Raw genomic sequence first — 113,169 nt, forward strand, 5'->3', positions numbered from 1 at the left:
ATGAACAACGTCATCGCCGTACGGCCCGAGGATCTCGACTGCACCGTCGAGGCGGGTGTCACGCGACGCCAGCTCAACGACTATCTGCGTGATCAAGGGCTTTTCTTCCCGATCGATCCTGGCGCCGATGCGAGCCTCGGCGGCATGGCGGCGACGCGCGCATCCGGCACCAACGCCGTGCGCTACGGGACGATGCGCGACAGCGTCGTCAACCTGACAGCCGTGATGGCCGACGGCACGATCATCCATACAGCGCGGCGGGCGCGGAAATCCTCCGCCGGCTACGACCTGACGCGTCTGCTCGTCGGCTCGGAGGGAACCCTTGGCATCATCACCGAGGTAACGCTCCGGCTCTCCGGCATTCCCGAGGCGATCGCGGCGGGCGTCTGCGCGTTTCGAAGTGTCGAGGATGCCTGCAACGCCACGATCCTCACCATCCAGAGCGGCATTCCCATCGCGCGCATCGAGCTGCTCGACGCGCTCATGGTCCGCGCCACCAACGATTTCGCCGGCCTCGGCCTCCCTGCGACGCCACATCTCTTTGTCGAATTCCATGGGTCGGCGGCCTCGGTCGAGGAGCAGGCGCGGCAATTCGGCGAGATCGCGGCCGCGTTTGGTGGCGGCAGCTTCCAGTCGGCGACAAGGCCCGAGGATCGCACCAAGCTCTGGCAGGCTCGCCACGACGCCTATTTCGCCGCGAAGGGCCTGCGTCCCGGTGCGTCGGTGATCGCGACCGACGCCTGCGTACCGATCTCCCGCCTTGCCGAATGCGTCGCGGAGACCCAGGCGGACATCGCGGAAACGGGTCTGATCGCCCCGATCGTCGGCCATGTCGGAGACGGCAATTTCCACGTCCAGATGATGGTTGATACCGCCAATCCGCATGAGGTCGAGCTCGCCGAGCATTTTCTCGGGCGTCTTGCCAAGCGGGCCATCTCAATGGACGGCACCTGCACGGGCGAGCATGGCGTCGGCCAGGGCAAGCGCAAATATCTGGCGCTCGAGCATGGGCCGGCGCTCGGTGTGATGCGCAGCATCAAGGCGGCGCTCGATCCGCTCGGCATTCTCAACCCCGGCAAGGTGCTGCCCGAGTAAATCGGGCGCCGGTCGACGCAAGGAGGCGGACCTGAGCAGGCTCTACCTGTTCTTCGGTGGCTTGATCATCGCCGTGCTGTTCGCGGCGCTGGTCGTGCCGCTGTTCGTCGACTGGAACAGCTATCGATCGAGCTTCGAGCGGCAGGCCGCGACGATTTTCGGCCAGCCGGTTCATGTCGGCGGAACGGTCAGCGCCACCGTGCTGCCGATGCCTTCGCTCGTCTTTACCGATGTGCGCGTTGGTGGCACCGCCGAGCAGCCAATGCTGCGCGCCGATCGCTTTGCCATGCGCATCGAACTCATTCCGCTGATCACCGGCGACGTGAAGGTCGCGGAGATGCAGATCGACCGGCCCGAGCTTGCAGTGACGGTCGATGATGACGGCAAGGTCGACTGGCTGCAGCGGAGCGCGGCATCGGCATCGCTGAACCCGGACGCAGTGTCGTTGCAGCATGTGACGCTGAGGAACGGCTCGATCAGCTATCTCGATAGCCGTTCGGGCCGCGTTGTCGCGTTCGATCATATCGATGCGACGGTCGATGCACGCTCACTGCTCGGCCCCTGGAAGATCGACGGGCGCCTGGAGAATGAAGGCCGTGCGTCGGCCGTGCATATCGCCAGTGGACGACGCGAGGCGGATGGCTCGCTGCGGGTGAAACTCGACGTCGTCCCGGCTGACCTGCCCGTGACGCTTTCGGCCGAAGGTCTTGTCAACGAAGATGCGAAGGGCCTCGGTTGGTCTGGCACGTTCAATCTCGCCGAAGTTGTCGCGCCCGTGCAGGGCGAAGCAAAGCCGCAGCCGGGCTGGCGCGCCGCGGGTGGCTTCGAGCTGCGCCCGGACCTATTGCGCCTGCCTGAACTGACACTTGCGGATGGTCCCGACGATCGGCCGTTCAGCCTGACCGGGGCCGCAACCATCGCGCTTGGCGAAGACATGCGTTTCGATGCGGTGCTGAAGTCGCGCCAGGTCGATCTCGATCGCTCGATCGGCAAGGGACCAAACGAACCCGTCGACGTGAATGCGGCCGGCGGCGCATTGGTGGCCGCCTTGGCCACCCTGCCACGGCCACCCATTCCGGGACGCATCGGCTTCGATGTTCCCGGCATCGTCGTTGGTGGCTCTGTCGTCCAGAATCTGCAGTTCGATGCAGCGACCGACGGCAAGGGCTGGCGGATCGAGGAACTGGCGGCTGACCTTCCGGGCCGGACTCGACTTTCGGCCGATGGCACAGTCGAGACCGCGCCGAAGGTCCGGTTCGTCGGCGGCGTCCGCGTCGCTTCCGAGCAGCCGTCGATTTTCGCCGCCTGGTGGCGTGGCGGTCCTGCGGGAACGCGGCTGCCGCTGCAGCCCTTCGACATGTCCGGTCAGGTCGACATCGCGCCCGAACAGATCCGCATCACCGGAATGTCGGCCCGGATGCAAGGCTCGAATATCCGGGGCGCGCTCGATTGGCAGCGCGATTCCGCCGGACAACGCGCGCTGACGATCGATGTGAAGGCCGACCGGTTCGACTATGATCAGGCCGCCTCGCTGACCGAGCTCTTTGCCGGGCGGAGTGTGACAGCGCAAGGCGGGCTTGCCGACAGCTTCCGCGTCAAGCTGGCGGCCGGGACCTTCATTGCCGGCGACACGACACTGTCCGACGTGTCGGCCGATGGCGGCTATGCCGGCGGGGTGCTCACGGCGACCCGTTTCTCGGTCGGTGATCTCGCGGGTGCTGCACTGCAGGCGAGCGGCCGCCTTGCCGATCTCGACACGACGCCGAGCGGCCAGGTCTCGGCCTCCATCGATGCCAGCGACCTGCGCGGCGTGGCCGATGTCGTCGAACGGATCCTGCCCGGATCGGGCTTTGCCGCCTGGCTCGGCGCTGCGGCGCCGGCTCTGCACGATGCCAAACTATCGGCGGTCGCCAATGCAGAGGCCGTCGACGGCATAACCAATGCCAATCTCACGCTGAACGGCAGCGCCGGCGGCAGCGCGATCGACGTCGCGCTCGGCCTTTCCGGCTCGCCGGCGGACTGGCATGACGGGTCGTTCAAATTGTCGGCCGCGATTGAAAACCCTGATGCGGGCGCCGCGCTCAGGCAATTCGGCTTCGCCGCTGAGCCGGTTGAGACGCCGGGCATGCTCCGCCTGACGATCGAAGGCGGCGGCGCCCTTTCCAACGGCGTGCCGCTCAACCTGAAGGGCGAGGTGGCGGGCCTCGGCTATGCGGTCTTGGGCAATCTCTCGGTCGACGAGAGCCGTACGCCGCATTTTGCCGGCAAGGCGACACTGGCCGGCGCGGATGCTGGCCCGTTTGTCGGCCTGTTGACAGGGCCGGTTCCAGGGCTCGCGTCGCCGTCGCCGATCGACGTAGCGGCGACGCTCGACATCGCACCCGGCCGTCTGGCGCTCGCCTTCGACAAGGCGACACTCGGGCAGGCCGCGGCCAGTGGATCGCTGACATTCGCGAGGACCGGCGCGCGATGGGGGCTCGATGGCGACCTTTCTCTCGATCAACTCGATCTCGCTTTGGCAGCTGGGCTGGGCTTTGGCATAGCGCCCGAGGGAGGCGATGGAGGCTGGTCCGATGTGCCTTTCGGCAGGCCGGTGTTGCCTGGCATCGACGGGGCCGTTGACATCAAGGCCGCGCGGCTGGATCTCGCCGATGGTCTCTCCGTCGCCAATGCCATTGTGAGTGCTCGCCTTGCCGGCGGGCGGACCGACTATGCGCTTTCGGCCGGCGACTTTGCCGGCGGTACGGCAACAGGTGCGCTGTCGATCGACAATCAGGACGGCTCTGCAACGGTTTCCGGCCAGTTCGAGATCAAGGACGCCGCGCTCGGGTCGCTCACCTGGCAACAGGACGGCAAGCCGGTGCTCACCGCGCCGCTTGACATTTCCGGTCAGTTCGAAGGCAGCGGCCGTTCATTGGCCGGAGTCGTTGCTACGCTTTCGGGCGGCGGATCCCTGCATGCGGGCGCGGGCACAGTTGCGGGTCTCGATCCGCGCGCTTTCGGGGCCACCATCGCTGCGGCGGAGAATGGCCGCGACCTCGATGAGGCCGGTCTCCGCAAGGTGTTCGCCAGCTTCCTCGATGCCGGGCCTCTGACATTCAGCAGCGTCGATGGCGCCTTTTCCATCGTCGCCGGGACGGTCCGCGCGCAGAACCTCGACATTGCCTCCGACGAGGCGCGTGTCGCCGGCGGCGCGACGATCGAGCTCAACCAAAGCGCACTGGCGAGCCAGTGGACGCTGACAGCGACCTCCGGCGCGGAGACAACGACCGGCGCCTTCCCGCAAGTCGGCATCAGTTTTTCCGGCCCGCTCGCGGCGCCCGAGCGCAGCCTCGACGTGACGCCACTGCTCAGCTTCCTGCAACTGCGCGCCTTCGAGCGCGAGGTTCAGCGTATCGAGAAGCTGCAGGCCGAGATTCTTGAGAAGGAGAAGCTCGGACGGCTGGTGCGCGTTGGCCGCGATGAGGATCGCCGCAAGGCGGAGGCCGCCGAGCGCGCGGCCGAAGCGGAGGCTGCCAAAGCCGAGGCCGAGCGGAAGGCGGCCGAGCAGGCGGCAGCGGCGGCGGAAGCCGACCGCCTCGCCAAGGCGGAGGCTGAGCGTCAGGCGGCCGCCGAGGCGCAGCGCCAAGCCGATGCCAAGGCTGCTGCTGAAGCTGAGACGGCTGCGGCAGCGCAGCAGCGGGCCGCTCAGGCGGCTGCCGAGGCGGAGGCGGCCAACAAGGTCGCTGCCGAGGCGAAGGCCAGGGCGGACGACGCAGCCAAGCGGAAGGCTGAAGCCGATGCAGCTGTCGGAGCGACTTCGCAGGCCGCTAAGGATGCAGGCGCCGATGCCGATGCGGCCAAGAAGCGGGCTGAAGCGGAGCGGAAAGCCGACGCCGATGCCATCGAGCGGGCGCGGAAGCTCTTGGAGACCGTGCCGCAACACCTGCAATTGCCGCAGGATTCAGGCGCAAACTGACCCAGCTCACCGGCTTGTCGCGGCGCTCCGATACCAGTTGAGCATGGCGATCCGGATGGCCGAGGAGAGATTGACCGCCGGGTCGCGCCCGCCGTCGATCTCGGCGACCAGCGCCGGCAAACTGATCCCGCGATGAGCGGCGACATCTTGCAGCGCCTGCCAGAACGCGTCCTCCAGCGAGATCGATGTGCGGTGGCCGGCGATCGCGATCGAGCGCTTGCGGATCATGACGCCTCGGTTCTCCCGCGCAAGGTTTCGTCCACCGATCGACACACTGATCGAAGCCGAGAATTGCAATCCCGGGCCGGTGCATGGGTTCGAACGATGCCTTCGAACCGTCACGCGGGCAAGGTCGAACCAGCCTGATCGGCGGGTCCACCCAGTTGGTGCGTCAATACGGACGGATCGGCCGCTAAGGCAGTTTGGCCGCGCCGTTGCCTGCACACTGTCAACCGACATCCGCGATGCCTGTGACCGACATCACTGCGGCGCCAAAACGGCGCGCGCTAATCTTCTGCTTGTTGAGGGGTGTCTCGTTCCTGCGGGACTAAAGCTTATCAGGCGGTTGTCTCAGGCGGCAGACCAAGTTCCTGCGGCGTGACGCTGCTGCGATTTATTTCGTGGTACCATCCTTGCAGAGCGGTTCTGGATCGCGACACGCTGAAACTTCGAGAGTCTTCGGCCTCGACCTTCTGCGTGCGATTTCTATCCTGATGATCGTCTATATCCACGCTATGGGCGTGGTGTCCGGGATCGTGGATGAGTACATCTACCTGTTTCCCGCGATGGACAGTGTCTCGATGTTCTTTGTCCTCAGCGGCTATCTCATCGGTCGCATTCTGATCAAGACGTTCGTCGAGCGAACTGGCGACACGCGTTCGCTGGGTCAATTCTGGATCTACCGATGGTTCAGGACCCTGCCGAACTATTATCTGATCCTGACAGTTCTGGTGGTCGTTTCCAGCCTGAACGGCTCCGGGTCAGATGCTCCTGTCGGACCCTTTTTCATCTTCTCGCAGAACATCGCCTGGAAGCACCCATCCTTCTTCGGCGAGGCTTGGTCGCTCGCGGTCGAAGAATGGTTCTATTTGCTGATGCCGCTCCTCATGATCGGCGCGATGTGGCGTTCGCCCAGCGTCGCCGCGAGCAGGCGGCGTCTCATCGTTCTTCTCGCCGTCGTGGCTCTGGCTTCGATTGCCGCGCGGCTTCCGGCCGGCCTCGGCGGTCATGTGGTGACCTATGAAGATTGGGACTCCATGATGCGCAAAGTGGTCGTCGGGCGATTCGATGCTCTGGCGATCGGCGTCTTCGGCGCCTATCTCAGCATTTACCGGACCGATCTCTGGACGAGGAATACGCGTCTTTTGGCCGTGGCCGGCGTTGTTCTGATCGTCCTGGATCGCCACGTTCTGTGTAGATACGTGCCTTATGCGATCTATGGGTCTCTGACGGTCGTGCCGCTTTCGACCCTGCTCATGATGCCCTATCTGTCGCAACTGAGCTGTCGCCGGAACATCATTACGGATGCTATCGAGTGGATAAGCCGTCGATCCTATTCGATGTATCTCGTCAATCTGTCCCTGACCTATCTGATCCTGTCTTATCTTCCATTCGAATGGGCCGGATCGCAGGCGATCGCAGTGAAGTATTTGACGTATTGGATCATCGTCGTTGGAATTTCTGCGGGTCTCTATCGCCTCTGGGAAATGCCGATGATGAACCTGCGCACCCGGTTCCGGTGGTCGACACCAGCCCATGCTTTTGGCGTCAATGCGGTGCCCGCCGCGCCAAAGACCGTCGATGCGGGTGAGGGTCTGCCGGCCGGACTACAGCGAGCCAACTAGCCGCACAGATAATCCCGGCTCGCCCATGGAGAGCGGCTTCAGTCGCGCGGTTCGGATGGCTCTTCGCGCCGATGGGCCTCGAGACGACGCGTTTCGCCTTCCGTCTCGGACTTCTGCCGTTCCTTCTCGGCCTTGGTGCGGCCGAAGCGAGCGCGGTTTTCGGCGGCAATCGCACCCTTTTCAGCGCGCGCCTTGCCCTTGCGGAAGCGGTTCAGGTTGACGATGTCGGCTGTCATGAGCGTTCCTCGCGATCCGGACGATGCGCCCGGATCGATGCCTCGGCAAGCCCTGCCTGACCGCTGGAACCGGCGACCTTATTTTGGGCCGATCATGTCCTCTGGCCGCACGATGGCGTCAAATTCCTCGTCGGTGACGTAGCCGCCGCCAACCGCTTCCTCGCGCAGAGTCGTGCCGTTCTTGTGCGCGGTCTTGGCGATTTTCGCCGCGTTGTCGTAGCCGATCTTCGGCGCCAGCGCGGTGACCAGCATCAGAGAGCGCTGAACGCCATGGCGGATATTGTCGAGGCGCGGCTCGATGCCGACGACGCAATTGTCGGTGAAGGAAATCGAAGCGTCGGCGATGAGGCGCACCGACTGCAGGAAGTTATAGGCCATTAGCGGATTGTAGACGTTGAGTTCGAAATGGCCCTGGCTGTCGGCGAAGGTGAGGGCGGCGTGATTGCCGAAGACCTGCACGCAGACCTGCGTCAGCGCTTCGCACTGGGTCGGATTGACCTTGCCAGGCATGATCGACGAGCCCGGCTCGTTCTCGGGCAGCGAAAGCTCGCCGAGGCCGGCGCGCGGGCCCGAGCCGAGCAGGCGGATGTCGTTGGCGATCTTGAACAGCGAGGCGGCGACCGTGTTGATCGCGCCATGGCTGAACACCATCGCGTCATGAGCTGCGAGTGCCTCGAACTTGTTCGGGGCCGAGGTGAAGGGAAGGCCGGTGATGGCTGCGATCCGCTCGGCGACGCCTTCGGCAAAGCCGATCGGCGCATTGAGGCCGGTGCCGACGGCCGTGCCGCCCTGCGCCAGTTCCATCAGGCCGGGCAGCGTCATCTCGATCCGCGCGATGCCGTTCTCGATCTGCTTGGCATAGCCGGAAAATTCCTGGCCAAGGGTCAGCGGTGTCGCGTCCTGGGTATGCGTGCGGCCGATCTTGACGATGTCCGCCCAAGCCTTCGCCTTGGCATCAAGCGCGGCATGAAGATGCTTCAGCGCTGGGACGAGCTTCGCGACGATTTCCTCGGCCGCGGCGACATGCATTGCGGTCGGATAGGTGTCGTTCGATGATTGGCTCATATTGACGTGGTCGTTCGGATGCACCGGCTTCTTGGAGCCGAGCACGCCGCCGAGCATCTCGATGGCGCGGTTCGAGATCACCTCATTGGCATTCATGTTCGACTGCGTGCCGGACCCCGTCTGCCAGACGGCGAGGGGGAAATGGTCGTCGAGCTTGCCGTCGATGACTTCCTGCGCGGCATCGACGATTACGGCGCCGATCTTCGGATCAAGTCGGCCGAGTTCCATGTTGACCTCGGCGGCGGCGCGCTTGACGACGCCAAGCGCGCGCACGACCGGCTTCGGCTGCTTTTCCGTGCCGATCTTGAAATTGCCGAGCGAGCGCTGCGCCTGCGCCCCCCAATAGCGATCGGTCGCCACTTCGATGGGGCCGAACGTATCTGTCTCGATGCGGGTCGAGGGAAGGGACGTCGTCATGGCGCGCTCATGGCCTTTCTGATGGATCGGAAGGGCGCCGGCCCTGTGGATCGGCCGGCAGCCCGACAGGATGGGCGGTGTCTAGCATGGGGCTTCGGAGCCTGCCAAGGCGACGGGGCCTCTGCGCGGAGGCAGGATTGCCGCATTGCCCGCAAGCAGCTAGGAAGACGCGCCCTCATGACCGAAGGCAGGGGCGGACAGGACAGGTTGGTTCGAATGCGCGTCAGCGGCTTCACCTTCATTCGCAACGGCTCGCGGCTCAATTATCCCTTCGTCGAGAGCATCCGTTCGGCCTTGCCGATCTGCGATGAATTCGTCGTGGCCGTCGGCGCAGGCGATGATGATACGCGCGAGCGCATCGTCGCGATCGGTGATCCGAAGATCCGCATCGTCGACACGGTCTGGAATCCGATCCTCGTCAAGCGCGGTTTCGTGCTGGCGCAGCAGAAGATGATCGCGCTCTACAACTGTACCGGCGATTGGGCCTTCTATATCGAGGGCGATGAGGTACTGCATGAGGAAGACCAGGCGGCGGTACGCGCGGCCATGGAGCGGCATCTCGACAATCCCCGGGTCGAGGCGCTGTGGTTCGACTATCGCCATTTCTATGGCGACGTGAACTGGATCACGCAGACGCACAGCTATTACCGCCGCGAGGCGAGGATCGTCCGCAATACCATCCGCGTCACGACGACGGATTCGCTCTATTTCCTTGTCATGGACAAAAAGAAGCGTGGCCGTTATCCGCGCGCCGCTTCGGCCGACGCACGGCTGTTCCACTATGGCAACGCGCGCTCGCCACTGCCGATGTGGCACAAGCGGCGCGAGATGAGCCAGCTCTATACCGCGAACCCCGAAACGTATCCGCCGCCGTTCCATGGCATCACGCGGCAGGATGCCTATACGATGGACAAGCGGCTGATCCGCCGCTTCGAGGAGACGCATCCCGCCGTTATGGCAGACTGGATTGCCGCCCAGGAAGGTGATCCCTACGAGCCGCAGTTCGGTGCGCATAACCTGCGGGAATGGCGCAACCTGATGGGCGTGCGCCTCAACCGCTTCCTGCCGATCGATTTCAGCAAGAAGCATTTCAAGCCGGTGTAGCGGCAGAGACCGTTGAGCCGCGATCGCGGACGGCTCCGGCGGACCAAGCGGGGCGTCCCCTTAGGCGAGCGCAGGATCGGTCCGGCCGCCGGGTGGCAGCGGCTTCATCGCGATGGCGATCCGCCGCACCAGCCAGACGGCGCGTTCGAACAGGCTCGTCGCCAGCACCAGATGCTGCGCATCGGCCTCGGCGCCGAGCGCGGAGACGGCAAGCTCGCGGCGGATGCGATTGAGATGCTCGCTGCGGTCGCCCGTCAACTCGATCAGGAAATCGAAATCCTCGGCCGGCCCCGCGGTCGTATCGGCGAGCTGCATCACGAGCGTGCGCAGCGCCTCCGAAAGGTTGAAGGCGAGCGGCGGTGCCGTTTCGAACCCGGTGATGATCGCGGAGAAATCGACGAGCGATTGCTGCAGGGCTTGCAACATCTCGAGCTGTGACTGTTGCCCGAGAGCGAGATCGAGATGGCGGTCCGAGAGACCTCTTGCGATGAGATCGACCACGAAGCGATCCGTTTCCTCAGCAATCGCGCTGCTGCCACGCGCCAAAAGCCCAATTGAAGCGGGATCAGGCCGCTGCGCGTTGTCGAGATCCGGCAGAAGGGTGGGCAGGCGATTGATGAGGCCGGCAATTTCTTGGCCCGAAAGCTCCAGTGCGCCGGCCGGATCGGCGATGGCTGCGGGATCAATGTAGCGCGGACGCGAAATGCTGTCTTCAAGCGAGGGCGGGCTGAACCGGCTGGCGATTCGTTCGACGAGCGTTCGCAATGTGGCGACGGGCAAAGCTCCCGCAAGCTGCAACGCCAGGAACAGCATCGATACCGATGCTGACGGATCACCGCCGCCGACGTCGGCAAAACGGCGCGACGGGTCGCCGCCCAACGCGTCGAGGCCGAGCCAGACCAGCAGCAACAGCGCTGTGCCGAGGCCTTTGACGAGAATGTGGACATAACAGAGTTGTCGCCCGACGCCGCCGAGCGCGCCGGCGGCCAGAAGCGTCGCGATGCCGGAACCGAGATTGGCACCGAGGACGACGAAGAAGCAGATGTCGAGATCGATGAAGCCGGCCTTGATGCCGGCAAGCGCCAAGATCGTTGCGGTTGACGAGGACTGCGTGACCGCTGCGACGACGAGGCCGATCGTGAGCGCCAGTAGTGGCGAGATGCCGTCAAAGAGCTCAGCCAGCGCTGTGATGTCGAGATGGCGCGGCGCACCTTTGATGAAGTCGATGCCGAGGAACAGCAGGGCGAGGCCGAGCAGAACGCCCATCCAGTCGCGCAATCCAGCACGCTTATCGAGGCCGGCATGAAAGCTGATGCCGACCAGGCCGATGAGGAACAACACGGCGATGTGCAGATTGATTGCCGCCAGCAGCACCAGCAGTGAGGTTCCGACATTACCGCCGGCAACGACTGGCACCGCCTCGCGGGTGGTCAGCACGCGGGAGCGGACCAGATTGCCTGAGATGACCGCGACGGCATTGCTGGACTGGGTAACGCCGCCGGCGACACATCCCGCGGCGAAGCCAATCAGGGCCGATTGAGTGGCTGTCTTCATCAACTGGCGGATGCGCCCGCCCACCGCCTGCTGCAGATTGGCCGATAGCAGTCGCAGACCGACAAAGAGCAGGCCGAGGCCAGCCAGGATTTCACCGATGCTCGACAACAGGAACCTGCGCCAGGAAAGCGAGAGGACAATCAGGCGGCCACGCCGGTCGTGATATCGCGACACCCGCCCAACGCCCACGTCCTGCCATCGGCGATCGACATGACAATCGTGTGACGGCCCGATAGCGACCATCTCGCCGGCATCATCGGAGCCATCGATGTCGCATGTTCAGGAAGGATGAGGCGCGTCCTTGGCGGCGACCCTCTAGGACACACCGTCTCCGGCCAAAAAGCGCCTGCGGGTGCCTGCGCGGGCGAGGAGCGTCCGCGATTGAATCTGCCGAGACCTACAACTTATAATAGATGATATTATTCGACAATGCTACCTTGGGTGTGTGTCGGCGGGGGCCGACGCTACTGGGGAGCAATAGCATGAAGATCATCGACATTCAGATTGCCCTTGCCAAGCTCGGCTTCACGCCGGGGCCGCTCGATGGAATCTGGGGCCGGCAGACAGCTGCGGCCGTGCGGGCATTCCAGGCTAAGAACAATCTCGAGGTTGACGGCATCATCGGTCCGATGACGTTGGCCGCGCTTCTGCCGGGGGTTGCACAGCCCACCGACCTAACCGATCCGTCGCTGGTCTGGTTCAAGGAAGCCTGCCGGGTGATCGGCACCCGGGAGAAGCCGGGTGCGGGCTCCAATCCGATCATCATCGATTGGGCCACAGATCTCGGTATCAATTATGGCCGTGACGATATTCCCTGGTGCGGCCTGTTCGTCGGCCATTGCATCAGTGCGACGCTGGATCGCGAGCCGACGCCGAACGGGCTGCTGGGTGCGCGCTCATGGGAGCGGTTCGGCATCAGGACCGATCCCACGCCGGGTGCAGTGATGGTGTTCTGGCGCCAATCAAAGCAAAGCGGACGCGGCCATGTCGGCTTCTATGCCGGCGAGGATGCAACCGCTTACCGTATCCTGGGCGGAAACCAGTCCGACCAAGTATCGCTCGCCTGGGTCCTGAAGGACCGCCTCGTTGCCGCGCGTTGGCCCTCGACCGTACCCGCGCCTGTGCCGCATGCGGTCACGATCAGGACGCGGACAGAGGTCTTGTCCTGGAACGAAGCCTAAAAACGGCGGCGTGACCTGAATGGCGGGACGGGCAAGCCGTCCCAGCTCAGTTCTTCTTGCGAAATGCGTCGAGGCGGACGATCTGGGCCTCGCCCGGCTTTTCTGGCTCGGCGGCTGTGTCCGCGGCGGCGAGCGGCTGATCGAGAACGAGTGCAGAGGTTTCGACCTCTTCCATCTCGCTCGACGCTTCGTCTGCGCCGTCCTCGGCGGGGGCCGATTCGAACTGCAGACCGAACTGCACCGAGGGATCGACGAAGCTCTTCACTGCGGTGAACGGCACCAGCAGTCGCTCAGGCACGCCATTGAAGGAAAGTCCGACCTCAAAAGCATGTTCGGAGACCGAAAGGTCCCAGAACTGGTGCTGCAGAACGATCGTCATGTCCTCTGGATACTGGGCGAGCATCCGGCTGGAGATGCGCACGCCGGGGGCGCGCGTCTCGAACGTGACGAAGAAATGATGCTCGCCGGGCAGGCCCGTCTTGGCGACTTCGGCGAGGACCTTCCTCACGACACCCCGGAGCGCGTCCTGGGCCAGAATATCGTAGCGGATCAGATCCTCAGGCATCTACCAAGCGTCCCTGCCGTTCCCGGCGGATGGCCGGGGAAAAGAAGTGGAGGCTTCTTGTTGCCAGGTGCCTCCGAACCCCGCCTTACGGTGCTACCCGCAAGGACTTTGATTTCGGTACCAGCACCGCATTACGCGGCGATAGCAACCGGAGCATAGTTGTCATTCGCAACTATAGGTTTGGTCCGATATCGGCGGTACCATGCCGAGCGAAAGAACACCCTTTAAGCCCTCGTCGATCCTATTTCGCCCCCGCCGAAAGCCATCTTGCTGGTGCTTCGATGGCCTTGGGTGGAGGCGCCGGGTACCGCCCCCGGGTCCGATAGGTTTATTACGATGACCGTTTATCGCCATAGCCGGCTTGCGCCGGCACCGGAGATATAGGGGATCGTGACGCGCGTGAAAAGGTGCGCGTGCACTGTGTGGGGCTCAGAAGACTGCCGGGCGGGGTTTTCCAGCGCTTGTTGCGCGAACGCCCCGATGCGGTTCGCCGGCCAGGACGCGTGGCGACTACGCAATCCAGGGTCGGCCTAGTCGCGATAGCGCCTGTCGTCAGCCTCTTCCGGTGCCGAAGGCTCGCAGGAAGGTGGCGACCCCGTGGGCGGCCGCGCTGGCGATCTCGGCATCCCCAGGCATCTCGCCCAGCGACGCCGCACCTCGGATATCGGCGTGGATCAGGGCGATGAACTGCCGGGCGGCGCGTTCTGGAGCGTCGAGATCGAGACGCCCCTCGCCCGCCAGGCCCTTCAAGCGATCGCCAATGAGTGCCGCGAAGCGATCCGGACCTTCGTTCCGCCAGGCGGCAAAGAGCGCAGGATGGCGTTCGCCCTCGCGCTCGACGAGGCGCCGCAGCACGTCGCAGTCTCGGTTGCAAAGGCAGTTCCGGATGAGGCGCTCTGCAAAGGCAGAGAGGGCTGCGGCGAGATTGTCTGGCTGATCCGGGAAGCTCGCCAGCGTGCGATAGAAACCTGCGTTCGCGCGTTCCGCCATTTCGGCAACCACCGCGGCGAACAACGTCTCCTTGTCACGATAGTGATTGTAGACTGTCTGGCGCGCCACACCGGCCGCAAGCGCGATGGCATCGATGCTGGCCCCGGCGAAACCGTCGGCGGCAAATGCCTCCTCCGCCGCCCCGACGATCGATTGCCGCTTTGCACAGTGGCCATAGAGCGGCTGGGCGGTCGTGGCGCATTCGATGTCGGCCGCAGCGTCCTCGGATAAGTGGGCGCGGCGTGCCTTCATCGTCACAGTGTCCGATGCCTTCATGCACTGCAGCATAAGAGGGGTTGACCGGTTGGACAATACTGTCCAAAAACATTGTGCTCCGGTCCAGAAGTGGCGCGTGTTCGCAGTGCCCCGACCGGCTTTTGCGTATTTCCATCCATCTTCCGCTGGCATCCGCCGCGCGGGCCGTTTCCAAGGGGCTCCGGCCATGAAGTCGTCTCTGCTCCGCTTCGCGGTCGTGCTCGGCCTGCTCAGCGCGATCGGCCCGTTCGCCATCGACATGTATCTGCCGGCGCTGCCGTCCATCGGTGCCGATCTCGGTGTCGGCACCAGCGCAGTGCAGGCGAGCTTGATGGCCTTCTTCGTGGCGCTTGGCGTCGGGCAGCTTGTCTATGGTCCCGTCTCCGACATGCTCGGCCGCAAGGCGCCGCTCTATTTCGGCCTGTGCCTCTTCATCGTGGGCAGCATCGGCTGCGCATTGGCGCCTTCGATCGGCGTGCTGATTGCGTTCCGCTTCGTCCAAGGACTCGGCGCCTGTGCCGGAACTGTCGTGCCGCGCGCCGTGGTGCGCGACCTGCATACCGGCCCCGAGGCGGCGAAGCTCATGTCGATGCTGATGCTTGTCTTCAGCATCTCGCCGATCCTGGCGCCGCTCGCCGGCAGCGGCGTGATCGCGCTCGGAACCTGGCGAGCGGTGTTCTGGTTCGTGACGATCGCGGCCGTGCTTGGGCTCGTCCTGCTCTGGTTGGCCTTGCCCGAGACCCGGCCAGAGGCCGAACGGCGCGAAAGCAGCTTCGGCAGCGCCATGTCGGCCTATTGGCTGCTGCTGCGCGACCGCCGCTTCCTGGGGCTCGTGTTTCTTGGCGCCTTCGGCATTTCCAGCTTCTTCGCCTATCTCGCCAATTCGTCCTTCGTGCTGATCGACCATTATGGTCTGACGCCGATGCAATACAGCCTCGCCTTCTCCGTGAACGCCGTCTCGTTCTTCGGCGTCGCGCAGTTGAATGGCGTTCTGGCGCGCAAGTTCGGCCTGCAGCGGCTGATGCGCTATGCTGTGATCGGCTATGCCGTGCCGATGGTGGCGGTGTTCCTGCTGTTCCTTTCGGGCGTCGACAGCCTGCCCGTGATGATGGTGATGCTGTTCATCGCATTCGGGTTCCTCGGCCTCGTCGTGCCGTCCTCGGCGGTGCTGGCGCTCGATGATCACGGCGCGATCGCCGGTACGGCCTCGGCCCTGATGGGGACGCTGCAGTTCGGCGCCGGCATCGTGGTGATGGCAGTTGTCGGTCTCTTTCTTGACGGGACCGCGGTTCCGATGCTGGCCGGCATCGCCGGCGCCTCGGTCGTCGCGCTGGTGCTGACCTACCTCACTCCCGCGCGCTCGAACCTCGCCGTTCACGCCGCTGCCGAATAGCGGCCATTAGCCGTCGGCAAGCACGCTTTTAGTAGCGCGCTTGCCTCATCCGCCCCATGATCAGATATACCCGCGCGGAAGACGATTCATCGAGGCCGATCCATGCGCCAATATCACGACTTGATGCGACTGGTCCTCAAGGACGGCGCCGAGAAGACCGACCGGACCGGCACCGGAACGCTGTCGATCTTCGGCCACCAGATGCGGTTTGACCTCTCCGAGGGCTTTCCGTTGGTGACGACGAAGAAGCTCCATCTGCGGTCGATCATTCACGAGCTGCTCTGGTTCATCGCCGGTGACACCAACATCAAATATCTGAACGACAACGGCGTCACGATCTGGGACGAGTGGGCCGACGAAAACGGCGACCTCGGGCCCGTCTATGGCAAGCAGTGGCGGTCCTGGCCGGCCGCCGATGGCCGCGTGATCGACCAGCTCGGTGCGGTCGTCCAGATGATCAACAAGACCCCCGATTCCCGTCGCCTCATCGTCACGGCCTGGAACCCCGCCGAGATCGAGGAGATGGCGCTGCCGCCCTGTCATCTCCTGTTCCAGTTCTATGTCGCCAATGGCCGGCTCTCCTGCCAGCTCTACCAGCGCTCGGCCGACATCTTCCTCGGTGTGCCGTTCAACATCGCATCCTACGCCCTGTTGACGATGATGGTGGCGCAGGTAACCGGGCTCGAGCCGGGCGATTTCGTCCATACACTCGGCGACGCTCATCTTTATTCCAACCATCTTGAGCAGGCGCGCCAGCAACTGGAGCGCACGCCGAAGACGCTGCCGACAATGAAGCTCAATCCCACCATCGCGCGGCTTGAAGACTTCCGCTATTCGGACTTCGAGCTTGTCGGCTATGCTCCCGATGCGGCCATCAAGGCACCCATCGCGGTCTGATGGGCCGAGGCGGAGGGGGCGTATGCGACGGATTCTACTGCCGGCGGCGATGCTTGCATTGGCGATGGCGGACGCGCGGGCCAATGATTCGACCGCCGAACTTGGCGCAGGCGGCCTCGTCTATGTGACGACGGAAGCCGTTCAGATGACCTCCGAGGATCTCTTCATCTCGCTGGATGCGGTGCGGGTCCGCTACACATTCCAGAACGTGTCGGACAAGGACGTGACGACTCTCGTCGCCTTCCCGATGCCGGATATCAAGGGCAGTCTCGACTTCCTGGGCGCGATTCCGGTCGATGATCCGGTCAATTTCCTCGGTTTCAAGACACTGGTGGACGGCAAGCCGGTCGAGGCGAAAGTCCAGCAACGGGCAAGCGCGCTCGGTGTCGACCAGACCGCTTATCTGCAGTCGCTTGGCATTCCGCTCGCCCCGCAGTTGACGGCAACCCGCGATGCGCTCGATGGGCTGCCGAAGGAGAAGTGGGACGATCTTATCGATCGCGGCCTTGCGATCCCCGATCAATTCGATGCCGGCAAGGGCTGGGAGAACCATCTGGCCGCCAACTGGCAGCTCTCGACGGCATATTACTGGGAGCAGACATTCCCGGCCAAGAAGACGGTCGTCGTCGAGCACAGCTACAAGCCGAGCGTCGGGATGACCGCCGGCGTCACGTTCGGGCGTCCAGACGACAAGACGTCGCCCTGGTTCAAGCACTATGTCCAGAAATACTGCATGGACGCGACCTTCCTCGCCGCCGCAGCGAAGGCAGCGAAGGGGCGCGCGGAAGACGACTATCTCATGGAGAGCCGGATCGACTACATCCTCACCACCGCGGCCAACTGGGCGGGGGCGATCGATAAATTTCACCTGACCGTCGACAAGGGCGCGCCCGCCAATCTCGTCAGCTTCTGCGGCGAGGGGGTCAAGAAGACCGGCCCCACGACCTTCGAGATGTCGGCGACCAACTTCTATCCCGAGCGCGATCTGTCGATTCTGATCCTGCGCGGCGTCAAGAGTTCGCAATCAGAGAACAAAAGCGTCCCATGAACGAGCGCCTCATCATCCGTCCCGCTCGCCCCGGCGATGGCCCGCTCGTGATGGAGTTCGTTCGGGCGCTCGCCGCCTATGAGCGGCTTTCGCATGAGGTCGAATCCGATGCCGCCGCCATGGATGCGGCGCTGTTCTCGCCCCATCCGCGCGTCTTTTGCGAAATCGCCGAACATGACGGCGAGCCGGTCGGATTCGCGCTCTGGTTCTACACGTTCTCGACCTTCCGCGGCCGGCACGGCATCTATCTCGAGGATCTGTTCGTCAACTCCGAGCGGCGCGGTCTCGGCGTCGGCAAGGCATTGCTCGCCCATGTCGCGCGCCGCTGCCTCGCTGAGGGGCTTGGGCGGTTCGAGTGGTCAGTGCTGGACTGGAACGCGCCGTCGATCGCCTTCTATGAGGCGCAGGGCGCGAAGCTCGTCGACGGTTGGCTGCGCTGCCGCGTTGAGAACGAGGCCCTCCGCCTGCTTGCTGGTTGAGCGCTTGGGCGGGGCGCGCCCCGGCGCGACCCGATCCAGTCAATTTCCACCATTGCGGACCGAACTAGCGTACCGAAAGGTGCGGCGGCACCAGCGGAGGGCAGGGGATGGCGAAGCTCAAACGGAACCTCGGCGCGATCGAGGCTATCGGGCTGTCGCTCTCCGTGATGGCGCCGACCATGGGGATGGCGCTCAACGTCACGCTGGCGGCCGGGGCCGCCGGAACGGCAGCGCCGCTCGGCTTTGCGGTGGGGACGGTCGTCGTCGCGGTGGTCGGCCTCTCCTTCGTCTTCTTCTCCAGCCGAATTACCAGCGCCGGCTCCAGCTATGCCTATATCGGCGAGACCTTCGGTCCGCGTGCCGGCTTCATTGCCGGCTGGTGCATGCTGTTGCTCTACATCGCAGGCGGCTCGGGAAGCGCTGCACTGGTCGGTAACTTCCTGAGCGCTGCGCTGGCGGATCACGGCGTCCAGATCGGCGGCTGGTGGCTGGCGCTCGGCATCGGCGCGCTCGGCCTCGCGACGATCTTCGCCTGGCGCGACATGAGCGTCGCCTCCCGGCTGATGCTGATCATGGAGCTCTGTTCGATCGCGGTCATCATCTATCTCGGCATCCGCATTCTGGTGGCCGTCAGCGGGACCGTAGGGTTGAGTGCGGCCCCGTTCCGGCCGGACCCAAATATCGGCTGGTGGGGCATCGGCTATGCTGTCGTGTTCGCCGTTCTGTCCTTCGCCGGATTCGAGGCCGCCACCACCCTTGCCGAGGAGACCCGCAGCCCGGGCCGGGCGATTCCGCTTGCTCTGGTGGGCTCGGTGGTGCTGGCGGGCGTGTTCTTCGTCTTCGCCTCCTACATCCAGATCGTTGGCTTCGGGCTCGACAATGTGAAGGCACTGGTGGCGAGCGAGGCGCCGTTGAACACGCTGGCGCTGAAATTCGGCACGCTGCGGATGGCAACGGCGCTCGACATCGCGACGTCGGTCTCCGCGCTTTCCTGTGTCATCGGCACGCTGTCGGCGAGTGCGCGCATGATGTTCGTGCTCGGCCGGGCGGGACTGTCCGCCCGCGCCGCGACCGTGCATCCCGTTTATGGCACGCCGGCTGTGTCCGTCGGAATTGTCAGCACGCTAATGCTGGCCGGACTGCTGGCCTGGGCGCCCTTTGTCGGGCCGGCGGATTATTACGATAGCGTCGGGACCATCGGCGTCCTCGCGCTGATCGTCGCCTATCTCGGCGTGACGGCAGCTGCCGCGATCCACGCCCTTCGCAGTGGCAGCCGGCTGTGGCTCGTGCTCGGCGGGCTTGGCACGGTCGCGATGGCCTGGCCGCTCTACAACTCAGTTTACCCGGTTCCAGGTTTTCCGGGCAATCTCTGGCCCTATGTGGTGATCGGCTGGATCGCGATCGGGGCTGCGCTTCTTGTCGCGCGCCCCGCCATTGGCCGCAGCGTCGCTTAACCCGCCAACCCGCGCTCGCACACGGCGCCCCGCGGCGGCGGAGGCCCTTCGCAGATCGGCATCGGCGGCGTGTAGATCCGTCCTAGCCGCGGCCGTGTGGCTTTCCTATATTGCGCCGCGACAGCCAACGGAACGGAGCTCTCCTTGCGATCCATCGAAACCCTGATCGAACGCATCATTCTTGGAAGCCGGTGGATTCTCGTCGTCTTCAATTTGGGCCTCGCGGCCGCGCTGGCCATTTACGCCTTCTCGTTCATTCTGAAGTTCATCAAGGTCGCATCTGGCGTCTTCATGCTCGATGAGAGCGAGATGATCCTCGCCATGCTGGGGCTCATCGACGCCACGCTGGTCGCAAGCCTGCTGCTCATGGTGATGGTCTCGAGCTACGAGAACTATGTGAGCCGCCTGGACAATGCCGACGTCCAACTCTCCTGGCTTGGCAAGCTCGATGCTGGCAGCCTCAAGATCAAAGTCGCCTCGTCGATCGTCGCGATCTCCTCGATCCATCTCCTGCAGATTTTCCTGAATGCCAGCAGCTACGACAACATCAAGATCATGTGGTTCGTGATCCTGCATCTCACATTCGTTGTCTCGGCGCTGCTGCTCGGCGTGTTGGACCGCATCTCCGCGAAGGGCGATTCCCATGGCAAGCCTTGATGCGGCCAGCATCGACACGCCGGATGTCGAGGCTCATGGCCACGATGTCGAGCCGCTGAAGCTGTCGATCATCGCCGCCGTCGCCGAAAACGGTATCATCGGTGCCGATGGTGAAATGCCTTGGAAGCTCTCCACGGATCTCCGACGCTTCCGCTCGATCACGACCGGCAAGCCGGTGATCATGGGCCGCAAGACCTTTGCCTCGATCGGGCGGCCGCTGCCGAATCGCGTCAACATCGTCGTGTCGCGGGACCCGGCTTTCAGCCCGGAGGGCGCGGTCGTCGTCCCGACGCTCGAAGCGGCGATTTCGGCCGCGATCGCCGCCGGCGCCGCGTCAGATGTCGTCGAAGCGGTGGTGATCGGGGGCGGCGAGATCTATCGCGCTTTTCTCCCGCAGGCAGATCGGCTGTACATCACGCATGTCGAAGCGGCGCCTGCTGGCGATGTTTCGTTCCCGCCCATCGAGCCGTCCGTTTGGCGTGCCGTTTCGACCGAAGCGGTGCCGGCCGGTCCCGCGGACAGCGTGGCGACACGGTTCACGGTCTATGAACGGATCGGCAGCGCGGCGGCTTTTCGTTGACACGGCTTCCGCTGCACCCCACTTCTGGCGGCAGCGTAGCCATATGAACTGCGGCGACGGGGAATTGTCCTGTCGACGTTCCATTGGTCTGCTCGGCGAGGCCATCTGGTCGCGACCGCTGAATTCATCGACGAAGGAGCACAGATGCCCTGGAGCAACCAGACGGGCGGCGGATGGAAGGGAAGCAACAATGGCGGCCCGTGGGGACAAGGTCCCCGCTCGAGCGGCCCCAATCCGCCGGATCTCGAGGAACTCCTTCGCCGCAGCCAGGACAAGCTGAGGCGCGTGCTGCCCGGCCGTGGCGGCAGCGGCTCGGGAGGTGGTTTCAACCCGGTTCTCGTATTGATCGCGGCGGCGCTGGTCGTCGCCTTCATCGGCTATAACTTCTTTACGTTCCGCGTCGAGGCGGATGAGCAGGGCGTCGTGCTGCGCTTCGGCCAGTACGAACGCGATGCCAAGCCCGGCCTCAATCTGCGTTGGCCTTATCCGATCGAGACCGTCTACACGCCGCAGGTGACGCGCGTGAACCGCGTCACGATCGGCTCGAGCCAGGATGGCACGACGGCGGGGCGGAATATTCCGCAGGAAAGCCTGATGCTGACCGGCGACGAGAACATCGTCGACATCGACTTCACGGTGTTCTGGGTCATCAACAACGCCCGCGACTACCTCTTCAACATCCAGAATCCTGAAGGCACGGTCCGCGCCATCGCCGAGAGCGCGATGCGCGAGGTGATCGGCCGCTCCGATATCCAGCGCGTACTCACCGAGCAGCGGCTCAGCGTCCAGGATTCAGTTCAGGAACTGATGCAGAAGAAGCTCGATCAGTACAAGGCTGGCATCACCGTCACGCAGGTACAGCTCCTCAACGTCGCTCCGCCGCCGGAGGTCATCGACGCTTTCCGCGACGTGCAGGCAGCGGCGCAGGACCAGGAGCGTCTGCGCAACGAGGCGCAGACCTATGCCAACCGCGTCATTCCCGGCGCCCGCGGCCAGGCCTCGCAGACGGTCGAAGCGGCGAACGCCTATCGCGACCAGACCATTGCCGTGGCACAGGGACAGGCAGCCCGTTTCGTGAAAGTCTATGAATCCTACAAGCTGGCGCCTGAAGTGACGCGCGAGCGCATGTATCTCGATACGATGGCCGAGATCCTCGGCAAGACCGACAAGGTCATCATCGACCAGAAGACGGGCGGCGTCGTGCCGTATCTGCCGCTGCCGGCCCTTTCGGGAGCCCCGACGCAGCCGAGCACGGCCAACCAGGGAGCGCAGCCATGAAGGGCGGCTTCTTCGGGGGGCTTGGCCTCGTCATCCTGGTCATCTTGGCGATCGTCGGCTATTCGAGCCTCTTCGTGGTCGACCAGACCCAGCAGGCGCTCGTGCTGCGGTTCGGCGATCCCGTCCGCGTCGTCAGCGAGCCTGGCCTCTATGCCAAGGTTCCGCTGGTCGACAATGTCGTGATGATCGACAAGCGGTTGCTCGACATCGATGCACCGCCGATCGAGGTCATCGCGCGCGATCAGAAGCGGCTTGTTGTCGACGCCTTCGGACGCTACCGGATCACCAATCCGTTGCTGTTCTATCAGGCGGCGGGATCTGTCGAAGTTGCGGAGTCTCGTCTCTCGGTCATTCTCAATTCGGCGATCCGCGGCGCCGTCGGCCAGATGGACTTCGCCAATGTCGTTCGTGAAGGTCGCGCCAATCTGATGGAAACGATCACGCGGCAGGTGAACGCGGAAGGTCGGCAACTCGGCGTCGACGTCATCGACGTTCGCATCCGCCGCGCCGACTTGCCCGCGGAAAACAGTGCCGCCGTGTTCCAGCGCATGCAGACGGAACGGCAGCGCGAGGCGACCGACATCCGCTCACGCGGTGAGCAGGAAGCCCGCACGATCCGCGCCCAGGCCGATCGCCAGGCGACGGTCATCGTCGCCGATGCCAACCGGCAGGCGGACGAATTGCGCGGCGACGGCGATGCTCAGGCGAACCGCGTGTTCGCGGATGCGTTCAACCGGGACAAGGACTTCTTCGGCTTCTTCCGTTCGATGCAGGCCTATATCGATGGGCTGAAGGGCGAAAACACCCGCATCGTCATCTCGCCGGATATGCCCTTCTTCCGCTATCTGAACGATCCGTCGATCCTCCCGGCTCCCGCACCCGCTGCTCCGGCACCTGCTGTGCCCGCGCCGGCGGCGGCCCCGACGCCCGCTCAGCCTTGACGGGCCAGGCGGGTAGTCGATGAACGACATCGTCGCGGCATTCGGCCTCGTGCTGGTTATCGAGGGGCTCCTTTATGCCGCGGCGCCGATGGTCGCGAAGGCGATGATGAAACAAGGGCTGGCCGTTCCTGACGGCCAGCTCCGTGCCATGGGCCTCTTCGTGCTCGCGGCCGGTGTCGGCGTCGTCTGGCTCGCACGGTTTTGACCCCTCGGCCTTGCGTCTGCGCGCCCTAGATTGCCTTATGATCGCCAGGGGCGCGTATGGAGACCGAGACGATGCGAGTTGCCACTCAGCCGGCCATGCCTTTTCGGCGGCGCATAGCGGGCGGGTTAGCGCGTCTCTGCCTCGCCGCCACGATCGTCGGGATGACCGTAGCAGCGGGCCCGGCGCGGGCCAACGGCCCAGCTTCGGTCGCCGATCTCGCCGAAGGTCTGCTTGATTCCGTCGTGAACATCTCGACCTCGCAGACCGTCGAGGGCACCCGCGGCATGCCCGCGCCGCAGACGCCCGACGGCTTGCCATTCCAGGAATTCTTCAACGACTTCTTCAAGAAGCCCAAGGGCGGGGCCGATGCGGAGCCGCCGAAGCGGCGCGTGCAGTCGCTCGGCTCCGGCTTCGTCGTCGATGCCTCCGGCATCATCATCACCAACAATCACGTCATCGAGGATGCCGACGAGATCGTCGCCAATTTCTCGGATGGCTCCAAGCTGACCGCGACGCTGCTCGGTAAGGACGAGAAGACGGACATCGCCGTTCTCCAGGTGAAGCCGAACGCGCAGAAGCCACTCAAGGCGCTGCGGTTCGGCGACAGCGACAAGATGCGTGTCGGCGACTGGGTGATGGCGATCGGCAATCCGTTCGGCCTCGGCGGTACCGTGACAATCGGCATCGTCTCGGCGCGCAACCGCGACATCAATTCCGGTCCCTACGACAATTTCATCCAGACCGACGCCGCCATCAACCGCGGCAATTCCGGCGGACCGCTGTTCAACATGGACGGCGAGGTCATCGGCATCAACACGGCCATCATCTCGCCCTCGGGCGGTTCGATCGGCATCGGCTTCGCCATCCCGTCCGACGCGGCGCTGCATGTCGTGGACCAGCTGCGCCAATTTGGCGAGACACGGCGCGGCTGGATCGGTGTGCGCATCCAGCAGGTGACGGACGAGATCGCCTCCAGTCTGTCGATGGGCCCGGCGCGCGGCGCGCTTGTCGCGGGCGTCACCGAAAAGGGACCGGCGGCCGAGGCCAAGATCGAGCCCGGCGACGTCATCATTTCTTTCAATGGCAAGCCCATCACCGAGATGCGCGACCTGCCGCGGCTGGTGGCTGACACGTCGATCGACGCCGTGGTCGATGTTGTCGTCGTTCGCAAGGGCGCGGAGGTGACGCTGAAGGTCAAGGTCGGACGCATGACCGAGGCGGCAGAAGCCGCGGCGGCCGCCGATGCTGAGGCGAAGGACGCGCCGGGCGCGCCCGGCGTGCCGGCGCCGGAACCCGACAAGCCGCTCGACGCGCCCGCGCCGACGCTCGGCCTTACGCTCTCGGAACTGACCGATGCGTTACGCAGCCAATACACCATCAGCAAGGATGTTACCGGGGTCGTGGTGACCGGTATCACTGCGGGCAGCAGCGCGGCCGAGAAGGGGATCCTTCCCGGCGAGGTGGTGGTCGAGATCGCGCAGGAGCCCGTTTCGAAGCCGGCGGATGTGGTGGACCGCATCGCGGCGTTGAAAAAGGACGGCCGCAAGGTGGCGCAATTGCTCATTGCCAATGCGGCGGGCGAATTGCGTTTCGTTACCATCACCATCGACGAATAGGCGCGCCGGAATGGCCGTCTATGACGTGATCGTGGTCGGGCTCGGCGGCATGGGCTCGTCGGCCTGCTGGCAGCTTGCGCGGCGCGGCCAGCGTGTGCTCGGGATCGAGCGCTTCGACATCGGCCACCAGATGGGCTCGTCGCACGGGCTCAACCGCATCATCCGCCTCGCATATTTCGAGCATCCCGCCTATGTCCCGCTGCTTCGGCGCGCCTATGCGCTCTGGCGGGAGACGCAGGAACTGGCCGGTGAGCAGCTGCTCTTCATTACCGGCTCGCTCGATGCCGGGCCGGCCGGCTCGCGGGTCGTCGAGGGATCGCTGGCCTCCTGCGCCGAACATGGGCTCGATCATGCGCTGCTCGATGCGGCCAGCGTCAATGCGCGCTTTCCGGGCTACCGCCTGCCGGCGGGTCATGAGGCCGTCTATCAGGGCGATGGCGGCTTCGTCGCTTCGGAGCGGGCGATTCTCGCGCATCTGTCGCTTGCGATCAGCGCCGGCGCCGAGATCCATGCGCGTGAAAAGGTCATCGCCGTCGAGCCGGGCAATGGCCGCGTCACCGTCGTCACCGATCGCGGCCGCTACGAGGCCGGGCGGGTGGTCGTCTCGGCCGGCGGCTGGATTTCAGACCTCGTGCCCGAGCTCGCCGGCAAGGCCGTGCCGGAACGGCAGGTGCTTGGCTGGTTCCAGCCGAAGCAGCCGGCGCTCTATACGCCCGCGCGCTTTCCGGTTTCGAACCTCCTCACCGAGGAGGGACACTTCTATCAGTTTCCTAGCTGGGGCATTCCGGGCTTCAAGATCGGGCTCTATCACCATCTGCACGAGCACGGCCATGCCGACGCCCTGTCGCGAGAGCCGACCGAGGCCGACGAGGCGCTGCTCCGCGCTGCCGTCGCCCGCTATTTCCCGGAAGCGGACGGCCCGACGCTGCGGCTCGCCGCCTGCCTCTTCACCAATACCGAGGACGAGCATTTCGTCATCGACCGGGCAAGCGGGGCACCCGAGGTGATCGTCGCCTCGCCCTGTTCGGGGCACGGCTTCAAATTCGCGTCGGTCGTCGGCGAAATCCTCGCCGATCTCGCGACCGACCGGACGCCGCCCTTCGATCTTTCTCTGTTCAGCCTCGCGCGGCTCGCTGCCTGAAGGCGTCAGATTTCAGCCGGTACAGCACATGCGCACGCAGCTTGTGTCCGGCCGCGATGCCGGGATGCTCGAAATCGTCGGCGGGATCGCGCGTCATGCCGAGCCGCTCCATGACGCGGCGAGAGGGCTGGTTGCCGACAAAGGTGAAGGCGAGGATCTCGGGCAGCGCCATCGTCTCGAAGCCATAGACGAGCCAGCCATTGGCTGCCTCGGAAGCATACCCCTTGCCCCAATGATGTTTTGCCAGCCGCCAGCCGATCTCGACGGCCGGCGCTGATGGCATCTCGGGCTTGACGGGCGCCATGCCGACGACGCCAACGAGATCGCCGCTCGCCTTTTCCTCGACGGCCTGGAAACCGAAGCCGGTCTCGGCAAAGCTGGCCACGCGGGCCATATAGGCGGCGGTTTCGTCGCGCGTGAACGGCGCCGGGAAGAAGCGCATGACGTCGGGGTCGGAATTCAGCGCAAAGAACGGATCGAGGTCACGATCCTCCCAGGGGCGCAGGATCAGGCGTTTCGTCTCGGCTCTCACGATGCGAACTCCCAGGCTTAGTCAAAGTCCTGCCGACGATAGCCCTGCGCGAACAGGAACGCGGTCAGATCCGTATGGTTGATACGGGCATTGGCCTCGGCCGCGACTTTCGGCTTGGCGTGGAAGGCGACGCCGAGCCCACGGGTGCGAAGCTCAGGTGCCTGCGGTCGAAGCCTCAGCGTGCGAACGCCGCGGCCTTGATCCGGTAGAGCACATGCGGGCGGAGCGTATGGCCCTCGACGATGTTCGGATGCTCGAAATCGTCGACTGTGTCGCGCGTCATGCCGAGCCGCTGCATCACGCAACGCGAGGGCTCGTTGCCGACATAGGTGAAGGCGACGATCTCGGGCAGCGCCATTGTGCCGAAACCATAGGCGAGCCAGGCTTTGGCGGCTTCCGAGGCATAGCCCTTGCCCCAATGATGCTTGGCCAGCCGCCAGCCGATCTCGACCGTGGGCGCGCAGGGCATTGGCGGCTTCACCGGCGCAAGGCCGACCATGCCGACTAAATCGCCTGACGCTTTCTCCTCTACGGCGAGAAAACTCATGCCACTCTCGCTCAGCATGGCGCGCGTATAATCCATCAAAGCGGCCGTCTCTTCGCGGGTCCGCATCGCCGGAAAGAAGCGCATCACTTCGGGATCGGAATTGAGCGCGGCGAAGGGATCGAGGTCGCGATCCTCCCAGGGACGCAGGATCAGGCGTTCCGTCTCGGCTCTCACGGTACGAACTCCTAAGCTTTGGCAAAGTCCTGCCGGCGATAGCCCTGCGCGAAGAGGAGGGCAGTCAGGTCGGTGTGGTTGATGCGGGCGTCCGCCTCGGCGGCGACCTTCGGCTTGGCGCGGAAAGCGACGCCGAGGCCAGCGGCGCGGATCATCGAGAGGTCATTGGCGCCATCGCCGATCGCCAGCGTCTCGTGGCGCTCGAGCTTCAGCCGCCGGGAAAGGTCCATCAGCGCCGAGAGCTTTGCTTCCTGGCCGAGAATCGGCTCGGTGACCGTGCCGGAGAGCACGCCGCTCTCATGTTCGAGCTGGTTGGCGCGGTTCTCGTCGAAGCCGATCATGGCGGCGACCGGGCCGGTGAACAATGTGAAGCCCCCCGAGACCAGCGCCGCATAACCGCCATGGGCGCGCATGGTGCGCACCAGCTCCGGCCCGCCCGGTGTCAGGCGGATGCGGCTTGCCAGCACCTCGTCGATGACGGAAAGCGGCAGCCCCTTCAAAAGCGCGACGCGCTCGCGCAAAGCCGGCTCGAAGGCGATCTCGCCGCGCATCGCGCGTTCGGTGATCGCCGCGACGAAGGGCTTCAGCCCGGCCATGTCGGCGAGTTCGTCGATGCATTCCTGGCCGATCATGGTCGAATCCATGTCGGCGACGAGAAGGCGTTTGCGCCGTTCGCTCGCCTTCTGCACCACGACATCGACGGGCCGATCACCGATCATGGCCTCGATCGACGCTGTGTCGCTGCTGGGCGCGAAGGGAAGGTCGACCGCCTCGCCGGGCGAAAGCCAATCCGGCGCGCCCGCGCCCGGAAGCGCGGCGGCGTCGGCGAGCACGGCGGCAAGGGCTGACCCGGCATCGGGCCGTGCTATGAACGTGGCGACCAGCGGGGCGGAAGCGGCAGAAGCGTTCATGCAAGACCTTGGTGTCGTTGAGGCGGCCGGGACCATCCGGCTCCTGGAAAACGGGCGAAAGCCGCGCGCCGTCCTGATAGCGGGGCCGACGGCGAGCGGCAAGTCGGCGCTCGCGCTGCGCCTTGCCGAACAGCATGACGGGACCGTCATCAACGCCGATTCGATGCAGGTCTATGCCGAGCTCAGCGTGCTCTCGGCCCGTCCACGTCCGGAGGAGACCGCCCGCGCGCCGCACCTGCTTTACGGCCATGTGCCGGCGGCCGAGCGCTATACGGTCGCGCGCTGGCGCACGGATGTTGCCGCGGCGATCGCGGCCACCGAGCGGGAAGGGCGGCTGCCGATCATCGTCGGCGGCACCGGGCTCTATTTCAAGGCGCTGACCGAAGGGCTGTCGGCGGTGCCGCCGATCCCCGAGGCGCTGCGGCAGGCGCTCGACGAGGCCGCGAACGAGGCGGGCGTCCCAGCGCTGCATGCGCGGCTCGCGGCGCTTGATCCTGAGGGCGCGGCGCGCCTCTCGCCGAACGATCGCACGCGCGTGCTCCGCGCGCTTGAGGTCGTGGAGGCGACCGGCCGTCCGCTCGCCGCCTTCCAGTTAGAGGAAGGCCTGCCACCGCTGATCGCGCCTGATGAGGCGCTTCGCATCGTCATCGAGCCCGACCGCGCCACGCTTTATGAGCGGATCAACCGCCGCTTCGACCTGATGGTGAGCGAAGGCGCTATCGAGGAAGCCCGAGGGCTCATCGCCCTCGGCCTCGACCCGAACCTCCCTGCCATGAAGGCAATCGGCGTCAAGGAGTTCGGCGGCTATCTCGCCGGCCATGCGACGCTGGACGCCGCGATCGACGAGGCCAAGATGCAGACCCGCCGCTACGCCAAGCGGCAGGGGACGTGGTTCAGGAACCAGATGGGGGACTGGCAGAGGGTCTCGTCATAGTCCTCGGCTGTATCAGAACGAAGATTTATGGCGACCGCTAGAGGATGCTGAGTCCGCCATCGATGATCAGTTCGCTGCCGACGACGAAGCGAGCTTCGTCGGAGGCGAGGAATAGCACTGCGTTCGCGACCTCCAGCGGAGTTCCGAAGCGTCCCGATGGCACCATGGCGACGACAGCCTTCGCGCGCTCCTTGCTCGCAGCCTCGTCGAGACCGAGCTTGTTGTTGAGCGGCGTATCGATCGGGCCGGGGCTGACGACATTGACCCTGACGCCGCGGCCAATCAATTCGCCGGAGAGGGTGCGGGCCAGCGAAACCATGCCCGCCTTGGCGGCAGCGTAGATGCTCGTCGTCGGCATGCCGAGATGTGCATTGATCGATCCGGACAGAACAATCGAAGCCGGATTAGCCAGGATCGGCAGCAACGCCTGGACAAGGAAATAGGGGCCCTTCAAGTCTACGGCCAAGCTGCGGTCAAAGCCTGCTTCGTCCCAAGCTTCGATGGGCCGGAGATCGGCGACACCCGCGTTCAGGAACGCAATATCGAGCGTGCCAAAGGCGTCCCCGAGCTGGCGTGCGAGTTCACCTTGGTCGGCGACGTTGCCCGCGTCGGATTGGATGATGATGACGTCTTCGCCAAGCGTAGCGCGGGCGGCATCGATCCCCTTATGACTACTGCCTGTGACAGCGACGCGCGCGCCTTCTTCAATGAATCGCTGCGCCGTGACCAGTCCGATGCCGCTGGTACCGCCTGTGATCAACGCTGTCTTGCCAGAGAGCCTATTCATGGGAACTCCTTGGATGGAAGAAATGCGAATGCTGCAACCAGGCAGAGTTGTTCAACCGGAAGCGATACTGTTATTCAATCCGCCAGAGATGTACATGGATGGCACGTGTCAGCCGAAGAATTGCACTGCGCGCAGTGCTGGCGGCGCGCCCAACAATTTCCGTAAACTTTACAGGGTCTTCTGCGCAACATTCTTCCGCGTCACCCCTTGACGCCTCTCGCCATCAAGCGTAAACAGCTCCTCCAATCGAAATGGAGACGGCCGGACATGATCCGCGTCAGCACGATCGTAGTACTTAGGGTGCGCACTGCCTGATGGCCTCATAGCCGTCACGTTTGGTAGTGCGCGTATGCAGGCCCCCTTCAGGGGCCTTTTTTATTGCCCTGATGACTTGAGACGAACACACGGATGCGGCGGAGCCGGTCCGGTTACGGAGCGAAGCGATGACACGGCAGATGACGGGCGCGGAGATGGTCGTCCAGGCTTTGATCGACCAGGGCGTCGAACATCTTTTCGGCTATCCGGGCGGCGCCGTTCTCCCGATCTATGACGAACTGTTCCAGCAGGACAAGATCCAGCACATCCTGGTCCGCCATGAGGCTGGCGCCGGCCATGCGGCCGAGGGCTATGCACGCTCGACCGGCAAGGTCGGCGTCGCCTTGGTCACGTCCGGTCCCGGCGCGACCAATATGGTGACGCCGCTCACCGATGCGCTGATGGATTCGATCCCGATGGTCTGCATCACAGGCCAGGTCGCGACGCATCTGATCGGCTCGGACGCCTTCCAGGAGGCCGATACGGTCGGCATCACCCGGCCCTGCACCAAGCACAACTGGCTGGTCAAGGACGTCAACGATCTCGGCCGTATCTTGCACGAGGCGTTCTATGTCGCGCGCTCGGGCCGTCCCGGTCCCGTCGTCGTCGACATCCCGAAGGATGTCCAGTTCGCGACCGGCACCTATGAGGGGCCGGCCCGCGTCGAGCACAAGACCTATCACCCGCAGGTCCGCGGCGATCAAAGTGCGATCCGCGCGGCGGTCGAGATGATCGCCAAGGCGAAGAAGCCGATCTTCTATACCGGCGGCGGCGTCGTGAATTCCGGCCCCGAGGCATCGCGCCTGCTGCGCGAATTCGTCCGCCTCTCGGGCATCCCGATCACCTCGACGCTGATGGGCCTCGGCGCCTATCCCGCCTCCGACAAGCAGTGGCTCGGCATGCTCGGCATGCACGGCACGTTCGAAGCCAACAATGCGATGCATGACTGCGATGTCATGATCGCCGTCGGCGCGCGCTTCGACGATCGCATCACCGGCCGGCTCGACGCCTTCTCGCCAGGCTCGAAGAAGATCCAGATCGATATCGATCCGTCGTCGGTCAACAAGAATGTCCGCGTCGATATCGGCATCATCGGCGATGTCGGCAATGTGCTGGAGGAGATGGTCCGCCTCTGGCGCGAGGGCAAGCATTCAATCGACGCGCCGGCGCTGAAGACCTGGTGGGGCGAGATCGACCGCTGGCGGGCGCGCAAGAGCCTCGGCTATCGCCAGAGCGGCCAGACGATCATGCCGCAATATGCGATCGAGACGCTCTACAAGAAGACGCGCGGCCGCGACACCTACATCACGACCGAGGTCGGTCAGCACCAGATGTGGGCGGCGCAGTATTTCGGCTTCGAGGAGCCGAACCGCTGGATGACCTCGGGCGGTCTCGGCACGATGGGCTATGGCCTGCCGGCGGCGATCGGCGTTCAGGCGGCGCATCGCGATGCGCTGGTCATCGACATCGCCGGCGATGCCTCGATCCTGATGAACATCCAGGAGCTGTCGACGGCGATCCAGCATGAGCTGCCGGTCAAGGTCTTCATCCTGAACAATCAGTATATGGGCATGGTGCGCCAGTGGCAGCAGCTGCTGCATGGCAACCGTCTCTCGCATTCCTATACCGATGCGCTGCCGGACTTCGTGAAGCTCGCCGAAGCCTATGGCGGCGTCGGCATCCGCGCCGAGAAGGTTTCCGATCTCGATGGCGCGATCGATGAGATGCTGGCCACCGACAAGCCGGTGCTGTTCGATTGCCGCGTCGCCAATCTCGCCAATTGCTTCCCGATGATCCCGTCGGGCAAGGCGCATAACGAGATGCTGCTTTCGGAAGACGCCACGGACGAGGCCATCGCCACCGCTATCGACGAGGAGGGGAAGGCGCTCGTCTGAGCGTCTTCACCGCCACCCCTCGGGAACGAATGGAGAAGAATATGCAGCCCGGATCGGTCTATGCGATCAAGGAAGGCAAGGACGTCGTCGAGCAGCATACGCTGTCGATCCTGGTCGACAACGAGCCCGGCGTGCTGGCGCGCGTCATCGGGCTGTTCTCGGGGCGGGGCTATAATATCGAGAGCCTGACGGTCTCCGAAACAGAGCATCTGAAGCATCGCTCGCGGATCACCATCGTCACGCGTGGCTCGCCCGCCGTCATCGAACAGATCAAGGCGCAGCTAGGACGGCTCGTGCCGGTGCACCGGGTCATCGACCTGTCGGTCGAGGCGACCGCGATCGAGCGCGAGCTGATGCTGATCAAGGTGCGCGGCTCGGGCGAGCATCGCAGCGAGGCGCTGCGCCTCGCCGATGCGTTCCGCGCCCGCGTCATCGACGCGACCACCGAGAGCTTCGTGTTCGAGCTAACCGGCAAGACCGACAAGCTCGATCAGTTCATCGTGCTGATGCAGCCGCTCGGTCTTGTCGAGGTCTCGCGTACCGGCGTCGCCGCTATCGCGCGCGGGCCTGAGGCGACCTAAGGGCCAACTGCTGATCATTGCCTTAGGATTGGGCTACCAGCCCGCGTTCGGCGATCGCCGGAATCGGCGCGCGCGGTCTAGTGCCCCGATCAGCTCAGCCTTGGGTTGCCCCAAGCCCGCAGCAGCAGCGATTTGAGCGTCGCGAAGTCCGCGGCGCCCAGTTCGGCGCGCCAATCCCGCTCGATCTCGCGCTGGATCTCGACGATGCGCCGGAACGCCGCGTGGCCGCGTTTCGTAAAGCGGATCACGCGCGCGCTGCCATCACCCTCGACATCCGACCGTGTGATGTAGCCTGTCGTTTCGAGGCTTCGCAGCAATTGGTTGATGGCCTGCTTGCTCATGCCGGTGCGCTCGGCGAGCACGGCTGGCCGAACGCCGTCCGGTCCTGGAAATTGCAGTACCGGAACATGCGGCAGACGCAGTTCCTTGAATCCTGCAGCATTGAGTTCGCCGATGACACGTCGGTGGATCGCGTGCGCGGGCGCTCGCAGGAGGGCACCGATCAAGGGATCATGCGCATTCATGGCGTCGTCATTGTGGGGCGGCAAGGCTATTGACTCTCGGTAAATGGCGTTTACCAGTTAGGTAAATGGAGTTTACAAGGGAGATGTCTCAAATGCCAGCACTCGACGCTCATCGTCGGATCAATCCCGCCGATGAGATCATCGCCACGAAGGGGCTGACCATTCGCTTCCTCCTTACGGGCGAGGACTCCAACGGCAGCATCGCCTCCTTCGAACTCATGGTGCCGCATGCAGGGGGGCTGCCGGTGCCGGCTCATAGCCACGGTCACTATGAAGAGTCGATCTATGGCCTTGAGGGCGTCCTCAGCTTGACCATCGACGGAGAGGTCGTCACCGTCGGCCCGGGTGAGCTTGTTTGCATTCCCCGCGGCGCCATTCACAGGTTCGACAATAAAGGCACGGAGGACGCCAGAGTCCTTTGCGTCATCACGCCGGCGGCAATTGGTCCGGCCTATTTCCGAGAGGCCTTCGCCGTCATCAGCGACGCTGCCGGCGGGCCACCCGACCGCGCCAGGATGATGGAGATCATGCGGAGGCATGGACTGACGCCGGCCGCCCCGCCAACGCTTTGAGGCGGAGCGTCTTTGATCGTCTTGCGATGCCCGCGCTCAGCACGCTGCGCTGCGGCCGGCTCGCATCGATCGCCACCGCGACACGTCGCTGGTTATAACGTCCCGAGCTTGCTGCTCAGGCCACGCTTGGCTTGACGGGGAGGGACCTGTGCTGTATCGAGTGGAACCGTACGGTACGGTACGTAACATTGTGACATCGTTTTTGTTGGCTGTCGGGACGTTCGCGTGCCGCGTCAGCGGCGCGGCCGCCGCAACAATGAGCCTGTCTTGGGCGGGACCATAGAGGCAGATCGCTTGACGACGGCATGGAAACAGAAATGACCGAGACGGCCGTCCGGCGTTCTCATTTCACGGGCGAGGCTTATTCGGCGCGGCAGAACGCCGTGCTGGAGAGCGCGCTGGCGCTGCTTGTCGAGGGCGGCGAGCGGGCCTTGACGACAGCGAGTGTTGCCCGCGCGGCCAATTGCTCCAAGGAGAGCCTCTACAAGTGGTTCGGCGACCGCGACGGGTTGCTCGCCGCGATGATCACGTTTCAATCGTCGAAAGTGCGGGCTGAGCCGCGGCCGATCGGCGAGGCGGGCCTGCCGGCGCTCCGCGCCCAGCTCATCGGCATCGCGGCCAATCTGCTGCGCGTGCTGGCGGGGGAAGTTTCGGTCGCGCTCAACCGCCTTGCCATCGGGCAGGCGCGGCGCGACGCGGCCGATCTCGGGCACCTCGTGCTCGAGCATGGCCGCCGTCCCATCGAGACGCGACTTTCGGCGCTGCTGGATGCCGGCCGCGATGCCGGGCTGCTGTCGTTCGACGATACGCGCGAGGCCTATCGCACGCTCTATGGGCTCGTCGTGCGCGACATGCATGTGCGCCTGCTGCTCGGCGACAGCCTCGATGAATGGTCGCCTTCCGCGCGCGCGGAAGAGGCGATTGACCAGTTCCTCCGCCTTTACGGCGCGGAAGAAACTACCGGACCGGCCTCAAAGAAGGCTGGCGCGGGAAACGAACGGACGGGATAGAAAGGACACCCATCATGCGCGTCTATTACGATCGCGATGCCGATCTTAACCTCATCAAGTCGAAGAAGGTGGCGATCATCGGCTATGGCAGCCAGGGCCGCGCCCATGCGCTGAACCTCAAGGACTCCGGCGCCAAGGAACTCGCAGTCGCGCTGCGTCCGGGCTCGACCACGGCGCTGAAGGCCGAAGCTGATGGCTTCAAGGTCATGTCGGTTGCCGAGGCGGCCAAGTGGGCCGACCTGATGATGATGGCGACCCCGGACGAGCTCCAGGCCGACATCTACAAGGCCGAGATCGCCCCGAACATCCGTGACGGCGCCGCGATTGCCTTCGCGCATGGCCTCAATGTCCACTTCGCGCTCATCGAGCCGAAGAAGACCGTCGACGTCGTCATGATCGCGCCGAAGGGCCCGGGCCACACCGTCCGCGGCGAATATCAGAAGGGCGGCGGCGTGCCCTGCCTCGTTGCCGTTGCGCAGGACGCGTCGGGCAATGCGCTTGATCTGGCGCTGTCCTATGCCTGCGGCGTCGGCGGAGGCCGTTCGGGCATCATCGAGACGACCTTCCGCGAAGAATGCGAGACCGATCTGTTCGGCGAGCAGGTCGTGCTCTGCGGCGGTCTGGTCGAGCTGATCCGCGCCGGCTTCGAGACGCTGGTCGAGGCGGGCTATGCCCCCGAGATGGCCTATTTCGAGTGCCTGCATGAAGTGAAGCTGATCGTCGACCTCATCTATGAGGGCGGCATCGCGAACATGAACTACTCGATCTCGAACACCGCCGAGTGGGGCGAGTATGTCACCGGCCCGCGCATCATCACGTCCGAGACCAAGGCCGAGATGAAGCGCGTTCTCTCCGACATCCAGACCGGCAAGTTCACGTCCGACTGGATGCAGGAATACAAGGCTGGTGCCGCCCGCTTCAAGGCGATCCGCCGCAACAATGACAGCCATCAGATCGAGGCTGTCGGCGAGCAGCTGCGCGGCATGATGCCGTGGATTGCCAAGAACAAGCTGGTCGACAAGGCCCGCAACTAAGCTTCAATACGTGGCCGCGCGCTCCGATCGGTGCGCGCGGCCGCCTTCAGGCTTTTGATACGCTGCTCGGACGCCGTCAGCCGCCGAGCGTCAGGCGGAAGAAGATCGTCCGCTCGATCGGCGTCGCATAATAGGGCGGGATTTCCGTGAATCCGGCCGAGCGATAGAGCGCGATCGCGGCGGAAAGTTCCGGTAGCGTGTCCAGCAGGATCTCGCGCGCGCCAAGTCTGCGGGCCTCCCTGAGAACCGCTTGTAGCAGTCCGCGGCCGAGCCCCAGTCCGCGGCCCTCCGGCGCGACATACATCCGCTTCATCTCGACAACTTCAGGCGCGAACGGCCGCAACGCCACGCAGCCGATCGCCAATCCGTCCGCGTCGCGGGCGATGAGCAACGCTCCATCAGGCGGGCCATACTGGCCGGGGAGGCGGGCCAACTCGCCGGCGAAATCCTGATAGGTCAGATCGACGCCGAGTGAAGCCACATAGGCCGCGAAGAGCCGCGCGACATCCGCAAGATCGGCGCCGTCGATGGCGGGCGCGATCTGGAACGCAGCGAGCGTTGTCCGTCCTTGATGCTGGCCAGCTTCAGCCGGCGCTGTATCGGGCTTCTTCATGAGGAAGGTTCATCCAATTCGTGCGTGATCCAGCCGGATTCGTCCGGCCGCAGGGCAGAAGGTCCCAGCAGGGTCGTCAGGCTGGTTTCGAGCCGCGTGAGCTCGCCCGCCCCGATCTGTCGTTCCCAGCGGCTCCGCAGCTCGTCGAAGATAGCCTCGCCCTCGCGAAGCACTGAGCGCCCGAGCGGGGTGACCTCAAGCAGTTTGCGCCGCGCGTCGTGGGGATCGTCCGCCCGCGCGACATAGCCGCGCTCCTGCAGCAAGGCGATCGTCTTTGCCGCGGCCTGTTTGGATACCGAAAGCCGGCGGGCGAGGTCCGACGCGTTGCTCGCTCCGGCCGCGATGGCACGCATGGCGAAGTCATGGCTCGGGCGGAAATCGACATGGCCTCGGCGGGCGAGTTCGGCCGTCGCCGCATCCGCAAGCGCACGGAAGCCGCCGAGAAGCAGCAGCGCGAGGTCGGCACCCATTCTGGACATGGTTCGAAACTACCGCGGGCAACCATGAAAGACAATTAGGTTGTCGAAATGCTCGACATCGACAACCCGGTTGTCTATAAGAGCTCCTTATCGACAACCTAGTTGTCTAAAGGAGCCGCAGAATGAATGTCGCACCGATCGGGGCCACCTTGCCTGGCATCCGCCATCACCGCCTTCCGTTGGACGATGGGCATCTGCATTTCGTGTCCGCCGGCGAGTCGGGGACGGGGATCCTGCTGGTGCACGGTTTTCCCGAAACGTGGTGGACGTTTCACAAGCTGATTCCCCTGCTTGCAAGGCGGCACCGCGTGTTTGCCGTTGATCTCAGGGGGTTCGGCGATTCCAGCAATGGGCCCGGAGCCTATGACAGTCTCACCGCGGCCGAGGATCTGCATCGCCTGATCACCCATCTCGATGTCGGTCCGATGCATGTGACCGGGCAGGACATCAGTGGCGCAACCGTGTTTCGTCTGGCGGCGACGCACCCTGGGGAGGTCGCTAGCCTGACCGCGATCGAGATGGGGTTGCCCGGCTTCGGGCTCGAAGCGCTGGCGGATGTCACGCGTGGCGGCAGCTGGCATATCGGCATTCTCGCGGCGCCCGGCATCGCGGAGATGCTGCTGACCGGCCATGAACGTGCCTTCCTGCGGGATTTTGCGTTCGCCTCGATGAGCGCGACACCGACGGCGGTCACTGACACTGACATCAGTGAGTTCCTTCGCAGCTACGCCCGCCCCGGCGGGTGGCGCGGCGCCGCCGGCCTCTATCGATCAATGTTGCGGGAAGGGAACGAAATCCAGTCCATCGCCGGCAGCGGCCGCCTGACGGCCCCGGTGCTGGCGATCGGTGCGGGCGGCGGCGCCTTCACGGCGGAGACGATGGCGCAGGTCGCTGCGCCACCGATCGCCTCGGTGATGCTCGATGGCGTCGGCCACTACGCAGCGCTTGAAGCGCCGCGCGCCGTGGCTGACGCCATCCTCGCATTCACGACGCGGATCGACGAGCGTTGATCGTAACGCGAAATCAATGCGCGACCTGCCGCGCAGCGGCCTGAATGCTACGTGGCAGGTGCCTCCGCACGGTTCGCCTTGCCGGCAGCCAGATGGGCGATGCGAAGCACTAGAATGATCGCGAGCGCTGGCGCCACGGCCGAGCCTGCGGCGAGCCAGAAGGCGGCGCTTGTCGCTCCGACCGCCCCACCGGGATCGGCGAAACCGGCGAGGTTGGCAATCATGCCGCCTGTCGCCGCGCCGAGCGCGCCTGCGAAGAGCTGCACGGTTGTCATGCCACCCGATGCGACATCCTGTTCGGCCTCCGGCGCATATTGGTAGACGCGGGTCACGAGGCAGGGCCAGGCCATGCCGATGCCGAATCCCATCAGGAAAAGGGCTACGCCGACCGGCGTCACGATGAGCAGGGCGCCGTCACTTTTGACCGGCATGAACACGCCGAAAAGGACGATGCCAACAAGGACGAGCAGCAGACCGGCGAGGATGAGGCGCCCGCCATCCCCGCGGCGAAGGCGCACGCTGGATGCCGTTCCCGCCGTCCAGCCAAGCGCCATCAGGGCCGCGAAGTAGCCGGCAAGAACCGGCGACTGCCCATGCAGCGTTTGCAGCAGATAGGGCACGAAGATGTCCGGCTGCATGGCCATCATCAATAGCGCGATGGTCAGATAGACGACGCCCAGCGGGGAGGAGAGGCTGAACGATCCCTTCGGCAGCAAACGGGCGCCCGCGCCACGTTCCGCCCGTCCAATCAGCGCCGTCAGGAGGATCGCGACCGCAAGGCCTGCGATGTTCAGCAGCCGGTCTGTCGAGAGGCTGCTCGCCGAGACGACCAGAACGGCCGCGGCGAGAAGGATGAGCTGCAGCCAGGCAATCGGCGCGGTCTCGCCGCTCGTCGCGCTCTTGCCCGGGAGCTTTGTCGCGGCCAGTAGTGAGAAGAGCGCAACGAACGGCAGCAGCGACCAGAACGCCGCGCGCCAGGCACCATATTCGGCGAAAACGCCACCGATCGCCGGACCGATCAGCGTGGCGACGCCGAAGGTTGCCGAGATGAGCCCGATCGCGCGGCCCCAAAGGGGCTGGGGCAGCACGATGCGCGTGACCGCATAAGCGAGCGCATAAAGGAAGCCACCGCCGATCCCCTGGATGCTCCGCCCGACAAGCATGACGGGCATGCTCGGCGCGAGGGCGGAGATCAACGTACCGCTGCCGAAGAAGAGGGCCGCAACGAGATAGGCGCCGCGCGGTCCGAGGCCGCGCAGGAGCTTGGCGGTCATGGCGGCCGCTAGGATCGAGGCGACCACGAAAAGCGTCGTCGCCCAGGCATAGACGTCGAGGCCGCCAATATCGGTGACGACGGACGGCATGACGGTCGCCGTCAGGAAGATGTTGATGGCATGCAGCACCACGCCGCCCGTCAGTGCTGCCGCATAGATGCCGTTGGCGCCTGAAAACAGACTTTCGGAGGTTGCCGCGCGCGGCGGATCTCCGTCGGCCGCGCCCTCGGGGGAGAGCCGTTCGGCAGTGCGTCGAGAGGTCGTGTCTTGCATGATATCGCCCAGGGCCGTTGGTCAGGGCCGACCTTGTAGAACCTCAACCAATATCGAGGTCAAGGCCGGACGATGCGCCCGCGGATGAATTCTGGCCGCGCGGGTCGGTCTTGAAGAGCCGGGCGCCAGGCCCTTCCTCGGCGGCGCTGTCGCCAGGATTGCGAAGGGGACATTCGGCCACGGAGAGGCAGCCGCAGCCGATGCACCCCGTCAGCTGATCGCGGAGACGGGCGAGCAGGGTGATACGCTCATCGAGTTCCGCGCGCCAGTCGGTCGCGAGCGCTGACCATTCGGCGAGAGTGACGGGGCGATGGCGTGGCAGTTTCGCGAGTCGGTCCTTGATCTGTGCGAGCGGGACGCCGGTCTTCTGGGCAACGCGGATGATCGCAATCAGGCGCAGCACCGCACGCGGAAAGCGTCGCTGATTGCCGGCGGTGCGGTGGCTGTGGATCAGCCCCTGGGCTTCATAGAAATGCAGCGTCGAGACCGGAACGCCTGCGCGACGGGCGACTTGGCCGACAGACATTTCGCTGGGCGGCTTGTCCGTCGGCATGCGCAGGCGTTCCGTCATTCTGGATATGGGCAGAGTCGACGATACCCCAACATTAGTTGAGCTTCCAAGCGCCGGTCTGACCTGAAACGAAAAAGACCCGCGCCTTTCGGGCGCGGGTCTTCATGTTCGAAGGTGGGCTGGTCAGTAGGAGCCGACGCAGCGATAGGCACGACCGTCATAGCCGACAAAGGTGTCGGTCGCGGCATTGTAGCTGCGATAGCGGTCCTGGCAGTAGGCGACGTGGCTGCGCCAAGCGACACCGGCCGGCGGCGGGACTTCATAGCCGTAGCGCGGCTGAGAGGCGATTGCCGCACCCACGCCAAGGCCGAGCAGCGCGCCCGCGGCCGCTGCCGCACCAGGATTGCCAACCCAGCCGCCATAATAGCCGCCGCGGTAGCCGGGACCGTAATAATAGCGCCCGCCGCCACCCCAGCCCGGCCGGCCCCAACCGGGGCCGTAGCCATAACCAGGGCCGCCGCGCCATCCGGGGCCGCCTCGCCAGTCGGCGGAGGCGCTGCTGGCGGTCGCAGCCACGGCGCCGAGCCCGATCGCGGCCGCGAGGGCCGCAGAAATCAAGCGCTTCATGACCAAGTCTCCTCTTCGACGATTGCGCGGGACCCGAAGTCCGGACGCATGACATTCAATGTCTCAGCCGGCTTATCGTCCCATCAGATCATGGCGCCTCGTCAAAATCGCGACGATGCGGCGGAAAGATTGGGGCAAGCCGACCAATTGGCATCAGTGTTAGCGGGCGCAAGCTGAACGCTGGCTGAACGCTGTTGTGTCGCCGCGCCGCGTGGCGCGAGGGCCGCGGCGTGCTATGACCGCGCCGACCCTGACCGCATGACGCTGCATGCATTGCCGAGGTATCCATGGCCCGCCGCTACGCCGTTCTCGACGTTTTCACCGACCGCCCGCTCGCCGGCAACCAGCTCGCCGTCGTGCTCGATGCGGATGGCCTGGACACCGCTGCTATGATGTCGATCACGGCCGAGTTCAATCTCGCCGAGACGGTTTTCGTCCTGCCGCCGGAACGTCCGGCGCATCGCGCGCGGCTTCGGATATTTGCCCCGGGCAGGGAGCTGCCCTTCGCGGGGCATCCGACGGTCGGGACGGCCGTCCTGCTCGCGCTCGACGATGCCGGCGAGACCGAGGGCGATGTCGACGTCATGCTGATGCTCGAGGAAACAATCGGCTCGATCCGCACAGCCGTTGCCCTCAAGGATCGTCGTCGTGGCCACGCCATTTTCGATGCGCCGGTCGTCGCCAAGCCTGCGCCGCAGCCGCTGGATGGCGGCGCCGTCGCCTCGGCGCTGGGTTTGATGCCGTCCGAGATCGGTTTCGAGAATCACCTGATCTCGGCCTTCACCGGCGGCGTGCCCTATGTCTTCGTACCCGTGCGCGACCTCGCCGCGATTCGCCGGCTGGCGCCGCGCAGCGATCTCTGGCAGAGCGCATTCGGCGGCACATCGGTCTACGCCTATTGCCGCGAGACGGAGAGCAACGCGCACCATTTCCATGCCCGCATGATCTGGCAGACGCTCGGCTTCGTCGAGGATCCGGCGACCGGCTCAGCCGCAGCGGCTTTTGCCGGCGTTGTCGCCACATTCGACCGCCCGACCAGCGGCACGCATCGCGTCATCATCGAGCAGGGCTTCGAGATGGGGCGCCCCAGCCTCATCACGCTCGAACTCGACACCGAGGGCGGCCAGCTCGTCGCGACCCGCATCGGAGGTGATGCGGTGGTGGTCGCGCGCGGCATGCTCGACGTCTAGAGACTGGTCATCTTTCTGAAAGTTAAGTCATGAGCCGCTATTGGAGCCGGATCGTCCACGAGCTGACGCCCTATACGCCCGGCGAACAGCCGCGCGTCGCGGATCTCGTCAAGCTCAACACGAATGAAAACCCCTATGGGCCCTCGCCGAAGGCCCTCGCGGCCATCGCCGAGGCGACGAGTGATCAGCTCCGCCTCTATCCCGAGCCGACGGGGCAGGCCCTCCGCGCGGCGATCGCGGTGAGCCATGGTCTCAGCGAGAGCGAGGTCTTTGTCGGCAACGGCTCCGACGAGGTGCTGGCGCACACGTTCCAAGCTTTGTTGAAGCAGGAAGGACCGCTGCTTTTTCCCGACATCAGCTATTCTTTCTACCCGACCTATTGCGCGCTTTTCGGCATCACCGCGCGTGCCGTTCCGCTCGCTGACGACTTCACCATCGATCCGGCGGATTATGATCGGCCCTGTGGCGCGATCATCCTGCCCAATCCGAACGCGCCGACCGGAATTGCCCTGCCGCTTTCTGCGATCGAGGCGCTGGTCGCGCGCCATGCCGACGTGCCCGTGGTGATTGACGAAGCCTATGTCGATTTCGGCGCCGAGAGCGCGTCGTCGCTCATCGCGCGCCATCCGAATCTCCTCGTGATCCAGACCTTCTCGAAGTCGCGCGCGCTGGCCGGGCTTCGTGTCGGCTTCGCCATGGGCCAGCGACCGCTGATCGAGGCGCTGGAGCGGGTCAAAGACAGCTTCAACTCCTATCCGCTCGATCGCCTTGCGCTCGCCGGTGCGACGGCGTCCTGGCTCGACCGCGACTGGTTCGAGGAAAAGCGCGCGCTGATCATCGCAGGCCGCGACTGTTTGTCAGCGGAGTTGGCGGAGCTCGGCTTCACCGTCCTGCCGTCGGCGGCGAACTTCATTTTCGCGCGTCATCCGGATCATTCCGGCGCCGTGCTCGCGGCCGCGCTCCGGGAGCGACGCGTTCTGGTCCGTCATTTCAAGAAGGACCGCATCCAGGATTTCCTGCGCATCACGATTGGCACCGAGGCCGAATGCGACCGGCTTGTCGCAGCCCTGACGGAAATTCTGGCGGAACAAGGCTGAGGAGGGGAAGCTTCGTGACGCCGCGCTTGCATTTGCGCGGTGCCCGTTGCTAGAAGAATTCCGAGCCGGCATCACGCTGGCGGGATCGTGGCTACGATCCGGGTGGAGCGAGCATGAGCGCTGTCGTGTCGAGGACTGGAGTTCCGGCGGGGATCATTTCCCGCGGCGCTCGTCCTTTGCCGGCATGCGGCCTGCCGAAAGCCCTCCTTCTTCTTAGCTGCCCCTGAGCGTCGGCAGGCCCTTGCGGCCGGGCTCTCAGGGGAACGCGCCGACGAGCCAACGCCCTACAAAGCTCCGCGGCCGGACACTCCCGAACTGAACATCCGGGACGCGGCTGCCAGAAGAAAGACCAGACCATGACCGCCATCACCACGGATGCCGCTTCCGCCAAGGACCGGGTCGTCATTTTCGATACGACTTTGCGCGACGGCGAACAGTGCCCCGGCGCCTCGATGACTTATGAAGAGAAGCTCGAGGTCGCCGAACTGCTGGAGGAGATGGGCGTCGACGTGATCGAGGCCGGCTTCCCGATCGCGAGCCAAGGCGATTTCGAGGCCGTGCAGGAGATCGCCCGCCGCGCCGGCCCCGATGTCACCATCGCAGGTCTCGCCCGGGCCATTTCCGGCGACATCAGCCGCGCCGCAGAGGCGGTGCGCGTCGCCAAGCGTCCGCGCATCCACACCTTCGTCTCGACCTCGCCGATCCATCTGGCCCACCAGATGAAGAAGAGCGAGGAACAGGTTCTCGACATCATCGCCGCGACGGTGGCGCAGGCGCGCAACCTCGTCGAGGACGTCGAATGGTCGGCCATGGATGCGACCCGCACGCCGATTGAATACCTGATCCGCTGCGTCGACGCCGCGATCAAGGCCGGCGCCACCACGATCAACCTACCCGATACGGTCGGGTACGCCGTGCCGGATGAATATGCCGCGATGTTCCGGGCGGTGATTGAGCGCGTGCCGAATTCCGACAAGGCGATCTTCTCGACGCACTGCCATGATGATCTCGGCCTCGCCGTCGCCAATTCGCTGGCCGGCGTCGCTGGTGGCGCGCGGCAGATTGAGTGCACGATCAATGGTCTCGGCGAGCGCGCCGGCAACGCCGCGCTGGAAGAGATCGTGATGGCGATCCGCACGCGCGGCGACGTGCTGCCCTATGCGACCGGCGTCGAGACGACGATGCTGACCCGCGCCTCCAAGTTGATCTCGGCCGTTTCCGCCTTCCCGGTCCAGTACAACAAGGCGATCGTCGGCCGGAACGCCTTCAGCCATGAGAGCGGCATCCACCAGGATGGCATGCTGAAGAATGCTGAGACCTACGAGATCATGACCCCGGAGAGCGTCGGCGTGAAGGCGACCTCGCTGGTCATGGGCAAGCATTCCGGACGCCATGCCTTCCGCGAGAAGCTGAAGGATCTCGGCTACGAACTGGGCGACAACGCCCTGGAAGACGCCTTCAAGCGCTTCAAGGACCTCGCCGACCGCAAGAAGCATGTCTATGACGAGGATATCGAGGCGCTGGTCGGAGATGAAGTCGCGACCGCCAGCGAGACGATCCGCCTCTTGTCATTGACGGTCATCGCTGGCACCGGCGGACCCGCCAAGGCGATCATCAGCCTCGATGTTGACGGCACGCATATCACCAAGGAAGTCGCCGGCAATGGGCCCGTCGACGCGACCTTCAACGCCATCACGGCCATCGTGCCGCATCAGGCCAAGATGTCGCTCTATCAGGTGCATGCCGTCACCGAAGGCACCGACGCGCAGGCGGAAGTCTCTGTCCGGCTCGAAGAAGATGGCAAATCTGTCACCGGCCGTGGCGCCGATCCAGATACGATGGTGGCCTCGGCCAAGGCGTATATCTCGGCGGTCAACAAGATCGCCGTTAAACGCCTCCGCCAGCACGCGCAGGCCGCCAGCGCCTGAGGCCCTTCATCTGCTTTCAATGAAAAGCGGCCGCGTCATCGACGCGGCCGTTTCGTTTCAAGTTCTGAAAAGGTGCGGGGCAGGTGCCGCCCCCGCGCCTACATCGGCAGAGCGAGCTTGCCGAGGCGGAGGAACTGCGTCTCGCCGGAATGGTCGTCGACGCCGTCATTGTCGGTGACGGCGAAGGCATTGCCGTCGGCGTCGATCGCGAAGCTCTCGACCTTGTCGAGCACGTAGCCCTTCGGCGCGGCGAGGGCCGGCAGAAGATCGACGAGATCCTGCTTCGTGACCTTCGGCAGGTCGCCACCGAGCGGGGCCGGCGTCACGCCGGCGAGCGGCACGAAGGCGAGTTTCTTGATCGCTGCGTCGCGGCCGATCTGGTTGTCGCGCTCGATCACGACGAGGCCACCGGGAACGGCCGTGATCTCCGAGAGGCCGACCCAGCCCTTGGCGGCCTTGTCGAGCGGATAGTGGACGGCACCCCAGCTCTTCGCCGCCGGCTTGTAGGCGAGGAGCTTGGTGTAGCCCTTCGGATCGTCCTTCCATTCGCGCTGCACGGCGAGCCACAGGGTCTCGTCGTCGCCACTGCCCGTTACGGTCACGCCTTCGAAGCCGAAGCGCGTCGCGTTGGCAGCCAGGGCCTCCGGGAGGATGATCTCCTCGAGGATCGCGCCCGTGGCATCGGTGTGGATCAGTTTCGACTGGGTCTTGTTCTTCTCGCGTTCGGGATTGCCCTCCGAGGCGAGCCAGAAGCCGCCATCTGCGGCGAGCGCAATGCCCTCGAGGTCTAGATTTTCGGCCGGCTTGCCGTCCTTGGTCACGGTGATCGCATCGGTGATCAGGGCCGGGGTCTGCTTCGCATCGATCGTGAGTATGCGACCGATCGACTGTGCGCTGTCGATGACGGCATAGAGCTTGCCAGCAACCTTGGCGTCGGCAACTGTGCCGGAAAGCGCGGCCCAGCCGATCGGCTTGCCGTCCTTGTCGGCGGAGACGATCGTTGGATAGGCGGCCGGCGCATCGCTGCGCTCATAGAGCGTCACCACGGAACCGATCAGCCCGTCTTCGCGGAGGTCGTTCTCGGCGGCGGTCACGAAGAGATTGCGCGCGGGGATCGCCAGCAGGCCCTCGGGGCCGATACCGCCCGGCAGCGCCTGCAGCAGCGTCGGCGCCTTGCCGGTACCCTCGTCCTTGTAGACGCCAACCAGCGAGGCACGCTCCGAACCGATGAAGATCAGTCGGTCGCCGCCGAACGTCGCAACTTCGGCGCCCTCGGGCTCGTTGCCCTTCTTGTTGCGCTTTTCAGGATAATGGCCGAGGCGGACAGTCTCGTATTCGAAGGACGTGCCGCTGTCGTAGTCGACGCTGCCATCGGTCTTGAAGATCGTGAATCCGCGGCTGCCCCCCTTCCAGTCGCCCTCGTTGGCGGTGACGAAACGGTCCGCGTCGATCCACTGCACGCCGTCCGGTTCGCGGGCGACTTCGGTCATCTTGCCTGAAAGATCGATGACGCCGTCCTTCTTGACGTCGATGCCGTCGAGATCGACCGTGCCCGCCGGGAAATGCGTCACCACCTTGCCGGTGGCGGCGTCGGCGATGACGATGTGGTTGTTCTCCTGCAGCGTCAGGACGATCTGGTTCTTGTCGTTGAAATCGACGAATTCCGGCTCCGGATCCTCGGGGGCTACAGCTGCGAGGCCGGCGACATCGATGAGCGCCTTGCTGGCGCAATCGACGCTGCCGTCGGTGCCGATCCTGAATGTCACTAGGCTGCCGCCTGGCAGTTGCGGCAGGGCGCCGTCGTTGATCTCCTCGTCGCGCTCGTTCTCGATCGCGATGGCCAGGAACTGGCCATCAGGGCTCATGGCGAGCGAATCCGGCTGGCCGGCGAGATCGCAGGTCGCCTTCACGCTCTTCGTCGCGAGATCGACGATGGCGAGATGGCCAGACGGCTGCGCCTTGCTCGCCGAGGTCACGACGCCAACCAGGGCCATGCCGCCGGCGACGACCGTCGAGGTCGGCTCACCGCCGAGCGCCACCGTTCCGGCGGGCTTCGGCGCCTTGGCGTCGGTGATGTCGATGAGGCCGATCCGCTCGCCGGGGCTGTCGGTGTAGACGAGCGTGTTGCCGTCGGACGTTGCCGTGATGATCTCTGCGACGGTCGCCTTCTTGGGATCGGCGCCCGCTGGGAGGTTGTCGACGACGTGAAAGGTCGCGATGCGGTTGAACATCTCGGCCGCGTCGGCGAGCGGGGCGGCCAGCATGGTGCTGGCGAGCAGCGTGGCGGCGAGGGTGCCTTTGAGGATGGGGTTCATCTTTGGGTCCGGTCGCTGGCTGTCGGAAGAGGGGGAGTTCGAAACCTGATGAAATGAGCGGCGCTGGATGACAGGGCGATGACGATGGCCGGTCGCAATCTCCGCAAGTCGTCTTCACCGCAGAGCGCGCTTTCGCCGATAGCGCCTTGGAATCGAGGCCGAATTCATCCTTTGACCGCGGTGCCGCAACAGAGGATTTCCACAGGCGGCAAAATCCCGCTCGTCCCCGCTGGACAGCCCCGGCCGCCTTTGCTACACACCCCCTCGTCGACGCGGCAATGACCGCATCGCGGCGGGTGCATAGCTCAGTTGGTAGAGCAGCTGACTCTTAATCAGCTTGTCCTAGGTTCGATCCCTAGTGCACCCACCAAAAATTCTCCAAAAAATTCAAGTCTTTCGAGAATTTCCGACCGCGTGAGGCGGAAGAACCGTTTTACGTGTGACGGCGCGCATTGCGTCGGCTGAGCGCGGGCTCCGAAGTGGCGGATGGTCGCGGACGATCCTCTCGTCACGGCTGCGGGACTGGCGGCCGCCCTGCAGATCAAATCCTGTCTTTCTGACAATCGCAGCGATCTTCGGGATCAAGCGTTAAGGCTTGGGCCGTAGAAATCGCTAATCCGCGAAGGTGCTAGGCGCATTTGGCCTAGATCTCGCGGCGAGATCGATGGCGTTTGTGGACAGGAAAGAGGAATCCCCATGCAAACCAAGATCATCGGCAGCGTGTTGCCGGTCCTCGAAGTAGAGCTGCAACCCGGCGAAGGCCTGGTCGGGGTTCCTGAGGCGCTGTCCTGGATGTCGGGAGGCGTGACGCTGCACACATCGCTCGGCGCAGGCGGCGGCGGTGGGCTGCTCGGGCTCGTGAGCCGGGCGGTCTCGGGCGCTGGTCTGGTAACCACGGAGTTCCGCGCCTCGGAGGGTGCCGGTCTCGTTGGCTTCGCGGCCCGCCTGCCTGGCCAGATCATCGAACTCGACGTCGCCGGCGGCAGCTATCTGGTGCACCGCCACGGCTTCCTTTGCGGCACCAGTGGCATCGTCGTGGCGAGCGGCCTGCAGCAGAATCTTGGCGCCGGCGTGTTCGGTGGCGATGGCTTCGTGCTGCAGAAGATCGAGGGCTCGGGTAAGGCTTTCGTCGAGCTTGGCGGCGAGATCGTCAAATACGATTTGGCGGCAGGGCAGTCGATCATGGTCCATCCCGGCCATGTCGGGCTGTTCGACCAGAGCGTCAATTTCGAGATCACGTCGCTGCGCGGCGTTCATTCGACCTTCTTTGCCTCGGGCGATCTTTTCATGGCGCGGCTCACCGGCCCCGGCCGGGTGTGGTTACAGACGCTGACGCTGCCTGGCCTTGCCCACAGCATCAGCCATTATCTCCCGAAGCAGGGCTAATCCGATGAACGCGAAGTTCTCCCGTGCCGCAACTCTGTTTGCCGCGACCCTCATCGCCGGCTCGGTGATCCTGCCGGCGCTCGCAGCCGAGCGACCGGACTATGAGAAGTTCAAATCCGGCACTTTCCTGCGCTATCTGAACGCCGGCGACGGCCGCATCGAGAAGACTCCCAGCATCGGCCTCTCCTTCGGCGAGCGCGTGCTGCATGCGACGCTCGACTCGGGCTCCACGGGCGTCGTCGTCGCAGCGGCCTTTATCCCGAATTTCGACCAGCTCCCGGTGATCGGCGAAGGCAAGCTCACCTATACGAGTTCGGGTCGCGTCATGCTCGGCTCATGGGTGACGACATCCCTGACCCTCTCGGGTCGCGACGGCGCCTCCGTTACTACCGAGCCGATGCCGGTTCTCGCGGTGACGCGTGTTGCCTGTCTTGAGACGGCGCGCGACTGCCGGCCGAATGATGATCCGCGCGATATTGCGATGGTCGGCATCGGGTTCGCCCGCGAGGGTGATCGACAGGGCCAGAGCACGCCCGACAAGAACCCTGTGCTGAACGTCGCGGCCGAGGGAGAGCATCGAAAGGGTTACGTGCTGACGCCGGAGGGCATCCATATCGGCCTCACGGCCGAGAACACGCGCGGCGAATTCCGCTTCGTGAAGCTCGAGCGCCAGGCCGACCTGCCGGACTGGAAAGGCGTTCCAGCCTGTATCTCGCTCGGTGGGCAGACGCCGCCCGCCTGCGGGTCGATGCTTGTCGATACCGGTGTGGGCGCGATGTTCATGACCGTGCCGTCGTCACAGGTGGCGAGCGGACCGCTTGCCGATGGTACATCGGTGGCGATTCTGCTCGGGACAGACGCGGCAAGCGAGCCGCTTTACAGCTTCACGTCAGGCGACATGTCGCCGATGACGCCCTCGGCTATTCATCTCGATGTCTCGGACAAGCCCCCCTTCGTGAACACGAGCTTCCATTTCCTGAATGGATTTGACGTGCTGTACGACGCCGACGGTGGTTATGCGGGCTTCCGCAAGCACTGATCCTGCGCTCTGCGTGGTCATGGCGGCCTGGTGTCCGCCGTGACTGACATTGCCTTGTAAATCGATTGAAAACAGATTGCGCGGATGCGGCACCTACGGCATGGTTCCTTCAGCCCCACTAAAGAGGGCAGGTTTGGGAGGAATTCGATGTCCAAGACTGCAAGGTCCATCCTTGCCGCCGGCGCTATTGCGCTCGCGGCCATGTCCACGGCGCCGGTGCGCGCGCAGGCCGAGGATGTCACCATCCTCGCCTCGGTCCCGGGCCTGACATTCCCGTTCTTCGTCCACATGATGAACGCCTTCAAGGCCGAAGCCGCCAAGCAGGGCGTAGCGGTGATCGAGTCTGATGGCCAAGTTTCCTCGCCGAAGCAGACGGCCGATATCGAGGCCGCGATCACCAAGGGCGTTCAGGGCATCGTGATCAGCCCGAACGAGGTCGACGCCATGGCGCCGGCGCTGCAGCAGGCTGTCGAGGCCGGCATCCCGGTCGTGACGGTCGACCGTCGCGTGGCACAGGTGGAAGGCATCCTCGCCCATATCGGCGCGGACAACGTCAAGGGCGGCGAGGCCCAGGGCGAACTGGTCATGAAGCTGTTCCCCGATGGCGCGACAATCGTCAACCTGCAGGGCCAGTCGGGCGCCTCGCCGGCGATCGACCGCAACAAGGGCCTGCACAACGTCCTCGACAAGGCCGCCGACAAGTACAAGATCGTCTTCGAGCAGACGGCTGGCTTCGATCGCGCCAAGGGTCTTTCCGTGACGGAAGCCGCGCTTTCGGGCCTTTCTGAGCCGCCGAAGGTGATCGTCGCCGCCAATGACGACATGGCGCTCGGTGCGCTCGAAGCCGTGAAGGGTCGTAACCTCCAGGGCATCGCGATCATCGGCTTCGATGCGCTGCCCGAAGCGCTGGCCCAGGTCCGCGACGGCGGCCTTACGGCGACGATCGAGCAGTTCCCGGGCAAGCAGAGCGCGATGGGCGTCGATACCCTGGTCGCTTTCATCAAGGACAAGAAGAAGCCGGCTGAAGCCGTGACGCTGCTGACCCCGGTCGCGATCACCAAGGAAAACCTCAACATCGCCGAGCGCCTCGGCGAAGTGAAGTAGTCCTCGCGCCTACCGCGTCCGGACGGCGCCATGCGCGTCGTCCGGACGCTCGTCTTCCGCTCCCGAACGTCCGATCCCGCAAGACGCCGCCGTCCCGGCGCCCGAGGTTCTCATGACCGTCGCCGCTGCGCCGCCCCTTCTCAAGATGACGGGCATCGTCAAGAGCTTTCCGGGCGTCAAGGCGCTCGATGGCGTCGGTCTCGAGGTGAAACGGCAGGAGATCCACGCGCTTCTCGGTGAGAATGGCGCTGGCAAGTCGACGCTCCTGAAGATCCTCGCCGGCGCGCAATCGCCTGACCAGGGCGAGATCCTGTTCGATGGAAAGCCTGTGACGCTTGCCAATCCGCATGCGGCGCAGCGGCTCGGCATCGTCACGATCTACCAGGAATTCACGCTCGCGCCGGACATGAGCATCGCCGAGAACGTGTTCATCGGCCGCGAGCCGGGCAGGGGCCCGTTTGTCAGCTGGTCACGCATGGCGGCCGAGACCGAGAAGCTGATTCGCCGGATCGGCCTTGAACGCAATCCGATGACGCTCGTCCGCGATCTCTCGGTCGCCGAGCAGCAGATGGTCGAGATCGCGCGCGCGCTTTCGATGGATTCGCGCGTCATCATCATGGATGAGCCGACTTCGGCCTTGTCGCTCGCGGAAGTCGAGAAGCTGTTCAAGATTGTCCGCCGCCTGAAGGACGAGGGCATCTCGATCATCTTCGTGACGCATCGCCTCGAAGAGGTGATGGAGGTGTGCGATCGGTACACGGTGCTGCGCGATGGCCGCAACGCAGGGGCCGGCAGCGTTTCAGACATCACCATCGACGGCATCATTCGGCTTATGGTCGGCCGCGAGGTCAATGCGTTGTTCGCCCATCGCGAGGCGAGCGAGCCGGGGCCGGTTGCGCTGGAAGTCAAGAAGCTGACCCGTCTGCGCACGGCGCAGGATCCGCATGCGACCGAAATCCGCGATGTCTCGCTGCATGTGCGCCGTGGCGAGATTCTCGGCATCGCCGGGCTGGTCGGTGCCGGCCGCACTGAGACGGCGCGCGCCATCTTTGGCGCCGATCCATTCGATTCAGGCGATGTGTTCGTCGATGGCGAGCTGGTCACGATCCGCACGCCGCGCGACGCAATCGCGCATGGCATCGGCCTCGTCCCCGAAGACCGCAAGCTGCAGGCCTTGTTCCTGTCGCAGGCGATCCGCACCAATGTGTCTGTCGCGGCGCTCGACCGCATCGGGCATTTCGGCATCTTCGTCGATGAAGCCAAGGAGCGCGGTCTCGTCGAGGAATATCGCAAGCTTCTGAACATCCGCATGGCGGGCCCGGAGCAGGCCGTCGGGAACCTCTCCGGTGGCAACCAGCAGAAGGTCGTGCTGGCGCGCTGGCTGGCGCTTAGGCCGAAGGTGCTCATCGTCGATGAACCGACGCGTGGCATCGATGTCGGCGCCAAGGTCGAGGTGCACAATCTCCTGTTCGAGATGGCGCGATCCGGCATCGCCGTGATTGCCATCAGCTCGGAACTGCCGGAGGTGCTCTCGGTCGCCGACCGCATCGTCACGATGCGCGAGGGACGGGTGACCGGCGAGATGCTGCGCGCCGACGCGACGCAGGAGACATTGATGGCAATGATGACGCTCGGAACAACGAGCCGCGCCGCCTGAGCGAGCGACGGACGCCGAGAATGACGTCGAGTGGAGGAAGGCGAGGGCATGGCTGAGGCAAGGCAGAGCGCGGCGGAGAGTAGTAGCGTCGATCTATTCGGGTTTCTGGCGCGGTTCGCGCCGCTGATCTTCCTCGTCGTGCTGATGGCGGTGTTCGCGGTGCTCGAGCCGCGCTTCATGTCGTCGATCAATCTGTTCAACGTCATGCGGCAAGTCTCGATCACGGGTCTTCTCGCAATCGGCATGACCTTCGTCATCCTGACGGCCGGCATTGACCTTTCCGTCGGCTCGCTGCTTGCCTTTGCGGGCCTCGTCGCGGCAGCCGTCGCCAAGGGCGGCATGCAGGACCGTTTCACGGTCGGCGAGGGCGGAGTCGGCTATGGCTGGGAACTGGCGGCGCTCGCCGCGATCGCGGTCGGCGTCGCCGGCGGTCTCGTGCAGGGCTTCTCGATCACGCGGCTGAAAGTGCCGCCCTTCGTCGTGACGCTCGGGGGCATGTCGGTGTTCCGCGGCGCGGCGCTGCTCTTTGCGGCGGGCGGTCCGATCTCCGGGTTCGAACATGACTTCACCTGGTGGGGCCAGGGCAAGATCGGCCCGGTGCCGGTGCCGGTCATCATCTTCCTGGTCTGCGGCCTGCTTGCGCATATCGTCCTTCGCTACACGCGCTATGGCCGGCAGATCTATGCCGTCGGCGGCAATCCCGAGGCAGCGCGGCTGTCCGGCCTCAACGTCACGGCCATCATCTGCAGTGTCTATGTGATCATGGGCTTCTTCGCCGGGCTCGGTTCCTTCGTGCTGGCGGCGCGGCTCAATTCCGCCGAAGCGGTTGCCGGAACCGGCTATGAGCTGACCGTCATCGCTTCGGTGGTGATCGGGGGAACTTCGCTGTTCGGCGGCGTCGGCACGATCTTCGGCACGGTCATCGGCTCGATCCTGATCGGGGTGCTGCTCAACGGCCTCGTGCTGATGAATGTCTCGTCCTACATCCAGCAGATCATCATCGGCGTGATCATCGTGCTGGCTGTCGCCTTCGACACATTCGCCAAGTCGCGCCGGCGCAAGGTCTAGGCGCTCGGAAGGCCGAAGCGGCAAGTCAAACTCTGCCCGAAAGCCTCAGCCTTCCTTGCCTGCCGTCTTCCGCTGGCTGAGCGCCGTGCCGAAGACGTGGTCCCAGAAAAGGGTGGTGACGCCGAAATTGCCTTCGTCGTGGCGGAAGTGGTGCAGCGCGTGCTTCCGCTTCCAGCCATAAAGCGGATGTCCGGGCAGCATGCGCCAATGGTGCAGCACGTGATGGGCAAACGAGTAGGTCAGGTAGCCGGCCGTCATGCCGAAGGTGAAGCCGCTGCCATAAGGCACGCCGAACAGCCAGCAGGCCGGCAGCAGGACCGCAATGACGAGGATCGAGAAACTCATCCAGATCGGCGTCCCGATCAGATCGGTCGGCGTGGCGTGATGCTGGTCGTGCAGGTCGCGGAAATAGACGACGTTGTGCAGGATGAAGCGGTGGATGATGTATTCGGCCAGCGTCCATGCGAATAGGCCGGCGAGCATCGCGACGATCCATATGAGCGGATCCCACGGGGTCAGCGACAGATTTGTCGCCACCACGAGACCGATGAGAACGAGCGGGTAGACGAAAAAGTCTGCGTAGTAGCCGACAGCGCTGCGCGTGATCGTCGCCATGATAGCCTTCGCTGAAACCGACTGCCCCGGCAGAGGATGCGCCCGGCCGAGCCGGCACCGCAAGGCTTCTGCAGGGCAGAAAAGCTGCATTGGATCGATTCGCCACCTAATCTGCCTTATTCTTCGGCAGAGACAAGCTTAAGCTGCGTGGTCCGCAATCTGGCCCGGTGACGACCGCTTCCGGGCATGGCATGGTTTCGCCATGCGCGCTGTCATCCCCTTCATTTTCGCCCTCTTTGCCACCCCAGCGGCCGCCCTTGCGCCAGCCGCTCCACCTGTTGTGCCTCCAAGCGCCCAGTCGCTCATACGCGTCAACGTCATCGACGGTGCGGATGGACGCGATTCGCTGGTTCGACTCGGCCCGTCGCTCGGGCTTGACGATGCGGACATAGCGCACATCCGCGCCGTTTCCGGCTATGTTGGCTGCCTTTCGCCATCGCCTTCGGTCGGTTCGGCGGCGCTTTTTCTCGACAACCAACACATCCTGACCGCGGCGCATGTCTTTTTCGAGCCGTCGGGGCAGCGGCGCTGGAAATGCTTCTTCAAGAACCAGGCCGCTGATCCAGTCATGATCGACCTTCTGGTCGACGACGCCAACGCGCGGTTCGGCGCCCGGAAACCAAAGCCCGGCTCAAACAACGACTATGCGATCGTGCGACTTGCCGAACCGCTCGTCGGGGCGGTGCCCTTTCCGGTCAAAGCGGATATCCCGGTGCAGGCGGGGGAGAAGCTGATCGTCGTGACGGCGCATCCCGCTGACATGGTGCGGGAAGTCGATCGCGGTATGCCGGTCGTGCAGGGCTGTACCGTTCGCAGAAAGCCGGTTTCGACCGAAAAGACGTCGTTCTTTCGAACCGATTGCGATGCTACCGGCGCTTCCTCGGGCGGCATGAACCTTGCCCGCATCAACGGCACGTTGGCGTTCCGCGGCATCACGATCACGACTGGCCCCTGGCGGGACCCAGCCCTGATGGGCGCGCCCTACAATGAGAAGGGCGGCAGCGTCACGACGGCGCTTGGGACCGACGCTGCCATCCTCGCAGCCGGCCGAAGCCTGGCGGGAGACTCCTAACCTCCCCGAACTCAGGCGGCTTTAAGAGCCTGCTCCTTGCTGCGCAGAAGCGTATCGATGAAGGCGAGTTTATCGACAACGCCGGGTCCGAGCTTGAAAGGATAGAGATCGGGCTGGCCCATGCTGCGATTGATCGAATTCATCGCCTGGGTGAGGGGACCCCAAGATTCGATGATCTCGCTGAAATCCACGCCGCGATAGGGGTCGAAATCGATGGTCGTATCGACATTGCCCTGCGCGCGGGCCTTCGGACGGATGCGCAGCCCGAAAGCGTATGCTGTCTCCAGTGTGTCGATCATGTGCATGTAGTGGGCAAACGTCTCGGCAAAGTCTTCCCAGGCATGGGCCGTTGCATATTGGCTGACATAGCGATCCTGCCAGTCTGCCGGGAAATTGCCCTGGTAGTAGTTCTGGAGGGCGCCATTGTAGTCGATGGATTCGTCGCCGAACACGGCGCGGGATTCCTCGATACGCCCCACGTCGCGGACGAGCCGGTCCCAATAATAGTGGCCGATCTCATGGCGGAAATGGCCGAGCAGCGTCCGATAGGGTTCGTGCATGTCGGTTCGAGCCTTTTCGCGCGCCACCGCGTCGGCCTCGACGATGTTGAGCGTGATCAGGCCTTCGTCATGGCCTGTCAGCACGCGGACATCGTTTTCGTCGGCGAGAAATGAAAACGAGAGACCAGCCACGGGATCATCGGCCTTGTTGGGGACTCCGAGGCCGAAGCGCAGCAGGCTGTAGAAGAGCCGGTGCTTGGCGAGCTCGATATCGCGCCAGCGCTCGCTATAGACTTGGCTGGAAAGGTTCGGAATGACCATGTTCGTCCGGCAGCAGACGCAGAGCTGCTCTGGACTGTCGGCCGGCAACAACCAGTTGCAGACGCCATGCTCGCGATTGGCGCAGGGCTTGAAGAGCATCTCGTCAAGACCATGCGCTGTGTAGAGCTGTTCGCCGTTGACGCCCGGGCCTGCATCATCGAGTGAACGGAGATGGCCCTGTGCCGGCACGAAACCGAGCGGCCGGCTGCATCCCTCGCATTCGAAATCTTCGAAAGGCAGCCAATGGGCACAGGCCCGGCATTCGAACAAGCGCATCTGTCACTCCGTCAACGGAAAGTAGCCGGTGTCATCCTGAACCAGCTTTTGGGCCGCCAACGCCTGAGATCGAGATTGGTTCAATCGGTCTGGACTATTCCTGCCGAGGCTCGCGTTCGGGAAAGCGGATGGTGATGCGCGTGCCGGAATGCTGCACATCGTGCTCGATACTCGCCTCGAGCTTGCTCGCCAGCGCCTGGATGATCCTCCGCCCGAGGCCCGTGCCGACGGCGCGCGTATCTTCGCCGCTTCCAACGCCGTCGTCCTCGACGGTCATCGCGATATTACCATCGATCGCCATACAGGACACGCGAACCGCACCGCTGGCGCCGGGATAGGCATATTTCAACGCGTTCAGAATAAGCTCCGTCATGATGACGCCGAGCGCTACGGCGCGGTCGGGACGGATCGCCAGCGGCTCCAGCTTGAATGAGATCTGGCCACCATCTCCATTGGCTTCGATCGTGCGGGCTAGATCCTCGATCAGGCTGCCAAGATAGAGATCGAGCGCGACACTATGGACGTCGTCGGATGTATAGAGCCGCCGGTGTACCTGCGAGACCGCCATGACGCGGCCGACCGCGGCGGCCAGCGCGCTTTTTACAGCGGCATCGGGATGAGCCGCTGCCTGCATGTTCAAGAGAGAAGCGACCAGTTGCAGGCTGTTGCCGACGCGGTGATTGACCTCCTGAATGATCAACGCGCGTTCATTGGCAAGGGCCTCGAATCGATCCCGGGCTGCACGGACTTCCGCTTCGGCGTGCTGGTGGGCCTCCTGAAGGCGGCGGGCTGTCAGCGCCGATGCGAGCGCCGCACGGAGGAGGGGAAAGAAGTCTTCACTCGCTTCCTTGATGACGTAGTCGGCTGCACCGGCCTTCAGCGCAGCGATCGCGATCCGCCCCTGCGCCTCGCCGGTGACATAAACGACCGGCGGCGGATTCGGCATCGCGGCGATCAACGGCAGCACCTGAAGCCCCGTCCGCCCCGGCATGTGGTGATCGAGCGCGACAATGTCGATGCCGCCTTCGGCCAGCCGCGCGAGCCCGGCATCGCCATCCGTCGCCGTTTCGACAACAAAGTCGTGGCGCGTCAAGTCCTTGACCGCCAGCCGGCAAAGTCCTGGATCGTCATCGATGAACAGAACGACCGGCTGGGGCTCCATCACTTTGCCTCGGGGACCTTGATCACCGAGAAGAACAGGCCCAGCTGCCTAATGGCATTGGCGAAATTCTCGTAATTGACGGGCTTAACGACATAGACGCTGGCCCCAAGCTCATAGCACCGCTCGATCTCGCGCTGATCGTCGGTCGTCGTCAGCACGACGATCGGCGTGGCGCGCAGATGCGGATTGCCTTTCACGGCCTTGAGAATGTCGATACCGGTCATATCCGGCAGATTAAGGTCGAGCAGGATCAGCAGCGCCTCACCTTTCCGGCTCGCGCCGGTCCGATCGGTGCCAAGCAGGAAATCCAGCGCGCTGGTGCCGTCGGCAAACGCCTTGATCTCGTTGCTGACGCCGGCCCGCCTGATGTTCTTCTCGATCAGCCGCGCATGACCCTCGTCATCCTCGACCATCACGATCGTCACGTGATTGGGGTTGTCGCTCATCTCGCCGTCTCACGAATTCGTTGCATCGACATCATGACATCCAACCTTCCTTGGACCGAAAGCTGGTCCTAAACAAGCATTCACAGCGTCGGCAAACCTATTCACTCGCGCCAGCTCCTGGGCAGGATCACCGTGAAGGTGCTGCCTTCCCCGAGCTCGCTGTCGAGGCGGATCTTTCCGCCTATGCGCCGCACCAATGCCCTGACATGGGCAAGGCCGATTCCTTCGCCGGGACGGTCCTGCGTTCCCGCGCGGCGGAACAATTCAAAGACGCGCTCGCGGTCGGTCGGATCGATGCCGCGGCCGTTATCGGCGACGCGAATGATCACAAACCCGCCGCGCTCGGCGCCCGTGACTCCGATGCGGCCAGGGCGCCCCGGCTTCAGATATTTGACGGCGTTGTCGATGAGATTCGAGAATATCTGCTCGATCGCGAGCCGGTCGCTTTCAATCGACGGCAGCGGACCGATCTCGATCACCGCGTCGGCCTCCTGGGCCTGATGCGTCACAGCATCCTGGATCGTTTTCAGCGCCTGGCTGAGGTCGATCTGCTGCGGATTGAAATCACGCCGACCCGCACGCGACAGGTTGAGGATGGCGTTGATCAACCGGTCCATCTTGGAGATCGACGCCTTGATGAAGCCGAGCGCCTCGTCGAAATCGGCGTAGATCTGGCTGCGCTGCGGGTCAGCGCTGCGGGCATCTTGCTCGATCAGGTCGTTGCGGATCGCATCGAGCTCGCCGGTGAACCCCATGATGTTGACCAGGGGGGACCTCAAGTCGTGGCTCACGATGTAGGCGAAGCGTTGCAGCTCATCATTCGCTTCCTGAAGGTCGCTCGTCCTCTCGGCGACCTTCTCTTCAAGATGGCTGTTGCTTTCGGACAGCTCCTGCTGAGCTCGGGCCAGGCTGAAATGGGAGCGGCGGATCAACAGGATCGAGAGCCCGGCGAGGACCATGATCGCCACGGCTCCCAGCAGCGTCGTGGCAAGCAGCCAGCGGCTGGTGGTAGCGCCGCGCGCTGTGCGATCGGCGAGAAGCGCCCGTTCGGCGGTGCGCATTTCGGAGCCGATGTCGGTGAATTCCGCCATCGTCGTCTGGCCGGCCGGATCGCGGATGACGGCAAGTGCTTCTGAATTCCGCCCTTGTCGCTGAAGATCGGCAATCCTCAACAGTTCGTCATGCTTGGCGGCAACAACTTCCGCGAGCTGTGCGACCCGCGCCGATTGTTCTGGGTTGTCGTCGACCATCGACTGCAGCGCGGCCATGCGCTCGGGGATCGCGTCGACGCTCTCCTGGTAGACTTTGAGATAGTCCGCATCCGACGTCAGAAGGTATCCGCGCTGTCCGCTTTCCGCGCGGCGGACCGACAATTGGAGCAGGGACAGTTGGTTTTCGACGCCGAGCGAATGCGCGACCCACCGCGTGTCGTCAGCGGAGCGTTCCGCCAGCCAAACAGAAGCGCCCGCCATCACCGTCAGGATTGCAAACCCGACGGCGAGGAGGACGCTCTGGCTGGAAATACGAAGCTGTGCTGGGTTCATGGGCTGGGGAGTTCAGCGGCGAGACAAGGGGTTCGCCTCAACCTCCTCACGCTGACAGGTCAGAGCCTTCCCATGAGAAGAAGCACGATCAGGATCACGACGATGAGGCCGAGGCCGCCGCTGGGGTAATAGCCCCAGCCGGAGCTGTACGGCCAGCTCGGGAGTGCTGCGATCAGCAGGACGACCAGAACGATGAGCAGGATTGTGGACATTGCATTCCCCGTCGGCTTCTACAGAAACAGCAATGCTCAGGGCGGTTTGTGGTTTCATCGGATGCGAAAAATAGTTGTATTCAGCGATGGCCATCGAGACGGCGCGCCTTGCGAAGCTCGGGGAAGAGTCGCGCCCAGATAAGCGCAATAGCCACCGTGCCGGCGCCGCCAACGACGACGGCCGTGACCGCACCGATAAGGGCGGCCGATACGCCCGCTCGAAACTCGCCGAGTTCATTGGAAGCGCCGATAAAGACCATGTTGACGGCGTTGACCCGGCCGCGCACGGCATCCGGCGTCCAAAGCTGGATCAGCGTCTCGCGGATATAGACGCTCACCATATCGGTGGCACCCATCATCGCGAGCGCGATGACTGAGACCCACGTGATGGTCGACAGTCCAAAGATGACGGTGAAGGTGCCGAACAGCGCGACGAATATGAAGAGGATGATCCCGGCGCGGTCGCGCACCGGATGAAAGGCGAGCCAAGCGGCCACGCTGATCGCACCGACCGCGGGCGCGGCGCGCAGCAGGCCGAGGCCCCAGGGACCAACCGCGAGCACGTCGCGTGCATAGATCGGCAGCAGCGCATTGGCGCCACCGAGCAAAACGGCGAAGAGGTCGAGCGAGATCGCGCCGAGGACGATCTTCTCTTTCCAGACATAGCGGAAGCCTGCGATGACGGTCTCCCAGCTCGCCTTGGCGGCTGAGGTGTTCTGGACGGTGTGCGGCATCAGCACCACCAGGATGACGCCGATCGCGATCATCGACAGCGCCACCAGATAAGGCGCCTGCGGCGCGAGGCCATAGAGCAGGCCGCCCGCGACGGGGCCGACAATGGTTGCGATCTGCCAGGCGCTCGAATTCCAGGCGATGGCATTGCCGAGCTCTTCCGGCGGCACCAGGTTTGGCGCCAGCGAACCCGATGCTGGTCCGAGAAACGCCCGCGCCACGCCGAAGCCTAGCAGGACGGCAAAGACGATATTGACGTTGCTGCTGCCGGAGATGGTGAAGGCGAGTAGTCCTGCCATGCACAGCGCTTCGCCGACCATGCAGATCGCCATGATGACACGCCGATTATATCGGTCAGCGACGGAGCCCGTCACCAGCACCAGTGCCAAGGCGGGCAGGAACTGCACCAGGCCGATGATGCCGAGATCCAGGGGATTCTTGGTGAGATCGTAGACCTGCCATCCCACTGCAACGCTGACGATATTGACCGAGAAATTAGCGAACAGCCGCGCCACCCAATAGAAGGCGAAGCCGCGATGGCGGAACGCGCCCCAGCTGGAGCGGGGCGTTGCGTGGTCGGGGGCGGACATGGCGTTCGGGGGTTCCGGAGGCAGGGCGGCGCGTCGAAGGACGCACCCTCTCATCTAGCGCGCAACGCCCACGATGGAAACGGCTTCGTCGCGTATTGCGTGCATGCGGCTCATCCTGCGAGGCCGGGCACAAATGCATCGGGCGCGGCTTGCGCCGCGCCCGATGCATTCAGAGAGCGGGCGTCCGCTCAGTCGAAGCGGCCGCTTGCATGCGCGAGCATCGTGTAGACCTTGCCCGTATCCGAGACAAGGTAGGCGCTGGCCGTTGACGGGTCCTGGCGGGTTACCTCACCAAGCAGGCGCTCGAAGTCCCCGACATAGCGATCGACGGCCGTGCGGAAATCCTGCTCCTGCTGATAGCGGCGGCGGATTTCATCGAAGGTCTGCTGCCCCTGCAACGTGTAGAGACGGCGGGTGAAGACGTTCTTCTCGCCATTGTGGTGGCGAGACCACAGTTCGGCCGCGGCGCGCGGATCGATTGCCTTGGCAATCTCGCTCGAGAGATTGCCAAGCGATTCCTGCGAGCCGGCTGCGCGGGCGGCTGGCTTTTCCTCGGCGGCCGGCTGCTCTTCCTCGCGCGAGGCGCGGCGGAGCAGATCTGACACCCATCCGCGCGCCTCGGGCTCAGCAGCAGGCTTCGCCGGAGGCTGGGCAGGCTTTGGCGCGCTGGCAACTGGAGCAGCAGGGCGGGGCGCCTCGACAAAACGCGCGGCGTTGGTCGCAGCCGACCTCGCCTCGTCATCAGTCCGCGACTTGACCTGCGGGGACGCCTCGGCCTGGCGAGCAGGCTGCGGCGCGGGCGCTGTCGTCTGCACCGGCTGTGGCGCGGGGGCCGCAGACGGTTGCGAGGGGCGCGGCGCAAATGCCTGCGGCTGGGCGCGCGGGGCGCTTGGCGCGGGCTCGACGAAGCGAGCGCGGGTTGCAGGCTGTCCCGGGGTGACGACGGAGATATCGAGCGCCCGGCCATGCTTGTTGATGATGGCCGACAACTCGCTGAGAGCCTGCAACTGGTCCGAAACGACCCTGCGCATCGCGTCCGCGCTGGCTCGGGTCTCCTCCGGCAGTTCCAGCACGCCGCGCTTCAGTTCGTTGCGCGTGCTCTCGAGGTCGTCATGGATGGCGCGCGCGACCTCGCGCATGCCGTCAGTGGCCGATGAGAACTGGCCGGTCGCCTGGCTGACGGCCGTGTTCATTTCTTCCAGCAGCGTGCGATTGACCTGACGGACCTCGTCGAGCGCCTTGCGGCCGACGGTGGATGCCGTCTGGTGCAGACCCTCAAGATTCTCGACGACGCCCTTCGCGGCATCGGCGCTCGACTGGGATAGCAGCCGCGCGACCTCCGCTGCGCGGTCCTCGGCGTCCTTGACGCTTGCGGAGACGCTGTCGGCGAAGTTCTTCATGCGGCTTTCGAGGTCGCCGGCGCGCGCCGCAAGGCTCGCGGCAAGCTCCTCGATCGCAGCACGGCGGTGGTCGACCGATCCTTCGAGCTGGCTGTTGGCCTCGAGCAAGGCCCGGGCGGCCTCGCGCATGGCGCGTCCCTGCTCCTCGAACCGGCCGGCGACATTGCCGACATTCTCGAGGACGTCATGCGAAACATCGCGCAGCGTCTCGACCTGGCTCGCGAGAAGTCCGGCCGAGCCTTCCGTGCTGGTGACGGCGCGGTCGATCGTTTGCGCGAGTTCGCCCGTCCGATTGGCGAGGCCAATCTCGATCCGGTTCAAATTGTCAGCGCTGCGGCTCAGCAGCGTATCGAGCAACTGGTTGGACTGCCCAAGCCGTTCGACGACGCCGGCGACATCGGTCGTCAGGCGCTGATTGGCTTCGCCGAAGCTCTGCGCGACGGTTTCGCCGCTTTCGATCAGCGTCCGCGTCGCCCTGTCGGTGCTGGAAAGCACCATCGAGACGACCTCGTTGCCCTTCGAGGCGAGAAGTTCAACCACCGCGTCGCCAACCGATGCGACACGCTGCGTCAGGTCATTGCCGTGCTGATCCATCGCGCTGACGAGACGATTGCCCTCGCCATCGAGCAGACGGGACAGTTCGGCGCTGCGGCTGCCGAGAACTTCGTTCAAGGCGCGTGTACGCTCCTCGATCGCATCGGCGGCGGCGCTGGCACGGACCGAGAGGGTCTCCTCGACCTCTGTCGAGATGCGGCCGAGATGCCCGACCACATCGCCGGAGAGACGGGCGAAGGCCTCGCTTGTATCTGCTGAAGCGCGGCGAAGCTGTTCGCTCGCTTCGCCAGCCGAGGCGGCAAGGCGACCCGCGGAATTCGCGGCAGCGGTGGTCAGCGACTGCGAGGCTTCGTCAGCGCTGCGCAGCAGACGCTCCGATGCACCCTCGACCGACTGGCCGAGCGTTTCGGAGGCATCGCCCACAGACCGCGACAGCAGGTCCGCGACGCCGTCGAGGCTGCGAGACAGCGTCGTCGAGGCTTCGCCAGCCGAACGGATGACCGTTTCGGAAGCGAGGTCGCTGAAGCGATTGATGAGCTGCGATGCATCTTCGACGGAGCGGCCAAGGGCTTCCGCTGCCGATTCTGCCGAGCGTGAAACCCGGTCCGAGGCTTCTTCGGCGGCCGAGCGCACGGCGACACTCGAATTCGCCGACAAATCGACGAGCCGGTTGGTCGCATCGGCCAGCGATGTCGAGATTTCCTCGGCGGCGCGGGCGGATTCACGCCCGAGCGTTGCGGAGATATCGGCGAGGCGGCTCGCCAGAACGTCGTCCATCGCCGCGGCGCGGGCGTCGAAACCCTCCGTCGCCTCAGCCGCGCGGCGACCGAGCGTCTCGTTGATCGCCTCGGTGCGCTCGGCCAGCATCTCAGCCAGAGCTTCCGTCCGATCGGCCAGGCGGCCGGTCAGGTCCGAAAGACGCTCCTCGATGATCGCGTTGATCTCGCCCTGGCCGCTGACGAAGGTATCGGCGATCTCGCGGGTCCGTTCGACCAGCGTCTGGTTAATCTGCAGCGCTCGGTCACCGATGGTCGTATCGATGGCGCGGGCCTGCTCGTCGAGCATGTTGGAGGCAGCTGAAAGCTTTGCCTCCATCGTATCGCCGAACCGGGTAATCCGCTCATTCAGCGTGCCGTCCATCAGGTTGGCCCGATCGGAGAAGCGGCTGATCAGCTCTGGGCCGCGCACCTCGATGATGTCGCGCAGCGCCGCGAAGCGCTCGTCGAGGCCGGTGGCGATCGCCTGACCGCGGTCGCCGATCAGTTCGCTGAACTGCGTCGAGGTGTCGACGATGCGGTCGTGAGCGGCTGCGGCGCGCGTCTGGATGTCTTCGGCAAGCTCAACGCCCGTCGTGACGATCCGTGCATGCGTCGCGCTCGCCTGGCCGGCGATCTCATCGATCAACGACGAACCCGCCGTGACGATGCGGTCATGGATGGCGATGCCACGCCCGTCGATTTCTTCGGCAACGGTGGTGCCAGAAGCGATGATGCGATCCTGGACGAGATTGGCCCGCGTCTCGATCTCCTCGGCGATATTATTGCCAGCGGCGACGATCTGAGCGTGAGCGGCATTGGCCCGCGCCGTGATCTCACCCGACAGTGCATTGCCCGAGGAGAGGATCTGCTGGTGCACAGCTGTGCCGCGCTCTTCGATCGCCCGGGCAAGCTCCGTGCCACTGCGGCTGATCTCGTCATGCGCGGCGGCCGACTGGCTGGTCAGCTGATCAATCAGCGCATTGCCGGAGCCGAGAATACGCTCATGCACGGCCGTGCCGCGGCCTTCGATATCGTCGGCGAGGCGGTGGCCCGAATTGACGATCTGCTCGTGTGCCGTGTTGGCGCGAAGGACGATCTCGCTCGCGAGCTGCTCGCCCGAAGCGACGATCTCGGCATGAACGGCGCCCCCACGGCGAGCGATTTCCTCGGCAAGGCTTCCGCCTGCCGTCACGATCTGCTCATGCACGGCCTCGACCTGGCCGGCGATGTCGGAAGCCAGCGCCTCGCCGGAAGCAAGGATCTGCTCATGCAGAGCCGTGGCGCGGCTTTCGATCTGGCCGACAATGTCTCCGCCGCTGTTCACGATGCGCTCGTGTACCGCTTCAACCTGGCCGGTGATCTCGCCGACAAAGGCCGAGCCCGACGAGACGATGCGTTCATGCACCGCATTGGCGCGGTTCTCGATCTCGTTGGCGACATTGTAGCCAGACGTGACGACCTGCGCATGCACGGCGCCAATCTGGCCGGCGATGTCGCTGACCAGCGTTTCGCTCGCTGCCAGAATGCGCTGGTGGACAGCGTTGCCGCGGTTCTCGATCGCATCGGCCAAGGTCGATCCCGTTGCGACGATGTGCTCGTGCACGGCACTCGCCTGGCTGGCGATCTCATTCACGAGGCCGGAGCCCGAGGCGACGATGCGTTCATGTGCGGCGCCGGCACGGCTCTCGATCTCGTTGACGAGATTGGTGCCCGACGTGACGATGCGGTTATGAGCGGCATCGGCGCGCGTCTCGATCGCGCTGGAAAGGCTTGAACCTGACTCGATGATCCGGGCATGCACCTGCTCGGCGCGTTCGGCGATCTCCTCGGCAAGGCCAGACCCGGAGGTGACGATCCGGCCGTGCGCTTCATCGGCGCGAGCGGAAATCTCGTCGGCGAGGCTCGTACCCGAGGCGACAATACGCCCATGGGCTTCATCGGCCCGGTTCGCGATCTCGTCCGCGAGACGCGAGCCCGAGGCGATGATGCGCTCATGCACGTCGACGCCGCGCATTTCGATCGTCTCGGCAAGCTGATTACCGGAGGCGAGCATCTGCTGATGGATGGCGGTGCCGCGGGATTCGATCGCTTCGCTGAGCTGCTGGCTGGTGGTGATAACGAGGTCATAGACCGCGTTGCCACGGCTCTCCATCGTCTCGGTCGCCTCGCGGCTGGCCGCGATGAAGCGCTCATGGAGCATCTCGGCGCGCGAGGCCATCGTGTCGGCGATCTCGGAGCCGGACGTGATGATGGTCTCATTGATCTTGAGACCGCGCATGGTGATGGCCTTCGCCACCTCGCCGCCGACCTGGGCAAGTCGTTCGGTCAATTCGCTCGAGCGGGCGTCGAAGGTCTCGTTCACGGCGTTGGAGGCGACGTCGATCGTCTCGCGGAGCGCCGCGGTTCGTGCCTCGAGCAGATTGGCCATCATGTCGCCGGCGGCATTCAGCCGATCGGCAAGGCCGCCGCCATCGATCGAGATCGAGTCCTGGATGCGGTCGCCGGTCGAAGCGAGGCGTCCGGCGAGATCATCGCCGCGGGCGCTGATCGTGTCAGCGATGCGCGTGCCCGTCTCGTCGAGCTTCTCGTTGATCTCCTGACCGCGTAGCGCGAGGTCAACGATCAGGCTGTCGGCATTCGATTTCAGCGCCGCGTTCACCTCGCGGGTGTGGTGCGAGATCGTCTCGGCGACCTGGTTGCCCGTCAGGGCGATCGAGCGGGTGATGTCGATCGTGCGGCGGTCAAGACCGGCCGCCAGCTCCTCGGTAATGCGGGCGAGGGTGTCGTTGACCTCGCGGCCGCGCTCGGCGACCGTCTCGGCCATGGCGCGGCCGGTCATCTCGAGAGTCTCGTTGATGTCGGTCGAGCGGACGAGCAGGGCGTCCGTCACGTCGGCGCCGGTGCGCGACAGCGTCTCGGTCACTTCGCCGACGGCGCTGGTCAGGCGGCTGACGAGATCGTCGCCGCGCCCGGACAGCTTGTCGATCATATCGTCGCCGGCAGCCGACAGCGTCACTGTGATCTGCTGGCCGCGATCGGCGAGGGCCGCCGTGACGCGCGCGCCGGATTCGATGACATTGCTGGCGATCTGGTCGCCGGTCTCGCGCAGGTCCTTCCCCAGCGTCTCCTGCGCGGAAACGATGGACGAGCGCACGCGCTCGGAATTGACGACGATCGCTTCGCGCTGATTGGCGAGGTCGTCGATGAGCCCGCGCATGCGCAGTTCATTGTCGGAATAGGAGCGTTCGAGCGCCGCGACCTCGTTGTGAACCAGCAGTTCGAGCTCGCTGGCGCGGGCGAGGGCCCGTTCGATGCCGTCGCCCATGGCGGCGACTTCACGGCGAATGGCCTGGCTGACCATGACGACGGAGTCGGTGGCAGCGTCCTCGGGTTCGGCAAGCCGGGCCGCGACTTCGGAAATCGAACGCGCGGCGATGCGCATTTCCTGGGCGCGGGCAACCATCATCGCGATGCCCCAGATAATGCCGAGCGGCAGTACGAAGGCGAGCACGACATTGGCGAATTGAGCGGCGCCGAGGCCGCCGGCACCAGCGAGCGGATCAACGCCCGACGAGGTCAGGAACACGAACATCGCGCCGATCCAGATGAGCGACAAGGCGGCTGCGACGGGATAGATGACACGGGACGGACGGCGTGCAGGCAAAGTGGCACCGGCAACGCGGCGATCGTCATTCGCGGGTGCACGGCCCTTGCGATCGACGCGGCGGGGGCGCTGGGCGATGTCTTCGGCACCGTCGCGCGCTTGGGCGTCGGCCTTAGGGGCGCCGCGGGACGCTGCCGCCGGGCTGTCGCCCTTGCGCGGCGAGTCGGATCTGCGAGGGCCCTGGTTCGGGGCCTGTCCGGTTGCCCGGAGGGGCTCGTTGATGCGGGGCATTTCGAGCCGCCGGTCGCGCGGTCCGCCCTGAGCAGCCTCTCGGCTGGGTTCGGCGGCCGAAGCGGCGGGATCGATCCGGAGCGCCTCCTCCACGGCGGAGAGAACTGCGTCCGCCGGGTCCTTGGACTTCGGAGTATTCACCATTCTTTAAGCCTCGCGTCCGTACTCGATACTGCACCGGCCGCTTCGACGAGCTGTGATTCGCCGAAAGCACGAGGATGTCCAGGCGATGACGGTTGGAAGCCCCAAAGGGTCTCGCCGTCCGCGCCGTGGATCCGCCGTTCTCCCCCTGCGTACTGCAGGATGGAGTGGCCTCCACACCCTTGCCCACCACTTCACCTTTTGGCACATTCGTGCGGTGCATACAAGGAAGCCGGGCCGACGAGCATGGGCTTTCAACAGGCTGGCGCATCGTCTCCAGCCATCGTCGGCATCTGGAAACATATGGCAGCGCAATTGAGCGAGAGCACGCTGGACCAAGGGCTTCCCGTCCTTGATCGCGCTGCCCTGATGACGAATGTCGGCGGCGACGCGGCTCTTGCCAAAGAACTGCTCTCGCTCTTTTGGATGGAAATCCTGCCAGACGCTGAAGGCATTGCGGGGATGGCGGATGCTGCAGAGCAGCGGGGTGCCGCGCACAGGGTACGCGGCGCGGCGCTGGCAATTGGCGCGGCCGAGCTTGCCGCCGTCGCGCTGGCGATCGAAGAGGGAGCGGACACCGACCAGCTTGTTGCGGCGCTGCAGCGCCTTCGTCCCCAGCTTGCCGAAGCGCTCGCCTGAGGCGTCCGGTCGCTTGGCAGGATGACAAAAAATCGCCTAAGACAACCCGTCGCGGCGCAACATCGCCGTTCCTCTCGATCCCGCACCGGTTCTCATGGCCAAGATTACCTATATCGCCTTCGATGGCACGGTCTACGACATCGAAGCCCGCGAGGGCACGACCGTCATGGAGAATGCCGTCCGCAATTCCGTGCCGGGGATCGAGGCCGAATGCGGCGGCGCCTGCGCCTGCGCCACCTGTCATGTCTATGTCGATCCCGACTGGGTCGAAGCGACGGGCGAGCCGCAGCCGATGGAAGAGGACATGCTGGACTTTGCACAGGATGTGCAGCCGAACTCGCGGCTGTCCTGCCAGATCCGCGTTACGGCTGCGCTTGACGGCCTGATCGTGCGCGTTCCGGAGAGTCAGGGCTGACCCGCTGCTGTTTTGAGGCAGCGATTTCTCTCGAAGTGGCGTTTGTGAGCACAATCATGCTTTGCAGGCCCCGAGCGAGGGGCTAAACCACGCCGGCCTCTTCATGTTTACGGAAGTCCAGCGGTCTATCATGAGCGAAATCATCGAAACCGATGTCGTCATCATCGGCGCGGGTCCAGTCGGCCTGTTCGCCGTCTTCGAGCTCGGCCTGCTGGATATCCGCTGCCATCTGATCGACATTCTCGACAAGCCAGGCGGTCAATGCGCCGAGCTCTATCCGGAGAAGCCGATCTACGACATTCCCGGCTTCCCGATCATCACGGGCCAGGGGCTGACGGACAATCTGCTCGCCCAGGCGAAGCCGTTCGCGCCGACCTTCCATCTCGGCGAGATGGTGGCGGGGATCGAACGGCTCGAAGACAATCGGTTCCGCGTCATCACCGACAACGACAAGGCCTTCATCGCAAAGGCCATCGTCATCGCGGCCGGCGGCGGCTCGTTCCAGCCGAAGCGGCCGCCGGTGCCGGGCATCGATGTTTATGAGGGCAAGTCGGTGCACTACTCCGTCCGCAAGATGGAGGCTTTCCGCGACCACGACATCCTCATCGTCGGTGGTGGCGATTCCGCGCTCGACTGGACGCTCAATCTGCAGCCGCTGGCCAAGAGCGTCACGCTGATGCACCGACGCGACGCCTTCCGCGCAGCGCCCGACAGCGTCAACAAGATGCGCGCCCTCGCCGAGGCGGGCCAGTTGAAGCTCGTCTTTGGCCAAGTCACAGGCCTTGAAGGCGATGACGGCCACATGACGCATGCCGTGATCGTCGACAATGACAATCAGGAACATCGCCTGCCTGCGACGCGAATGCTGCCGTTCTTCGGCCTCACGATGAAGCTTGGCCCGATCGCCGAATGGGGCCTCAATCTGCATGAGAACCTCATCAAGGTCGACACCGAGAAGTTCGAGACGTCCGAACCCGGCATCTTCTCGATCGGCGACATCAACTGGTATCCCGGCAAGCTGAAGCTGATCCTCTCGGGTTTCCATGAGGCGGCTCTGATGGCCCAAGCGGCGAGCCGGGTCGTCAATCCGGACAAGAAGGTCTTGTTCCAGTACACGACCTCCTCGACCAGCCTGCAGAAGAAGCTCGGCGTCGCCTGAGACGAAAAAGGCGTGGCATCGTTGTCGCACCGCCGGAGAGATGTTCCGGCGGGCTCGTCGCGGCTCGCTTCACCGCGGCACCTGCTTTAGTCTGCCGGCGGGCAGCCCCGGAGCACAGCAGAGCATGGCCAACGAGACTTTCCAGAAGCAGCCGCCGCGCAAGAAGGCGCCTGTGAAGCGCGTTTCCCTCTCGGAAGAGGCGAAGCGGGCTTATGAGGAACTCGTGCAGAAGCGCGACGAGCGCGAGCGCGAATATGGACGTCACCTCGCGGCCGACAACAAGCCGCGCTGACACCTCGTTTGCTCGCGATGGTGTGTCCTCGGCGCTGGATTCCACTCGCGCCTGGCCATCTCGTCAAAAGACTGTCGGACGCATCGCGCGACCTGCCGGCTGTGCTCAGCCCGACCCGGCCTCGTCGTCGGACGAGAGGTCTTGCCGCGACCGATCGGTCAATGCCTGTAGGGCCGATGTGAACCGTCCGAGCAGTCGTCCTAGTGTCTCTCGGTCGGCGGCCGTCCAATTGCCGATCGCTTGATCGAGCGCACGCTTCCGTGCTGCCGCGAGGGCCGCGACCGCCGCTTGGCCGCTCTGCGTGATCTTGGCGATGCGCAGACGGGCGTCCGACGCCGCGCGTGCGCGCTCGGCCAGCCCGACCGCCTCCAGTTTCGCCACCTGGCGGCTCATGGACGAGTGGTCGCGCCCCAGTTCATCGGCCAATTCGACCACGCCTGCCGGACCGTAGGTGCCGAGCCTGACCAGCAAAGGCAGGAAAGCCGGGTCCAGATCGAGGCCTGCCTCGGCTATCAGGTACCTGTCCCTGCGGGTGTCGCTAATGAAGCGCGCAAGGTCGAGAAGAGCGAGTGCGAGCGGGTCATTCTGTCCGTGCATGATGCACAGTTTACACGGGTCTGATCGAGATGCTATATGTGCATCATGCACGGAAATATTCTCGTCGTCGCGGGTAGCACCCGTATCAATCGCAGATCGCCCGCCATCGCCGATTGGGTCTCGTCTCTCGGTGCGTCGGTAAGCGATGTCGACTTTCAAACCGTCGATCTGCGCGACCTCCAACTCGGGCTCGACGACGAGCCCGACATTCCGGCCGCCGGCCGTGATTATCGCGGCCCGGCGACGCGGCGCTGGAGCGAACTGGTGCAAGGCGCTGGCGCTATCGTGTTCGTCAGCCCGCAATACAACTGGGGTTATCCGGCTGCGTTGAAAAACGCCATTGATCACCTGTACCGCGAATGGCGCAGTAAGCCGGTCCTCATCGTCACCTATGGAGGCCATGGCGGCGGCAAATGCGGCGCTCAGTTGCGCGAGGTCCTTGGCGGCCTTGACGTGATTCTCACCGATGCCATGCCTGCATTGCGTCTCGCGCGGGCGCGGATCGTCGCCAACGACGGCGCGATCGATCCGGATATCGATTTTGCCGATCAGCGCGAGGAGGTGCTCGGCGGGCTGCGCGAGTTGGTCGCCAAGATGTCAGAGCTCCGAGCGGGCTAGAGATCGGCCGGAGTTGCGATTGATCAACCCCGCCCCAGTTCGTCCTCGATGGGACGACCCTTGCCTTGGTTGATGCGAGCAAGCTCAGCCATGAAATCAGCCATCGCCGGGGGCTTTTCCGACTGAAATGGTAGCGGCCGACAAACCTCGATCGCCGCGATCCCGACGCGCGCCGTCAGGATGCCGTTGATCACGCCTTCGCCGAGCCGTGCCGAAAGCCGCGCCGCGAGCCCGTGTCCAAGCACTTGCTGCACCAGGGAGTCGCCTGCAGCCATGCCCCCGGTTACAGCGAGATGGCCGACCACGAGCCGCGCCAGACGCAGGAAGCCGAGGGTGCCCGGCCTCCCGCCATAGAGCTGGCCGAGCTGACGGATCAGCCGCAGCGCCGAGACTAGGACAAACAGCACGTCGACGGCTGCGCGCGGCGAAATCGCTGTCACGACTGTCACACGCTTGGCGCTCGCCAGAACGAGGCTCTTCGCGGCGGTGTCGAAACTCGCCAGCAATTCGCGTTCGGCAAGGCCGATCAGATCGCGCCCGTCGATGATCTCGTCGGCGTGGCCGGCCAGATTGGAGCGACCCTTCGCTGTCTCGGCCCGCTCGCCATAGAGATCCGCAAGATCGCGCACCACGGCCCGCGCCGCCTTGCGATCGTCGCGGCGTGAAGCGGCCTCGGCGTCGTCGCGGATACGGTTGATGCGTCGCAGCCGCATGAGCCCGCCGACTTCGCGGACGGAAATCGCGACAACTGCCAGCGCCGCGCACGCGGCAGCGCCGACGGCGATCCAGCCGAGCCAGTCGGCGCGGTCGAAGAGATCGCGGATAAGGCGGTCGATCGCGAGGCCAATGCCAAGCGAGACGAGAACGCCGAGCGCGGAAAAAAGGATGTCGGACCAACGCATGCGGCGCCGCAGCTTCGGAAGCACGACAGGCACGGGTTCGTCGTCAGGTTCCGTCAGGACGACGGGCTGATCGGACGGGCGCAACGCCGCGTCCGGGTCATCGGTGACGCGGATACGGTCGAGGCGAAACGCTGCGGGTCGCCGGGGTGTCTCGACGGTCATGCGAGTCGATCTCCGACAAGGAATTCGAGCGCACGGTCGAGACGGATATGCGGCAGAGAAAGCTTCATGCCCTCGGCCGTGCGCTCTAGGGCAGGAGGGCGGAAGCGCACGAAACGCAGTGGCGGTGCCCGCTCAGAAGTTGAGTCAACACCTTCGAGCGCTGCTCCCGGATTCCTCGGCAAGTCACCGGGAAAGAACGCAATTTCGGTCCGGCCGTCGAAGATCTCGCCCTCGAACAATTCGCCCGCCAGCGGCGTCCCGATGATCGATGGCAATTTCTGATTGCCGGCAGTAACAACGCCTTCGCGCGTCGCGCGGACGGAGGCGAGAGCTGCGATCTCGACGCGCGCGCCGGCCTCTTCCGCGCGGGCGATCGCCGGAGCCAGCAGGTGGCCGAGGATGCGCTCCAGCCGGTCATGATCGGCGTGATGGAGATGATCCGCCTTGGTAGCGCCGATCAGAATGCGATCGATGCGCCGTGTGAACAGGCTGCCGAGCCAGGACGTGGCGCCTGGCCGATAGCTCCCGAGGATTTCCGTCAACGCCGCGGAAAGATCGGCGACGGCCGCAGGGCCGGCATTCAGCGCGTTCAGCGCATCGACCAGCACGATCTGGCGGTCGAGGCGGGCGAAATGATCGCGGAAGAACGGCTTCACGACGACGGACTTATACGCTTCGTAGCGCCGCGCCATCATGCGGGCGAGCGATCCAGACGGCGCATCGCCGACCTCGCCAGGCAGCGGGCAGAAGGTGAGTGCCGGAGAGCCATCGAGATCGCCGGGCATCAGGAAGCGGCCCGGCGGCAGCGTCGAAAGGGCATGCTCATCCGCGCGGCAGGCGCGCAGATAGTCCGTGAAAAGTACTGCGAGTTCTCGGGCGACGGCTTCGTCTTCCGCCGCTGCCGCATTTGCGGCTTCGGCGCGGGCCAGGAAAGCGGCGGCAGCCGGCGGCCTACCCGGGCGACGGGCCAGCGCAATCGCCTCGCGCGACCAGGCGGCATAGTCCTTGGTGAGCAGTGGCAGGTCGAGCAGCCACTCGCCGGGATAGTCGACGATGTCCAGATTGAGCGTGCCGGAGCCGAGGCGCTGGCGGAGGAACGAGGCCGACTCGTAGGCGATCGATAGGCGAAGCTCGCTGATGCGGCGCGTCGAGTCCGGCCAGATCCGGTCCTCGACCAGCGCGCGGACGTGATCTTCGTAGTCGAAGCGCGGTACGTCGTCGTCAGGCTGGGGCTCAAGTCGCGCGCCCGTAACGCGGCCCGTTGCATAGGCGCGGAAGACGGGCAGGCGGCCGCCATGGACGAGATTGTGCACCAGCGCGGTGATGAACACGGTCTTGCCGGCGCGCGCCAGTCCGGTCACGCCGAGGCGGACAGTTGGGTTGACGATGTCGGTTGCGCGGTCTCCCAGCGTTGCGAAGGCGAGACGGGCTTCGTCGGCAAGGCTCGAGAGATTCAATCGGAGTCCATCCGTTGCCAGAATTGACGTCGCGCCGCGGCGTCGCGGAACGCGGGGTGCCAGCGACGATGTAGGAACCACGCGGGTCAGGCGGAAGGGCTATTCGTCGTCGGTCGGCGGTTCGGACCCGACGATTTCGAGTTCACGCGGCCGAAAGAAGGCAACGACTCGGCCAGTGCGGGGTCGCATCTCGGACCACTTGTGATGCTCGAAGTCGATGACCGCGAGACCGGCGGTGGGAAATTTCTCGCCGATGTCGTCGCGGACGGCTGGATTGCCATTGCCGATCAACTCAAGCGCGCATTCCTGGACGGAGGGATTGTGTCCGATGACCAGAAGCGTGCGCGCCGATCCGCCGAGCGCTGCGATGCAATCGATATAGGCGGCGGCTGGCACCTCGTAGAGGTCGCGCGTGATCCGGATTTCGAGGTCTGTTGCGATGACGGGCAGCAGCCCGATCAACGTCTCACGCGTGCGGCGAGCCGAGGAGCAGAGAATGCGGTCGGGCAGCAGACGATGGGCAGCCAGATGTTCGCCGATCATCGTCGCCGCGCGGCGCCCGCGCGGGGCGAGCGGCCGGTCGAAATCGGCTGCGCCCGGAAGATCCCAGGCCGACTTCGCATGGCGGAGCAGCAGAAGGCGCATGATCGTGACCGCACTTGTTTCGTACCGGCATGATGCCGCCGGCCTTGCCGGCCGAGCGGCGCTCCTAGCACGAAACCGGGCTGCGGTCGAACGGGCTCAGCGACAGAATTTGCGCACGCCGCCGCTGGCGATGAAATAGCCGGTGTTGGGATCGAAGCTGCGATAGCGCTGCCCGCAATAGGCATACCATTCCCGCGTCCAGGCCGGCGGCGCGCCGTCATAGCCGGGCGGCAGCCGGTTAGCGGCGTAGCCAGGGGGAGGTGGCGGCGGCCGATTGTTGCCATAGCCGGGCAGGGGCGCCGGTGGTCTGGACGAGGCCCTGACCATGCAGTCCTGATAAGCCTGATTGTAGGCGCGGCGCCATTTTTGGGACCCCTGGCCGGCGCCGACAAGCGCTCCACCGACGCCGCCGATTGCGGCGCCATTGGCTGCACCTCTGTTGCCATCGATGATCCCGCCAAGGACGGCGCCGCCGACCGCGCCCATCACGCCACCGGCCAAGGCCCCGCCTGCTGTGTTGCTAGCGGCAGCGTGGTCGGCATAGTCGCGCGCCACGCCATCGCAATAGCCCTGCTGAGCGAGCGCCGTTCCTCCGGATGCCAGAAGCACACCGAAGGTTGCCAGTGTGAAAAGGGCCTCGATCCGCATTCCCGTCTCCGAATGTCACGTCGCGCGCCGCGGTGCGGGCTCGGACTATCGCCATCGGGTAGGCAACAATGTGGCATTCACGCCCGGCGAAGCTTCAGCTCGATTCATTCAAAAGCCACCATTTCCGCTGACCAGCGATTAACGAATGCGGCCTTAGCGTTCCCCTCGTCGGGATGCGATTCGTGCCCGATTCCCGGCGCGAAGGCGCTGCTGCCAGGAGATCGACCGATGCCGCTCAAACTGGAGCTGAAGGCAGGCGAGCGGGTGCTGCTTGGCGATCTCGTGATCGTCAACCAAGGCGGCCGCACCAGGCTGTGCATTGAAGGTGACGCGCCGGTGTTGCGCGAGCGCGACATGATGGCCCCGGAGGCCGCCAACTCGCTGCCAAAGCGGCTCTATCTGGCGATGCAGTCCATGTATCTCTCGCGCGACGCCAGTCGCTTCCTGCCTGAGATCGCCCGGCTTACCCGGGAAATCGTCGATGCGGAGCCGGGTTTTCGGCCTTTCGTCGAGGCGATCGAGCGGCAACTTCACAGCGGCCAGCTCTATCGGGCCATGCGGGAAGTCCAGCGGCTGATCCTGCACGACGTCGACACATCGCTCGCCAAAGCGAGCTAGTGCCTTCGGCTCAACGGCGACTGCTTGCGGCGAGGCGCTGCGGGATGTGCCGGCCGATACGATCGAGGCGGGGGAGCGGGCGCCCATCGGCAATTGGCCCGCGGCCGTTCGGAAGCCGCGTCGGCAGCGGCTCGGAGGCCGCGCGAGCGGCGGCAAGCGTCGCCATGTCGATCTGCAGCACCGAGATGAATTCGTCATGCAGCCGGCGCAGTCGATCGACGGCGTCTGGCGCATAGGCTTCGAGCTCCGGCCCGACCTGACGCAGCATAGCGAGATCGGCAAGATAGGCCGCGGCGAAGTCGTTCTTCCGTGCGTCGAGCGCCGCGGCGGCAACCGTCTTGCCGGCGCGCAGCAGGACGCTTTCGGCCTCGATGAGCTGCAGCAGTGACTCCATCGTCGTCTCGATCCCCGAACATACCGCGATGGCGGCCTCGCGGGTCGAAATCACCGCTGTGTCGGCTGAATGCGGATGGAGAGCATGCGTCGGCATGGGCGCGTCCTTCTTCGGCGGAGCGGTCGTGGTGGTGGCCTGAGCAGCCATTAAACGTTCGTCATCCTTAACAAACCCTCTCCGCATCGACGTTCTCCGCGATCGCCACGCCCGGTCGCTCCGAACTTGAACCCGGACATCCGAACCGCGCGGCGGCGCTTGGGGTTTTGACGTCAGACTAAAAAAGTCCAGTTTTATACGGTGGTTAGTCGGCTTTCATGACAGACGTGACCTCGTTATTTTGATGTATGACAAACCGGTTCCGGGGCGGTTGTCCTCGGACGGGTGCATCGCTATATTCCGCGCCGCAAAGCCACCGAGCCAGGGGTTGTTCATGACGCTAGACAGTCTTGAAGAGTATCGGCCTTCTGAGACCGAGCCCTTCATGAACGAGCGGCAGAGAGAGTATTTCCGCAAGAAGCTCCTCGCCTGGAAAGAGGACATCCTGAAGGAGTCGCGCGAGACCCTTCAGCATCTTCAGGACGAAAACCAGAACCATCCCGATCTCGCCGATCGCGCCTCTTCGGAGACGGATCGCGCGATCGAGCTTCGCGCACGCGACCGTCAGCGCAAGCTGATCTCGAAGATCGACGCCGCGCTGCAGCGGATCGATGACGGCAGCTACGGTTTCTGTGAAGAGACCGGCGAGCCGATCAGCCTTAAGCGTCTCGACGCGCGGCCGATCGCAACGCTGTCGATCGAGGCTCAGGAGCGGCATGAGCGCCGCGAGAGAGTCTATCGCGACGACTAGACCGCGCGGTACTGGCTGGCTCGATGGGGTGACACCATAAAAAGAGGCGCGGTCCATGGCCGCGCCTCTTTTGTTTCTTTCGCTTAAGGCTGGACCGCCTAGGTGCGGCGGCTGCCTGAGATCTCGCCGAGAAGGCGGGCCATTTCCTTCTCGAGATCACCGACCGAACTCGCACGGCTCCGGTCCTCGGGCTCAACGGGAGGTGCTTCCTCGAGCGGCTCTTCGGACAAGCGCGGCTCGCGCGGCGGTTCGATCGACGGCGCCGCTATGGCCGGTTCGCGCATCGGGCGCATCGGACGGCCCGGATCGCGGACGTCATCCGGATTGATGTCGAAGATCGGCTCGAAGCGCGGGGCGTGATCGGGATCGGCGATCGGCGCGCCATAGGGTGCGTCACCCATGACAGGCGGGGCAACGGGTGGGGCCGGCGGCATCGCCGGACGCGGCTGCGGCCGAACCGGCTCCATGCGCGACGGCTCCGGACGCAACGCGTCGGAACGCGAGACTTCCGCGCGGGGCGGCTCGACAGCGGGCGCGACGTCAACAATCTCTTCCGCGGGGGGCTCGGGTGCCTTGGGCGCCACGGGCGTGGTCCGGCCGAGAGGGCGCATGGGCGGCTCTGGCCGGCGCGGTTCGGCCTGCGACTCCGAGGTGGACGGCTCAGACGCTGCGCGGCCACGGCCAACTGCACCCAGGAAAGATGCCATCGCACGTGTCGGCCTCGCCGGCGGCTGCGGCGCACGCACAGTCGGCGCAGGCTCCGGCTCGGCTGCGACTTCGACGATCTCGACGGCTTCCGCTACCGTGACCGTCTCGATGGCCGAGACAGGCTCTTCCTCGGCACGGACTTCTTCCGCCTGCTGCGGCTCGCGATTGGGCGCCTCAGGTTCCATCACCGGCGGGACGTATGCTGTGCGAACCGGCTCTGGCCGGCTCGGCTCGGCGCGCGGCGGTTCGCTCCAGGCGGCAGGCTGAGCCTGCGGCGGCTCGGTATAAGCCTCATCCGCCGGGCTGCGCGTCGGCTCACCGAGCGGCGGCGCGGCCTGATAGCGCTGCGACTGGCCGGTCGCCCGGGCTGCCGCCTCGGCACGACGCTGGGCTGCGGACGGGCGATGGATTGCCGCCTCGACGACGAGGTCGGTAGGCCCACCGATCAGGATGAGATGCTCGACATTGTCGCGCCTCACCAGCACCAGCCGGCGCTTCTGGTCGACGGGGAGTGCATCGAGGACGCTGAGCCGCGGCTGGCGGCCACGGATCGCGGTCGTACCGATCCGGTTGCCCGTGAAGGTCCTGATCAGCCAGAACACGATCAATATGATGATGGCGACAATAACCAGCGTGATCGCAAACTGAGCGATCATGGCGCCGGTCGTGCCGAGCATCGGTTCGAGATAGTCACGCATCCCGCTCTCCTGGTGCGCCGGCACCGGCAAGGGCGCCCGCCATCGTCAAGGTCCATGCGCGACAAGCGCGCAGCATCAGAATGGGGTTTTCGTGCGCCGGCTCGCAGTTGGCAAGGGCTGCGACGACGAATCGGCTTATCAATGCCGAAAAGCCGTTAGCAATTCACTAACCATCACGTGAACAAGCTGGCTCGATTACTGCGCGAATCGCCTGTTCGAGCCGTCTTCCGAAAGTCCGCGATCGTGCTCCCGCAGCTGCACCGCATCAATGCCGCCTCCTTCACAGCCCGCCGGGACAAGACCGGGCCGGGCTCGGCTGTGGGCTGCGTTGCGGCAGGTGGCATGCGATGACGGGCCGATTCGGCGTGTCCGGAGAGCGCCCCCCGGTTATTGATCGCGCCGGACGGACGGGTGGTATCGGCCGGCTCGTGGTGCTGGCGGTCGCGCTCGTCGCCGTAGCCGTGGCCGGCGCCATGCTGCCGCCTTCCTCCGCGCAACCTTTCATCTTCGCCGTGCTCGGCATTCTTGCGGTGCTCGGTGTCTTCACGCTTTTCGCGGCAGCGATCGGGCTGGTGCGCTTCGGTGGCCAGGTTCCGCGCGACGATCTCGCGCGCGGCTTCATCGATTCGATGACTGAAGGCCTCGTCATCAGCGACCGCGAGGGGCGCATACTCTATGCCAACGGCGCCTATGCGGATCTGATCGGCGCTGACGACGAAAGCGATGTCCGCGTCATCGAGCGGGTCTTTTCTGGCGACCAGGCCGCCAGCGAGGCGCTCTATCGCCTGTCGCAATCGGTTCGCCATCAGCGCGCGGCGGTCGAGGAAATCCGCATGCCAGCGCCGCTGTCCGGCACCGGGCCGATCGGCCCGCGCTGGTACCGCGTCCATGCCCGGCCGATCCATGCCGGCGATCAGATCCTGACCGCGTGGCGGCTCGCCGACATCACGGGCGATCGCGAGCAGCAGGAGACGGTGTTCCAGGACTTGCAGCATGCGATCGACTATCTCGATCATGCGCCGGCGGGCTTTCTATCCGCGGAACCGGATGGGCGTATCGTCTATCTCAATGCCACGCTTGCAGAATGGCTTGGCATCGATCTCGCTTTCTTCAAACCGGGCTCGATCGCGCTTTCGGACATCGTACGCGGCGACGGTGCGGCGCTGCTCGCGGCCGGCAATGCGCGGCCGGGCGGCAGCGAGACGGAGATCTTCGACCTCGATCTCGTCAAGCAGAACGGCCAGAGCCTGCCGGTGCGCTTCCTGCACCGCGTGCCGTATGCGCATGACGGTGCGCCGGGCGCGACGCGCACCATCGTCCTCAACCGCGGCCCGGGAGAGGATGTGTCCGAGGCGCTGCGTGCGGCCGAGGTTCGCTTCACGCGCTTCTTTAACCATACGCCCTTCGCGATTGCGTCCGTCGACCGCAGCGGCCGCATCGGCCGGACCAATGCCGCTTTTGCGCGGCTGTTCGGCTCCGTACAGGGCCAGGGCGGTGGCCGTCTTCGCCTCGCCGATCTCGTCACGGACGGCGGGCGCACAGCGATCGAGAGCGCTCTCGAAGCGGCCGCGGCCGGTCATGGCGATATCCCGTTCGTCGATGCCAGCGTCGCCGGCGCCGGCGACCGTAGCACGCGCTTCTATGTCAGCGCCGTCGACGAAGGCGCCGACGAGCATGAGATCGCCACGATCTATGCACTCGACACCACGGAGCAGCGCGCGCTGGAGCAGCAGTTCCAGCAGAGCCAGAAAATGGAGTCGATCGGCCAGCTTGCCGGCGGCGTCGCGCACGACTTCAACAATGTCCTGACGGCGATCATCGGCTTCTCCGACCTGCTGCTCGCCAATCACCGCCCGTCCGACCCGTCCTTCCAGGACATCATGAACATCAAGCAGAACGCCAACAGGGCCGCGGGCCTTGTTCGGCAGCTGCTTGCCTTCTCCCGCCGACAGACGCTGCGCCCGCAGATCCTCGCCATCGGCGACGTGCTCTCCGATCTCTCCATCTTGCTGGAGCGGCTGCTTGGCGAGAAGGTCAAGCTCTCGGTGGTGCACGGCCGCGATGTCTGGCCGATCAAGGCCGATCTCAACCAGTTCGAGCAGGTCGTCATCAATCTCGCGGTCAATGCGCGCGATGCGATGCCCAAGGGCGGTCAGCTCACCATCCGCACCCGCAACATCCTGCCAGCCGATTGCGCCGCCTTTGGATACAAGGCGTTGCCGGCTGCGGAATATGTGTTGATCGAAGTCGAGGATACCGGCACGGGCATTCCGCTCGAGGTCCAGTCGAAGATCTTCGAGCCGTTCTTCTCGACGAAGGAAGTCGGCAAGGGCACCGGGCTCGGCCTATCGACCGTCTATGGCATCGTTCGCCAGACCGGGGCGCACATCTTCTTCGACAGCGTTATCGACAAGGGCACGATCTTCCGCATCTTCGTGCCGCGCCATGTCATGATCGAGCAGCCGAAGGCCGAGCTCGTTCCCGACAAGCCGCAGGCCAAGACCGACCTGACCGGCAGCGCCAATATCCTGCTCGTCGAGGACGAAGAGGCGGTCCGGGCCTTCGCTGCGAGAGCCCTGGCGTCGCGCGGCTATACGGTGCACGAGGCGTCATCGGGCGCAGAGGCGCTCGAAGTAATGGAGCGCACCGGCGGGTCGATCGATCTCGTGGTCTCCGACGTCGTCATGCCCGAGCTCGACGGCCCCTCGCTGTTGCGCGAATTGCGCAAGACGCGGCCGAACCTCAAGATCATTTTCGTCTCTGGCTATGCCGAGGACGCTTTCGCCAAGAATCTGCCCGACGGCGAGAATTTCAGCTTCCTGCCGAAGCCGTTTTCGCTGAAGCAGCTGGCGACGGCTGTGAAGGAAGCGCTGGGCGAGTAGACGTTTGGCGCTCCTCGTGCTTGGGCTCGTGTAATGGCCGCTTGCATCCAATCCGTCCGCATCCGAACCTCGGCCGGTACACCACGGACCGAGACGAAAGCGTGATCATCCACCAGCCGACCGCCGATGGCCTCCCGCCGCATCCCACCGTTCCCTTTCGCATCGATGCTGCGACGCGACGCGTCTCCATCGACGCGCGCAATCCGGCCTTCTTCCAGGATCCCTATCCCGCCTTCGAGGCGATCAGGGCCGAGATGCCTCGCTTCTTCTGGGAGGAATACGGGCTCTGGTGCTTCGTCAATGCCGATGACGTGCACGCGCTCTTCCGGGATAAGCGCTTCGGCCGCGAGATCCTCCACCTCGCGACTCGCGAGGAACTGGGATTGCCGGAGGTGCCCGAGCGCCTCAAGCCTTTCACCGATGTCGACAAGCTCTCAATGCTCGATCGCGAGCCGCCGGCGCATACGCGGCTACGCACGCTCGTCAATCGCGCCTTCGTCTCGCGGCAGGTCGAGCGGCTGCGGCCGCGCATCGCGGACCTTGCCAATGAACTGATCGATCGGTTCGAAGGGGCGGGGGAGGTAGACCTCATCGAGGCCTTCGCGACGCCGATCCCGGTCATCGTCATCGCGGAAATGCTTGGCGTGCCAACGAGCCGGGCCGGCGATTTGCTCGACTGGTCGCACAAGATGGTCGCGATGTATCAGTTCGGCCGCACACGGGCGACCGAGGACGCGGCCGTCGCGGCGGTGCAGGATTTTGTCGCCTATCTGAAAGAGGTGGTCGCTGAACGGCGCAAGGCGCCAGCCGACGATCTCGTCTCGACGCTGATCGCCGCCGAGGAACAGGGCGACCGGCTGACCGAAGATGAGCTGATCGCGACCATCATTCTGTTGCTCAACGCCGGCCACGAGGCGACCGTGCATGCCATCGGCAATGGCGTAAAGGCAATCCTGGAGACCGGGCTTGATCCGGCGGCTATCTTCGCGACCGAAGACAGCGTGGCGGCGACGTCCGAGGAGTGCCTTCGCTTCGATCCGCCGCTGCATTTCTTCTCTCGCTATGCGCTTGAGGACCTCGATTATGCCGGCATCTCCCTGAAAAAGGGCGACAGCGTCGGCCTTGTGCTCGGCGCCGCCAACCGCGACCCGGCGCGCTATGTCGATGCAGCCCGCTTCGATCCTGATCGGCCGGCGCTCGCACATTTCGGCTTCGGCGGCGGCATCCATTTCTGCATCGGCGCGCCATTGGCGCGGCTTGAATTGCAGGTCGCTTTGCCGATCCTCTTTTCGCGCCTGCCGGGCCTCAGGATCGCGTCCCCGCCGAGCTATCGCGACAGCTACCATTTCCATGGACTGGAGGCCCTGCACCTCGCCTGGTGAGGGGAATGGTGCGGTCGCACCGACCAATTGGGAACAGATGGATGAGCAGTAAGGCCCCAACGCTCAAGCGGATCGATGCAGGCGTTCTGGAGATCGGCTATTTCGAGGCGGGGCCTGCGAAGGGCATGCCTACGATCCTGTTGCACGGATTTCCCTACGACCCTCACGCCTATGACGCGGCTGCGGAACAGCTGGCCGCGGCGGGCCTTCGCGTCATCGTGCCTTATCTGCGCGGGTATGGCCCGACCCGGTTCCGCTCGCCCGAGACGCCGCGCTCCGGCGAGCAGGCGGCGCTCGGCGCCGATCTGCTCGCGCTCATGGATGCGCTGGATATTCCGCGGGCGCTGCTTGGTGGCTATGACTGGGGCGGACGCGCCGCTTGCATCGTCGCGGCGCTCTGGCCCGAACGCGTCGCGGGTCTCGTCAGTTGCGGCACTGGCTACAACATCCAGAACATCGCCGAAGCCTGGCGGCCGGCACCGCCGAGCGCCGAACACCGTTTCTGGTATCAGTATTACTTCCATTCAGAGCGTGGCCGGCTCGGATTGTCGGAGAATCGACGCGAGCTCTGCCGGCTGATCTGGCAACTCTGGTCGCCTAGCTGGGCATTCGACGGCGCGACCTTCGAACGGAGCGCCGTGTCCTTCGACAATCCGGACTTCGTCGACGTCGTCGTCCATTCTTACCGCCATCGGTTCGGCGGCGTGCCAGGCGATCCTGCGTTACTGCCCATCGAAGCGAGGCTGGCACAGCAACCTCAAATCGAGGTCCCGACGATCGTGCTGCAGGGGGCCGATGACGGCGTCGATCCCCCTGAGACGGATGACGAGAGCGCGCCGTATTTCTCGGGTTGCTATGCGCGGCGGATTATCCCAGCTGTCGGTCACAACCTGCCGCAGGAAGCGCCCGCTGCCTTTGCAGAGGCCGTCCTGGCCCTCGCATAAGGTCCGCCGGCCGCGTCGTCCTGTCGGCTCCGGGGGCGGTCCGGCCTTGCATCTCTCGGCCGAATTGTCATCAATCGGCCCGCGAGTGCGAGACGATGCGTGGAGGTCGGGAATGCGACTTGGCGTTTGGATGATCGTGGCCGCCTCGCTGGTCACGGCGAGCGTGCCGGCGCTCGCGCAGAGCTATGTCGGTACACCGCTGTCTCCGCCTGCGCTACAGGCCGGGATCGTGGCTGCGGTCGCGGCGCGGCTGCTTGATCCGCCGGCCGCCCATATTCGTGACCTTGCGCCGTCGCTCGCGCGAAATGGCCACGGATATTGCGGGAAGGTCAGCCCCGACGGGACGGCGCCGTTCCAGCCGTTTCATATCATCGCCGGCGAGGATGGCAGCTATGCCGTCCTCATCCTGCCCGAAAAAGGCGATCCGCCGGGGCTTGCCCGCGCCAATGCGGTGCAACTCCTGACTAATTTCGGATGCCTGCATTGAGGGGCGCGGGGCCCGCCGCTTGCATCGCAGCGCGCTCGCCAGCAAGGTCTCGTGTGCGCTCATGGTCGGGTCAACGGGTGGGCAAGGGAGCTAATCGGACGTGATCGAAGGACAACCGAGCGCCACGGCATTCCGCGCAGCGGTTCGGCGCGCCGCGCATCAGTTGCTGGACAAGCCTCGAATCTTCGAGGATCCGCTTGCGCTGACCATTGTCGGCGGGGATCGCGGCTCGTCGGTGGCGCGCGACGAAATCAGCCGCGCCGATTCCGCCGGCGGCGCCGCGCTGCGCTCCTTTCTTGCCGCGCGCAGCCGCTTTGCCGAGGACCGGCTGGCGGCGGCCGTCGCAGGCGGCGTGCGTCACGTGGTCGTGCTCGGCGCGGGGCTCGACACGTTCGCCTATCGCAATCCGTTCGCCGAACAGGGTGTCGTGGTTTACGAGGTCGACCATCCCGCCACGCAGGCCTGGAAGCGCCAGCGCCTTCAGCAGACACACATTCCTGTGCCCGATACGATGCGCTTCGTTCCCGTCGACTTCTCCGTCGATCGGCTGGACGCAGCGCTCGTCGCGGCAGGGCTCGATCCGGCAGCGCCGGCGTTCTTCTCCTGGCTCGGCGTCGTGCCCTATCTTTCGGAAATTGCCATTCTCACCACGCTTGGCATCATCGCAGCCCGCAAGGGCGACGCCGAGCTGGTGCTGGATTATGCGGAGCCACCGGATCGTGTCGGCGTGCTTCAGCGGCTCGCCTTCCTGACGCTTGCCGGGCGCACGGCGCAGCTCGGCGAACCCTTTGTCAGCTATTTCCTGCCCGAAGATATCGAGCGTCACCTGACGGCGCTCGGCTTCGAAGTGACGGCAAACCTCTCAGGGCCGGATCTTGGGCGCCTCTACGTGGCGGGACCATCCCCGCTTGATGAGGCGGCAGTCGGCCATGTCCTCCATGCGCGTCATCCGGCTGTGGCCTGAAGCGCTACCGCGATCTCGCCGGCGAGGCGGGCGTTGTTCTTGACCAGCGCGATATTGGTCACGAGGCTGCGCCCCTCGGTGAGCGTCAGGATTCGGCCGAGCACATAGGGCGTCACAGCCTTGGCGCGGACGCCTTCGCGCTCCGCGTCGCTGATCGCCTCTTCGATATGCGCCCGCATCTCCGCCGCTGGAATCTCGTCGGCGAGTGGCACCGGATTGGCGACCAGCAGGCCACCCTTGAGGCCGAGCTCTTCCCGCGTCGCCAGGAAGCTAGCGATCGCTGCGGGCTCGTCGAGGCGCAGCGGCGAGGGTAGGCCACTGTCGCGAGACCAGAAGGCGGGCAGCACATCCTGGCCGACCGTGACGACGGGTACGCCGAGCGTCTCCAGCACTTCGAGAGTCTTGGGAATATCAAGCAACGCCTTGGCGCCGGCCGATACGACCGTCACAGGCGTCTCGGCGAGTTCGTAGAGATCGGCCGACACATCGAAACTGGTCTCGGCACCGCGATGGACACCGCCGATCCCGCCTGTCGCGAAGACGCGGATGCCGGCAAGCGATGCCGCGATGATGGTCGCGGCGACCGTGGTGGCGCCCGGCCGGCCAGTGGCGAGCGCGAATGCGAGATCCGCCCGCGAGAGCTTCATGACATTCTTCCGGCCGGCAAGCTCTTCGAGCTCGGCGGCGGTCAGCCCGACGCGGATCGCGCCGTCTATGATCGCGATCGTCGCTGGAACGGCGCCCGCGGCGCGCACGACCTCCTCGACCGCGAGGGCGGTCGCGACATTTTCCGGATAGGGCATGCCATGCGTGACGATCGTCGTCTCGAGTGCGACGAGCGGGCGGCCGTCTGCCTGCGCCGCGGCGACCTCGTCGGAAAGGCGGATGCGATCGGAAAGACTCATTGCGGATACCATTGTGTTGAACGTCGGATCAGGAGACCGGCTGCCAGGAGCCGTCCGGCATCTGGCAGGCCGTGCCGCGCAGCGCTTGGCCTTGCCCGTTGACGACGACCTGGTGCGTATAGGGGCGGCAGTCGCGGCCGTTCTGCTTGCTGATCGGCCCGGGAATGACCTGTCCGTGGCTTGATCCCGCATTCCAGCTGACCGGCACGCCGGGTTGGCCGGTGGTTATCGCCTTTGTCTCCGCCGCCGAAGCCTGACGCTGCGCGTTCTGATCCATGCTCTTGCCGATCTGGCTGCCGATGATGCCGCCAAGGCCACCGCCGACGATCGTCGCGCCGAGCTTGCCCGCGCCGGACCCGAATTGGCTGCCGATCATGGCGCCGACAGCCGAACCGGCGATCGCACCCAACTGCTGGTTTGACGGCGCCTGGCAGGCACTGAGCGCCAGGGCAGACAGGAGTGTCACGAGGAGGGCAGGGCGTTGCACGTCGAGGTCGCTCTCTCTTGATGAAACATCGGGAATTTCAGGCCACATAGCATCACACAGGGCGTCGCCGCACCATCCTTGTCGCGTGCATGGCAGGCCTCACATATGCGCGCAGCGGGACTGGAATGCAGCTTGCAGATGAGAACAAAACATGTACACTGTTCTCAGTTTGATCGACTCCTCGCAGTATGGAATAAGGAACGGACGCATGTCGCAAACTTCTCTCCGTCTCGTCGAAGGGGCCACAATGGACAAGTCGAAGGCGCTGGATGCCGCTCTCAGCCAGATCGAGCGGGCGTTCGGCAAGGGCTCCATCATGCGGCTCGGCAAGAACGACAAGGTCGTCGAAATCGGGACGGTACCGACCGGCTCGCTCGGGCTGGACATCGCGCTCGGGATCGGTGGTTTGCCACGCGGCCGCATCGTCGAAATCTATGGCCCCGAGTCCTCGGGCAAGACGACTCTGGCGCTGCACACCATCGCCGAAGCGCAGAAGAATGGCGGTATCTGTGCCTTTGTCGATGCGGAGCATGCGCTTGATCCGATCTATGCTCGCAAGCTTGGCGTCAATCTCGACGATCTCCTGATCTCGCAGCCCGACACGGGCGAGCAGGCGCTCGAAATCACCGATACGCTGGTGCGTTCCGGCGCCATCGACGTGCTCGTAGTCGATTCGGTCGCCGCGCTGACGCCGCGCGCCGAAATCGAAGGCGAGATGGGCGACAGCCTGCCGGGCCTGCAGGCGCGCCTGATGAGCCAGGCGCTCCGGAAGCTCACAGCTTCGATTTCGAAGTCGAAGACCATGGTGATCTTCATCAACCAGATCCGCATGAAGATCGGCGTCATGTTCGGCAATCCGGAGACGACGACGGGCGGCAATGCGCTCAAGTTCTACGCTTCGGTCCGTCTCGACATCCGCCGGATCGGTGCGATCAAGGATCGCGACGAAGTCGTCGGCAACCAGACTCGCGTCAAGGTGGTCAAGAACAAGCTGGCGCCGCCTTTCAAGCAGGTCGAATTCGACATCATGTATGGCGAGGGCGTGTCGAAGGTCGGCGAACTGATCGATCTCGGCGTCAAGGCCGGCATCGTCGAGAAGTCGGGCGCCTGGTTCTCCTATGACAGCCAGCGTCTCGGCCAGGGCCGCGAGAACGCCAAGGCCTTCTTCCGCGACAATCCGGAGATCGCCAACACGGTCGAACAGGCTATTCGGCAGAACGCCGGTCTGCTCGCCGAGGCGCTGCTGTCGAAGGATGGTGACGCCGATTCGGATGGCGACGACGCGCTCGAAGCGTGAATGACGAGACCAACGGCGCGGCGTGAAGCCGCGCCGCATTTTTGGGGGAGGGGCGCAAGATGGCCGAAGCGACGCAAGAGGCCGGTGGTTGTCACTGCGGCAAGGTCCGTTTCGAGGCGCGTGGCGATTTCACCAGCGCGATCTCCTGCAATTGCTCCATCTGCCAGAAGCGCGGACATTGGCTCGCCTTCGTCCCGGCGAGCAATTTCAGCGTGACGTCGGGCGAGGACAACCTCACCGACTATCAGTTCAACCGCCACGTTATCCATCACCTCTTCTGCCAGGATTGCGGCATCGAGTCCTTTGCGCGGGCGAAGGGGCCGGATGGCAGCGACATGGTTGCGGTCAATGTCCGCTGTATCGACGGCATCGACCTCGCGACCGTCACCGTCAATGCCTATGATGGCCGAAGCCACTGAAGCATGACAGGGCGACGCCGGCACCTCGCCGGTGCTGCGGCGTCAGTGCTGCTTTCTGGACAGTCCTGCAGCCGGTCGCTACAAACGCGGCCAGGTTTCTCACCGGGTATCCGCGATGCGGCCTCCCGGTCTTCAAGCGGATCATTCCATGAGCAGCGTCAACGACATCCGGTCGGCCTATCTCGGATTCTACCAGAAGAACGGCCATGAGATCGTCGCCTCGAGTTCGCTCGTGCCGCAGAATGATCCGACGTTGATGTTCACCAATGCCGGCATGGTCCAATTCAAGGACTATTTCACCGGCCGTGCCACGGCGCCCTGGCCGCGCGCGACGACGTCGCAGAAATGCGTGCGCGCCGGCGGCAAGCATAACGATCTCGATAATGTCGGCTACACCGCCCGGCATCACACCTTCTTCGAGATGCTCGGCAACTTCTCGTTCGGCGACTATTTCAAGGAACGGGCGATCGAGCTCGCCTGGACGCTCGTGACGCGCGAGTTCGGCCTCGCGAAGGACAAGCTCCTCGTCACAGTCTACCACGAGGACGACGAGGCGTTTGATCTGTGGAAGAAGATCGCCGGCCTCCCCGATGAGCGCATCATCCGCATCGCGACATCGGACAATTTCTGGCAGATGGGCGACACTGGTCCGTGTGGGCCGTGCTCCGAGATCTTCTTCGACCATGGCGAGGGCATTGCGGGCGGACCGCCCGGCAGCCCCGACGAGGACGGCGATCGCTTCATCGAGATCTGGAATCTCGTCTTCATGCAGTTCGAGCAGATCGCGCCGGGCAACCGGTTGCCGCTGCCCAAGCCCTCGATCGACACTGGCATGGGTCTCGAGCGCATCGCGGCCGTGCTGCAGGGCGTGCATGACAACTACGACATCGATCTCTTCAAGGCGCTGATCCGCGCGTCAGTCGAGGCGACGGGCGTTCCGGCCGAGGGCGCGCAGCGCGCCAGCCATCGCATCATCGCCGATCACCTGCGGGCTTCGAGCTTCCTGATTGCCGATGGCGTGCTGCCGTCGAATGAAGGGCGCGGCTATGTGCTGCGGCGGATCATGCGCCGCGCGATGCGGCATGCGCATATTCTCGGCGCGGCCGATCCGCTGCTGTGGCGCTTGGTGCCGGCGCTGGTGCGCGAGATGGGCCAGGCCTATCCCGAGTTGGTGCGCGCCGAGGCGCTGATCACCGAGACGATGCGGCTTGAGGAGATCCGGTTCCGTCGCACGCTGGCGCGCGGCTTGGTGCTGCTCGACGAAGCGACGTCCGGGTTCGTCTCCGGCGCGACGCTGGATGGCGAGACGGCTTTCCGCCTCTATGACACCTATGGCTTCCCGCTCGACCTGACGCAGGACGCGCTCCGCGCCCGCGGCATCGGCGTCGATACCGACGCGTTCCAGACGGCGATGGAGCGGCAGAAGACCGAGGCGCGTGCAAGTTGGGCCGGCTCGGGTGACACCGCGGCCGAGACGATCTGGCTGACATTGCGCGACCGGCTCGGCCCGACCGAATTCCTCGGCTACTCCTCCGAGGCGTCGGAAGGCAAGGTGCTGGCGCTGGTGCGCGATGGCGCCGAGATCGGCACGGCCGAAGCGGGCGAGCGGGTGCAGATCATCGTCAACCAGACGCCGTTCTATGGCGAGTCGGGCGGGCAGGTCGGCGATGCCGGCACGATCGAGACCGAGACGGGAGCCAAGATTCGCGTCGAGGATACGCAGAAGCGCGGAGACGGGCTTTTCGTCCATAACGGTATCGTCGAGAGCGGCAGCGTGAATGTCGGCGATTCAGCGCGGCTGCTGGTCGATCATGGCCGCCGCGCGGCGATCCGGTCGCATCATTCGGCAACGCATCTGTTGCATGCGGCGCTGCGCAAGGTGCTCGGCGAGCATGTCGCGCAGAAGGGGTCGCTGGTCGCGCCGGATCGTCTGCGCTTCGATTTCAGCCATCCTAAGCCGATCGATGCGGCCGAGTTGGCGGCGGTCGAAGACATCGCCAACGAAGTCGTGCTGCAGGACGGGGCCGTCTCGACGCGACTGATGGAGCGCGACGAGGCGATCGCAGCCGGCGCAATGGCGCTGTTCGGTGAAAAGTATGGCGATGAGGTCCGCGTCGTCTCGATGGGCGAGCGGGACGGCAAGCCCTATTCGGTCGAGCTTTGCGGCGGCACGCATGTCGGCCGCACCGGCGAGATCGGGCTCGTCACAATCGTGGGCGAGGGCGCGGTCGCGTCAGGCGTCCGCCGTGTCGAGGCGCTAACCGGCAAGGCGGCGCGCGATCATCTCGAATTGCAGGACAAGCGACTGAAGGAGGTCGCCCAGGCGCTGAAGGTCCGTCCTGACGAAGCGGTGGAGCGCGTGACGGTCCTGGTTGAAGAGCGGCGACGCCTTGAGCGGGAGCTTGCCGACGCGCGCCGCAAGCTGGCGCTTGGCGGTGGCGGACAGGCTTCCGGCGACGGCGTGCGCGACGTCGGCGACATCCGCTATCTCGGGCGTGTCGTCGAAGGCATCGCGCCTAAAGACCTCAAGGGTCTTGTCGACGAAGCGAGGAAGTCGGTCGGCTCGGGCGTCGTTGCCTTTGTCGGCGTTGCTGAGGACGGCAAGGCGGCGCTCGTTGTCGGCGTCTCCGAGGATCTCGTTGGCCGGTTCAGCGCCGTTGACCTCGTTCGGATTGGCGCCGAGGCCCTCGGCGGCAAGGGCGGCGGTGGTCGTCCGGACATGGCCCAGGCGGGCGGCCCGGAAGGCGCGCGTGCCGGAGAGGCTCTGGGCGCGATCGAGGCGCGGCTTGTCGGCTGAGCCGGTGCCCGGACGACGAGAGGCGATAGGCATTTAGTTTTCGGCGGAGCGAGGGACAGATGGAACAGGTAGCCGACGGACGTCAGCTACTGGTGTTCCTCGTCGCCGCCGGGATCGTCGTCCCGCTCTTCCAGCATTTGAAGCTCGGCGTGGTCATGGGCTTCCTGATCGCCGGCATCATTGTCGGACCGGGCGGCTTCGGTCATCTCGTGCCGCTCAACTCTTTGTTCGGCTATGCGACCATCACCAGTGTCGACCAGTTGCAGGCCTTTGGTGATCTCGGGATCCTCTTTCTGCTGTTCACCATCGGGCTCGAGCTTTCCTTCGAGCGGGTCGGCGCGATCGGCCGCCTGATGCTCGGCGCCGGCGGGCTGCAGGTCGCGCTGGTGACGGCTGCGATTTACGGCGCCGGCGCCCTCGCAGGGTTCGAGTTCGACGACTCGCTCGTCTTCGGCATGGCCTTCGCGCTTTCCTCGACCGCGATCGTGACGCAGTCGCTCGCCGAGCGGCGGCGGCTCGGAACGCCGACGGGACGAACGGCGCTTGGCGTTCTGATCCTGCAGGATCTGATGGTGGTGCCGATCGTCATCATCGTCGGCATTCTCGCGCAGGAAGGCGCGAGCGTTGGCCTTTCGCTCGTGAAGGGCATCGCGCTGGCCGTCGTCGTCGTCGTCGCGGTGGTGTTGCTCGGGCGAACGATCGTCAAGCCCCTGATGCGCTTTGCCGGCGCGACCGGCAATCGCACACTGCTCATTTCGATCACACTGCTGATCATAGTCGTCGCCGCCGCGATCACGGCGCGTGCCGGGCTCTCGGCGGCGCTCGGTGCTTTTCTGGCGGGTCTGCTGCTCAGCGAGACAGAATATCGGCATCAGATCGATGTTGAGGTCGAGCCATTCAAGGATCTGTTGCTCGGCCTCTTCTTCATGACCGTCGGCATGACGATCGACGTCGTGGCGGTCTTCGGGCAGTTACCGTTGATCCTCGGCGCGCTGGCCATGCTTTTCGCCGTGAAGCTCGCTTTTGGCTATGTTGCTTTCCGGATCGCTCGGATGCCGCGCCCGGGAGCGATCGAAACGGCGTTCGTTCTCGGCGGGGCCGGTGAATTCGCCTTCGTCGTGTTCACGCTTGCCGCCCGCGACAATGTCATCGCACCCGACATTGCCCGTCTCGCGACGACGATCGCCGCACTCTCGATGGTGTTGTCGCCGCTGCTCGGTATGGTCGGCGAAAAGCTTGCCGCACGTTTGCGGGCGCGCGACGCGCTGGCGAGCCAGGGCGCAACGGGACAGGAGAACTTCTCGGATCATGTCATCATCGGCGGCTTCGGCCGCTTCGGCGCGACGGTTGCGACCCTGCTTGCGGCGGAAGGCATCCCGCATGTAGCGCTCGATCTCAATTCCGAGCATGTGCGCCGCGCGGCGAAAGAGGGGCATGCCATCTTCTTTGGCGATGCGACGCGTCCCGAGATCCTCGCGAGGCTCGGCGCCGACAAGGCACGGGCCTTCGTCGTGACTCTCGATGAGGCCGGTGTCGCGGAACGGATGGTGCAGACGATCCGCGAACATTGGCCGAATGCGATCATTCATGCTCGCGCGCGTTCGGTGACGCATGCGCGCCGGCTGCTCGATTATGGCGCGACCGACGTCGTCCCTGAAGCGCTTGAAGGCAGCCTGCAGCTGGCGGGCAATCTCCTCGCCGATATCGGTCTGCCAGACGAGGCGGTGGAGCAGCGGCTGGCGGTTGCCCGCGAAGTCGCCCGCGCCCGTATGCGCGATCAAACCTCGCCGGTCGCCGACGGCCAGGGAACGCCGATCGACGGCTAAATCGGCGCGACGGCCGCCCGCATTCAAGGCGGACGGCCGTGCTCGACCTAACCGGTCTTGCGGTTTTCGCTCTGGCGCTCCAGCATCCAGCCCGGATATTCGTGCGGCAGGGCGCTCACCGCATCGAGCCGCGTCATGTCGTCATCGGTGAGCGCCACGGCGACGGCCGCGAGATTGTCGTCGAGCTGCGCGACGGTCTTGGCGCCGATGATGACCGAGGTCACGAATGGCTTCTTCAGAAGATAAGCGAGGGCGACCTGCGCCACCGAGACGCCGTGGGCCGTGGCGATCTCCCGCATGACGTCGACGGCGTCAAAGGCGCGCGTCTTGTCGACCGGTGGGAAATCGAAATTCGCCCGGCGACCGCCGTCCGGAGCCTTGCCGTCACGATCATATTTGCCGGAGAGAAGCCCGCCGGCCAGCGGGCTCCAGACCATCAGGCCAACGCCTTCTGCGGCGAGCAACGGAGCGATGTCGCGCTCAAGGTCGCGTCCGGCGATCGTGTAATAAGCCTGAAGCGACGCGAAGCGAGCCCAGCCGCGATGATCGGCGATGCCGAGCGCCTTCATGATCTGCCAGGCGGCCCAATTGGAGACTCCGACATAGCGGACGTGGCCCTGCCGCACGAGGTCATCGAGCGCGCGCACCGTCTCTTCGACCGGCGTCAGCGGGTCGAAGCCGTGAATCTGATAGAGGTCGATATAGTCGGTGCCAAGGCGCGTGAGGCTCGCCTTGACGGCATCCATGATATGGCCGCGCGAGGCCCCGCGATCGTTTGGCCCGGGCCCGACCTGCCCAAGCGCCTTGGTGGCCAGCACGATATCGCTGCGTTTGCGGCCCGAATTCACCATGGCGCGCCCGGTGATCTCTTCCGACTGACCTTCTGAATAGACATCGGCCGTATCGATGAAATTGACGCCGGCATCAAGCGCGCGGGCGACGATGCCATCTGCAACCGATTGGTCGAGTTCGCCGATCGCGGTCCAGATACCGCGTCCGCCAAAGGTCATCGTGCCAAGGCAGAGTTCCGAGACGAGCAGGCCTGTACGGCCAAGTGTGTTGTATCGCATAGAGGTTCTCCGATTGACTGGCCGGCGGCCGGAAACGGCGCGATGCCGGCGGGGGCGTAAGCGAGCGACTAGAAGTCGCCGTCCGTAGTGGGGGAGAGGGCGCGCGTCGCCTGAAGCTCGTTGGTGAGCCGGTTGATCTTCGCCGCGAGTACCTCGGCAGCGTCGCTGCCGGCTGCGTAGCGGAATGGCGGCTCGGCTCGGTTCGAGAGATCGACGACCACGGATGCAAGTTTCGCCGGGTCGCCCACCTGGCGGTGGTTGCGGTCGCGGTAACCGTTGCGGATTTGCGCGGAGACTTCGGCATAGTCGTCAAGCGCGTTGGTGCCGAAGCTGACGGACGTTTCGTCGAGGAAGTCTGTCCGGAAGAAGCCGGGTTCGACGAGCGTCACATGAATTCCGAACGGCGCCACTTCCTGCGCGAGCGATTCCGAGAATCCCTCGACCGCGAATTTGCTGGAACAATAGATCGAGCCGCCGAGGCCGCCGCGGATGCCGGCGATCGACGAGATATTGAGGATGTATCCGGCGCGCTGGGTCCGCATTGTCGGCAGAACGGCCCGAGTGACATTGAAAAGGCCGAAGACGTTGGTCGAAAATTGGCGCTCGGCATCGCCTATCCCGGATTCTTCGAAGAGCCCCAGCTGTCCGTAGCCGGCATTGTTGACCAGGACGTCAATCCGGCCAAAGCGCTCGAGCGCTGCTTCGACGGCCGCCGCGATCTGGTCTGGCTTGGTGACGTCAAGCGGCAGGGCCAGCAGAGCGTCGCCTGCATCGGCGAACGCGCCCAGAATTGTCTCCGGATTGCGGCCTGTCGCGACGACGCGGTCGCCGGCGGCAAGCGCCGCCCTTACGATCTCGGCGCCAATTCCGCGTGTGGCGCCGGTTACCATCCAAACTTTGCTCATGAACGTCTCCCTGGATCAGCCTCCCGAAGATGATGTTGCGGCCGCGCTCGCGTTAGCCAAATGCTGGCGCCTTCTTGCCTGATCCTCTCAGAGTGACGATCTTGGTTGCGCGCGGCGTTGCCTGTCGCCGCGCTACGCGCGATAGGGGTTCTCATGGATCAGATCGACGAACTGCGTGACATTCTGCGGCGTAACGCGGTCGTCGGACGCGCCGAGACGGCCATCCCGAGTCTGCGGCTGCTCCGGGCGGAAGCCGCGACCTTGCCGGCCCCGTCCTTCTATCAGCCGGTGCTCTGCATCGCCGCCCAGGGCTCGAAGCGGCTGATGGTGGGCGGCCAAGCCGTCATCTATGATCCGTCCCGTTTTCTGCTGGTCGCCGTCGACATGCCGGTCATGGCCTGCATCGTCGACGCAACCCCTGCGTCGCCCTATCTCTGCGCGACGCTCCGGCTCGACCGCCTCGCGATCGTCGAAGTCCTGGCGGGGCTGCCGCTAGCGGACGAAGCAATCGACCAGGGCGTTGGCATGGCCATCGGGCCGCTCGGTGCCGATTTGCTCGATCCTGTCCTCCGCCTCGTTCGGCTCGTCGAACGTCCCGCAGACGCCGCTGTCCTGGCGCCGCTCGCCGAGCGAGAAATCCTTTATCGCCTGCTGACGAGTCCGGCGGGTAGCGTGCTCCGGCAGATGGTGGCTCAGAACAGCCGGCTCGCGCGGGTCGACCGCGCCATCGATTGGATCAAGACCCACTTCAACCAGCCGATGCGCATTGATGGTCTGGCGGAGATCGCCGGCATGAGCCCCGCTTCGCTGCATCGCCATTTCAAGGCCGTCACCGCGATGAGCCCGCTGCAATTTCAGAAGCAAATCCGCCTGCTTGAGGCGCGGCGGCGGCTGGTCGCCGAAAATCTCGACGCGGGCATGATCGGCTTTTCGGTCGGCTACGAGAGTCAGTCGCAGTTCAGCCGCGAATATGCGCGTCTGTTTGGCGCGCCGCCGTCGCGCGACGCCGCCCGGCTGCGCGGCCTCGCGGCCGTCGATCCGGAACGGATTGGCGCTCCGATCTAGTCGGCCCGAAGTGGACGGTCTCAGGCGGCCTTGCGGCTGATGAAGAGCCCGCTCTCCTTGCGGGATTCGAGCACGCCGCCACCTGCCGCGAAGGCTGAGGCAACAGCGTCCCGAAATTCCTTCATCTGGCTCTCGCTCGCCCTGTCGCCTGGCGGGAACGATGTCATCGCCAGGATGAGATCTTCCGGCTCGGTGATGCGCATGTGAGCCGGATGCACTGACGTCGCGACATTGCCGAACTGCGCCCGCAACAGCCGTTCGGCGGTTTCGAAGCCGAATACGGCCGCGACCGGCTCGGACGGCGCACCGCCGAGCCGCATCGTCAACTCATAGACTTCTCGGAGATTGTCGACGCCGTTGGTCGTCACCGCCAGAAAGCCGCCTGGGCGAAGCACGCGGTGAAATTCAGCAATCGCAGTCGCCGGGTCGCCAACATGATAGAGCATGTGCATGGCAATGACTCCGTCGAAGCAGGCATCCTCAAAGGGGAGGGCCGCGGCATCCGCCTCGCATCCCTCCAGCTCTTCGAAAGCCAGTTCGCGACAACGGTCGACGGCTTCACCAACCATGCCGGCCGACAGGTCGGCAAGTGTCAGCCTAAGCCCGTCCGGAACGGACGACGCGGTCGCGGCCCAGAACCAGGCGGGTCCGCAGCCGATATCGAGAAGCCGTGCGCCCGGCTCGATCGGCAACTGCGCCGCGACCCATTCGAACCACGGCGTCTCGGCGAGCGTGTATTCGGAGTTGAGCCGCGCCCGGGCGGCCAGCTTGCGGCTATCGCCATATTGCTCGGCATTGCCGGAAGAGAGTGACGACATTCGTGGTTCCTGATCTTCATCGGTGGCGAGGCAACCATAGCTGAGCGCAGAGGCTGGCGCATCGCGGCGATCGGGGAGTGCGGGGTGACGCTCAAGCGCTCCTATGATGAGCCGAACACTGCCTTGGCGGGTTGACCACGTGGACTGTGTCGCGAGCGTCGTGCGCCAGAACGCCTTCAGCCGCGATCGGCCGTGTTCGTTTCATCCGGCGCGCTGAAATGCACCAGGCGGATTGCGATCGGCCCGCCGCCTGCCTTGGCCTCATACATGAGGTCATCGGCCTGATTGAGCAGATGATCGAGGTTTCGCGGGGCATCCATGACGGCGACGCCCATCGACAGGCCGATATTGAGCACGCTGTCGCCCAGGACGATCGGCTGGCAAAGGGCTTCGGCGAGGTCTTCGAACCGCTCCTGTTTCGGCAGATCCGAGTCCGGGACGTGGAACAGGATCGCGAATTCGTCGCCGCCGAGCCGACCGACTTGGCCGTTGCCGCGGATAGCCTCGCCAAGCCGTTGTCCGACGATGCGAAGCACCGCATCTCCGACCGCATGGCCCTGCTGATCATTGATCGCCTTGAAGCCGTTGAGGTCGATATAGGCCAGCCCGATCGCTTCGGTGGGAGACTTCGTTTCGATCGCGCGCGCCAGCAGCCCTTCAAAACCGGCCCGATTGGCCACCTGGGTCAGTGAGTCCGTATGAGCGGCCTGCCGGATTGCGTTCTCAAGCGCCTTCCGATCGGTGTTGTCGACGATGATCTCGATATCGACGCTGGCCCCGCCGACGACGCAGCGATGCGCACTGATCAGCGTCGGGACGATGTGGCCCGAGGTGTGTCGGAGATCAACCTCTTCGAGTTCATAGAAGCCGACGGTCGCTAGCTGGTGCATGCGGCGCATCCTCGCGGGCGAATCCGGGCTGCTTGCCATGTGAAGCGAAATCGGCTGTCCTTCGATCTCCGACCACTCGCGACCGAAAAGGCGCAGATAGGCTGAGTTGACCCGGACATAGTAGGACGGCTCGTCCGTCGTCGAGATGCAGAACGCAACCGGTGAAAACTCGAACAGGGCGTACATCGCCTCGGCGAGTAGTTCCCGAGAGATCGTTGGCCCGGTCTTCAATTGCGTGGATCGCCATTCTTGTCGGCTGGGATGATCGAGGCGCGTCGCCGTGAAGTCCCACCTCGGTGAAGGAGGCAGATTTTCTGCCATTCTTCATGGCTGCCGTCGAGTTGATTGTGCTGCAATGCAGTATCGACGTAAGCGGCGCGTGCCGACGCGAGACTTTCTGCAGCCGGGAGCCGGCTCAGCGCACCCAGACCCGCAGAGGTCCGACCGACTGAAACCCAGCGGCGCGGAAAAGCGCAAGGCTCTCCCCATGCTCATAGCCGACGAGCGGGAGGTTCGGATGGCGATGCCGGGCCGCAGCGATCAGGGATGCCAAAACCGAAGCAGGGTCGGCTTCCGGGCTCATGAAGACATTGGAGATGCCGAGCACCGTGGCGTATCGGTTGAGGGCCGCGCCGCCGATCGTCACGCCGTCGCGAATGACGGCGAGGAAGGCAAGGCGGGGGTCGGCGAGGATGGCTGGCGGGAAGACGGGCCTCTCCACCGGCGCACCGGCCCAAGCCCGTTCCCAGTCGGCAAGGTCGCTCGCGGTGGCGGTCCAGCCTATGGCAAAATCACCGGGAGAGATGGCGGCGGGCGTGTCTGCCGCGAGCCAAAGCCATTCTGCCTCGAACGCCGTGGTCAGGCCGACGGAAGAGAGGTTGAGCGTCGCGAAGCTGTCCTTGATTCCGAGCGCTCCCGGCCGCCGGGCGATAAGAGCTGCAATCTCTTCCCGCTGCGGGCCGACATCTTCCGCCGTCAGCGTCACCAGATTGGGATAATAAGGCGGCGCATCGCCTGGATTGACCCAGAAGCCGGCCCCGAACCGTGTCGTCGCGCCATGCGCCCGCGAGACGGCGTCGCACCATTCGGCATTGTTGCGGGCGGCGAGGCGGGCGCGGTGCGGCATCGGTCACGTCTTCTTCAAGAGAAACGGCGCGGCCGAGCCGCGCCGTTCTGGTTAGTCTCGCGAAGTCCTTAGGCAGTCGCCATCGCCTTGGTCAGGTTGTCGCTGACCTTGTCGAGGAAGCCAGTGGTCGAGAGCCATTTCTGGTCCGGTCCGACGAGCAGCGCGAGATCTTTCGTCATGAAGCCGGATTCGACGGTATCGACGCAGACCTTCTCCAGCGTGGCCGAGAACTTGGCGAGTTCGACATTATCGTCGAGCTTGGCGCGATGGGAAAGGCCGCGAGTCCAAGCGAAGATCGAAGCGATGGAGTTGGTCGACGTCTCCTTGCCCTTCTGATGTTCGCGATAGTGCCGCGTCACGGTGCCATGTGCCGCTTCGGCCTCGACGGTCTTGCCGTCGGGGGTGAGCAGCACCGAGGTCATAAGGCCCAGCGAGCCGAAGCCCTGCGCGACCGTGTCGGACTGCACGTCGCCGTCATAGTTCTTGCATGCCCAGACATAGCCGCCGGACCACTTCAGCGCCGAAGCGACCATGTCGTCGATCAGGCGATGCTCGTAGGTGATTCCGGCTTCCTTGAAGGCGCTGGCGAATTCGTTCTCATAGACCTCCTGGAACAGGTCCTTGAAGCGGCCATCATAGGCCTTGAGGATCGTGTTCTTGGTCGAGAGATAAACCGGATATTTGCGCAGCAGGCCGTAGTTCAGCGAGGCGCGCGCGAATTCGCGGATCGACTCGTCGAGATTGTACATGGCCATCGCGACGCCGGCGCCGGGGAAGTTGAAGACTTCCTTCTCGATGACCGTGCCGTCCTCGCCCTCAAACTTGACCGTCAGGCGGCCCTTGCCGGGAATCTTGAAGTCGGTTGCCTTGTACTGGTCGCCGAAAGCGTGACGGCCGACGATGATCGGCTGCGTCCAGCCGGGAACGAGGCGGGGCACGTTCTGGCAGATGATCGGCTCGCGGAAGATGACGCCGCCAAGGATGTTGCGGATGGTGCCGTTCGGCGACTTCCACATTTCCTTGAGGTTGAATTCCTTAACGCGCGCTTCGTCCGGCGTGATGGTGGCGCATTTGACGCCGACGCCGACCTTCTTGATGGCCTCGGCGGCCTCGATGGTCACCTTGTCATTCGTTGCGTCGCGATGCTCGATGCCGAGATCGAAATACTGCAGATCGAGATCGAGATAGGGGTGGATCAGCTTGTCCTTGATGGCCTGCCAGATGATCCGGGTCATCTCGTCGCCGTCGAGCTCGACGACAGGATTGGCTACCTTGATCTTCGCCATGGAATGACTGCCTCGCCTTCGTTGGAATGCCCTCGCGGCGGAGGAGGCCGGCGCGATCGGGGCTTTGAGAGAAGCGTTGCTATAGCATCGCGTCCCCCTGCCGAAAAGGCGCGCGGCGGGTGTAAGAGCCGGCTGGAGAGGTGGTCGTCGCCGATTCGCCGCAATCGTTAACGGGGACGGGAACCCGGACGCACCAACGTCGTTTCCCTGCAGCCGACGCGCGCAGGCGCGTTATCGGTTGATGCGGGTAAGGCGAGGGGCCGTCATGTCGGATCTTCACGAAACGCTTCAGACGCTGCTGCTGCGCGGCGCGATTCTTGTCCTGTTCGGGCTGATCGCTTGGGCCGGATCGGTTGTGGCCATCGGCCTTGCCGTCGGCGCCGCGCGGGCCATGGTCTCGTTGCCCGCGCTTGACTGGGCGAATGAGAACGCGGCCATCCTGGCCCTGTTCCTGACGACATTCGGCTACGCGATGTTGCTCGTCCGCCCGGTAGCGAACGAGCATTGATGAGCGCTCGTCGCGTCAGGCGATGCGCTTTGCCGCGAGGCCGAGAGCGATATAGCTCCAGCCCGTGAACAGCAGCGAAATGCCTGCCAGCGTGCCCGGCACCCACAGCCCTGAGAAGGGCTGGTTGGTGAGGATCATGATACCGGCGAGCAGCGCGATAATGCCGGCCGCAAGGATCCAGCCCCAGCCGTCATGCGGACGGAGGCGCAGGCCGAGGATGATCTGAAACACGCCCTTGGCGATGAATACGCCTGCGATAACGAGCGTCAGCGCGACCGAGCCGGTTGCCGGCGACATATAGATCGCGATTCCGCCGAGCAGCATCACGATGCCGATGATCAATTGCCAGAGGAAGCCCGTCCAACTCTGCACGCTGAAGGACTGCCAGATCTGGAAAATGCCGGCGACCGCGAGCACAAGCGAGAGGAAAATGCCCACGGCGATCGACGAGACCAGTGGCATCGCGATCGCGAAGAACCCGCCGATCAAAAACACGATGCCCAGCACCAGGAACCATCCCCATTTGCGCTGTACGGTGGATGAAATGCTGGTGACGGTAATGCTTGATGCCATGGCGCGACTCCCCCTTGTGATGAGGTGATTTTGAACCAAGCGGTGTATGAGTACAACATGATCGCGAGGTTGCAGCCTTGACCTGCCCCAAACCGGATGACGCAGGCGGGCGCAGGGTGTTTCCGGACTCTTGATGTGCTGGCAACCAGCGGGATGATGCGCTAGGACCGGAGCTTCCGCAGCCCGAGCCTTCTGATGACCAACCCGCAAGACCGACTTCTCGCCGACGGCCCCGCCGTCATCCTGGTCGAGCCCCAACTCGGCGAGAACATCGGCACCGCAGCCCGTGCCATGGCGAATTTCGGCCTGCGTGATCTCCGCATCGTAAAGCCGCGCGATGGCTGGCCAAACGAAAGCGCGCGTCGCGCGGCGAGCCGGGCCGATCATGTGTTCGACCGGATCCGTGTGTTCGAGTCCGTCGAGGCGGCGATCGCCGATATCGGCTATCTAATCGCCACGACTGCGCGTTCGCGCGAGATCGTCAAGACCGTGCGTGGTCCGGCTTCGGCGGCGACAATCCTGCGAGGCCATGCGGTGGCCGGCACGCCTATCGGCATACTTTTCGGGCGCGAGCGCATCGGTCTTACGAATGAGGAGATCTCGCTCGCCGACGAGATCGTGACGCTGCCGGTCGATCCCGAATTCGCCTCGCTCAACATCGCGCAGGCCGTTTTGATCCTTGGGTACGAGTGGCGGCGGAGCGGCCTTGCCTCGGAAGAGGAGGGTCTGCGCTTCCAGACGCCCAATCCAAGTCGGCCGGCGACCAAGGAAGAGCTGGTCGGGCTGTTCGAGCATCTCGAAGGCGCCCTCGAGGCGGTGACATTCTTCCGCCCGGCCGAGAAGAAGCCGGTCGTGGTGCAGACGCTGCGCGCCATGCTCGCCAAGGCCTCGTTCACCGAGCAGGATATCCGGACGCTGCGCGGCGTGATCGCGGCGCTTGAGAATCGGCCGACGCGGCCGCGACGACGCGCCGATGGCAGCCTGACGACGAGCCGCGCGGATCTCGGGGAGGGCGAGGCATGAGCGTCCGCCTTCTCGTCTTCGATTCAGGGATCGGCGGTCTGTCCGTGCTCTCGGAAATCCGGCGACGCGTCCCAGAGGCGGACATCGTCTATGTCGCTGACGATCTGGCCTTTCCCTATGGCGACTGGGAGGAGGCGCCGCTTCGCGATCACATCGTCGCGCTGGTTGGCCGCCTGATCGAGCGGTTTTCGCCGCATGCCGTCGTCGTTGCGTGCAACACGGCTGCGACATTGGTGCTGCCGGCGCTGCGGGCGGCCCATTCGATCCCTTTTGTCGGCACCGTGCCGGCGATCAAGCCGGCCGCCGAGCGGACGAGAAGCGGCGTGGTCGGCGTGCTGGCAACGCCCGGCACGATGCGGCGCGATTATACGCGCGCGTTGATCCGCTCCTTTGCCCAGAACTGCCATGTTCGCCTCGTCGGGTCGTATGAGCTGGCGCCGCTCGCCGAAAGCGTGATGCGAGGCGAGGCGGTGGGCGACGACGCGATCCTCGCCGAGATCGCGCCCGCTTTCATCGAGGTGGAGGGCCGGCGCACCGATGCAGTCGTGCTCGCCTGCACGCATTATCCGTTCCTGCTCGATCGCTTCGTGCGCATCGCGCCCTGGCCGGTCGCGTGGATCGATCCGGCGGAGGCGATCGCCCGTCGCGTGGTCTCGCTGCTCGGGCTCGACGAGACGCCGAGCATGATCGGCGTTCCCGGTGTCGCCTATCTTTCTTCCGGCGGTCCATGGCCGGTGCCGTTGCAGCCGTTGCTGGCGAACTTCGGGTTGTCGCCGAAGGACGGTGGCGCCTTGTGACATCGTCGGCGGCCGGACGCCCTTGTGGGGCCTCGATGCGCAGCCTATTTTGCCGGCCTTCAATCGCGGCGGATGCAATTCATGACCACCTCTGTGACGGCTGCCGGTTCGCGGCGGTATCCCGCGCCGGCTGACGCTCCCGCACGCTGGGTTTTAACGATCGGCGCCGTGGGCCTCGTCCTCTATGCGCTGTTCAACCTCGTCATCTTCGTGCTGGTTTATCTCAATCCCGAGGCGCGCAGCGTCGTGCCGGTCTATCGCATCGGCTCGCTCGGATGGTGGGCGGGACAGGATATCTTCGGAGAGGGCACCGCTGGCTTCATCTATCTGCCAAGCTTCGCCGTCCTCTATACGCCGTTCGCTCTTCTCGGCCCTCAGTTTGGCGACATCGCTTGGCGCGCGGTCTCGGCAGCGCTGCTGGCCTACGGGATCGCGGAGGTCTTCCGCGTCGTGCTGCCGCGTTTCGACACGAAGACGCGCTGGCTGATCGTCGGCACCGCGCTCTTGATCGCGCTTCCGGGCGCCGCGAATTCGCTGCGCAACGGCCAGGCGACCAACATCCTCTATGGGCTGATGCTGCTGGCGACCGTTCATGTGATCGAGAGGCGCTGGTGGAGCGGCGCGATCCTGCTCGGCCTCGCCTTCGCGCTGAAGCCGCTGGCGATCGTCTACATCCTGCTGGTTGCGGCGCTGCAGCCGAAGATCATCCCGAAGCTGATCGTGGCGCTGGTCGTTCTGATGGCGCTGCCGCTCGTCAATCCGGACCCAGCACGCGCATTCGAACTCTACAGGCTTGGCATCCACAAGGTGCTGATGTCCGGGGCGCCCGAGGCGGGGCGCTGGTCTGACATCACGGGCCTTCTCGGCCGGTTTGGTATCGTTGCGCCGGAGGGTCTGTTGACCGTGGCGCGCGTGATAACGGCTGGTCTGACGCTGGCGCTCGGCTTTGTCGCGCTCCGCCGCAACGGCCTCGTGCGCGGCATGATCAATCTCTACGCGCTCTCAGTCGTCTATCTGATGCTGATGAGCCCGCGCACTGAAGCGCAGACCTATCTGATGCTTTCAGCGACTTTGGCCATCGGCTCGGTGATCGGCTGGCATGTCGATGGCGAGCGGAAGGTGCCGACGCTCTTCATCGTGATCGCCGTGGCGCTCGCGGCCGGCGGACTTGGCACGGCGATGCTGAGGGCAACCGATCTCTGGTGGGATCCGCTACTCTGCCTCGTTTACCTGCCGTTCCTCGTCAGGGACTGCCTGACGGTCCGGCCGGGTGAACCTTCGGCCGATGTCGGAAGGTGAAGAAGCGATAGCCTGAATAGGACGCGATCGTGGAGATCGCCGTCGCGATCACCAGCGCAACGAACGGCAGGGTCTGCGGCCGCACGATCAGAATCGCGGCATAGACGCCGTAATTGATCACCGATGAGATCGAGGCTACGGCCGCATAGCGGGCGAACTCCCGAAGCCGGGGCCGGCCCGGCATCGGGAAGGTCCACGTACGGTTGATCAGCCAGCCGACGATCATCGCCGTGAAAATGGCGAAGGGTCGGGCGACCAGCGGTCCGAGGCCAAAATGCAGCAGCAGCTGCAGCATCGCGGCATCGACTGCAAAGGCGCTGAAGCCCGCGACGGCGAAATGAACGATATGCCGGACCCGCGGATCGGCGAGCATGCGCCGGACCATCATTGCCACCAAAGGACACGGCCAGCCGCATCACGGCGGCAGGGCCAAAGCCATGCGTTGATGTCGCGCCGATCAAGAAGCGTTGCCAGTTCATCCTCCCGTCGGTCTGTAAGGTCGTCCCGTGCCTGCAGCGTCGCATCGACATGGCCGGGATGGCACATCGCGAGGTGCCGTGGCCCGGCGGCGCGGCGCGCGATGTCGAGTTCGCTGCCGTAAGGCGTTGCACGGTCAAAGGCGGAAAAACCGGAAAAGCCGTCATTGGTGGGCAGGCCGGCGCGCGCCAGATCTGCTGCGAGGCCACGCGCATGGAAGGCGACGCCGGCAGCCTTCACGGCAAAAGCGCGACGAACCAGAATGCGTGCCAGATGGTCGCCGGGATTACGGACCAGCGGCTTCCGGTCCGGATAGCGGGCGACCAGGGCCGCGATCAGCGCCCGGCGCACCGGGGGGAAGATATGCACGTGATGATGACCATCGACGAAGTCAGGCGCCATGCCGGTCGCTTCCTCGAAGCTGTCGAGCTGGCGGCCGATCTCGGCCGCAATCTCGCTGGCAGCAACGCCCACCTTGCCGTGCAGGAACGGGGAAATGCCTGGAAATATGCCCGTCGGCGCGAGTACCGGCATGGCCTCAAGTGGGCTGCCGGCGGTGAGGTTCAGATGCAGCCCGATGGCAACCCTCTCCCGGCGGGCGAGGAGGGCCGGTGCCAGCGCCAGCCATTCAGGCCAGTTGGTCATCGCCGCGGTCGCCGATAGGCGTCCGGCGCCGATCAGGTCCAGGATGCCACGCGATACGCCTTCTGAAATTCCATAATCATCCGCCGACAGGACGATACGCCGCGCGCCGCTCATGATGTCCGGTCGCCGGCGTGGCGTTTCTGATGGGGTTCGGTGACGCCGATTTCCTCGCCGATGAGGAACAGCGGCCGCCGCTTCACCTCCTCATAGATGCGCGCGACATATTCGCCGAGCACGCCGAGTGAGATGAGCTGAACGCCGGAGAAGAACATGATCGACACGATCAGCGAGGGGAAGCCGGGCTGGTCGGTGCCAGAGACGAGCGTCCTGATCAGGAAGACCAGCGCATAGAGCATGGCGCAGGCCGAGACGACGAGGCCGAGATAGGACCAAACCTTCAAAGGAATGGTCGAGAACGACACCAGCCCGTCGACTGCAAAACCGAGCAGGCGGGTGAAGTTCCAACTCGATTGTCCCGCGACCCGCCCGCCGACGGCGAAGGGGATCGTCGTGTGCTCAAAGCCGATCCAGGCATAGAGACCTTTGGAGAAGCGCGTGCGTTCTCCGAGACGGTTCATGGCGTCGACGGCCTTGCGGTCGAGCAGCAGGAAATCGACGGCACCGCGCGGGAGGCGGGGGGCGGCGATGAGGCGGAAGAGCGCGTGGAAGCTGCGCGAGTAAAGCCTGCGCAACGCGCCTTCTTCCGCCATGCCTTCGCGCGAGCCGAGCACGACCTTGAAGCCGGCGCGCCAACGCTCGAGGAAGGCCGGCAGCATTTCGGGCGGATGCTGGGCGTCGCCATCCATCAGGATGACGGCATCGCCGTCGGCATAATGGAGGCCGGCAGCGATCGCGGTCTCCTTGCCGAAATTCCGGCTGAGCGAAATTGCGGTGAAGCGCGGATCGCTTTCGTTGAGGTCGCGAAGGCGCACCAGCGTCGCATCGACCGACCCGTCATTGACGAAGAGGACCGTCCAATCGACGCCAAGGCTTTCGAGGACGGGCGTCAGGCGGCCGACGAAGAGCGGCAGGCCCTCCGCCTCGTTGTAGACCGGAACGACAATCGTGATTCGGTCAGCCATTCTGCGTACCCCGGCACCGCGTGACCGGCCGAACTCCTCAAGGGGGCTGGCCGAAACGGGCGCAACCTAGCAGGATCGCTCCGAATGTCATCCAGCAGCGAGAAGCTGCTCGCCCGCGGCCGAAGCGGCGCGTGCTTCCGCCACGATCTCGAAGGAGCGGATGCGGTCAGCGTGGTCATAGAAGTCTGACGTTATGATCAGCTCATCGGCGCCGGTTTCTTCCAGGAAGGATTCGAGCCGGGCGCTGACGGTCGCCGGTCCGCCGATGGCGGCGACGCCGAGATGCGAGGCGACATAGGCCTCCTCGCGTTCGTCCCACAGCCCCTCCATGCTCTCGACAGGCGGTAGTAGGACAGTTGGCTTGCCGCGCACGAGATTGACCAGCCTCTGGAACTGCGTCGTCGCCAGGAATTGCGCCTTGTCGTCGGTCTCGGCTGCGATCACCGGCAGGCCGACCATGATGTAGGGCTTGTCGAGATATTCGGACGGGCGGAAATAATGCCGATGTACCTCAATCGCCTCCAGGAGCCGCTGCGGCGCAAAATGGCTGGCGAAGGCGAAGGGCAGGCCGAGAAGCGCCGAGAGCTGCGCGCTGAAGGTCGACGAGCCAAGCAGCCAGACCGGCACGTTGGAGCCCGAGCCGGGGACGGCCCGAACCTTCTGGTTCTCGCCGGCCGGCGCCAGCAGCGCCAGCAATTCCTGCACATTCTGCGGAAAGGCGTTGTCGTCATCGACGAGGTCACGGCGAAGGGCCCGCGTCGTCAGCATGTCGGTGCCCGGCGCGCGGCCAAGGCCGAGATCGATGCGGCCGGGATAAAGCGCCTCCAGCGTGCCGAACTGCTCCGCGATGACGATCGGCGCATGGTTCGGCAGCATGACGCCGCCGGAGCCGACGCGGATGCGGTTCGTCGCTCCGGCGACATGGCCGATCAGCACCGAGGTCGCCGACGATGCGATGCCCGGCATGTTGTGATGTTCGGCCAGCCAAAAGCGGTTGTAGCCGAGCCGTTCGGCATGGCGGGCGAGGTCCACCATGTTGGCGAAGGCGTCCGACGGTGTTCCACCGGCGCGGATCGGCGCGAGATCGAGAATGGAGAGCGGCGTCTGGCCGAGTTTCGGCATGGGGTGATGCTCCGGGAGGAGGATGAGAATACCCGATATGGGGTTGTTAATGCCTGTTCGGCAGGGGGCAACGCCTTGATTTTACAGGGGTGCAGCGGGGCCGCATGAGAAGGTTTTTCCAGGGGACTTCGCAGACGGTAATTATCCGGTAATATGTCGCGAGCCTAAAGGCCTTCCCGACACCGGAGAACCAACCGATCCGATGCCGTCCGTGAACGAAAAAGCCTCTGGAAAAGAGGTCGCCCGAAGTGTCGCTCGGCGTCTCGTGATCGTCAGCGCTGCGCTGGCTTCGCTGACTGTTGGCGCGGCGGCGCTTAACCGCTCGTCGGCGCCTTATCCCGATGAAAGCCAGAAGGCGCAGATTGATCGGCTGATCGTCTTCTATTCCAAGAAATACAATGTTCCGGTTTCGCTCGCCCGTGAGGTTGTCCGGTCCGAAAGCGAATATCGTCCGCTCGCCCGCAATGGTCCTTATTGGGGCCTGATGCAGATCCGCTACGACACGGCGCAGGGCATGGGCTATCGCGGCACGGCCAAGGGCTTGCTCGATGCCGAGACCAATCTCGCGTTCGGCATTGCTTATCTCGCCAATGCGTTGAAGGCCGCTGATGGCAACATGTCTCGCGGCCACATGCTTTATCGCAGGGGCTACTACTATGAGGCCCGGCGGAAGCGCGTGCTCGACGAAATGATCCTCGTCCGCGATTTCAAGCCGGTTGGCGAGGCCCCGACGCTTCTCGCCATGGCTGACGCGCAGGATGGCACGGGCGCCCTTTGGAGTGGCGATGCCGTGTCCGGTCCGGCGACCTCGGCTTCCGCCGCGATCGCGGAGGCCGTCGCGGCACCGATCCCGCGCGAGAAGCCCGTTATCGAGACTGTGGTCGCCGAGGCTGTCCCGGCGCCGATGCCGGCGCCAAAGCTTGCAGCCGCGCCGACTGGCGCGTCGCCGGCTGTTGCGCATCCGACGGTTGTCTATGCTTCGGTGCTGCCTTTTGCCAAGTCACAGCCTTTGGCCAAGCCGCTCTCGCCGACGCCGATCGTCGCGCCGGGCCTTACGCCCGATTCGCCTGAGGCTGACGAACCGGCCGTGACCGCCAAGGCCGATGATGCCGTACCGGTACCGCGTCCGAAGCCGGCAGTGGCCGTTGCGGTAGCGCCGGCGGAGGCGATTGAATCGCCGAAGTCGAAGCTTGAGATCGCGCTTCTCGCCGCCGCCGCGAAGAAGGGCGCTGAACTTGCCGCCGCAAGGGGTAGCGCCAATCCGGCGATCGTGACGGCTACCGACGCCAAGCCAGTGGTGATCGCTTCGACGGCCCTGCGCGGCAATGAAACCGCCGCGGCGCCTATGCGCGTCGCCGCGCGCCATGAGGCGGTGCCGGTGCCACGCGCCCGGCCGGTCGTCTCCGAGTAATGAGCGGTCTTCCGGCCGTTGCCGGATTTGACAGGGTGGTCCTTCTTCGCTAAAGACCCCCTCATTCGCGGGTCCTTCGGGCCCGCGTCTCATTTTCACGCACCCGTGGAGAAGGCAGACCATCGCCTTGTCCTGTCGGTCCGCCACAAGCGGGCAGAGGAGGGCGCGTGTCCCTGAACTCTGATGCATGGGATATGCGATGTCGAAGCGTGCTTCGTCCAAACACAAGATTGACCGTCGCCTTGGCGAAAACCTCTGGGGCCGTCCGAAGTCTCCGGTCAACAAGCGCGAATACGGCCCCGGCCAGCATGGCCAGCGCCGCAAGGGCAAGGTTTCCGACTATGGCACACAGCTGCGCGCCAAGCAGAAGCTGAAGGGCTACTACGGCAACGTCTCCGAGAAGCAGTTCCGGAAGATCTATGCCGAGGCGACGCGCCGCAAGGGCGACTCGTCCGAGAGCCTGATCGGCCTGCTCGAGAGCCGGCTCGACGCGGTGGTCTACCGCGCCAAGTTCGTGCCGACCGTGTTCGCCTCGCGCCAGTTCATTTCGCACGGCCACATCAAGGTCAATGGACGCCGCGTCACAATCGCCAGCTACAGCGTCAAGGTCGGCGACCTCATCGAGGTCAAGGATTCGTCGAAGCAGCTCGCGATCGTCCTCGAGGCGACGCAGCTCGCCGAGCGCGACGTGCCTGACTATATCGAAGTCGACCATAACAAGATGACCGCGAAGTTCGCGCGCGTTCCCGGCCTCGCCGATGTGCCCTATCCGGTGCACATGGAACCGAACCTCGTCGTCGAGTTCTATTCGCGCTAAGCCTCGAGCTTTTCTGCCGAAGACTTTGGAGGCCGCCCGCGAGGGCGGCCTTCTTCGTTTTCGGGTGTCCTCCTGCGCGGAAAGCGCTATGGAGGCGCTCCGTATCGGCGAGGACCTTCGCATGACTCGTTCGTCCTCGACCGCGACCACGGCTCGGCTGGATCTCATCGCCTATGGCGCGGTGGTCGTCACGATCGTTACCTGGGCCTCAGCCTTTGCCGCGATCCGCGTCGGGCTGCATCATCTGACGCCGGTGCAGCTGGCCGCCGCGCGCTATTGCGCCGCCGCCGTGCCTGCCGTGCTTTACCTCGTCATCGCCCGCCCGCCGCTGCCGTCGAAGCGCGATCTGCTGCGGCTGGCCGTGATCGGGCCGCTGTTCATCGCGGTCTACGCCGTGCTGCTCAACACCGGCGAGAAGACCGTGCCGGCCGGGCCCGCTTCTTTCATCCTGCAGATCAATCCGGTGCTCGTCGCGCTGCTGGCGATGCCGCTGCTTGGCGAGCGATTCGGTCTGTCCGGCTGGATTGGAACCGCCCTGTCATTTCTCGGCGTGGGATTGATTGCCTTCGGCCACAGCGATCATTTCACGCTTGATCCCGGCGCGCTGCTCATCGTCGGCTCGGCCTTCTGCACCTCAATCTCGACGCTGCTGCAGAAGCCGCTTCTCGGGCGCATGCCTGCGCTGACCGTGACGGCGTGGATTCTGTTCATCGGCGCCCTCCCGGTCGCCCCGGCCCTGCCGTCGGCAATTCGGGCGCTGGCCGATGCGCCGGTTGATGTGGTGCTGTCGGTGGCCTATCTGGCCATCCTGCCGACGGTGGTCGGCTATCTCACTTGGGCGATCGCGCTGAAGCGCTTCTCCGCTGGCCGCGCGTCGAATTTTCTCTATCTGATCGCGCCGACGGCAACTCTGGTCGGCTTCCTGTGGCTAGGGGAGGTACCGACGTTGCTGTCGCTCGTTGGCGGCCTGATGGCGATCGGCGGCGTGTTGATCGTGAATGTGATGCGGTCGCGCTAAAGGCCGGCGCGGAGGACACGTGCCGGCCTTCAGTTGCGGTTGATCAGGCGGCCGGAAGTGTCGCCATGTCGATGACGAAGCGATACTTCACGTCGCTCTTCAACATCCGCTCATAGGCGGTGTTGATCTGGTCGATCGAGATCATCTCGATATCGGAGGTGATACCGTGCTCGGCGCAGAAATCGAGCATCTCCTGCGTTTCCGGAAGGCCGCCAATTCCCGAGCCGGCCAAGCTGTGCCGTCCGCCGAGCAGGCTGAACGCTGCGATCGGCTGCGGGTTTTCCGGCGCGCCGACGAGGCAGAGGGTGCCGTCCCGGCGCAACAGATTCAGATAGGCGTTGATATTGTGATCGGCAGAGACGCAGTCGAGGATGAAGTCGAACTTGCCGGCCCACGGCTTCAGGGCATCGGGATCACGCGTCACGACGACCTCATGCGCGCCGAGACGCTCGCCATCGGCGCGCTTGCTCTCCGACGTCGTGAACAGCACGACATGGGCGCCGAAAGCGCGCGCGAACTTGACGCCCATGTGGCCGAGACCGCCAAGGCCGACGACGCCAACCGTCTGGCCGGGTCCGACCTTCCAGTGGCGGAGCGGCGAATAGGTCGTGATGCCGGCGCAGAGCAGCGGCGCCACGGCGGCAAGGTCCAGGTTTGTCGGGATCTTGAGCGCGAAGTAGTCGTCGACCACGATGGCCTTGGAATAGCCGCCATAGGTCATCTTGCCGGTGTGCTTGTCCGGGCTGTTGTAAGTGCCGGTAGCGCCGGGAATGCAGTACTGCTCGAGACCGACGGCGCAGTTCTCACAGGTGCGGCAGGAATCGACCAGGCAGCCGACGCCGGCAAGGTCACCCTCCTTGAACTTCGTCACGGCACTGCCGACGCGGCTGACACGGCCGACGACCTCATGGCCGGTGATCGTCGGATAGACGCTGTTGTGCCATTCGTTGCGGTTGGTGTGCAGGTCGGAATGGCAGACGCCGCAATAGAGGATCTCGATTTCGATATCGGTCGGACCGGGATCGCGGCGCTCGAACGTATAGGGGGCGAGTGGCGCGTCGGCCGACTGCGCGGCATAGCCTGTGCAGATGAACATCTGTGGCTCCGTGGCGATCTTGGAAATGATGGGGCTGAACGCCGGGCAGGGGGCACCGGCGCAGGTGTTCAGGATAGGCCGACAATGCCGCGCTGCACAAGTCGCCGGACTGGATTCCCGCCCCGAAAGCCAATCGCCTTGCATGCGCGGGGTGTTCGCGGCAAAGAGGTCTCCCGCGCGAGCGCCGGAGAAAGCCGTTCCGATGACCGATCTGATCGACAACGCGACCGCCGAAGAGCTGGACGACGACTTCGCCGGGACGCATTCGCTTTTCGCCAACGCGCCGAAATCCGTTGCCTTCGCCAAACTGCGTAAGCGGCTGGTCCGTCAGACCCGCGCCGCGCTCGACGATTTCAATATGGTCCGTCCGGGTGACCGCTGGCTCGTCTGTCTTTCTGGCGGCAAGGATTCGTATGCCATGCTGGCGATGCTGCTTGATCTCAAGTGGCGCGGGCTGTTGCCAGTCGATCTGCTCGCCTGCAACCTCGATCAGGCTCAGCCGGGCTTTCCGGCCGACGTGCTGCCGCGCTTTCTCGACGGCGCCGGCGTGCCCTACCGCATCGAGCGGCAGGACACCTATTCCGTGGTGGTCTCGAAAGTGCCGGCGGGACGGACCTATTGCGCGCTTTGCTCGCGGCTGCGGCGCGGCCATCTCTACCGCGTCGCCCGCGAGGAAGGATGCCAGGCCCTCGTGCTCGGCCATCATCGCGAGGACATCCTCGAGACGTTTTTCCTCAACCTCTTCCACGGCGGAAAGCTGGCGGCCATGCCGCCGAAACTGGTCAACGAGGAAGGCGATATCTTCGTCCTGCGCCCGCTCGCCTATGCTGCGGAGGACGATATCGAGCGCTTTTCTTCGCTGATGCAGTTTCCCATCATTCCCTGCGATCTCTGCGGCTCGCAGGAAGGGCTGCAGCGCAACCAGATCAAGGCGATGCTCGCTGATTGGGAAGCCAAGGCGCCTGGGCGCAAGGACATCATGCTGAAGGCGCTTGGTAACGCCAACCCATCGCATCTGATGGATCGTGAATTGTTCGACTTCGCCGGTTTGGATCTTCGCCAATAAAATGGCCGCGGCCCTTGCGGGTCGCGGCCAAGTCGACGGAGTTATCCGGCTTTATTGGGGGGCGACGCAGCGATACTGGCGCCCGTCATAGCCGGTATAGGTGCCGGTCGCGGCGTTGAACGAGCGGTAGCGCTGCGAGCAATAGGCAATGTAATCGTTCGCGTAGCGCTGCTGATTGTTGTTCGCGACAGCACCGCCGATGATAGCGCCGGCAGCAAGGCCGAAAACGCCCGCGGCAAGAGCGGAATTATAGTTGTTGTAGTAATAGTTGCCGCGGTAGCCGGGGCGCGGATAATAACCGGGGCCTCGCCAACCGGGATGACGCGG

Annotated in this window: 106 protein-coding genes, 1 tRNA gene, 1 other RNA gene and 1 pseudogene (2 of these 109 cut by a window edge); 60 read left to right on the plus strand and 49 right to left on the minus strand. The window is 64.8% G+C overall.

What is annotated here, in order from left to right; translation table 11 throughout:
- Both BUB39_RS08425 and BUB39_RS08430 read left to right on the plus strand, forming a co-directional pair.
- Window positions 1-1,095 carry the 3' portion of an FAD-binding oxidoreductase gene (locus BUB39_RS08425; RefSeq protein WP_073052460.1) on the plus strand. The gene continues 303 nt to the left of window position 1, outside the view, so 1,095 of the gene's 1,398 nt are visible here — the last part of the coding sequence; its start codon lies off the left edge, out of view; the stop codon is at window positions 1,093-1,095.
- Between the two features lie 46 nt (window positions 1,096-1,141).
- Window positions 1,142-5,053 (plus strand): AsmA family protein, encoded by a 3,912-nt coding sequence (locus tag BUB39_RS08430; RefSeq protein WP_280174644.1) that lies wholly within the window; start codon window positions 1,142-1,144, stop codon window positions 5,051-5,053.
- Between the two features lie 6 nt (window positions 5,054-5,059).
- Here the strand turns inward: BUB39_RS08430 and BUB39_RS08435 are convergent, their stop codons facing one another.
- Window positions 5,060-5,281 (minus strand): ribbon-helix-helix domain-containing protein, encoded by a 222-nt coding sequence (locus BUB39_RS08435; RefSeq protein ID WP_073052462.1) that lies wholly within the window; start codon window positions 5,279-5,281, stop codon window positions 5,060-5,062.
- A 392-nt stretch (window positions 5,282-5,673) separates the two neighbouring features.
- On the opposite strand from BUB39_RS08435, the gene BUB39_RS08440 reads away from it, so the two are divergent.
- A complete protein-coding gene (locus tag BUB39_RS08440; RefSeq protein WP_280174642.1) occupies window positions 5,674-6,897 on the plus strand; it encodes an acyltransferase family protein in 1,224 nt (407 codons plus the stop codon).
- Between the two features lie 38 nt (window positions 6,898-6,935).
- Here the strand turns inward: BUB39_RS08440 and BUB39_RS08445 are convergent, their stop codons facing one another.
- Window positions 6,936-7,133, minus strand: coding sequence for a DUF4169 family protein (locus BUB39_RS08445; protein ID WP_073052464.1), 198 nt, complete (start codon window positions 7,131-7,133; stop codon window positions 6,936-6,938).
- Window positions 7,134-7,211: 78 nt separating this feature from the next.
- A complete protein-coding gene (fumC, locus tag BUB39_RS08450) occupies window positions 7,212-8,615 on the minus strand; it encodes a class II fumarate hydratase (protein WP_073052465.1) in 1,404 nt (467 codons plus the stop codon).
- A gap of 177 nt (window positions 8,616-8,792) precedes the next feature.
- On the opposite strand from fumC, the gene BUB39_RS08455 reads away from it, so the two are divergent.
- Window positions 8,793-9,719: a glycosyltransferase family protein gene (locus BUB39_RS08455; RefSeq protein WP_084527019.1), complete on the plus strand. Its 927-nt coding sequence runs from the start codon at window positions 8,793-8,795 to the stop codon at window positions 9,717-9,719.
- Window positions 9,720-9,779: 60 nt separating this feature from the next.
- Here the strand turns inward: BUB39_RS08455 and BUB39_RS08460 are convergent, their stop codons facing one another.
- Entirely contained in the window at window positions 9,780-11,381 is a 1,602-nt protein-coding gene (locus BUB39_RS08460) for a Na/Pi symporter (protein WP_175561783.1), read from the minus strand.
- Between the two features lie 374 nt (window positions 11,382-11,755).
- Between BUB39_RS08460 and BUB39_RS08465 the strand changes: the two genes are divergently transcribed.
- Window positions 11,756-12,454, plus strand: a complete 699-nt coding sequence (locus BUB39_RS08465) for an NlpC/P60 family protein (protein ID WP_073052468.1) — start codon at window positions 11,756-11,758, stop codon at window positions 12,452-12,454.
- Window positions 12,455-12,500: 46 nt separating this feature from the next.
- Here BUB39_RS08465 and BUB39_RS08470 read toward each other — a convergent pair whose 3' ends face one another.
- The 3 genes from BUB39_RS08470 to BUB39_RS08480 all read right to left on the minus strand — a co-directional run bounded on the left by BUB39_RS08470 (window position 12,501) and on the right by BUB39_RS08480 (window position 14,519).
- The gene (locus BUB39_RS08470) at window positions 12,501-13,019 is read right to left on the minus strand and encodes an SspB family protein (protein WP_073052469.1); all 519 of its coding nucleotides are present in this window, start codon (window positions 13,017-13,019) and stop codon (window positions 12,501-12,503) included.
- A gap of 45 nt (window positions 13,020-13,064) precedes the next feature.
- Window positions 13,065-13,429, minus strand: a transfer-messenger RNA (tmRNA) gene (gene ssrA, locus BUB39_RS08475).
- 142 nt (window positions 13,430-13,571) lie between these two features.
- Window positions 13,572-14,519, minus strand: coding sequence for a TetR/AcrR family transcriptional regulator (locus tag BUB39_RS08480; protein WP_342168775.1), 948 nt, complete (start codon window positions 14,517-14,519; stop codon window positions 13,572-13,574).
- On the opposite strand from BUB39_RS08480, the gene BUB39_RS08485 reads away from it, so the two are divergent.
- The 12 genes from BUB39_RS08485 (at window position 14,452) to solA (ending at window position 25,953) form a co-directional block, all read left to right on the plus strand.
- Window positions 14,452-15,657, plus strand: coding sequence for a multidrug effflux MFS transporter (locus tag BUB39_RS08485; protein WP_073052470.1), 1,206 nt, complete (start codon window positions 14,452-14,454; stop codon window positions 15,655-15,657). The genes BUB39_RS08480 and BUB39_RS08485 overlap by 68 nt on opposite strands.
- Window positions 15,658-15,759: 102 nt before the next feature.
- Window positions 15,760-16,554 (plus strand): thymidylate synthase, encoded by a 795-nt coding sequence (locus BUB39_RS08490; protein ID WP_073052471.1) that lies wholly within the window; start codon window positions 15,760-15,762, stop codon window positions 16,552-16,554.
- Between the two features lie 22 nt (window positions 16,555-16,576).
- Complete coding sequence (locus tag BUB39_RS08495) at window positions 16,577-17,602, plus strand: DUF4424 domain-containing protein (RefSeq protein ID WP_073052472.1); 1,026 nt, start codon at window positions 16,577-16,579, stop codon at window positions 17,600-17,602.
- Complete coding sequence (locus BUB39_RS08500; protein WP_073052473.1) at window positions 17,599-18,081, plus strand: GNAT family N-acetyltransferase; 483 nt, start codon at window positions 17,599-17,601, stop codon at window positions 18,079-18,081. The genes BUB39_RS08495 and BUB39_RS08500 overlap by 4 nt, the downstream gene beginning before the upstream one ends.
- A 107-nt stretch (window positions 18,082-18,188) precedes the next feature.
- Window positions 18,189-19,535, plus strand: a complete 1,347-nt coding sequence (locus BUB39_RS08505; protein ID WP_073052474.1) for an APC family permease — start codon at window positions 18,189-18,191, stop codon at window positions 19,533-19,535.
- A gap of 144 nt (window positions 19,536-19,679) precedes the next feature.
- A complete protein-coding gene (locus tag BUB39_RS08510; protein WP_073052475.1) occupies window positions 19,680-20,192 on the plus strand; it encodes a TIGR00645 family protein in 513 nt (170 codons plus the stop codon).
- 55 nt (window positions 20,193-20,247) lie between these two features.
- On the plus strand, window positions 20,248-20,772 hold the full coding sequence (locus BUB39_RS08515; RefSeq protein ID WP_073052885.1) for a dihydrofolate reductase: 525 nt from the start codon (window positions 20,248-20,250) through the stop codon (window positions 20,770-20,772).
- A gap of 144 nt (window positions 20,773-20,916) precedes the next feature.
- Complete coding sequence (hflK, locus tag BUB39_RS08520; protein WP_073052476.1) at window positions 20,917-22,050, plus strand: FtsH protease activity modulator HflK; 1,134 nt, start codon at window positions 20,917-20,919, stop codon at window positions 22,048-22,050.
- Entirely contained in the window at window positions 22,047-22,991 is a 945-nt protein-coding gene (gene hflC / locus BUB39_RS08525) for a protease modulator HflC (protein ID WP_073052477.1), read from the plus strand. Before hflK ends, hflC begins: the two co-directional genes overlap by 4 nt.
- A 19-nt stretch (window positions 22,992-23,010) precedes the next feature.
- The gene (locus BUB39_RS08530; RefSeq protein ID WP_073052478.1) at window positions 23,011-23,196 is read left to right on the plus strand and encodes a DUF2065 domain-containing protein; all 186 of its coding nucleotides are present in this window, start codon (window positions 23,011-23,013) and stop codon (window positions 23,194-23,196) included.
- 71 nt (window positions 23,197-23,267) lie between these two features.
- Window positions 23,268-24,812, plus strand: coding sequence for a DegQ family serine endoprotease (locus BUB39_RS08535; RefSeq protein WP_139251382.1), 1,545 nt, complete (start codon window positions 23,268-23,270; stop codon window positions 24,810-24,812).
- 10 nt (window positions 24,813-24,822) lie between these two features.
- Entirely contained in the window at window positions 24,823-25,953 is a 1,131-nt protein-coding gene (gene solA / locus BUB39_RS08540; RefSeq protein ID WP_073052480.1) for an N-methyl-L-tryptophan oxidase, read from the plus strand.
- Here solA and BUB39_RS08545 read toward each other — a convergent pair.
- The 4 genes and pseudogenes from BUB39_RS08545 to serB form a co-directional block, all read right to left on the minus strand.
- Window positions 25,928-26,485 carry a GNAT family N-acetyltransferase gene (locus BUB39_RS08545; RefSeq protein ID WP_139251383.1) on the minus strand — a complete coding sequence of 186 codons (558 nt, stop codon included), beginning with the start codon at window positions 26,483-26,485 and terminating at the stop codon, window positions 25,928-25,930. The genes solA and BUB39_RS08545 overlap by 26 nt on opposite strands.
- Before the next feature lie 17 nt (window positions 26,486-26,502).
- Window positions 26,503-26,637, minus strand: a pseudogene (locus BUB39_RS25730) (phosphoserine phosphatase SerB); the annotation flags it as partial.
- 23 nt (window positions 26,638-26,660) lie between these two features.
- Window positions 26,661-27,206, minus strand: coding sequence for a GNAT family N-acetyltransferase (locus tag BUB39_RS08550; protein WP_073052482.1), 546 nt, complete (start codon window positions 27,204-27,206; stop codon window positions 26,661-26,663).
- A gap of 11 nt (window positions 27,207-27,217) precedes the next feature.
- Window positions 27,218-28,117 carry a phosphoserine phosphatase SerB gene (gene serB / locus BUB39_RS08555; protein WP_073052483.1) on the minus strand — a complete coding sequence of 300 codons (900 nt, stop codon included), beginning with the start codon at window positions 28,115-28,117 and terminating at the stop codon, window positions 27,218-27,220.
- On the opposite strand from serB, the gene miaA reads away from it, so the two are divergent.
- Window positions 28,116-29,051, plus strand: coding sequence for a tRNA (adenosine(37)-N6)-dimethylallyltransferase MiaA (gene miaA / locus BUB39_RS08560; protein WP_244540179.1), 936 nt, complete (start codon window positions 28,116-28,118; stop codon window positions 29,049-29,051). The two genes, serB and miaA, sit on opposite strands and share 2 nt — an antisense overlap.
- Window positions 29,052-29,088: 37 nt before the next feature.
- Here the strand turns inward: miaA and BUB39_RS08565 are convergent, their stop codons facing one another.
- On the minus strand, window positions 29,089-29,838 hold the full coding sequence (locus BUB39_RS08565) for an SDR family oxidoreductase (protein WP_073052484.1): 750 nt from the start codon (window positions 29,836-29,838) through the stop codon (window positions 29,089-29,091).
- Between the two features lie 443 nt (window positions 29,839-30,281).
- Here BUB39_RS08565 and BUB39_RS08570 point away from each other — a divergent pair, with 443 nt between their 5' ends.
- Window positions 30,282-32,048 (plus strand): acetolactate synthase 3 large subunit, encoded by a 1,767-nt coding sequence (locus BUB39_RS08570; protein WP_073052485.1) that lies wholly within the window; start codon window positions 30,282-30,284, stop codon window positions 32,046-32,048.
- Between the two features lie 29 nt (window positions 32,049-32,077).
- Window positions 32,078-32,629: an acetolactate synthase small subunit gene (ilvN, locus tag BUB39_RS08575; protein ID WP_073052486.1), complete on the plus strand. Its 552-nt coding sequence runs from the start codon at window positions 32,078-32,080 to the stop codon at window positions 32,627-32,629.
- 89 nt (window positions 32,630-32,718) lie between these two features.
- On the opposite strand, the gene BUB39_RS25735 is transcribed toward ilvN, so the two are convergent.
- Window positions 32,719-33,099, minus strand: a complete 381-nt coding sequence (locus BUB39_RS25735; protein WP_280174645.1) for a MarR family winged helix-turn-helix transcriptional regulator — start codon at window positions 33,097-33,099, stop codon at window positions 32,719-32,721.
- Between BUB39_RS25735 and BUB39_RS25740 the strand changes: the two genes are divergently transcribed.
- From BUB39_RS25740 to ilvC, 4 genes are all read left to right on the plus strand, one after another.
- Window positions 33,037-33,186 (plus strand): hypothetical protein, encoded by a 150-nt coding sequence (locus tag BUB39_RS25740; protein WP_244540181.1) that lies wholly within the window; start codon window positions 33,037-33,039, stop codon window positions 33,184-33,186. The two genes, BUB39_RS25735 and BUB39_RS25740, sit on opposite strands and share 63 nt — an antisense overlap.
- 59 nt (window positions 33,187-33,245) lie before the next feature.
- Window positions 33,246-33,725 carry a cupin domain-containing protein gene (locus BUB39_RS08585; protein WP_073052488.1) on the plus strand — a complete coding sequence of 160 codons (480 nt, stop codon included), beginning with the start codon at window positions 33,246-33,248 and terminating at the stop codon, window positions 33,723-33,725.
- Window positions 33,726-34,042: 317 nt separating this feature from the next.
- A complete protein-coding gene (locus tag BUB39_RS08590; protein ID WP_073052489.1) occupies window positions 34,043-34,735 on the plus strand; it encodes a TetR/AcrR family transcriptional regulator C-terminal domain-containing protein in 693 nt (230 codons plus the stop codon).
- 14 nt (window positions 34,736-34,749) lie between these two features.
- Window positions 34,750-35,769 (plus strand): ketol-acid reductoisomerase, encoded by a 1,020-nt coding sequence (ilvC, locus tag BUB39_RS08595; RefSeq protein WP_073052490.1) that lies wholly within the window; start codon window positions 34,750-34,752, stop codon window positions 35,767-35,769.
- A 76-nt stretch (window positions 35,770-35,845) separates the two neighbouring features.
- Here the strand turns inward: ilvC and BUB39_RS08600 are convergent, their stop codons facing one another.
- A complete protein-coding gene (locus BUB39_RS08600) occupies window positions 35,846-36,382 on the minus strand; it encodes a GNAT family N-acetyltransferase (RefSeq protein ID WP_084527023.1) in 537 nt (178 codons plus the stop codon).
- The gene (locus tag BUB39_RS08605; protein WP_210187045.1) at window positions 36,379-36,852 is read right to left on the minus strand and encodes a MarR family winged helix-turn-helix transcriptional regulator; all 474 of its coding nucleotides are present in this window, start codon (window positions 36,850-36,852) and stop codon (window positions 36,379-36,381) included. The genes BUB39_RS08600 and BUB39_RS08605 overlap by 4 nt, the downstream gene beginning before the upstream one ends.
- A 131-nt stretch (window positions 36,853-36,983) precedes the next feature.
- Between BUB39_RS08605 and BUB39_RS08610 the strand changes: the two genes are divergently transcribed.
- On the plus strand, window positions 36,984-37,871 hold the full coding sequence (locus tag BUB39_RS08610) for an alpha/beta fold hydrolase (RefSeq protein WP_073052492.1): 888 nt from the start codon (window positions 36,984-36,986) through the stop codon (window positions 37,869-37,871).
- 47 nt (window positions 37,872-37,918) lie between these two features.
- Here the strand turns inward: BUB39_RS08610 and BUB39_RS08615 are convergent, their stop codons facing one another.
- The 3 genes from BUB39_RS08615 to BUB39_RS08625 form a co-directional block, all read right to left on the minus strand.
- Window positions 37,919-39,418, minus strand: coding sequence for an MFS transporter (locus BUB39_RS08615; RefSeq protein WP_084527025.1), 1,500 nt, complete (start codon window positions 39,416-39,418; stop codon window positions 37,919-37,921).
- A 43-nt stretch (window positions 39,419-39,461) separates the two neighbouring features.
- Window positions 39,462-39,971 (minus strand): redox-sensitive transcriptional activator SoxR, encoded by a 510-nt coding sequence (gene soxR / locus BUB39_RS08620; RefSeq protein ID WP_073052889.1) that lies wholly within the window; start codon window positions 39,969-39,971, stop codon window positions 39,462-39,464.
- A gap of 141 nt (window positions 39,972-40,112) precedes the next feature.
- The gene (locus BUB39_RS08625) at window positions 40,113-40,556 is read right to left on the minus strand and encodes a BA14K family protein (protein ID WP_073052493.1); all 444 of its coding nucleotides are present in this window, start codon (window positions 40,554-40,556) and stop codon (window positions 40,113-40,115) included.
- 287 nt (window positions 40,557-40,843) lie between these two features.
- Here BUB39_RS08625 and BUB39_RS08630 point away from each other — a divergent pair, with 287 nt between their 5' ends.
- The 3 genes from BUB39_RS08630 (at window position 40,844) to BUB39_RS08640 (ending at window position 44,771) form a co-directional block, all read left to right on the plus strand.
- Window positions 40,844-41,746 (plus strand): PhzF family phenazine biosynthesis protein, encoded by a 903-nt coding sequence (locus tag BUB39_RS08630; protein ID WP_073052494.1) that lies wholly within the window; start codon window positions 40,844-40,846, stop codon window positions 41,744-41,746.
- Window positions 41,747-41,775: 29 nt separating this feature from the next.
- Complete coding sequence (gene hisC / locus BUB39_RS08635; RefSeq protein ID WP_073052495.1) at window positions 41,776-42,843, plus strand: histidinol-phosphate transaminase; 1,068 nt, start codon at window positions 41,776-41,778, stop codon at window positions 42,841-42,843.
- Between the two features lie 356 nt (window positions 42,844-43,199).
- Window positions 43,200-44,771: a 2-isopropylmalate synthase gene (locus BUB39_RS08640; protein WP_073052496.1), complete on the plus strand. Its 1,572-nt coding sequence runs from the start codon at window positions 43,200-43,202 to the stop codon at window positions 44,769-44,771.
- 98 nt (window positions 44,772-44,869) lie between these two features.
- Here the strand turns inward: BUB39_RS08640 and BUB39_RS08645 are convergent, their stop codons facing one another.
- The gene (locus BUB39_RS08645; RefSeq protein WP_073052497.1) at window positions 44,870-47,086 is read right to left on the minus strand and encodes an esterase-like activity of phytase family protein; all 2,217 of its coding nucleotides are present in this window, start codon (window positions 47,084-47,086) and stop codon (window positions 44,870-44,872) included.
- Between the two features lie 294 nt (window positions 47,087-47,380).
- On the opposite strand from BUB39_RS08645, the gene BUB39_RS08650 reads away from it, so the two are divergent.
- The 6 genes from BUB39_RS08650 to BUB39_RS08675 all read left to right on the plus strand — a co-directional run bounded on the left by BUB39_RS08650 (window position 47,381) and on the right by BUB39_RS08675 (window position 53,340).
- Window positions 47,381-47,456: transfer RNA gene (locus BUB39_RS08650), tRNA-Lys, on the plus strand.
- Window positions 47,457-47,782: 326 nt separating this feature from the next.
- Entirely contained in the window at window positions 47,783-48,472 is a 690-nt protein-coding gene (locus BUB39_RS08655) for an AIM24 family protein (RefSeq protein ID WP_073052498.1), read from the plus strand.
- 4 nt (window positions 48,473-48,476) lie between these two features.
- Complete coding sequence (locus tag BUB39_RS25745; protein ID WP_244540182.1) at window positions 48,477-49,511, plus strand: hypothetical protein; 1,035 nt, start codon at window positions 48,477-48,479, stop codon at window positions 49,509-49,511.
- A gap of 147 nt (window positions 49,512-49,658) precedes the next feature.
- Complete coding sequence (locus tag BUB39_RS08665) at window positions 49,659-50,615, plus strand: substrate-binding domain-containing protein (RefSeq protein WP_073052499.1); 957 nt, start codon at window positions 49,659-49,661, stop codon at window positions 50,613-50,615.
- A 112-nt stretch (window positions 50,616-50,727) separates the two neighbouring features.
- Window positions 50,728-52,272 carry a sugar ABC transporter ATP-binding protein gene (locus BUB39_RS08670; protein ID WP_073052500.1) on the plus strand — a complete coding sequence of 515 codons (1,545 nt, stop codon included), beginning with the start codon at window positions 50,728-50,730 and terminating at the stop codon, window positions 52,270-52,272.
- 48 nt (window positions 52,273-52,320) lie between these two features.
- The gene (locus tag BUB39_RS08675) at window positions 52,321-53,340 is read left to right on the plus strand and encodes an ABC transporter permease (RefSeq protein ID WP_073052501.1); all 1,020 of its coding nucleotides are present in this window, start codon (window positions 52,321-52,323) and stop codon (window positions 53,338-53,340) included.
- Between the two features lie 45 nt (window positions 53,341-53,385).
- On the opposite strand, the gene BUB39_RS08680 is transcribed toward BUB39_RS08675, so the two are convergent.
- The gene (locus tag BUB39_RS08680; protein ID WP_073052502.1) at window positions 53,386-53,955 is read right to left on the minus strand and encodes a sterol desaturase family protein; all 570 of its coding nucleotides are present in this window, start codon (window positions 53,953-53,955) and stop codon (window positions 53,386-53,388) included.
- A 202-nt stretch (window positions 53,956-54,157) separates the two neighbouring features.
- On the opposite strand from BUB39_RS08680, the gene BUB39_RS08685 reads away from it, so the two are divergent.
- Window positions 54,158-55,027: a trypsin-like serine peptidase gene (locus tag BUB39_RS08685; RefSeq protein ID WP_073052503.1), complete on the plus strand. Its 870-nt coding sequence runs from the start codon at window positions 54,158-54,160 to the stop codon at window positions 55,025-55,027.
- Window positions 55,028-55,038: 11 nt separating this feature from the next.
- Here the strand turns inward: BUB39_RS08685 and BUB39_RS08690 are convergent, their stop codons facing one another.
- From BUB39_RS08690 to BUB39_RS08720, 7 genes are all read right to left on the minus strand, one after another.
- Window positions 55,039-56,124: a zinc-binding metallopeptidase family protein gene (locus BUB39_RS08690; protein WP_073052504.1), complete on the minus strand. Its 1,086-nt coding sequence runs from the start codon at window positions 56,122-56,124 to the stop codon at window positions 55,039-55,041.
- Between the two features lie 94 nt (window positions 56,125-56,218).
- A complete protein-coding gene (locus tag BUB39_RS08695; RefSeq protein ID WP_073052505.1) occupies window positions 56,219-57,286 on the minus strand; it encodes a sensor histidine kinase in 1,068 nt (355 codons plus the stop codon).
- Window positions 57,286-57,732 (minus strand): response regulator, encoded by a 447-nt coding sequence (locus tag BUB39_RS08700; RefSeq protein WP_073052506.1) that lies wholly within the window; start codon window positions 57,730-57,732, stop codon window positions 57,286-57,288. Before BUB39_RS08700 ends, BUB39_RS08695 begins: the two co-directional genes overlap by 1 nt.
- 101 nt (window positions 57,733-57,833) lie before the next feature.
- A complete protein-coding gene (locus BUB39_RS08705; RefSeq protein ID WP_073052507.1) occupies window positions 57,834-59,276 on the minus strand; it encodes a sensor histidine kinase in 1,443 nt (480 codons plus the stop codon).
- A 59-nt stretch (window positions 59,277-59,335) separates the two neighbouring features.
- Window positions 59,336-59,488 (minus strand): DUF3309 family protein, encoded by a 153-nt coding sequence (locus BUB39_RS08710; protein WP_073052508.1) that lies wholly within the window; start codon window positions 59,486-59,488, stop codon window positions 59,336-59,338.
- A gap of 80 nt (window positions 59,489-59,568) precedes the next feature.
- Window positions 59,569-60,810 (minus strand): MFS transporter, encoded by a 1,242-nt coding sequence (locus BUB39_RS08715; RefSeq protein ID WP_073052509.1) that lies wholly within the window; start codon window positions 60,808-60,810, stop codon window positions 59,569-59,571.
- Between the two features lie 188 nt (window positions 60,811-60,998).
- A complete protein-coding gene (locus BUB39_RS08720) occupies window positions 60,999-67,562 on the minus strand; it encodes an apolipoprotein A-IV repeat region-like domain-containing protein (protein WP_073052510.1) in 6,564 nt (2,187 codons plus the stop codon).
- A gap of 300 nt (window positions 67,563-67,862) precedes the next feature.
- Between BUB39_RS08720 and BUB39_RS08725 the strand changes: the two genes are divergently transcribed.
- The 4 genes from BUB39_RS08725 (at window position 67,863) to BUB39_RS25450 (ending at window position 70,064) form a co-directional block, all read left to right on the plus strand.
- Window positions 67,863-68,198, plus strand: a complete 336-nt coding sequence (locus BUB39_RS08725) for a hypothetical protein (RefSeq protein WP_139251386.1) — start codon at window positions 67,863-67,865, stop codon at window positions 68,196-68,198.
- A 94-nt stretch (window positions 68,199-68,292) separates the two neighbouring features.
- The gene (locus tag BUB39_RS08730; RefSeq protein ID WP_073052512.1) at window positions 68,293-68,613 is read left to right on the plus strand and encodes a 2Fe-2S iron-sulfur cluster-binding protein; all 321 of its coding nucleotides are present in this window, start codon (window positions 68,293-68,295) and stop codon (window positions 68,611-68,613) included.
- A 130-nt stretch (window positions 68,614-68,743) separates the two neighbouring features.
- The gene (locus tag BUB39_RS08735) at window positions 68,744-69,772 is read left to right on the plus strand and encodes an NAD(P)/FAD-dependent oxidoreductase (RefSeq protein WP_073052513.1); all 1,029 of its coding nucleotides are present in this window, start codon (window positions 68,744-68,746) and stop codon (window positions 69,770-69,772) included.
- Window positions 69,773-69,896: 124 nt separating this feature from the next.
- On the plus strand, window positions 69,897-70,064 hold the full coding sequence (locus tag BUB39_RS25450) for a hypothetical protein (RefSeq protein ID WP_175561785.1): 168 nt from the start codon (window positions 69,897-69,899) through the stop codon (window positions 70,062-70,064).
- Between the two features lie 105 nt (window positions 70,065-70,169).
- On the opposite strand, the gene BUB39_RS08740 is transcribed toward BUB39_RS25450, so the two are convergent.
- Entirely contained in the window at window positions 70,170-70,844 is a 675-nt protein-coding gene (locus tag BUB39_RS08740; protein WP_244540183.1) for a MarR family winged helix-turn-helix transcriptional regulator, read from the minus strand.
- Here BUB39_RS08740 and BUB39_RS08745 point away from each other — a divergent pair.
- Window positions 70,767-71,279: an NADPH-dependent FMN reductase gene (locus tag BUB39_RS08745; RefSeq protein WP_244540204.1), complete on the plus strand. Its 513-nt coding sequence runs from the start codon at window positions 70,767-70,769 to the stop codon at window positions 71,277-71,279. The two genes, BUB39_RS08740 and BUB39_RS08745, sit on opposite strands and share 78 nt — an antisense overlap.
- Before the next feature lie 23 nt (window positions 71,280-71,302).
- On the opposite strand, the gene BUB39_RS08750 is transcribed toward BUB39_RS08745, so the two are convergent.
- From BUB39_RS08750 to BUB39_RS08765, 4 genes are all read right to left on the minus strand, one after another.
- Window positions 71,303-72,343 (minus strand): YcjF family protein, encoded by a 1,041-nt coding sequence (locus BUB39_RS08750; protein WP_073052515.1) that lies wholly within the window; start codon window positions 72,341-72,343, stop codon window positions 71,303-71,305.
- Window positions 72,340-73,800 (minus strand): YcjX family GTP-binding protein, encoded by a 1,461-nt coding sequence (locus BUB39_RS08755; protein ID WP_073052516.1) that lies wholly within the window; start codon window positions 73,798-73,800, stop codon window positions 72,340-72,342. Before BUB39_RS08755 ends, BUB39_RS08750 begins: the two co-directional genes overlap by 4 nt.
- Window positions 73,801-73,899: 99 nt before the next feature.
- On the minus strand, window positions 73,900-74,445 hold the full coding sequence (locus BUB39_RS08760; protein ID WP_073052517.1) for a SixA phosphatase family protein: 546 nt from the start codon (window positions 74,443-74,445) through the stop codon (window positions 73,900-73,902).
- A gap of 96 nt (window positions 74,446-74,541) precedes the next feature.
- The gene (locus tag BUB39_RS08765; protein ID WP_073052518.1) at window positions 74,542-75,093 is read right to left on the minus strand and encodes a BA14K family protein; all 552 of its coding nucleotides are present in this window, start codon (window positions 75,091-75,093) and stop codon (window positions 74,542-74,544) included.
- 228 nt (window positions 75,094-75,321) lie between these two features.
- On the opposite strand from BUB39_RS08765, the gene BUB39_RS25455 reads away from it, so the two are divergent.
- Window positions 75,322-75,711, plus strand: a complete 390-nt coding sequence (locus BUB39_RS25455) for a flagellar biosynthesis repressor FlbT (protein WP_073052519.1) — start codon at window positions 75,322-75,324, stop codon at window positions 75,709-75,711.
- A gap of 10 nt (window positions 75,712-75,721) precedes the next feature.
- Here BUB39_RS25455 and BUB39_RS08775 read toward each other — a convergent pair whose 3' ends face one another.
- Entirely contained in the window at window positions 75,722-76,201 is a 480-nt protein-coding gene (locus tag BUB39_RS08775) for a hypothetical protein (RefSeq protein WP_139251387.1), read from the minus strand.
- A gap of 334 nt (window positions 76,202-76,535) precedes the next feature.
- On the opposite strand from BUB39_RS08775, the gene dksA reads away from it, so the two are divergent.
- A complete protein-coding gene (gene dksA, locus BUB39_RS08780) occupies window positions 76,536-76,952 on the plus strand; it encodes an RNA polymerase-binding protein DksA (RefSeq protein ID WP_073052892.1) in 417 nt (138 codons plus the stop codon).
- Between the two features lie 98 nt (window positions 76,953-77,050).
- Here the strand turns inward: dksA and BUB39_RS08785 are convergent, their stop codons facing one another.
- Window positions 77,051-78,358: a flagellar biosynthetic protein FliO gene (locus BUB39_RS08785; RefSeq protein ID WP_073052521.1), complete on the minus strand. Its 1,308-nt coding sequence runs from the start codon at window positions 78,356-78,358 to the stop codon at window positions 77,051-77,053.
- 347 nt (window positions 78,359-78,705) lie between these two features.
- On the opposite strand from BUB39_RS08785, the gene cckA reads away from it, so the two are divergent.
- From cckA to BUB39_RS08810, 5 genes are all read left to right on the plus strand, one after another.
- The gene (gene cckA, locus BUB39_RS08790) at window positions 78,706-81,240 is read left to right on the plus strand and encodes a cell cycle histidine kinase CckA (protein ID WP_073052522.1); all 2,535 of its coding nucleotides are present in this window, start codon (window positions 78,706-78,708) and stop codon (window positions 81,238-81,240) included.
- A gap of 101 nt (window positions 81,241-81,341) precedes the next feature.
- On the plus strand, window positions 81,342-82,622 hold the full coding sequence (locus BUB39_RS08795; protein ID WP_425292892.1) for a cytochrome P450: 1,281 nt from the start codon (window positions 81,342-81,344) through the stop codon (window positions 82,620-82,622).
- Between the two features lie 41 nt (window positions 82,623-82,663).
- Window positions 82,664-83,566: an alpha/beta fold hydrolase gene (locus BUB39_RS08800; protein ID WP_073052523.1), complete on the plus strand. Its 903-nt coding sequence runs from the start codon at window positions 82,664-82,666 to the stop codon at window positions 83,564-83,566.
- A 112-nt stretch (window positions 83,567-83,678) separates the two neighbouring features.
- Window positions 83,679-84,053, plus strand: a complete 375-nt coding sequence (locus BUB39_RS08805) for a hypothetical protein (protein WP_073052524.1) — start codon at window positions 83,679-83,681, stop codon at window positions 84,051-84,053.
- 100 nt (window positions 84,054-84,153) lie between these two features.
- Window positions 84,154-85,017 (plus strand): class I SAM-dependent methyltransferase, encoded by an 864-nt coding sequence (locus BUB39_RS08810; protein ID WP_073052525.1) that lies wholly within the window; start codon window positions 84,154-84,156, stop codon window positions 85,015-85,017.
- Here the strand turns inward: BUB39_RS08810 and BUB39_RS08815 are convergent.
- Entirely contained in the window at window positions 84,999-85,922 is a 924-nt protein-coding gene (locus BUB39_RS08815) for a pseudouridine-5'-phosphate glycosidase (RefSeq protein WP_139251388.1), read from the minus strand. The genes BUB39_RS08810 and BUB39_RS08815 overlap by 19 nt on opposite strands.
- A 28-nt stretch (window positions 85,923-85,950) precedes the next feature.
- Entirely contained in the window at window positions 85,951-86,409 is a 459-nt protein-coding gene (locus tag BUB39_RS08820) for a glycine zipper 2TM domain-containing protein (protein ID WP_073052894.1), read from the minus strand.
- 208 nt (window positions 86,410-86,617) lie between these two features.
- On the opposite strand from BUB39_RS08820, the gene recA reads away from it, so the two are divergent.
- The 4 genes from recA to BUB39_RS08840 all read left to right on the plus strand — a co-directional run bounded on the left by recA (window position 86,618) and on the right by BUB39_RS08840 (window position 92,748).
- Window positions 86,618-87,706, plus strand: a complete 1,089-nt coding sequence (gene recA / locus BUB39_RS08825; RefSeq protein WP_073052527.1) for a recombinase RecA — start codon at window positions 86,618-86,620, stop codon at window positions 87,704-87,706.
- A gap of 59 nt (window positions 87,707-87,765) precedes the next feature.
- Window positions 87,766-88,125, plus strand: coding sequence for a GFA family protein (locus BUB39_RS08830; protein WP_073052528.1), 360 nt, complete (start codon window positions 87,766-87,768; stop codon window positions 88,123-88,125).
- A gap of 148 nt (window positions 88,126-88,273) precedes the next feature.
- Window positions 88,274-90,922: an alanine--tRNA ligase gene (alaS, locus tag BUB39_RS08835; protein WP_073052529.1), complete on the plus strand. Its 2,649-nt coding sequence runs from the start codon at window positions 88,274-88,276 to the stop codon at window positions 90,920-90,922.
- Window positions 90,923-90,981: 59 nt separating this feature from the next.
- Window positions 90,982-92,748 (plus strand): cation:proton antiporter domain-containing protein, encoded by a 1,767-nt coding sequence (locus BUB39_RS08840; RefSeq protein WP_073052530.1) that lies wholly within the window; start codon window positions 90,982-90,984, stop codon window positions 92,746-92,748.
- 47 nt (window positions 92,749-92,795) lie between these two features.
- Here BUB39_RS08840 and BUB39_RS08845 read toward each other — a convergent pair whose 3' ends face one another.
- Together BUB39_RS08845 and BUB39_RS08850 are read right to left on the minus strand one after the other, a co-directional pair.
- The gene (locus tag BUB39_RS08845) at window positions 92,796-93,818 is read right to left on the minus strand and encodes an aldo/keto reductase (RefSeq protein WP_073052531.1); all 1,023 of its coding nucleotides are present in this window, start codon (window positions 93,816-93,818) and stop codon (window positions 92,796-92,798) included.
- 68 nt (window positions 93,819-93,886) lie between these two features.
- Window positions 93,887-94,723 carry an SDR family NAD(P)-dependent oxidoreductase gene (locus BUB39_RS08850; RefSeq protein ID WP_073052532.1) on the minus strand — a complete coding sequence of 279 codons (837 nt, stop codon included), beginning with the start codon at window positions 94,721-94,723 and terminating at the stop codon, window positions 93,887-93,889.
- 153 nt (window positions 94,724-94,876) lie between these two features.
- Between BUB39_RS08850 and BUB39_RS08855 the strand changes: the two genes are divergently transcribed.
- Window positions 94,877-95,788: an AraC family transcriptional regulator gene (locus BUB39_RS08855; RefSeq protein ID WP_073052533.1), complete on the plus strand. Its 912-nt coding sequence runs from the start codon at window positions 94,877-94,879 to the stop codon at window positions 95,786-95,788.
- Window positions 95,789-95,808: 20 nt separating this feature from the next.
- On the opposite strand, the gene BUB39_RS08860 is transcribed toward BUB39_RS08855, so the two are convergent.
- The 4 genes from BUB39_RS08860 to BUB39_RS08875 form a co-directional block, all read right to left on the minus strand.
- Window positions 95,809-96,606, minus strand: a complete 798-nt coding sequence (locus tag BUB39_RS08860; protein WP_073052534.1) for a class I SAM-dependent methyltransferase — start codon at window positions 96,604-96,606, stop codon at window positions 95,809-95,811.
- A gap of 176 nt (window positions 96,607-96,782) precedes the next feature.
- A complete protein-coding gene (locus BUB39_RS08865; RefSeq protein WP_175561787.1) occupies window positions 96,783-97,727 on the minus strand; it encodes a GGDEF domain-containing protein in 945 nt (314 codons plus the stop codon).
- Window positions 97,728-97,911: 184 nt separating this feature from the next.
- Window positions 97,912-98,622: a hypothetical protein gene (locus BUB39_RS08870; protein ID WP_073052536.1), complete on the minus strand. Its 711-nt coding sequence runs from the start codon at window positions 98,620-98,622 to the stop codon at window positions 97,912-97,914.
- Between the two features lie 68 nt (window positions 98,623-98,690).
- Window positions 98,691-99,908 carry an NADP-dependent isocitrate dehydrogenase gene (locus tag BUB39_RS08875; protein ID WP_073052537.1) on the minus strand — a complete coding sequence of 406 codons (1,218 nt, stop codon included), beginning with the start codon at window positions 99,906-99,908 and terminating at the stop codon, window positions 98,691-98,693.
- 265 nt (window positions 99,909-100,173) lie between these two features.
- Here BUB39_RS08875 and BUB39_RS08880 point away from each other — a divergent pair, with 265 nt between their 5' ends.
- Window positions 100,174-100,416 carry a hypothetical protein gene (locus BUB39_RS08880; protein ID WP_073052538.1) on the plus strand — a complete coding sequence of 81 codons (243 nt, stop codon included), beginning with the start codon at window positions 100,174-100,176 and terminating at the stop codon, window positions 100,414-100,416.
- A 15-nt stretch (window positions 100,417-100,431) separates the two neighbouring features.
- On the opposite strand, the gene BUB39_RS08885 is transcribed toward BUB39_RS08880, so the two are convergent.
- Window positions 100,432-100,989, minus strand: coding sequence for an HdeD family acid-resistance protein (locus BUB39_RS08885; protein ID WP_073052539.1), 558 nt, complete (start codon window positions 100,987-100,989; stop codon window positions 100,432-100,434).
- Window positions 100,990-101,184: 195 nt separating this feature from the next.
- Here BUB39_RS08885 and BUB39_RS08890 point away from each other — a divergent pair, with 195 nt between their 5' ends.
- The 3 genes from BUB39_RS08890 (at window position 101,185) to BUB39_RS08900 (ending at window position 104,108) form a co-directional block, all read left to right on the plus strand.
- The gene (locus BUB39_RS08890) at window positions 101,185-102,012 is read left to right on the plus strand and encodes an RNA methyltransferase (protein ID WP_073052540.1); all 828 of its coding nucleotides are present in this window, start codon (window positions 101,185-101,187) and stop codon (window positions 102,010-102,012) included.
- A complete protein-coding gene (gene murI / locus BUB39_RS08895) occupies window positions 102,009-102,809 on the plus strand; it encodes a glutamate racemase (RefSeq protein WP_073052541.1) in 801 nt (266 codons plus the stop codon). Before BUB39_RS08890 ends, murI begins: the two co-directional genes overlap by 4 nt.
- 81 nt (window positions 102,810-102,890) lie before the next feature.
- Entirely contained in the window at window positions 102,891-104,108 is a 1,218-nt protein-coding gene (locus BUB39_RS08900; protein ID WP_175561788.1) for a glycosyltransferase family 87 protein, read from the plus strand.
- On the opposite strand, the gene BUB39_RS08905 is transcribed toward BUB39_RS08900, so the two are convergent.
- The 4 genes from BUB39_RS08905 to BUB39_RS08920 form a co-directional block, all read right to left on the minus strand.
- Window positions 104,053-104,481 carry a GtrA family protein gene (locus tag BUB39_RS08905; RefSeq protein ID WP_073052895.1) on the minus strand — a complete coding sequence of 143 codons (429 nt, stop codon included), beginning with the start codon at window positions 104,479-104,481 and terminating at the stop codon, window positions 104,053-104,055. The two genes, BUB39_RS08900 and BUB39_RS08905, sit on opposite strands and share 56 nt — an antisense overlap.
- A gap of 11 nt (window positions 104,482-104,492) precedes the next feature.
- Entirely contained in the window at window positions 104,493-105,344 is an 852-nt protein-coding gene (locus tag BUB39_RS08910; protein WP_073052543.1) for a ChbG/HpnK family deacetylase, read from the minus strand.
- Window positions 105,341-106,312 (minus strand): glycosyltransferase family 2 protein, encoded by a 972-nt coding sequence (locus BUB39_RS08915; RefSeq protein ID WP_073052544.1) that lies wholly within the window; start codon window positions 106,310-106,312, stop codon window positions 105,341-105,343. Before BUB39_RS08915 ends, BUB39_RS08910 begins: the two co-directional genes overlap by 4 nt.
- Before the next feature lie 87 nt (window positions 106,313-106,399).
- Window positions 106,400-107,434 (minus strand): LLM class flavin-dependent oxidoreductase, encoded by a 1,035-nt coding sequence (locus BUB39_RS08920; RefSeq protein WP_073052545.1) that lies wholly within the window; start codon window positions 107,432-107,434, stop codon window positions 106,400-106,402.
- Window positions 107,435-107,636: 202 nt separating this feature from the next.
- Between BUB39_RS08920 and BUB39_RS08925 the strand changes: the two genes are divergently transcribed.
- The 3 genes from BUB39_RS08925 to BUB39_RS08935 all read left to right on the plus strand — a co-directional run bounded on the left by BUB39_RS08925 (window position 107,637) and on the right by BUB39_RS08935 (window position 110,680).
- A complete protein-coding gene (locus tag BUB39_RS08925; RefSeq protein ID WP_084527038.1) occupies window positions 107,637-108,845 on the plus strand; it encodes a transglycosylase SLT domain-containing protein in 1,209 nt (402 codons plus the stop codon).
- 199 nt (window positions 108,846-109,044) lie between these two features.
- A complete protein-coding gene (rpsD, locus tag BUB39_RS08930; protein WP_073052896.1) occupies window positions 109,045-109,662 on the plus strand; it encodes a 30S ribosomal protein S4 in 618 nt (205 codons plus the stop codon).
- 121 nt (window positions 109,663-109,783) lie between these two features.
- Window positions 109,784-110,680: a DMT family transporter gene (locus tag BUB39_RS08935; RefSeq protein ID WP_073052897.1), complete on the plus strand. Its 897-nt coding sequence runs from the start codon at window positions 109,784-109,786 to the stop codon at window positions 110,678-110,680.
- 43 nt (window positions 110,681-110,723) lie between these two features.
- Here BUB39_RS08935 and BUB39_RS08940 read toward each other — a convergent pair whose 3' ends face one another.
- Window positions 110,724-111,776, minus strand: coding sequence for an NAD(P)-dependent alcohol dehydrogenase (locus BUB39_RS08940; RefSeq protein ID WP_073052547.1), 1,053 nt, complete (start codon window positions 111,774-111,776; stop codon window positions 110,724-110,726).
- 202 nt (window positions 111,777-111,978) lie between these two features.
- Between BUB39_RS08940 and ttcA the strand changes: the two genes are divergently transcribed.
- A complete protein-coding gene (gene ttcA / locus BUB39_RS08945) occupies window positions 111,979-112,842 on the plus strand; it encodes a tRNA 2-thiocytidine(32) synthetase TtcA (RefSeq protein ID WP_073052548.1) in 864 nt (287 codons plus the stop codon).
- A 51-nt stretch (window positions 112,843-112,893) separates the two neighbouring features.
- Here the strand turns inward: ttcA and BUB39_RS08950 are convergent, their stop codons facing one another.
- Window positions 112,894-113,169, minus strand: the 3' portion of a protein-coding gene (locus BUB39_RS08950) for a BA14K family protein (RefSeq protein WP_073052549.1). 183 nt of this gene lie beyond the right edge of the window; only the last 276 of its 459 coding nucleotides appear in the window; the start codon falls outside the window, past its right edge; its stop codon occupies window positions 112,894-112,896.

Origin of the sequence: Kaistia soli DSM 19436 (genome assembly GCF_900129325.1) — a bacterium.
GTDB lineage: Bacteria > Pseudomonadota > Alphaproteobacteria > Rhizobiales > Kaistiaceae > Kaistia > Kaistia soli.

Coding starts and splice junctions, on each gene's coding strand:
- BUB39_RS08435 (WP_073052462.1), bottom strand. CDS start 5,281: ATGATCCGCAAGCGCTCGATCGCGATCGCCGGCCACCGCACATCGATC.
- BUB39_RS08445 (WP_073052464.1), bottom strand. CDS start 7,133: ATGACAGCCGACATCGTCAACCTGAACCGCTTCCGCAAGGGCAAGGCG.
- fumC (WP_073052465.1), bottom strand. CDS start 8,615: ATGACGACGTCCCTTCCCTCGACCCGCATCGAGACAGATACGTTCGGC.
- BUB39_RS08455 (WP_084527019.1), top strand. CDS start 8,793: ATGACCGAAGGCAGGGGCGGACAGGACAGGTTGGTTCGAATGCGCGTC.
- BUB39_RS08465 (WP_073052468.1), top strand. CDS start 11,756: ATGAAGATCATCGACATTCAGATTGCCCTTGCCAAGCTCGGCTTCACG.
- BUB39_RS08470 (WP_073052469.1), bottom strand. CDS start 13,019: ATGCCTGAGGATCTGATCCGCTACGATATTCTGGCCCAGGACGCGCTC.
- BUB39_RS08485 (WP_073052470.1), top strand. CDS start 14,452: ATGAAGTCGTCTCTGCTCCGCTTCGCGGTCGTGCTCGGCCTGCTCAGC.
- BUB39_RS08480 (WP_342168775.1), bottom strand. CDS start 14,519: ATGGCGAACGGGCCGATCGCGCTGAGCAGGCCGAGCACGACCGCGAAG.
- BUB39_RS08490 (WP_073052471.1), top strand. CDS start 15,760: ATGCGCCAATATCACGACTTGATGCGACTGGTCCTCAAGGACGGCGCC.
- BUB39_RS08495 (WP_073052472.1), top strand. CDS start 16,577: ATGCGACGGATTCTACTGCCGGCGGCGATGCTTGCATTGGCGATGGCG.
- BUB39_RS08500 (WP_073052473.1), top strand. CDS start 17,599: ATGAACGAGCGCCTCATCATCCGTCCCGCTCGCCCCGGCGATGGCCCG.
- BUB39_RS08505 (WP_073052474.1), top strand. CDS start 18,189: ATGGCGAAGCTCAAACGGAACCTCGGCGCGATCGAGGCTATCGGGCTG.
- hflK (WP_073052476.1), top strand. CDS start 20,917: ATGCCCTGGAGCAACCAGACGGGCGGCGGATGGAAGGGAAGCAACAAT.
- hflC (WP_073052477.1), top strand. CDS start 22,047: ATGAAGGGCGGCTTCTTCGGGGGGCTTGGCCTCGTCATCCTGGTCATC.
- BUB39_RS08530 (WP_073052478.1), top strand. CDS start 23,011: ATGAACGACATCGTCGCGGCATTCGGCCTCGTGCTGGTTATCGAGGGG.
- BUB39_RS08535 (WP_139251382.1), top strand. CDS start 23,268: ATGCGAGTTGCCACTCAGCCGGCCATGCCTTTTCGGCGGCGCATAGCG.
- solA (WP_073052480.1), top strand. CDS start 24,823: ATGGCCGTCTATGACGTGATCGTGGTCGGGCTCGGCGGCATGGGCTCG.
- miaA (WP_244540179.1), top strand. CDS start 28,116: ATGCAAGACCTTGGTGTCGTTGAGGCGGCCGGGACCATCCGGCTCCTG.
- serB (WP_073052483.1), bottom strand. CDS start 28,117: ATGAACGCTTCTGCCGCTTCCGCCCCGCTGGTCGCCACGTTCATAGCA.
- BUB39_RS08565 (WP_073052484.1), bottom strand. CDS start 29,838: ATGAATAGGCTCTCTGGCAAGACAGCGTTGATCACAGGCGGTACCAGC.
- BUB39_RS08570 (WP_073052485.1), top strand. CDS start 30,282: ATGACACGGCAGATGACGGGCGCGGAGATGGTCGTCCAGGCTTTGATC.
- ilvN (WP_073052486.1), top strand. CDS start 32,078: ATGGAGAAGAATATGCAGCCCGGATCGGTCTATGCGATCAAGGAAGGC.
- BUB39_RS25740 (WP_244540181.1), top strand. CDS start 33,037: ATGCGGCAGACGCAGTTCCTTGAATCCTGCAGCATTGAGTTCGCCGAT.
- BUB39_RS08585 (WP_073052488.1), top strand. CDS start 33,246: ATGCCAGCACTCGACGCTCATCGTCGGATCAATCCCGCCGATGAGATC.
- BUB39_RS08590 (WP_073052489.1), top strand. CDS start 34,043: ATGACCGAGACGGCCGTCCGGCGTTCTCATTTCACGGGCGAGGCTTAT.
- ilvC (WP_073052490.1), top strand. CDS start 34,750: ATGCGCGTCTATTACGATCGCGATGCCGATCTTAACCTCATCAAGTCG.
- BUB39_RS08600 (WP_084527023.1), bottom strand. CDS start 36,382: ATGAAGAAGCCCGATACAGCGCCGGCTGAAGCTGGCCAGCATCAAGGA.
- BUB39_RS08605 (WP_210187045.1), bottom strand. CDS start 36,852: ATGGGTGCCGACCTCGCGCTGCTGCTTCTCGGCGGCTTCCGTGCGCTT.
- BUB39_RS08610 (WP_073052492.1), top strand. CDS start 36,984: ATGAATGTCGCACCGATCGGGGCCACCTTGCCTGGCATCCGCCATCAC.
- BUB39_RS08615 (WP_084527025.1), bottom strand. CDS start 39,418: ATGCAAGACACGACCTCTCGACGCACTGCCGAACGGCTCTCCCCCGAG.
- soxR (WP_073052889.1), bottom strand. CDS start 39,971: ATGCCGACGGACAAGCCGCCCAGCGAAATGTCTGTCGGCCAAGTCGCC.
- BUB39_RS08625 (WP_073052493.1), bottom strand. CDS start 40,556: ATGAAGCGCTTGATTTCTGCGGCCCTCGCGGCCGCGATCGGGCTCGGC.
- BUB39_RS08630 (WP_073052494.1), top strand. CDS start 40,844: ATGGCCCGCCGCTACGCCGTTCTCGACGTTTTCACCGACCGCCCGCTC.
- hisC (WP_073052495.1), top strand. CDS start 41,776: ATGAGCCGCTATTGGAGCCGGATCGTCCACGAGCTGACGCCCTATACG.
- BUB39_RS08640 (WP_073052496.1), top strand. CDS start 43,200: ATGACCGCCATCACCACGGATGCCGCTTCCGCCAAGGACCGGGTCGTC.
- BUB39_RS08645 (WP_073052497.1), bottom strand. CDS start 47,086: ATGAACCCCATCCTCAAAGGCACCCTCGCCGCCACGCTGCTCGCCAGC.
- BUB39_RS08655 (WP_073052498.1), top strand. CDS start 47,783: ATGCAAACCAAGATCATCGGCAGCGTGTTGCCGGTCCTCGAAGTAGAG.
- BUB39_RS25745 (WP_244540182.1), top strand. CDS start 48,477: ATGAACGCGAAGTTCTCCCGTGCCGCAACTCTGTTTGCCGCGACCCTC.
- BUB39_RS08665 (WP_073052499.1), top strand. CDS start 49,659: ATGTCCAAGACTGCAAGGTCCATCCTTGCCGCCGGCGCTATTGCGCTC.
- BUB39_RS08670 (WP_073052500.1), top strand. CDS start 50,728: ATGACCGTCGCCGCTGCGCCGCCCCTTCTCAAGATGACGGGCATCGTC.
- BUB39_RS08675 (WP_073052501.1), top strand. CDS start 52,321: ATGGCTGAGGCAAGGCAGAGCGCGGCGGAGAGTAGTAGCGTCGATCTA.
- BUB39_RS08680 (WP_073052502.1), bottom strand. CDS start 53,955: ATGGCGACGATCACGCGCAGCGCTGTCGGCTACTACGCAGACTTTTTC.
- BUB39_RS08685 (WP_073052503.1), top strand. CDS start 54,158: ATGCGCGCTGTCATCCCCTTCATTTTCGCCCTCTTTGCCACCCCAGCG.
- BUB39_RS08690 (WP_073052504.1), bottom strand. CDS start 56,124: ATGCGCTTGTTCGAATGCCGGGCCTGTGCCCATTGGCTGCCTTTCGAA.
- BUB39_RS08695 (WP_073052505.1), bottom strand. CDS start 57,286: ATGGAGCCCCAGCCGGTCGTTCTGTTCATCGATGACGATCCAGGACTT.
- BUB39_RS08700 (WP_073052506.1), bottom strand. CDS start 57,732: ATGAGCGACAACCCCAATCACGTGACGATCGTGATGGTCGAGGATGAC.
- BUB39_RS08705 (WP_073052507.1), bottom strand. CDS start 59,276: ATGAACCCAGCACAGCTTCGTATTTCCAGCCAGAGCGTCCTCCTCGCC.
- BUB39_RS08710 (WP_073052508.1), bottom strand. CDS start 59,488: ATGTCCACAATCCTGCTCATCGTTCTGGTCGTCCTGCTGATCGCAGCA.
- BUB39_RS08715 (WP_073052509.1), bottom strand. CDS start 60,810: ATGTCCGCCCCCGACCACGCAACGCCCCGCTCCAGCTGGGGCGCGTTC.
- BUB39_RS08720 (WP_073052510.1), bottom strand. CDS start 67,562: ATGGTGAATACTCCGAAGTCCAAGGACCCGGCGGACGCAGTTCTCTCC.
- BUB39_RS08725 (WP_139251386.1), top strand. CDS start 67,863: ATGGCAGCGCAATTGAGCGAGAGCACGCTGGACCAAGGGCTTCCCGTC.
- BUB39_RS08730 (WP_073052512.1), top strand. CDS start 68,293: ATGGCCAAGATTACCTATATCGCCTTCGATGGCACGGTCTACGACATC.
- BUB39_RS08735 (WP_073052513.1), top strand. CDS start 68,744: ATGAGCGAAATCATCGAAACCGATGTCGTCATCATCGGCGCGGGTCCA.
- BUB39_RS25450 (WP_175561785.1), top strand. CDS start 69,897: ATGGCCAACGAGACTTTCCAGAAGCAGCCGCCGCGCAAGAAGGCGCCT.
- BUB39_RS08750 (WP_073052515.1), bottom strand. CDS start 72,343: ATGACCGTCGAGACACCCCGGCGACCCGCAGCGTTTCGCCTCGACCGT.
- BUB39_RS08760 (WP_073052517.1), bottom strand. CDS start 74,445: ATGCGCCTTCTGCTGCTCCGCCATGCGAAGTCGGCCTGGGATCTTCCG.
- BUB39_RS08765 (WP_073052518.1), bottom strand. CDS start 75,093: ATGCGGATCGAGGCCCTTTTCACACTGGCAACCTTCGGTGTGCTTCTG.
- BUB39_RS25455 (WP_073052519.1), top strand. CDS start 75,322: ATGCCGCTCAAACTGGAGCTGAAGGCAGGCGAGCGGGTGCTGCTTGGC.
- BUB39_RS08775 (WP_139251387.1), bottom strand. CDS start 76,201: ATGCCGACGCATGCTCTCCATCCGCATTCAGCCGACACAGCGGTGATT.
- dksA (WP_073052892.1), top strand. CDS start 76,536: ATGACGCTAGACAGTCTTGAAGAGTATCGGCCTTCTGAGACCGAGCCC.
- BUB39_RS08785 (WP_073052521.1), bottom strand. CDS start 78,358: ATGCGTGACTATCTCGAACCGATGCTCGGCACGACCGGCGCCATGATC.
- cckA (WP_073052522.1), top strand. CDS start 78,706: ATGACGGGCCGATTCGGCGTGTCCGGAGAGCGCCCCCCGGTTATTGAT.
- BUB39_RS08800 (WP_073052523.1), top strand. CDS start 82,664: ATGAGCAGTAAGGCCCCAACGCTCAAGCGGATCGATGCAGGCGTTCTG.
- BUB39_RS08805 (WP_073052524.1), top strand. CDS start 83,679: ATGCGACTTGGCGTTTGGATGATCGTGGCCGCCTCGCTGGTCACGGCG.
- BUB39_RS08815 (WP_139251388.1), bottom strand. CDS start 85,922: ATGAGTCTTTCCGATCGCATCCGCCTTTCCGACGAGGTCGCCGCGGCG.
- recA (WP_073052527.1), top strand. CDS start 86,618: ATGTCGCAAACTTCTCTCCGTCTCGTCGAAGGGGCCACAATGGACAAG.
- BUB39_RS08830 (WP_073052528.1), top strand. CDS start 87,766: ATGGCCGAAGCGACGCAAGAGGCCGGTGGTTGTCACTGCGGCAAGGTC.
- alaS (WP_073052529.1), top strand. CDS start 88,274: ATGAGCAGCGTCAACGACATCCGGTCGGCCTATCTCGGATTCTACCAG.
- BUB39_RS08840 (WP_073052530.1), top strand. CDS start 90,982: ATGGAACAGGTAGCCGACGGACGTCAGCTACTGGTGTTCCTCGTCGCC.
- BUB39_RS08845 (WP_073052531.1), bottom strand. CDS start 93,818: ATGCGATACAACACACTTGGCCGTACAGGCCTGCTCGTCTCGGAACTC.
- BUB39_RS08850 (WP_073052532.1), bottom strand. CDS start 94,723: ATGAGCAAAGTTTGGATGGTAACCGGCGCCACACGCGGAATTGGCGCC.
- BUB39_RS08855 (WP_073052533.1), top strand. CDS start 94,877: ATGGATCAGATCGACGAACTGCGTGACATTCTGCGGCGTAACGCGGTC.
- BUB39_RS08860 (WP_073052534.1), bottom strand. CDS start 96,606: ATGTCGTCACTCTCTTCCGGCAATGCCGAGCAATATGGCGATAGCCGC.
- BUB39_RS08870 (WP_073052536.1), bottom strand. CDS start 98,622: ATGCCGCACCGCGCCCGCCTCGCCGCCCGCAACAATGCCGAATGGTGC.
- BUB39_RS08875 (WP_073052537.1), bottom strand. CDS start 99,908: ATGGCGAAGATCAAGGTAGCCAATCCTGTCGTCGAGCTCGACGGCGAC.
- BUB39_RS08880 (WP_073052538.1), top strand. CDS start 100,174: ATGTCGGATCTTCACGAAACGCTTCAGACGCTGCTGCTGCGCGGCGCG.
- BUB39_RS08885 (WP_073052539.1), bottom strand. CDS start 100,989: ATGGCATCAAGCATTACCGTCACCAGCATTTCATCCACCGTACAGCGC.
- BUB39_RS08890 (WP_073052540.1), top strand. CDS start 101,185: ATGACCAACCCGCAAGACCGACTTCTCGCCGACGGCCCCGCCGTCATC.
- murI (WP_073052541.1), top strand. CDS start 102,009: ATGAGCGTCCGCCTTCTCGTCTTCGATTCAGGGATCGGCGGTCTGTCC.
- BUB39_RS08900 (WP_175561788.1), top strand. CDS start 102,891: ATGACCACCTCTGTGACGGCTGCCGGTTCGCGGCGGTATCCCGCGCCG.
- BUB39_RS08905 (WP_073052895.1), bottom strand. CDS start 104,481: ATGCTCGCCGATCCGCGGGTCCGGCATATCGTTCATTTCGCCGTCGCG.
- BUB39_RS08910 (WP_073052543.1), bottom strand. CDS start 105,344: ATGAGCGGCGCGCGGCGTATCGTCCTGTCGGCGGATGATTATGGAATT.
- BUB39_RS08915 (WP_073052544.1), bottom strand. CDS start 106,312: ATGGCTGACCGAATCACGATTGTCGTTCCGGTCTACAACGAGGCGGAG.
- BUB39_RS08920 (WP_073052545.1), bottom strand. CDS start 107,434: ATGCCGAAACTCGGCCAGACGCCGCTCTCCATTCTCGATCTCGCGCCG.
- BUB39_RS08925 (WP_084527038.1), top strand. CDS start 107,637: ATGCCGTCCGTGAACGAAAAAGCCTCTGGAAAAGAGGTCGCCCGAAGT.
- rpsD (WP_073052896.1), top strand. CDS start 109,045: ATGTCGAAGCGTGCTTCGTCCAAACACAAGATTGACCGTCGCCTTGGC.
- BUB39_RS08935 (WP_073052897.1), top strand. CDS start 109,784: ATGACTCGTTCGTCCTCGACCGCGACCACGGCTCGGCTGGATCTCATC.
- BUB39_RS08940 (WP_073052547.1), bottom strand. CDS start 111,776: ATGTTCATCTGCACAGGCTATGCCGCGCAGTCGGCCGACGCGCCACTC.
- ttcA (WP_073052548.1), top strand. CDS start 111,979: ATGACCGATCTGATCGACAACGCGACCGCCGAAGAGCTGGACGACGAC.